95 protein-coding genes, 5 tRNA genes and 1 pseudogene are annotated in these 113,642 nt (G+C 71.3%); 69 read left to right on the top strand and 32 right to left on the bottom strand.

Going from position 1 to position 113,642, the window contains the following annotated elements; translation table 11 throughout:
- The first annotated feature begins 698 nt into the window (after positions 1 to 698).
- Complete coding sequence (locus ACFRU2_RS36305; RefSeq protein WP_250742470.1) at positions 699 to 1,127, top strand: hypothetical protein; 429 nt, start codon at positions 699 to 701, stop codon at positions 1,125 to 1,127.
- A 649-nt stretch (positions 1,128 to 1,776) separates the two neighbouring features.
- Here ACFRU2_RS36305 and ACFRU2_RS36310 read toward each other — a convergent pair.
- Positions 1,777 to 2,586 carry a GNAT family N-acetyltransferase gene (locus ACFRU2_RS36310; protein ID WP_382980527.1) on the bottom strand — a complete coding sequence of 270 codons (810 nt, stop codon included), beginning with the start codon at positions 2,584 to 2,586 and terminating at the stop codon, positions 1,777 to 1,779.
- Positions 2,587 to 2,645: 59 nt separating this feature from the next.
- Here ACFRU2_RS36310 and ACFRU2_RS36315 point away from each other — a divergent pair, with 59 nt between their 5' ends.
- The 6 genes from ACFRU2_RS36315 to ACFRU2_RS36340 all read left to right on the top strand — a co-directional run bounded on the left by ACFRU2_RS36315 (position 2,646) and on the right by ACFRU2_RS36340 (position 10,416).
- Entirely contained in the window at positions 2,646 to 3,116 is a 471-nt protein-coding gene (locus ACFRU2_RS36315; protein WP_382980368.1) for a signal peptidase I, read from the top strand.
- A gap of 233 nt (positions 3,117 to 3,349) precedes the next feature.
- Positions 3,350 to 5,599 (top strand): MMPL family transporter, encoded by a 2,250-nt coding sequence (locus tag ACFRU2_RS36320; RefSeq protein WP_382980370.1) that lies wholly within the window; start codon positions 3,350 to 3,352, stop codon positions 5,597 to 5,599.
- A 38-nt stretch (positions 5,600 to 5,637) separates the two neighbouring features.
- Positions 5,638 to 6,192, top strand: coding sequence for a GNAT family N-acetyltransferase (locus ACFRU2_RS36325; RefSeq protein WP_382980372.1), 555 nt, complete (start codon positions 5,638 to 5,640; stop codon positions 6,190 to 6,192).
- Between the two features lie 124 nt (positions 6,193 to 6,316).
- On the top strand, positions 6,317 to 6,913 hold the full coding sequence (locus ACFRU2_RS36330; protein ID WP_382980374.1) for a hypothetical protein: 597 nt from the start codon (positions 6,317 to 6,319) through the stop codon (positions 6,911 to 6,913).
- A 221-nt stretch (positions 6,914 to 7,134) separates the two neighbouring features.
- Complete coding sequence (locus ACFRU2_RS36335) at positions 7,135 to 7,302, top strand: hypothetical protein (RefSeq protein ID WP_382980376.1); 168 nt, start codon at positions 7,135 to 7,137, stop codon at positions 7,300 to 7,302.
- A gap of 81 nt (positions 7,303 to 7,383) precedes the next feature.
- On the top strand, positions 7,384 to 10,416 hold the full coding sequence (locus ACFRU2_RS36340; RefSeq protein ID WP_382980529.1) for an AAA family ATPase: 3,033 nt from the start codon (positions 7,384 to 7,386) through the stop codon (positions 10,414 to 10,416).
- Between the two features lie 20 nt (positions 10,417 to 10,436).
- Here ACFRU2_RS36340 and ACFRU2_RS36345 read toward each other — a convergent pair whose 3' ends face one another.
- The 3 genes from ACFRU2_RS36345 to ACFRU2_RS36355 form a co-directional block, all read right to left on the bottom strand.
- Positions 10,437 to 10,601 (bottom strand): DUF6191 domain-containing protein, encoded by a 165-nt coding sequence (locus tag ACFRU2_RS36345; RefSeq protein ID WP_302170538.1) that lies wholly within the window; start codon positions 10,599 to 10,601, stop codon positions 10,437 to 10,439.
- 51 nt (positions 10,602 to 10,652) lie between these two features.
- Positions 10,653 to 11,984, bottom strand: a complete 1,332-nt coding sequence (locus ACFRU2_RS36350) for a PQQ-dependent sugar dehydrogenase (RefSeq protein WP_382980377.1) — start codon at positions 11,982 to 11,984, stop codon at positions 10,653 to 10,655.
- Positions 11,985 to 12,082: 98 nt separating this feature from the next.
- Positions 12,083 to 13,084: an aldo/keto reductase gene (locus tag ACFRU2_RS36355; protein WP_250742462.1), complete on the bottom strand. Its 1,002-nt coding sequence runs from the start codon at positions 13,082 to 13,084 to the stop codon at positions 12,083 to 12,085.
- 100 nt (positions 13,085 to 13,184) lie between these two features.
- On the opposite strand from ACFRU2_RS36355, the gene ACFRU2_RS36360 reads away from it, so the two are divergent.
- The 6 genes from ACFRU2_RS36360 (at position 13,185) to serA (ending at position 23,049) form a co-directional block, all read left to right on the top strand.
- Positions 13,185 to 14,138 carry a 2-hydroxyacid dehydrogenase gene (locus ACFRU2_RS36360; protein ID WP_382980379.1) on the top strand — a complete coding sequence of 318 codons (954 nt, stop codon included), beginning with the start codon at positions 13,185 to 13,187 and terminating at the stop codon, positions 14,136 to 14,138.
- Positions 14,139 to 14,420: 282 nt separating this feature from the next.
- The gene (locus ACFRU2_RS36365) at positions 14,421 to 17,378 is read left to right on the top strand and encodes a putative bifunctional diguanylate cyclase/phosphodiesterase (RefSeq protein WP_382980381.1); all 2,958 of its coding nucleotides are present in this window, start codon (positions 14,421 to 14,423) and stop codon (positions 17,376 to 17,378) included.
- Between the two features lie 215 nt (positions 17,379 to 17,593).
- Positions 17,594 to 19,483 (top strand): acetolactate synthase large subunit, encoded by a 1,890-nt coding sequence (locus ACFRU2_RS36370; protein WP_382980383.1) that lies wholly within the window; start codon positions 17,594 to 17,596, stop codon positions 19,481 to 19,483.
- 32 nt (positions 19,484 to 19,515) lie between these two features.
- Positions 19,516 to 20,040 carry an acetolactate synthase small subunit gene (gene ilvN, locus ACFRU2_RS36375; protein ID WP_243337813.1) on the top strand — a complete coding sequence of 175 codons (525 nt, stop codon included), beginning with the start codon at positions 19,516 to 19,518 and terminating at the stop codon, positions 20,038 to 20,040.
- Positions 20,041 to 20,181: 141 nt separating this feature from the next.
- On the top strand, positions 20,182 to 21,183 hold the full coding sequence (gene ilvC, locus ACFRU2_RS36380; RefSeq protein ID WP_243337812.1) for a ketol-acid reductoisomerase: 1,002 nt from the start codon (positions 20,182 to 20,184) through the stop codon (positions 21,181 to 21,183).
- Between the two features lie 276 nt (positions 21,184 to 21,459).
- The gene (gene serA / locus ACFRU2_RS36385) at positions 21,460 to 23,049 is read left to right on the top strand and encodes a phosphoglycerate dehydrogenase (RefSeq protein ID WP_382980385.1); all 1,590 of its coding nucleotides are present in this window, start codon (positions 21,460 to 21,462) and stop codon (positions 23,047 to 23,049) included.
- Positions 23,050 to 23,135: 86 nt separating this feature from the next.
- Here serA and ACFRU2_RS36390 read toward each other — a convergent pair whose 3' ends face one another.
- Complete coding sequence (locus ACFRU2_RS36390; protein ID WP_382980387.1) at positions 23,136 to 24,683, bottom strand: MFS transporter; 1,548 nt, start codon at positions 24,681 to 24,683, stop codon at positions 23,136 to 23,138.
- 90 nt (positions 24,684 to 24,773) lie between these two features.
- Between ACFRU2_RS36390 and ACFRU2_RS36395 the strand changes: the two genes are divergently transcribed.
- The gene (locus ACFRU2_RS36395) at positions 24,774 to 25,364 is read left to right on the top strand and encodes a TetR/AcrR family transcriptional regulator (protein WP_382980389.1); all 591 of its coding nucleotides are present in this window, start codon (positions 24,774 to 24,776) and stop codon (positions 25,362 to 25,364) included.
- A 74-nt stretch (positions 25,365 to 25,438) separates the two neighbouring features.
- Here the strand turns inward: ACFRU2_RS36395 and ACFRU2_RS36400 are convergent, their stop codons facing one another.
- Complete coding sequence (locus ACFRU2_RS36400) at positions 25,439 to 26,683, bottom strand: PucR family transcriptional regulator (RefSeq protein ID WP_382980391.1); 1,245 nt, start codon at positions 26,681 to 26,683, stop codon at positions 25,439 to 25,441.
- Between the two features lie 201 nt (positions 26,684 to 26,884).
- On the opposite strand from ACFRU2_RS36400, the gene ACFRU2_RS36405 reads away from it, so the two are divergent.
- Entirely contained in the window at positions 26,885 to 27,811 is a 927-nt protein-coding gene (locus ACFRU2_RS36405) for a proline dehydrogenase family protein (RefSeq protein WP_382980393.1), read from the top strand.
- Between the two features lie 33 nt (positions 27,812 to 27,844).
- Positions 27,845 to 29,476 carry an L-glutamate gamma-semialdehyde dehydrogenase gene (pruA, locus tag ACFRU2_RS36410; protein WP_382980394.1) on the top strand — a complete coding sequence of 544 codons (1,632 nt, stop codon included), beginning with the start codon at positions 27,845 to 27,847 and terminating at the stop codon, positions 29,474 to 29,476.
- A 93-nt stretch (positions 29,477 to 29,569) separates the two neighbouring features.
- Here pruA and ACFRU2_RS36415 read toward each other — a convergent pair whose 3' ends face one another.
- Complete coding sequence (locus tag ACFRU2_RS36415; RefSeq protein WP_382980395.1) at positions 29,570 to 30,271, bottom strand: nitroreductase family protein; 702 nt, start codon at positions 30,269 to 30,271, stop codon at positions 29,570 to 29,572.
- A 144-nt stretch (positions 30,272 to 30,415) separates the two neighbouring features.
- Between ACFRU2_RS36415 and ACFRU2_RS36420 the strand changes: the two genes are divergently transcribed.
- Positions 30,416 to 30,979, top strand: a complete 564-nt coding sequence (locus ACFRU2_RS36420) for a GNAT family N-acetyltransferase (RefSeq protein ID WP_382980397.1) — start codon at positions 30,416 to 30,418, stop codon at positions 30,977 to 30,979.
- On the opposite strand, the gene ACFRU2_RS36425 is transcribed toward ACFRU2_RS36420, so the two are convergent.
- Complete coding sequence (locus tag ACFRU2_RS36425; RefSeq protein WP_382980399.1) at positions 30,976 to 33,006, bottom strand: phosphocholine-specific phospholipase C; 2,031 nt, start codon at positions 33,004 to 33,006, stop codon at positions 30,976 to 30,978. The two genes, ACFRU2_RS36420 and ACFRU2_RS36425, sit on opposite strands and share 4 nt — an antisense overlap.
- A 119-nt stretch (positions 33,007 to 33,125) precedes the next feature.
- On the bottom strand, positions 33,126 to 34,151 hold the full coding sequence (locus ACFRU2_RS36430) for an NADP-dependent oxidoreductase (protein WP_382980401.1): 1,026 nt from the start codon (positions 34,149 to 34,151) through the stop codon (positions 33,126 to 33,128).
- Between the two features lie 101 nt (positions 34,152 to 34,252).
- Here ACFRU2_RS36430 and ACFRU2_RS36435 point away from each other — a divergent pair, with 101 nt between their 5' ends.
- From ACFRU2_RS36435 to ACFRU2_RS36450, 4 genes are all read left to right on the top strand, one after another.
- Complete coding sequence (locus ACFRU2_RS36435) at positions 34,253 to 35,131, top strand: LysR family transcriptional regulator (protein ID WP_382980403.1); 879 nt, start codon at positions 34,253 to 34,255, stop codon at positions 35,129 to 35,131.
- A gap of 260 nt (positions 35,132 to 35,391) precedes the next feature.
- Positions 35,392 to 35,526, top strand: coding sequence for a hypothetical protein (locus tag ACFRU2_RS36440; protein ID WP_266881296.1), 135 nt, complete (start codon positions 35,392 to 35,394; stop codon positions 35,524 to 35,526).
- 137 nt (positions 35,527 to 35,663) lie between these two features.
- A complete protein-coding gene (locus ACFRU2_RS36445; RefSeq protein WP_250742445.1) occupies positions 35,664 to 36,704 on the top strand; it encodes a 3-isopropylmalate dehydrogenase in 1,041 nt (346 codons plus the stop codon).
- Positions 36,705 to 36,935: 231 nt separating this feature from the next.
- On the top strand, positions 36,936 to 38,021 hold the full coding sequence (locus ACFRU2_RS36450) for a branched-chain amino acid aminotransferase (protein ID WP_382980405.1): 1,086 nt from the start codon (positions 36,936 to 36,938) through the stop codon (positions 38,019 to 38,021).
- Between the two features lie 79 nt (positions 38,022 to 38,100).
- On the opposite strand, the gene ACFRU2_RS36455 is transcribed toward ACFRU2_RS36450, so the two are convergent.
- The gene (locus ACFRU2_RS36455; RefSeq protein ID WP_382980407.1) at positions 38,101 to 38,286 is read right to left on the bottom strand and encodes a hypothetical protein; all 186 of its coding nucleotides are present in this window, start codon (positions 38,284 to 38,286) and stop codon (positions 38,101 to 38,103) included.
- Between the two features lie 115 nt (positions 38,287 to 38,401).
- Complete coding sequence (locus ACFRU2_RS36460) at positions 38,402 to 39,829, bottom strand: cytosine permease (RefSeq protein ID WP_382980409.1); 1,428 nt, start codon at positions 39,827 to 39,829, stop codon at positions 38,402 to 38,404.
- Between the two features lie 156 nt (positions 39,830 to 39,985).
- Between ACFRU2_RS36460 and ureA the strand changes: the two genes are divergently transcribed.
- The 5 genes from ureA to cimA all read left to right on the top strand — a co-directional run bounded on the left by ureA (position 39,986) and on the right by cimA (position 46,153).
- Positions 39,986 to 40,669 carry an urease subunit gamma gene (gene ureA, locus ACFRU2_RS36465; RefSeq protein WP_382980411.1) on the top strand — a complete coding sequence of 228 codons (684 nt, stop codon included), beginning with the start codon at positions 39,986 to 39,988 and terminating at the stop codon, positions 40,667 to 40,669.
- A complete protein-coding gene (locus ACFRU2_RS36470; RefSeq protein WP_382980412.1) occupies positions 40,666 to 42,408 on the top strand; it encodes an urease subunit alpha in 1,743 nt (580 codons plus the stop codon). The genes ureA and ACFRU2_RS36470 overlap by 4 nt, the downstream gene beginning before the upstream one ends.
- 47 nt (positions 42,409 to 42,455) lie before the next feature.
- The gene (locus ACFRU2_RS36475) at positions 42,456 to 43,496 is read left to right on the top strand and encodes an agmatine/peptidylarginine deiminase (protein ID WP_382980414.1); all 1,041 of its coding nucleotides are present in this window, start codon (positions 42,456 to 42,458) and stop codon (positions 43,494 to 43,496) included.
- A gap of 33 nt (positions 43,497 to 43,529) precedes the next feature.
- The gene (locus ACFRU2_RS36480; RefSeq protein WP_250742438.1) at positions 43,530 to 44,150 is read left to right on the top strand and encodes a TetR/AcrR family transcriptional regulator; all 621 of its coding nucleotides are present in this window, start codon (positions 43,530 to 43,532) and stop codon (positions 44,148 to 44,150) included.
- A 365-nt stretch (positions 44,151 to 44,515) separates the two neighbouring features.
- Positions 44,516 to 46,153 carry a citramalate synthase gene (gene cimA, locus ACFRU2_RS36485; protein WP_382980416.1) on the top strand — a complete coding sequence of 546 codons (1,638 nt, stop codon included), beginning with the start codon at positions 44,516 to 44,518 and terminating at the stop codon, positions 46,151 to 46,153.
- 54 nt (positions 46,154 to 46,207) lie between these two features.
- Here cimA and ACFRU2_RS36490 read toward each other — a convergent pair whose 3' ends face one another.
- Complete coding sequence (locus ACFRU2_RS36490; protein ID WP_382980418.1) at positions 46,208 to 46,720, bottom strand: hypothetical protein; 513 nt, start codon at positions 46,718 to 46,720, stop codon at positions 46,208 to 46,210.
- A gap of 109 nt (positions 46,721 to 46,829) precedes the next feature.
- Between ACFRU2_RS36490 and ACFRU2_RS36495 the strand changes: the two genes are divergently transcribed.
- Positions 46,830 to 48,203 (top strand): hypothetical protein, encoded by a 1,374-nt coding sequence (locus tag ACFRU2_RS36495; RefSeq protein WP_382980420.1) that lies wholly within the window; start codon positions 46,830 to 46,832, stop codon positions 48,201 to 48,203.
- 31 nt (positions 48,204 to 48,234) lie between these two features.
- Here the strand turns inward: ACFRU2_RS36495 and ACFRU2_RS36500 are convergent, their stop codons facing one another.
- On the bottom strand, positions 48,235 to 48,843 hold the full coding sequence (locus tag ACFRU2_RS36500) for a YceI family protein (protein ID WP_382980421.1): 609 nt from the start codon (positions 48,841 to 48,843) through the stop codon (positions 48,235 to 48,237).
- A gap of 319 nt (positions 48,844 to 49,162) precedes the next feature.
- Here ACFRU2_RS36500 and ACFRU2_RS36505 point away from each other — a divergent pair, with 319 nt between their 5' ends.
- Both ACFRU2_RS36505 and ACFRU2_RS36510 read left to right on the top strand, forming a co-directional pair.
- A complete protein-coding gene (locus ACFRU2_RS36505; RefSeq protein ID WP_382980423.1) occupies positions 49,163 to 50,746 on the top strand; it encodes an acyl-CoA carboxylase subunit beta in 1,584 nt (527 codons plus the stop codon).
- A 22-nt stretch (positions 50,747 to 50,768) separates the two neighbouring features.
- Positions 50,769 to 50,972 (top strand): acyl-CoA carboxylase subunit epsilon, encoded by a 204-nt coding sequence (locus ACFRU2_RS36510; RefSeq protein WP_382980425.1) that lies wholly within the window; start codon positions 50,769 to 50,771, stop codon positions 50,970 to 50,972.
- An 81-nt stretch (positions 50,973 to 51,053) separates the two neighbouring features.
- On the opposite strand, the gene ACFRU2_RS36515 is transcribed toward ACFRU2_RS36510, so the two are convergent.
- From ACFRU2_RS36515 to ACFRU2_RS36550, 8 genes are all read right to left on the bottom strand, one after another.
- Positions 51,054 to 51,641: an ATP/GTP-binding protein gene (locus tag ACFRU2_RS36515; RefSeq protein WP_073911148.1), complete on the bottom strand. Its 588-nt coding sequence runs from the start codon at positions 51,639 to 51,641 to the stop codon at positions 51,054 to 51,056.
- Positions 51,622 to 52,209 (bottom strand): DUF742 domain-containing protein, encoded by a 588-nt coding sequence (locus tag ACFRU2_RS36520; protein ID WP_250742432.1) that lies wholly within the window; start codon positions 52,207 to 52,209, stop codon positions 51,622 to 51,624. Before ACFRU2_RS36520 ends, ACFRU2_RS36515 begins: the two co-directional genes overlap by 20 nt.
- A gap of 93 nt (positions 52,210 to 52,302) precedes the next feature.
- Entirely contained in the window at positions 52,303 to 52,716 is a 414-nt protein-coding gene (locus ACFRU2_RS36525) for a roadblock/LC7 domain-containing protein (protein ID WP_243337850.1), read from the bottom strand.
- 10 nt (positions 52,717 to 52,726) lie between these two features.
- On the bottom strand, positions 52,727 to 55,939 hold the full coding sequence (locus ACFRU2_RS36530) for a nitrate- and nitrite sensing domain-containing protein (protein WP_382980428.1): 3,213 nt from the start codon (positions 55,937 to 55,939) through the stop codon (positions 52,727 to 52,729).
- A gap of 319 nt (positions 55,940 to 56,258) precedes the next feature.
- Positions 56,259 to 56,846 (bottom strand): ATP/GTP-binding protein, encoded by a 588-nt coding sequence (locus ACFRU2_RS36535; RefSeq protein WP_254385735.1) that lies wholly within the window; start codon positions 56,844 to 56,846, stop codon positions 56,259 to 56,261.
- Positions 56,827 to 57,219, bottom strand: a complete 393-nt coding sequence (locus ACFRU2_RS36540) for a DUF742 domain-containing protein (RefSeq protein WP_243337752.1) — start codon at positions 57,217 to 57,219, stop codon at positions 56,827 to 56,829. The genes ACFRU2_RS36535 and ACFRU2_RS36540 overlap by 20 nt, the downstream gene beginning before the upstream one ends.
- Before the next feature lie 151 nt (positions 57,220 to 57,370).
- Positions 57,371 to 57,784, bottom strand: coding sequence for a roadblock/LC7 domain-containing protein (locus tag ACFRU2_RS36545; RefSeq protein ID WP_008739864.1), 414 nt, complete (start codon positions 57,782 to 57,784; stop codon positions 57,371 to 57,373).
- A 9-nt stretch (positions 57,785 to 57,793) separates the two neighbouring features.
- Positions 57,794 to 61,546 carry a nitrate- and nitrite sensing domain-containing protein gene (locus ACFRU2_RS36550; protein ID WP_382980430.1) on the bottom strand — a complete coding sequence of 1,251 codons (3,753 nt, stop codon included), beginning with the start codon at positions 61,544 to 61,546 and terminating at the stop codon, positions 57,794 to 57,796.
- A gap of 602 nt (positions 61,547 to 62,148) precedes the next feature.
- Between ACFRU2_RS36550 and ACFRU2_RS36555 the strand changes: the two genes are divergently transcribed.
- The 9 genes from ACFRU2_RS36555 to ACFRU2_RS36595 all read left to right on the top strand — a co-directional run bounded on the left by ACFRU2_RS36555 (position 62,149) and on the right by ACFRU2_RS36595 (position 66,208).
- A complete protein-coding gene (locus ACFRU2_RS36555; protein ID WP_382980432.1) occupies positions 62,149 to 62,331 on the top strand; it encodes a hypothetical protein in 183 nt (60 codons plus the stop codon).
- 117 nt (positions 62,332 to 62,448) lie between these two features.
- Positions 62,449 to 63,237 carry a fumarylacetoacetate hydrolase family protein gene (locus tag ACFRU2_RS36560; protein ID WP_382980434.1) on the top strand — a complete coding sequence of 263 codons (789 nt, stop codon included), beginning with the start codon at positions 62,449 to 62,451 and terminating at the stop codon, positions 63,235 to 63,237.
- Positions 63,230 to 64,705, top strand: coding sequence for a glutamate--tRNA ligase (gene gltX, locus ACFRU2_RS36565; RefSeq protein WP_382980436.1), 1,476 nt, complete (start codon positions 63,230 to 63,232; stop codon positions 64,703 to 64,705). Before ACFRU2_RS36560 ends, gltX begins: the two co-directional genes overlap by 8 nt.
- 192 nt (positions 64,706 to 64,897) lie before the next feature.
- Positions 64,898 to 65,626 carry an HAD family hydrolase gene (locus ACFRU2_RS36570; protein WP_382980438.1) on the top strand — a complete coding sequence of 243 codons (729 nt, stop codon included), beginning with the start codon at positions 64,898 to 64,900 and terminating at the stop codon, positions 65,624 to 65,626.
- An 86-nt stretch (positions 65,627 to 65,712) separates the two neighbouring features.
- Positions 65,713 to 65,784: transfer RNA gene (locus ACFRU2_RS36575), tRNA-Gln, on the top strand.
- 26 nt (positions 65,785 to 65,810) lie between these two features.
- Positions 65,811 to 65,883, top strand: a tRNA-Glu gene (locus tag ACFRU2_RS36580).
- Between the two features lie 61 nt (positions 65,884 to 65,944).
- A tRNA-Glu gene (locus ACFRU2_RS36585) sits at positions 65,945 to 66,017 on the top strand.
- A gap of 24 nt (positions 66,018 to 66,041) precedes the next feature.
- Positions 66,042 to 66,113, top strand: a tRNA-Gln gene (locus tag ACFRU2_RS36590).
- Between the two features lie 22 nt (positions 66,114 to 66,135).
- Positions 66,136 to 66,208 (top strand) — tRNA-Glu (locus ACFRU2_RS36595).
- Between the two features lie 165 nt (positions 66,209 to 66,373).
- Here ACFRU2_RS36595 and ndgR read toward each other — a convergent pair.
- Positions 66,374 to 67,090, bottom strand: coding sequence for an IclR family transcriptional regulator NdgR (ndgR, locus tag ACFRU2_RS36600; RefSeq protein ID WP_112450208.1), 717 nt, complete (start codon positions 67,088 to 67,090; stop codon positions 66,374 to 66,376).
- Between the two features lie 184 nt (positions 67,091 to 67,274).
- Here ndgR and leuC point away from each other — a divergent pair, with 184 nt between their 5' ends.
- The 4 genes from leuC (at position 67,275) to ACFRU2_RS36620 (ending at position 70,489) form a co-directional block, all read left to right on the top strand.
- Positions 67,275 to 68,699 (top strand): 3-isopropylmalate dehydratase large subunit, encoded by a 1,425-nt coding sequence (gene leuC, locus ACFRU2_RS36605; RefSeq protein ID WP_382980441.1) that lies wholly within the window; start codon positions 67,275 to 67,277, stop codon positions 68,697 to 68,699.
- Positions 68,700 to 68,704: 5 nt separating this feature from the next.
- Positions 68,705 to 69,298 carry a 3-isopropylmalate dehydratase small subunit gene (gene leuD, locus ACFRU2_RS36610; protein WP_243337738.1) on the top strand — a complete coding sequence of 198 codons (594 nt, stop codon included), beginning with the start codon at positions 68,705 to 68,707 and terminating at the stop codon, positions 69,296 to 69,298.
- A 137-nt stretch (positions 69,299 to 69,435) separates the two neighbouring features.
- Entirely contained in the window at positions 69,436 to 69,663 is a 228-nt protein-coding gene (locus ACFRU2_RS36615; protein WP_382980443.1) for a hypothetical protein, read from the top strand.
- A 145-nt stretch (positions 69,664 to 69,808) separates the two neighbouring features.
- Positions 69,809 to 70,489 (top strand): HU family DNA-binding protein, encoded by a 681-nt coding sequence (locus ACFRU2_RS36620; protein ID WP_266881319.1) that lies wholly within the window; start codon positions 69,809 to 69,811, stop codon positions 70,487 to 70,489.
- A gap of 299 nt (positions 70,490 to 70,788) precedes the next feature.
- Here the strand turns inward: ACFRU2_RS36620 and cofC are convergent.
- Positions 70,789 to 71,388 (bottom strand): annotated as a pseudogene (gene cofC / locus ACFRU2_RS36625) (2-phospho-L-lactate guanylyltransferase); the annotation flags it as partial.
- A 240-nt stretch (positions 71,389 to 71,628) separates the two neighbouring features.
- On the opposite strand from cofC, the gene ACFRU2_RS36630 reads away from it, so the two are divergent.
- Genes ACFRU2_RS36630 through ACFRU2_RS36640 form a run of 3 tightly spaced genes read left to right on the top strand, consistent with a single transcriptional unit; the run spans position 71,629 to position 74,585 of the window.
- Positions 71,629 to 72,381, top strand: a complete 753-nt coding sequence (locus tag ACFRU2_RS36630; protein WP_382980445.1) for a lysophospholipid acyltransferase family protein — start codon at positions 71,629 to 71,631, stop codon at positions 72,379 to 72,381.
- Positions 72,378 to 73,388, top strand: a complete 1,011-nt coding sequence (locus ACFRU2_RS36635; RefSeq protein WP_382980447.1) for an NAD(P)H-dependent glycerol-3-phosphate dehydrogenase — start codon at positions 72,378 to 72,380, stop codon at positions 73,386 to 73,388. Before ACFRU2_RS36630 ends, ACFRU2_RS36635 begins: the two co-directional genes overlap by 4 nt.
- A gap of 39 nt (positions 73,389 to 73,427) precedes the next feature.
- The gene (locus ACFRU2_RS36640) at positions 73,428 to 74,585 is read left to right on the top strand and encodes a D-alanine--D-alanine ligase family protein (RefSeq protein ID WP_382980449.1); all 1,158 of its coding nucleotides are present in this window, start codon (positions 73,428 to 73,430) and stop codon (positions 74,583 to 74,585) included.
- A gap of 135 nt (positions 74,586 to 74,720) precedes the next feature.
- Here ACFRU2_RS36640 and ACFRU2_RS36645 read toward each other — a convergent pair whose 3' ends face one another.
- Positions 74,721 to 75,215 carry a DUF3515 domain-containing protein gene (locus ACFRU2_RS36645; RefSeq protein WP_382980451.1) on the bottom strand — a complete coding sequence of 165 codons (495 nt, stop codon included), beginning with the start codon at positions 75,213 to 75,215 and terminating at the stop codon, positions 74,721 to 74,723.
- A gap of 23 nt (positions 75,216 to 75,238) precedes the next feature.
- Positions 75,239 to 75,472 (bottom strand): Lrp/AsnC ligand binding domain-containing protein, encoded by a 234-nt coding sequence (locus ACFRU2_RS36650; RefSeq protein WP_214947835.1) that lies wholly within the window; start codon positions 75,470 to 75,472, stop codon positions 75,239 to 75,241.
- Between the two features lie 245 nt (positions 75,473 to 75,717).
- Between ACFRU2_RS36650 and ACFRU2_RS36655 the strand changes: the two genes are divergently transcribed.
- Entirely contained in the window at positions 75,718 to 76,701 is a 984-nt protein-coding gene (locus tag ACFRU2_RS36655) for a thiamine-phosphate kinase (RefSeq protein WP_382980453.1), read from the top strand.
- Positions 76,698 to 77,534 carry a bifunctional hydroxymethylpyrimidine kinase/phosphomethylpyrimidine kinase gene (gene thiD, locus ACFRU2_RS36660; protein WP_382980455.1) on the top strand — a complete coding sequence of 279 codons (837 nt, stop codon included), beginning with the start codon at positions 76,698 to 76,700 and terminating at the stop codon, positions 77,532 to 77,534. The genes ACFRU2_RS36655 and thiD overlap by 4 nt, the downstream gene beginning before the upstream one ends.
- A gap of 131 nt (positions 77,535 to 77,665) precedes the next feature.
- Here thiD and rpmB read toward each other — a convergent pair whose 3' ends face one another.
- On the bottom strand, positions 77,666 to 77,851 hold the full coding sequence (gene rpmB / locus ACFRU2_RS36665) for a 50S ribosomal protein L28 (RefSeq protein WP_073911113.1): 186 nt from the start codon (positions 77,849 to 77,851) through the stop codon (positions 77,666 to 77,668).
- 243 nt (positions 77,852 to 78,094) lie between these two features.
- Here rpmB and ACFRU2_RS36670 point away from each other — a divergent pair, with 243 nt between their 5' ends.
- The 9 genes from ACFRU2_RS36670 to mutM all read left to right on the top strand — a co-directional run bounded on the left by ACFRU2_RS36670 (position 78,095) and on the right by mutM (position 87,161).
- Positions 78,095 to 79,762 carry a DAK2 domain-containing protein gene (locus tag ACFRU2_RS36670; protein ID WP_382980457.1) on the top strand — a complete coding sequence of 556 codons (1,668 nt, stop codon included), beginning with the start codon at positions 78,095 to 78,097 and terminating at the stop codon, positions 79,760 to 79,762.
- Positions 79,763 to 79,788: 26 nt separating this feature from the next.
- A complete protein-coding gene (gene recG / locus ACFRU2_RS36675; RefSeq protein ID WP_382980459.1) occupies positions 79,789 to 82,020 on the top strand; it encodes an ATP-dependent DNA helicase RecG in 2,232 nt (743 codons plus the stop codon).
- Between the two features lie 62 nt (positions 82,021 to 82,082).
- Positions 82,083 to 82,661: a 16S rRNA (guanine(966)-N(2))-methyltransferase RsmD gene (gene rsmD / locus ACFRU2_RS36680; protein WP_382980461.1), complete on the top strand. Its 579-nt coding sequence runs from the start codon at positions 82,083 to 82,085 to the stop codon at positions 82,659 to 82,661.
- Positions 82,662 to 82,690: 29 nt separating this feature from the next.
- A complete protein-coding gene (gene coaD / locus ACFRU2_RS36685) occupies positions 82,691 to 83,170 on the top strand; it encodes a pantetheine-phosphate adenylyltransferase (RefSeq protein WP_266960063.1) in 480 nt (159 codons plus the stop codon).
- Between the two features lie 118 nt (positions 83,171 to 83,288).
- Complete coding sequence (locus tag ACFRU2_RS36690) at positions 83,289 to 84,323, top strand: cell division initiation protein (RefSeq protein ID WP_382980463.1); 1,035 nt, start codon at positions 83,289 to 83,291, stop codon at positions 84,321 to 84,323.
- Positions 84,324 to 84,474: 151 nt separating this feature from the next.
- Positions 84,475 to 85,122 (top strand): YceD family protein, encoded by a 648-nt coding sequence (locus ACFRU2_RS36695; protein WP_382980532.1) that lies wholly within the window; start codon positions 84,475 to 84,477, stop codon positions 85,120 to 85,122.
- 2 nt (positions 85,123 to 85,124) lie between these two features.
- Entirely contained in the window at positions 85,125 to 85,298 is a 174-nt protein-coding gene (rpmF, locus tag ACFRU2_RS36700; RefSeq protein WP_003965982.1) for a 50S ribosomal protein L32, read from the top strand.
- Between the two features lie 19 nt (positions 85,299 to 85,317).
- A complete protein-coding gene (rnc, locus tag ACFRU2_RS36705) occupies positions 85,318 to 86,121 on the top strand; it encodes a ribonuclease III (RefSeq protein WP_382980465.1) in 804 nt (267 codons plus the stop codon).
- Between the two features lie 170 nt (positions 86,122 to 86,291).
- Positions 86,292 to 87,161 (top strand): bifunctional DNA-formamidopyrimidine glycosylase/DNA-(apurinic or apyrimidinic site) lyase, encoded by an 870-nt coding sequence (gene mutM / locus ACFRU2_RS36710; protein ID WP_382980467.1) that lies wholly within the window; start codon positions 86,292 to 86,294, stop codon positions 87,159 to 87,161.
- Here mutM and ACFRU2_RS36715 read toward each other — a convergent pair.
- A complete protein-coding gene (locus ACFRU2_RS36715; protein WP_382980469.1) occupies positions 87,116 to 87,565 on the bottom strand; it encodes a winged helix-turn-helix transcriptional regulator in 450 nt (149 codons plus the stop codon). The two genes, mutM and ACFRU2_RS36715, sit on opposite strands and share 46 nt — an antisense overlap.
- A 149-nt stretch (positions 87,566 to 87,714) precedes the next feature.
- Here ACFRU2_RS36715 and ACFRU2_RS36720 point away from each other — a divergent pair, with 149 nt between their 5' ends.
- On the top strand, positions 87,715 to 88,311 hold the full coding sequence (locus ACFRU2_RS36720) for a flavodoxin family protein (protein WP_382980534.1): 597 nt from the start codon (positions 87,715 to 87,717) through the stop codon (positions 88,309 to 88,311).
- A 69-nt stretch (positions 88,312 to 88,380) separates the two neighbouring features.
- Here the strand turns inward: ACFRU2_RS36720 and ACFRU2_RS36725 are convergent, their stop codons facing one another.
- Positions 88,381 to 89,235, bottom strand: a complete 855-nt coding sequence (locus ACFRU2_RS36725) for a CAP domain-containing protein (protein ID WP_382980471.1) — start codon at positions 89,233 to 89,235, stop codon at positions 88,381 to 88,383.
- Between the two features lie 177 nt (positions 89,236 to 89,412).
- Between ACFRU2_RS36725 and ACFRU2_RS36730 the strand changes: the two genes are divergently transcribed.
- The 4 genes from ACFRU2_RS36730 to ACFRU2_RS36745 all read left to right on the top strand — a co-directional run bounded on the left by ACFRU2_RS36730 (position 89,413) and on the right by ACFRU2_RS36745 (position 96,050).
- A complete protein-coding gene (locus ACFRU2_RS36730; protein WP_382980473.1) occupies positions 89,413 to 89,694 on the top strand; it encodes an acylphosphatase in 282 nt (93 codons plus the stop codon).
- A 366-nt stretch (positions 89,695 to 90,060) separates the two neighbouring features.
- Positions 90,061 to 90,276, top strand: a complete 216-nt coding sequence (locus ACFRU2_RS36735; protein ID WP_030227372.1) for a hypothetical protein — start codon at positions 90,061 to 90,063, stop codon at positions 90,274 to 90,276.
- A gap of 224 nt (positions 90,277 to 90,500) precedes the next feature.
- Positions 90,501 to 94,376 carry an AAA family ATPase gene (locus tag ACFRU2_RS36740; RefSeq protein WP_382980475.1) on the top strand — a complete coding sequence of 1,292 codons (3,876 nt, stop codon included), beginning with the start codon at positions 90,501 to 90,503 and terminating at the stop codon, positions 94,374 to 94,376.
- Between the two features lie 237 nt (positions 94,377 to 94,613).
- Positions 94,614 to 96,050 (top strand): sugar porter family MFS transporter, encoded by a 1,437-nt coding sequence (locus tag ACFRU2_RS36745; protein ID WP_382980477.1) that lies wholly within the window; start codon positions 94,614 to 94,616, stop codon positions 96,048 to 96,050.
- Between the two features lie 48 nt (positions 96,051 to 96,098).
- Here the strand turns inward: ACFRU2_RS36745 and ACFRU2_RS36750 are convergent, their stop codons facing one another.
- Together ACFRU2_RS36750 and ACFRU2_RS36755 are read right to left on the bottom strand one after the other, a co-directional pair.
- Positions 96,099 to 97,085 carry an LLM class flavin-dependent oxidoreductase gene (locus ACFRU2_RS36750; protein ID WP_382980479.1) on the bottom strand — a complete coding sequence of 329 codons (987 nt, stop codon included), beginning with the start codon at positions 97,083 to 97,085 and terminating at the stop codon, positions 96,099 to 96,101.
- 63 nt (positions 97,086 to 97,148) lie between these two features.
- Complete coding sequence (locus ACFRU2_RS36755) at positions 97,149 to 98,603, bottom strand: cytosine permease (RefSeq protein WP_382980481.1); 1,455 nt, start codon at positions 98,601 to 98,603, stop codon at positions 97,149 to 97,151.
- 147 nt (positions 98,604 to 98,750) lie between these two features.
- On the opposite strand from ACFRU2_RS36755, the gene ftsY reads away from it, so the two are divergent.
- Positions 98,751 to 99,974, top strand: coding sequence for a signal recognition particle-docking protein FtsY (gene ftsY, locus ACFRU2_RS36760; RefSeq protein ID WP_382980483.1), 1,224 nt, complete (start codon positions 98,751 to 98,753; stop codon positions 99,972 to 99,974).
- An 87-nt stretch (positions 99,975 to 100,061) separates the two neighbouring features.
- Here ftsY and ACFRU2_RS36765 read toward each other — a convergent pair whose 3' ends face one another.
- A complete protein-coding gene (locus ACFRU2_RS36765; RefSeq protein WP_382980485.1) occupies positions 100,062 to 100,733 on the bottom strand; it encodes a bifunctional DNA primase/polymerase in 672 nt (223 codons plus the stop codon).
- A 428-nt stretch (positions 100,734 to 101,161) separates the two neighbouring features.
- Between ACFRU2_RS36765 and ACFRU2_RS36770 the strand changes: the two genes are divergently transcribed.
- The 6 genes from ACFRU2_RS36770 (at position 101,162) to ftsH (ending at position 111,042) form a co-directional block, all read left to right on the top strand.
- The gene (locus ACFRU2_RS36770) at positions 101,162 to 102,655 is read left to right on the top strand and encodes a hypothetical protein (RefSeq protein ID WP_382980536.1); all 1,494 of its coding nucleotides are present in this window, start codon (positions 101,162 to 101,164) and stop codon (positions 102,653 to 102,655) included.
- A gap of 333 nt (positions 102,656 to 102,988) precedes the next feature.
- A complete protein-coding gene (locus ACFRU2_RS36775; protein WP_250743896.1) occupies positions 102,989 to 104,335 on the top strand; it encodes an ammonium transporter in 1,347 nt (448 codons plus the stop codon).
- Positions 104,332 to 104,670 carry a P-II family nitrogen regulator gene (locus ACFRU2_RS36780; RefSeq protein WP_112451060.1) on the top strand — a complete coding sequence of 113 codons (339 nt, stop codon included), beginning with the start codon at positions 104,332 to 104,334 and terminating at the stop codon, positions 104,668 to 104,670. The genes ACFRU2_RS36775 and ACFRU2_RS36780 overlap by 4 nt, the downstream gene beginning before the upstream one ends.
- 17 nt (positions 104,671 to 104,687) lie before the next feature.
- Positions 104,688 to 107,111 (top strand): [protein-PII] uridylyltransferase, encoded by a 2,424-nt coding sequence (locus tag ACFRU2_RS36785; RefSeq protein WP_382980487.1) that lies wholly within the window; start codon positions 104,688 to 104,690, stop codon positions 107,109 to 107,111.
- A gap of 276 nt (positions 107,112 to 107,387) precedes the next feature.
- Positions 107,388 to 108,962: a signal recognition particle protein gene (gene ffh / locus ACFRU2_RS36790; protein WP_382980489.1), complete on the top strand. Its 1,575-nt coding sequence runs from the start codon at positions 107,388 to 107,390 to the stop codon at positions 108,960 to 108,962.
- A gap of 142 nt (positions 108,963 to 109,104) precedes the next feature.
- Positions 109,105 to 111,042, top strand: a complete 1,938-nt coding sequence (gene ftsH / locus ACFRU2_RS36795) for an ATP-dependent zinc metalloprotease FtsH (RefSeq protein WP_382980491.1) — start codon at positions 109,105 to 109,107, stop codon at positions 111,040 to 111,042.
- A gap of 245 nt (positions 111,043 to 111,287) precedes the next feature.
- On the opposite strand, the gene ACFRU2_RS36800 is transcribed toward ftsH, so the two are convergent.
- Positions 111,288 to 111,965: a methyltransferase type 11 gene (locus tag ACFRU2_RS36800; protein WP_382980493.1), complete on the bottom strand. Its 678-nt coding sequence runs from the start codon at positions 111,963 to 111,965 to the stop codon at positions 111,288 to 111,290.
- Between the two features lie 142 nt (positions 111,966 to 112,107).
- On the opposite strand from ACFRU2_RS36800, the gene proS reads away from it, so the two are divergent.
- Positions 112,108 to 113,520 (top strand): proline--tRNA ligase, encoded by a 1,413-nt coding sequence (gene proS, locus ACFRU2_RS36805; protein WP_382980495.1) that lies wholly within the window; start codon positions 112,108 to 112,110, stop codon positions 113,518 to 113,520.
- Positions 113,521 to 113,642 lie beyond the last annotated feature (122 nt).

Raw genomic sequence — 113,642 nt, forward strand, 5'->3', positions numbered from 1 at the left:
CCAGTTTCTTTCCGGTGTGGGCAGGTCCCTCAAGGGCGCTCCCTGCGGTCGCGTCGCTTCGCGATGGCCTTCGGCCACCCTTGACCGACCGGCCCACACCGAAACGCCACAAGACTTCCGGGATCCCCCCGGGGAACGGCCGGGGGGAAGTGTGCGGAGGAGCGGCCTCGCCGGTTACTTGCGAGCGGCCTCCCGCCGGTGGACATCCATACACGGCCCCGGCAGGACCGTGACCTCAGCCAGAACAGACGCGCGGGGCGATCAGAGCATCCAGGGCCGGGCGTCTGAACACCCTTCCCGTGACCTTTGACCGCCACCACGAGCGAGAGGTCGACGGGGAAGGCCTCAGGGTCGGTGGGCGCGACAGATCGCTACACACTCCCACTCGGCTAAGCGACCGACCACCGTCCGTGGCTGGATACGTGTGGCCGAATATTTGCGGGCAAAGGGGTATGGAAGCCGCCGGTATCCGTCTTGGGCCGTGGACGGCCTTTGACCTTATTGAAGGTTTAGGTAAGCCTTACCTCGCCCACGTCGCACTCGCGGCTGTCCTGCCTTCGGAGCTCATCGTCATGTCGTCCCCTGCCGCTGATCTGTCTGCTCGTCCTGTCCGCCTGTACGACTCTTGGTGGACGGTCGTGGCCGCAGGGCTCGGGGCGATGATCGTTCTTCCTGTCGGGCTGTGGATCTCCGTTCACATGAAGACCGACCCGGCGCTGCACACGGCGGCGCTCTTCGCCCACCTCGCCTCGCTCGTCGTCGGCTTCGGCGCGGTTCTGTCCGCTGACTACTACGGTCTGCTGTGGGCCATGAGGCGCTGCACGCTCGCCGAGGTGGTCGGCGCGACGTCCCGGCTCCACATCCCCATCTGGGCCGGACTGGGTGGTCTCGTCGTCAGCGGGATGATGCTGGAACCCGATCTCAAGTCGCCGCTCACCCTCGCCAAGCTCGGGCTCGTCGCCCTCCTGACCCTCAACGGTCTCCAGGCCGGCCTCCTCGCCCGCCGCCTCGCCGCCGCACCCGCCGCCACTCCCCGCCTCCTGCTCTGGGGAGGCGTCACCGCCGTCATCTCCCAGCTCTGCTGGTGGGGCGCGGTAACCATCGGCTTCCTCAACACCAATTCCTGACCCACGCGCCCGGTCCGTCACCTCTCGGCACCATTCGCCCCTCCGCCCCTCCGCCCCTCGGCCCGTCCGCCCGTCTGCCCGTCCGCCCTTTCAGATCAGCCACGGACGGTGGTCGGTCGCTTAGCCGAGTGGGAGTGTGTAGCGATCTGTCGCGCCCCCCGACCCTGAGGGGCTGGTGGGCGTCCTTGCGCTCGTGGTGGCGGTCAAAGGTCACGGGAAGGGTGTCCAGACGCCCGGCCCTGGATGCTCTGATCGCCCCGCGCGTCTGTTCCGGCTGAGGTCACGGTCCTGCCGGATCCGTGTAGGGATGACCACCGGCCGGAGGATGCACAGGCATGCCAGACCAGGCCGCTCCTCCCCTCTCCTCCCCCCCCGGCCGTTCCCCGGGGGGATCCCGGAAGTCTTGTGGCGTTTCGGTGTGGGTCGGTCGGTCAAGGGTGGCCGAAGGCCATCGCGTAGCGACGCGACCGCAGGGAGCGCCCTTGAGGGACCGGCCCACACCGAAAGGACACTGGACTGCCGGGACGCCCCCCGGAACCCCACGAAGCCAAGGGCCAGCCCGCAGCCCAAGCCACCAACCCCCAGCCCCCAACCCCGGCCAACGCCCCCCAACTCCCCCCTACGCCCCCCAACTCCCCCCTACGCCGCCCTACCCCTCCCAAACCCAAGGCACCGTCACCCCCAGCACGTCGAAGCCCAGCCGTTCCAGGATCGGGCGGCTGTCCTCCGTGGCGTCGACCTGGAGGTAGCGGATGCCCCGGTCCGCCGCCACGCGGGCGCGGTGGGCCACCAGGAGGCGGTAGATGCCGTGGCCTCGCCATTCCGGGACCGTGCCGCCGCCCCACAGGCCCGCGAAGGGGCTCCCCGGGCGCATCTCCATCCGGGCCGCGCTCACCGGGGTGTCGCCCGCCATCGCGACGACGGCTTCGATGGTGTCCGGCTCGTCCCTCAGCAGGTTGAGCATCAGGTCCTTGATGCGGGGGCGGTCCGCGCCGAAGGCGTGGCGGTGGGCCTCCATCATCAGGTCCACGCCCTCCTCGTCGGTCACCACCCGCAGGGTGATGCCCTCCGGCGGCTCCACCGACAGGGTGGCGAGGTCCGTCACCCGCCCCACCAGGAGCGTTTCCGCGGGCTCCGCCACGAAGCCGGCCGCGCGCAGCCGGTCTCCGAGGTCGGCGGGGCGGTCGTGGCCGTACAGCTTCCACTCGAACTCCGCCGACGGGACCTCGCCCCGAGCGGCCAGCTCCGTGAAGTACGCCACCTGCTCCGCGATCACCGCATCCGCGGTGTGCTCGTCGAGGTCCGACCAGAGCACCATGTTCCCTCCGGATCCGGGCACGATCTGCCGTACGACCGCCCCCGCCCGTTCCACGCGCGCGTCACTGGTGTCGGGCAGGGCCTCCCGCCGCATCACGGAGTCGAACTCGGCGCGCACCTTCAGCAGGTCATTCGGATCCATAGTCATCCGGCCAGCTCACCAGCCGCCGACGGGTCCGACAACTGCATTAACCTCACCCCGTGAGCGACCCCACCCACCCCCTGCATCCAACGCACCCCACCACCCCCACCCACCCCTCCGTCTACACCGGCAAGGCCACCCCCGATGCCGCCGTCGACCGGGGCTGGCTGCTGGGGCACTTCAAGGAGCCCGGCGATCCCCGCCACAGCGAGGACGTGGAGATCAAGTGGGGCGTGCACCCCAAGGGTGAGGAGCGGGCGAGCTGGGTCCGCGGGGAGTCCCGTACGGCGTTGCAGGTACTGATCAGCGGCCGGTTCCGGCTGGAGTTCCCCGGCCGGGACGTCGTACTGGCCGAACAGGGGGACTACGTCGTCTGGGGACGCGGAGTCGACCACTCCTGGTACGCGGAGGAGGACTCGGTGGTGCTCACCGTGCGCTGGCCCTCGCTGCCGGGCTACCGGGCCGACGAAGAGCCCACCGACCCACCCACCGACCCATCCCGCCGGACCTCCGCTCCGAAGCCGGTGTGACCATGGTCCCGCACCTGCCCGCACACCTGTGACGCTGCCCACGAAGGCCGCCAACGATCACGCGGCGCTGCGATCGTTGAGGTGGAGACCAACCACGCGACCACCACGCGACAACCCCGCGACCACCACGCGACCAAAATTCCAGACGCCCAGCGTTCAGTTTTCAGTGTTCACGCGTTCTTTCCGACGGGCCGTTCCCCGGTAAAGATCCGAGCCACCAGGGAGCCCGTCCGTTGTCAGCCCTCGCACGCTGGTGCATGCGGCACCGACTCGTTGCCGTTCTGATCTGGCTCCTCGCCTTCGGCGGGACCGCCGCTGCCGCGGTCGGGGCCGGGGCGGCGTTCTCCAACGACTACGAGGTCCCCGGCACCGAGTCCGCCAAGGCGCACGCCCTGCTGCGGGAGGGCTTCCACGGGCAGGGCGGCGATACCGACACCATCGTGTGGCGGGCTCCGGACGGGCAGAGCGTGCGGACGCCGGCCGTGCAGGAGCGGATGGCGCGGGCCCTCGACTCCATAGCCGGGCTGCCCGGTGTCGGATCGGTCGCCGGTCCCTACGGCCCCGGGCCCGACAGCGCGGCACGGATCAGCCCCGACAGCCGTACCGCCTACGCCGTGGTCACCTTCGACCGGCAGGCCGACGCGGTGCCCAAGGCCCAGGCCAAGGCCGTCGTCGACGCCGCGCGGAATCCGACGACCCAGGCCGACGGGCTCCAGGTCGAGCTCGGCGGGCGTGCCATAGGCCTCACCGAAGCCCCCTCCGCGCACCTCGCCGAGGTCATCGGTGTGGCCATCGCCGCGGTGGTGCTGTTCCTGGCCTTCGGGTCGCTGGCCGCGAGTCTGCTGCCCATCGCGACCGCCCTGGTCAGCGTGGGCACCGCCTACTTCGGCATCACCCTCCTCGGCCACGCGATGCCGGTCGCCGACTTCGCGCCGATGCTCGGCACCCTCGTGGGCCTCGGGGTGGGCATCGACTACGCGCTGTTCATCGTCACCCGCCACCGCAAGGGCCTCAAACGCGGTCTCCCGGTCGCGGAGGCCGCCGAGAGCGCCGTCGCCACCACCGGCCGGGCCGTGGTCTTCGCCGGGGCCACCGTCTGCATCGCGCTGCTCGGGATGCTGGTGCTCCGGCTCAACTTCCTCAACGGCGTCGCCATCGCCGCCTCCCTCACCGTGGTCCTGACCGTCGCGGCCTCGGTGACCCTGCTGCCCGCGCTCCTCTCGTACATCGGCATGCGCGCGCTGTCCCGCCGCGAGCGCCGCAAGCTGGCCGCGGAGGGGCCGCTGCCCGAGGCGGTGACCGGCTTCGCCGCCCGCTGGTCGGTCTTCGTCGAGCGCCACCCGAAGCTGCTCGGCCTGGTTGCCGCCGCGGTCATGGTGGTGCTGGCGCTGCCCACGCTCTCCCTCCACCTCGGCACCTCCGACCAGGGCAACAACCCGGCGACGTCCACCACCCGCAAGGCCTACGACCTGCTCGCGGAGGGCTTCGGCCCGGGCATGAACGGCCCGCTGACCGTGGTCGCCCGCCTCGGCGGTGCCGGCGACCGGGTCGCCGTGGACGCGCTGACCGAGTCGATCCGTACGGCCAAGGGCGTGGCCGCCGCCGGACCGGCGGTCTTCAACCGCAGCGGCGACACCGCCGTCGTCACGGTCGTACCGGACTCCTCCCCGCAGTCCCGGGCCACGAGCGAGCTGGTCGACAGGCTGCGCGAGGACGTCATCCCGCGCGTCGGCCACGACAGCTCCATGCAGGTCCACGTCGGCGGCGTGACGGCCGGGTACGACGACTTCGCCGAGGTCATCGTCGGCAAACTGCCGCTCTTCGTCGGCGTGGTCATCGCGCTCGGCTGCGTGCTCCTGCTGCTGGCCTTCCGCTCCATAGGCATCCCGGTCAAGGCGGCCGCCATGAACGTCGCCGCCGTGGCCTCCTCCTTCGGAGTCGTCGTCGCGATCTTCCAGTGGGGCTGGGGCAGCGAACCGCTCGGGCTGGGCAGCGCGGGGCCGATCGAGCCCTTCCTCCCCGTGATCATGGTCTCGGTGCTCTTCGGGCTGTCCATGGACTACCAGGTCTTCCTGGTCAGCCGGATGTACGAGGAGTGGCTGGAGACGGGGGACAACAAGCGGGCCGTGCGCGTCGGGCTCGCCGAGACCAGCCGGGTGATCAACTCGGCGGCGGTCATCATGATCTCCGTCTTCCTGGCCTTCGTGCTCAGCGGCGACCGGCTCATCGCGATGTTCGGCATCGCGCTCGCCGCGGCCGTCGCCCTCGACGCCTTCGTCCTGCGGACCCTCCTCGTCCCGGCCCTGATGCACCTGCTCGGCGGAGCCAACTGGTGGCTGCCGGCCTGGCTGGACCGCCGGCTCCCGAAGATCAGCATCGAGCCCCCGGAACGCCGTCCGCATGCGAAACTTCCCCTGCAGCGGACCGGCGCGGACCCCGTCACGAGCGAGGACGCAACGGAGCCCGCGACCAGCTCCCGGTGACCCGGCCACCCGCCGCCCCGACCCAAGGACGAACGCGCATGTTCTCGATAGACCTCGCCGACGACGCCCAGCTGTTCCCGCTGGAAGCCCGGCACGCGGAGGAGTTCTTCGCCCACATCGAACGCGGACGCGAGTTCATCGGCCAGTACGTCGGCTTCCCCGACCGGTCCACCGACCTGGAGTCCGCCCGCGCCCTGCTGGCCAAGTACGCCCTCACGGCGGGGGAGGACGGCGCGCGGTTCTTCGGGATCCGGCGGGGCGGCACCCTCGTGGGCGGAGTGCTCTTCCCGGCGTTCGACGCGGCGTCGGGCAACTGTGAGATCGGCTGCTGGCTGGAGCCCGCCGCGGCCGGCCGCGGCCTGGTCACCAAGGCCTGCCGGGTACTGATCGACTACGCCTTCGGCGAGCGTGGCATGCACCGCATCGAATGGCACGCCGCCTCCGGCAACAAGAAGAGCCTCGCCGTGGCCGAGCGTCTCGGCATGACCCGCGAAGGCGTCATGCGCCAGAACTACTCGCACCGGGGCGTCCGCCAGGACACCGAGGTCTGGGCGATCCTCGCCGACGAATGGTCCGCGGCCCGGCCCGCGTAACCACCCCCCGCACCCGCCCGCCATCGCCCCGCCCCGAGTCCTCCGGAGGGCCGGGGCGGTGCGCTGCGCGCTGCCCGGACGGATTCTCAGGAACCTCTCAGAAAAGCCGCCTACGGTGCCCCGCATGGACACCACCAAGACCCCCGCCCCGACCGCTCCCGAGGCGGACTCCCCGGCCGACCTGAAGAAGGCCGCCACCGACGAGACCACCGCCCCGGCCGCCGCGGACACCGCCGCCACCGAGGAGGTCCCGGGCGAGGAGCTCGCCGCCGACCTCGACGACCTCGACGCGCTCGACGAGTTCGAGGCCGCTGCCGACGAGGAGCAGAGCAGTGGTGTCGCCTCCGGAGCCTCCGCGATCGTCGCCGCCGGTCTCGGCCTGGTCGCCCTCAGCGGCAGCTGGACCTCCCGCGTCATAGGCGAGCGGGAGACCCTCAAGGGCCAGATCAGCTCGGCCAACGCCACCACCACCGCGGACAAGATCGAGGCGCTGTACGGCAACGCCTGGCACATGACCGCCCTGGTCAACGGCGTCCTGTCGACGATCGCGCTGCTCATCGCCGTGTTCGTGCTGGCCCGCCCGGCCTTCGGCGCCCCCGGCCGCACCCTGCCGGCATGGGTCCGCTCCGTGTCCTGGGCCGCCGTGGTCGTCGCCGCCATCGGCGTGCTCGCCTTCGCGTTCATGTACGTCCTCTCCCTGCCGGTGGCCCCCGGCGCCTAGTCCGTCCGCCGCCGCACGGCGGCCCGCCTAGGCCGTTCGCCGGCCCCCGGCGGGCTCGCCTAGGTACTGCCTTAGGCCGCCTCAGGGACCCCGGGTCCCGGCCTAAGGCCCCCCGGCCCGTGCAGATGCGGCATGCTCCCGATGTGCCGGGACCCCCTGGGGCGCGAATCTTGGATCACACCGAACGAGGTGTCGAAGAAACGCAAACCAGGGAGCACAAGATGTTCGAGTACGAAATCGCCACCGCCCGCCGCGAAGACCTCATCCGCGAGGCCGACGCCTACCGTCTGGTCCGGGAAGCGAAGAAGGCCCGCCGCCTCTTCTCCCGGAGCCAGGAACCGGAGGGGTCGGTGAGTGGACACCGCGGCCGGTTCACCCGCGCCGCGTAACCCGCGTCGCGACACCGTGCGAACCGGCACGTGATGAGAAGCGCATCGATATCCAGTGCCGACGAGCAGGGCCTCTGTGCGATGCTCGGCGGCGTGGAGACCAGATCTGTCAGCCCGGTGTTCGTCGGCCGCGCCGACGAACTGGCCGTACTCACCGACGCCCTGACGCGCGCCGCCGGCCAGGAGCCGCAGGCACTGCTCATAGGCGGCGAGGCCGGGGTCGGAAAGACCCGCCTCACCGAGGAGTTCCTCTGCGAGGCCGACCGCCGCGGCGCGGTCGTAGCCGTCGGAGGCTGTGTGGAGATCGGGGCGGAGGGGCTTCCCTTCGCCCCGTTTTCGACTGCCCTGCGCACTCTGCACCGCCTGCTCCCGGACGAACTGGCCGCGGCCGCCGTCGGCCAGGAGGACGAACTCGCGCGCATCCTCCCCGAACTCGGCGAGACCCCGCGCGGCCCCCACGACGAGGAGAGCACCGCCCGGCTCTTCGAACTGACGGCCCGGATGCTGGAACGCCTCGCCGCCGACCGCACCGTCGTCCTCGTCCTGGAAGACCTGCACTGGGCGGACACCTCCACCCGGCACCTGCTCTCCTACCTCTTCCGTGCGCTCGGCAGCGGCCGCCTCGTCGTCGTCGCCACCTACCGCGCCGACGACGTCCACCGCCGTCACCCGCTGCGCCCGCTCCTCGCCGAACTCGACCGGCTGCGCACCGTCCAGCGCATCGAACTGTCCCGCTTCAACCGGGCCGAAGTGCGCCGCCAGCTCGCCGGGATCCTGGCCTCGCAGCCCGAGGAGGACTTCGTCGAATCGGTCTTCGACCGCTCCGACGGCAATGCCTTCTTCGTCGAGGAACTCGTCGCCTCCCGCGCCAGCGGCTGTTCGACCGGCCTCACCGAATCCCTGCGGGACCTGCTCCTCGTCCGCGTCGAAGTCCTCCCGGACGCCGCGCAGCGCGTCGTGCGCATCGTCGCCGAGGGCGGTTCCACGGTGGAGTACGCCCTGCTGCGTGCCGTCACCCGGCTCACCGAGGACGAACTGATCGAGGCCCTGCGCTCGGCGGTCGGCGCCAACATCCTCCTGGCCACCTCCGACGGCGACGGCTACCGCTTCCGCCACTCCCTGGTCCGCGAGGCCGTCTCCGACGACCTGCTGCCCGGCGAGCGCGCCCGCGTCAACCGCCGCTACGCCGAGGAGCTCGAACAGGACGACACGCTCATCCGCGCGGAGGAGCGGGTCATCCGCCTCGCCACCTACTGGTACCACGCCAACGACGCGGTCAAGGCCCTGCCCGCCGTGCTCGCGGCCTCGGTGGCCGCCCGGCGCCGGCACGCCTACTCGGAGCAGCTGCGCCTGCTGGAGCGGGCCATGGACCTGTGGGAGGCCGTACCGGAGGACGTACGGTCCGAACTGCGCCCCGCGGACTACACCGAGGTCTACCCGCCGTGCGGCTGCGACCCGGCGACCACCCCGCTGCAACACCTCGACCTGCTGGCCGAAGCCACCGTCGCGGCCCGCTTCGGCGGCGAGCGCGAACGCGCGCTGAAGCTGACCAAGACGGCCCTGCGGCTGCTGGAGGACGGCCACGACCCGCTGCGGGCCGCCTGGTTCTGGACCGAACGCTCCCGGATGATCGCCGGCCTCGCCCGCGGCGACGGCTGGGCGGAGCTCGCCAAGGCACAGGAGCTCGTCCGCGGGCTGCCCCCGTCCCAGGTGCACGCCGACGTCCTGGTCCGGGCCGCGAGCTGGGGCATGCTCCACAAGCCGGGGCCCGACAACCTGGTCGCCGCCGAACGCGCCGTGGAGTACGCGCGGATGGTCGGCGCCGAGGACACCGAACTCAACGCCCGGATCACCGTCGGCAGCCTGCTCGTCGACTCGGGGGAACCCGAGCGCGGACTCGCCGAGATGTTCGCCGTCAAGGAGCGGGCCGCCGAACTCGGCCTCGGCATGCTGGTGGGACGCGCGCACGTGAACCTCACCTCCCATCTGGAATGCCTGGGCCGGTCCGGCGAAGCCGTGGAACTGGCCGAAGAAGGCGCCGAGCTGGTCAAGAACTCCCATCTGATGGACTCCGAGGCCTACATCCGGGGGAACCTGGCGGAGAGCCTGTACAGCCTCGGCCGGTGGGAGGAGGCCGGGGCGCAGGCCCGGCGCACCCTGACCCTCGTCAGCAGCGCCGCCCCGCGTGCCGCGGCCGTCGTACGGCTGGCCTACCTGGCCCTGGCCCGCGGCGAACTCGCCGAGGCCGCAGCCCAGCTCACCGCCGCCCGCACCCACTTCGGATCCCACGAGGGTCAGCCCCAGCACCGGATCCCGCTGTTCCGCCTCGCGATCGGGGTGGCCGCGGGGGAGGGCCGGATAGCCGACGTCCGCAGCGAAGTGGCCACGGCCGTCGAGCACGGCTTCCCGCTCGGCAACCACCGCTACGCCTGGCCGATGCTGCTCGCCGCCGCCTCGGCCGAAGCCGACGCCCGGGGGCTGCCCGCCGCCGAGGCCGGCCGCGAGGAGGCCCTGACGGCGCTGCGCGATGCCGCCCGGAAACTGGCCACACCGGTCGCGGTGTGGACCGCCCACTCCGAGTACCTCAGGGCCGAGCTGCTGCGTGCGGAGGGCCGGGACACCGTCGGGGACTGGACGGCCGTGGAAGCGGCCGTACGCCCCCTCGAGCGCCCGTACCTGCTCGCCAGGGCCCAGTACCGGCTCATGGAGGCCCTGCTGGCGGCCGGCGGGGACCGCGAGGCCGCCGCAGGGCTGCTCCACGCGTCCTACGCCACCGCCGAGCAGCTGGGCGCCCGCAGGCTCCGCGAGGACCTGGCCCTGCTCGCGCAGCGCGCCAGGCTCCCGCTCACGCCCGTGGACGTCCCCAAGGCCCTGCTCGGTCCGGGCGCCGACCCGGTCGAGGCGCTGGGCCTGACCAGCCGCGAACGGGACGTGCTGCGCCTGGTCGCGGTGGGGCACACCAACCGCCAGATCGCCGAGGAGCTCTTCATCTCCCCGAAGACGGCCAGCGTGCACGTCTCGAACATCCTGGCGAAGTTGGGGGTTGCGGGCCGCGGCGAGGCCGCCGCGCTGGCCCACCGGCTCCGGCTTTTCGGCCCGGTGGCCCAGGCGTAGGGCTACGCCCACGCCTGGGCCTACGCCGCCGGGTGCTCCTTGGGACGTATGAGCACCTTGCCGGAGTCCAGGTCTATCGGACCCTTTCCCGGGTCGCCGTCATTCACGTCGATCCGGGAAAGCTCCAGCCGCTTCTTCTCCTCGTCCGTGTGTTTGCGCCCCGGACTGAACAGCTCCTCGATCATGTTGAACACCGCGTCCACCGTGCCTTTCGTTCCCCCGCCGGGGCCCGCCGGTCATTCCACCGTCAGTGTCAGGATCCTGTCGTCGCCGGCTTCCGGCGACCCGCGGCCGTCCGTTTCGCTCGTGACCAGCAGCACTTTGTCCCCACCGAGGGCCACCACGGTGCGCAGCCGGCCGTACTCGCCCGACAGGAACGCCTCGGGCTCCGCCGCCGGGACCGTCCCGGCCAGCGGGATCCGCCACAGCCGCTGCCCCTTCAGCCCGGCCATCCAGAGGGAGCCCTGGGCCCAGGCGATCCCGCTCGGCGAGGCCTCGTCCGTCTTCCACACGGCCACCGGATCGCGCATCCCCGGCTTGCCCGCCTTGCCCTCGGCCTCGGGCCAGCCGTAGTTCGCGCCGGGCTCGATCAGATTCAGCTCGTCCCAGGTGTTCTGGCCGAACTCGGCCGCCCACAGCCGTTTGTCCTTGTCCCAGGCCAGTCCCTGCACATTGCGGTGCCCGTACGAGTAGACGACCGAGTCGGCCTCCGGATTGCCGTGCACCGGATCGCCGTCCGGGGTCATCCGCAGGATCTTCCCGCCCAGCGAGGTCTTGTCCTGGGCCAGCCCGGTCTGCCCGGTCTCGCCCGTCCCGGCGTAGAGCATCTTGTCCGGGCCGAAGGCGATGCGCCCGCCGTTGTGGATGAGTCCCTTGGGGATCCCCCTGAACACGGTGTCGGGCGCGCCCAGTTGATCGCCCGCCGGTCTCTTCTCGTCATAGCGCAGCCGGGCGATGCGGTTGTCGGACTCGGTGGTGAAGTAGGCGTACACCATGCGGTCCGAGGCGAAGGAAGGGGACAGGGCCAGGCCCAGCAGCCCGCCCTCGCCGCCCGGGGCCACCCCGGGCACCTTGCCGACCGGGGTCACCGCCCCCGTGCCCACGTCGACCCGGCTGATCGTGCCCTTGTCCCGGGAGGCGATCAGCAGGTTCCCGTCGGGCAGCGGAGCCACGCCCCACGGGGACTCCAGGCCCTGGGCGGCCACGCCGGTCACCGTCACCCGGCCCTTGGCGGGTGGCACAGCGGGCGGTGTGGAGGCCGCCGCGGAGGCGGAGGCGGACGGTGCGCCCGAGGCGCCCGGCGGCGAGGAGCCGGCCGCCGTGCCCGGTGGCGCATCGCTCGGCCGGGCTCCGGTGCCCGCCGGCGGCGAGCACCCCGCCGCCAGCAGCGCCCCGCATCCGGCCAGGGCGAAGGCCGCCAGCACCCCGCGGGCCCGGGCGCGCGGGCCGCCGTGGGAACGCACCGGCGCCCCCGCCCGGCTCCCCACCCGGTCCTGGTCGGGCCCCTGGGCCCGCCCCGGCCCCTGCTCGTGTCCCCGGCCGTGTTCCCGGTCGTGTCCGTATCGCATCGCCGTACTCCCCTCCGGTCCTCCGATCGTGCCCTCACACGACCCAACAGCGCAGACCATGCCCCAAGTTCCGCCACTCGTACACTCGATCGAGTGGTTCAGGCTCCCATCGGCACCGGCAGCTCCGACAGCTCCACCAGGTCCTCGGCGGTCAGCCGCACCTCCGCGGCCCGCGCGTTCTCCGCCGCCCGGTGCGCCTGCCCGGTTCCCGGCACCGGAACCACCTGCGGACCCTGCGCCAGCACCCACGCCAGCGCCACCTGCGCCGCCGTGACCTCCGCCCCGTGCCGCCGGGCGACCCGGCGCAGCCCCGCTACGAGCACCTGGTTCGCCGCCATCGCGTACGCCGTGAACCGCGGATGCCTGGCCCGTACGTCCTCGGGCTCGAACCCCTCGCCCGGGACCAGCGTCCCGGTCAGGAACCCGCTCCCCAGCGGCATCGCCGCCAGGAACCCCACCCCCCGCGCCGCGCACCACGGCAGCAGCCGCCACGCCGCCTGCGGCGACCACACCGACAGCTCCGCCTGCACCGCGCTCACCGGGAACACCTGCTGCGCCCGCTCCAGGTGCCGTACGGTCGCCTCGTAGGCCCGGTCCCCGCGCGGCCCCGCACCCGGTCCGGCGCCTGCCCCCAGCGCGCAGAAGCCCAGCGCCCGCACCTTCCCCGCGCCCACCAGCTCCGCCATCGCGCCCCAGGACTCCTCGACCGGCACGTCCGGGTCCACCCGGTGCAGCTGATAGAGGTCTATGACGTCGGTGCGCAGCCGCCGCAGCGAGGCGTCGCAGGCCCGTCGCAGGTACCCCGGGCGCCCGTCGGCCACCACGTGCACCCCGTCGGCCCGCAACCCCGCCTTCGCCGACACGAAGGCGTCGGAGCGGCGCTCGCGCAGCACCCGGCCCAGCAGCAGCTCGTTGGTGTAGGGGCCGTACAGGTCGGCGGTGTCGAGCAGGTTCGCCCCCAGGTCGAGGGCCGTGTGCAGGGTGTCCAGCGAGTCCTCGCGCCGCCTGCGCGAAGGCGCGTACGCCCCGCTCATCGGCATGCAGCCGAGGCCGATGGCCCCCACCGTCAGGGCCCCCGCCCCGATCGACCTGCGCTCCACCCGGTATCCCCCCTGGTCCTCCCCAGGCCTCGGTGGGCCTCCCGTTTCCGGCACACAAACTAACGGCTCGATCCGGATCCCCTGGCATAGCCTCCTGATCATGACTGAGACGCCCGAGACCCTCGACGTATGGCTCCCCTTCCCCGCCGAGGAGATCGAGGGGCTGCCCGATTCCTTCCGCTACCGCCACTGGGACGGAGAGGAGGCCTTCCCCGCCGATCCGGCGGCCTGCGTCTTCTACGTCACCCCGTACATGAAGTCCCCGGCCGTCACCCTGCGCCCGCTGCCGGAGATGCCGCGCCTGCGGGTCGTCCAGACCCTGACCGCCGGGGTCGATCACGTCCTGGGCGGCCTCGGCGACCTGGCCCCCGGCGTCCGGCTGTGCAACGCCAAGGGGGTCCACGACGCGAGCACCGCCGAGCTCGCCCTCACCCTGGTCCTGGCCTCCCTGCGCGGGATCCCCGGCATGGTGCGCGGCCAGGACCGCGAGGAGTGGCGCTTCGGGTTCTACGAGGCCCTCGCGGACAAGTCCGTACTGATCATCGGCTACGGAGCGGTCGGCGCGGCCATCGAGGACCGGCTCGCGCCCTTCGAGTGCGAGCGGATCGTCCGGGTCGCGCGGACGGCGCGCACCACGGAGCGCGGGCCGGTGCACGCCCTCGCCGATCTGCCCCAACTCCTGCCCGCGGCCGACGTGGTGATCCTTTCCACACCGCTCACCGAGGAGACGAAGGGGCTCGCGGGCGCCGCGTTCCTCGGCCGGATGAAGGACGGCGCGCTGCTCGTGAACGTGGCCCGCGGACCCGTCGTCGACACCAAGTCCCTTCTGGTGGAGGTGGAGTCGGGCCGGCTGCGCGCCGCGCTGGACGTCACCGATCCGGAACCACTGCCTTCAGGCCATCCGCTCTGGCATGCTCCGGGTGTCCTGATCACGCCCCATGTGGGCGGCAGCAGCTCCGCGTTCGAGCCGCGGGCCAAGCGTCTGGTGGCCCGTCAGCTCCGCCGGTTCGCCGCCGGAGAGCCCGTGGAGAACACGGTGTTGATCACGGAATGACGCGCGGTGCGCACGCTCCGCGTTCGTCCGGATGCGTTCGGTGGACACAACTCCCCTGTTGGTGACGGAGCGTAGAGAAACTATGTCCCTGAGTGACGAAAGTGGTGTATCGTCCGGAACAAGGGGCTGCGCCACGAACGTCTGGCGCTGGGGAGTGATCGGACACTTTGGGGGGCGACGGGCGATGCACGGCCAATGGACGAAGGATCCGATGCGGCGAAGCCGCCGGAGGCGACGGTGCCGGGACTGGACTGCGCCGGAACCAGCCAGCGAGGGGGACCGGTGAGCACCCCGGGGGCGGCGCTGCTGACCCGCCGGCCCCTCGCCGGCAGCGGCGGCGGTGGCGGCGCCTCGAAGGGGCTGGCGATGCAGCTCCTCCTCGCGGTGGTCAGCAGCGGGTACGCCGTGGGCGCCGCGCTCGGCTGGGGCTCCGAGGAACTCGCCGAGATCATGGGCGACTTCGGGCTCAGTGCCGCCGGCCTGCTGGCCGCCGTCTCCTGCTTCACGTACGCCCGGGCCATCGACAGCCGGGAGCGCCCGGCCTGGCTGCTGTTCGCGTTCTCCTCGCTCATGGGCTGCTGCGGCAACGCCGTCTGGGGCTGGTACGAGGTGGTCCTCGGCGAGGCCGTGCCGAAGCCCTCCCTCGCCGACTTCGCCTTCCTCTGCTTCGCGCCGCCCGCCATCGTGGGCCTGCTCGTCCTCGCGAAGCGCCCGGTCACCAGGGCCGGCTGGGTCTGCCTCGGCCTCGACTCCTGGCTCATCGGCGGCTCCCTGCTCACCCTCTCCTGGAGCCTGGCCCTCGCGCACGCCGCGCGCACCGCCCAGTCCGGAGCCCCCGGCAGCGTCCCGCGCGCCGCCCTCTCGCTGGCCTACCCGCTCCTGGACATCGCGCTCGTCTCGATGGTGCTGGTGCTGCACTTCCGCCGCTCCGAGACCAACCGCTCCGCCGTGAACACCGCCATCGCGGCCCTCGCCCTGACCGTGCTGAGCGACGCACTGTTCACCTCGCCGCTGCTGAGCGCCGAGTACCAGTCGGGCCAGCTCCTCGACGCCGGCTGGTTCGCCGGCTCGCTCCTCCTCGCGTACGCCCCCTGGGGCGCCCGCCGCCTGCACCCCGGCCCCGGGCCCGAGCACGGAGCGGCCCACGCACGCGCCGAGCGGCCGCACAGCCGCCCGATCACGGGCTCCCTGCCCGCCCTCACCCCGTACCTCGCGGCGGCCGTCTGCACCCTCGGCATCCTGTACAACGTGGTGGACGGCCGGAAGGTCGACCGGGTCGTCGTCTTCACCGGCTGCACGGTCGTGCTCGCCCTGGTGATCCGCCAGGGCATCATGCTGCTCGACAACATCGCCCTGACCCAGGAACTGGCCCAGAAGGAGAACCACTTCCGCTCCCTGGTCCAGGGCTCCAGCGACGTCATCATGATCGCCGCCCCCACCGGGACCCTGCGCTACGTCAGCCCCGCCGCAGCCGGGGTCTACGGCCGCGAGGCGGAAGAGCTGGTCGGCACCGAGCTGGCCACCCTGATCCATCCCGAGGACCTGGGCCGCGTCGTCCACGAGGTGCGCCGCTTCCTGGCCGCACCGCCCGCCGAGGAGCCGACCACCCGCATCGAGTGCCGGTTCAGATCGGGCGGCGGCGAGTGGCTCAATGTGGAGTCCACCGTCAACCGCCACCAGGGCGGCCTGATCCTGAACAGCCGCGACGTCACCGAGCGGGTCCGGCTCCAGGCGCAGCTCCAGCACAGCGCCGAGCACGACCCGCTCACCGACCTCCCCAACCGGGCCCTGTTCACCCGCCGGGTCCGCCAGGCGCTCACCGGCCGGCGGGCCGGGGACCACAGCACCGCCGTGCTCTTCATCGACCTCGACGGCTTCAAAGCGGTCAACGACACCATCGGCCACCAGGCCGGCGACGAACTGCTCATCGAGGCCGCCCGCAGGCTCCAGGACTCGGTCCGGGCCGGGGACACCGCGGCCCGCCTCGGCGGCGACGAGTTCGCCGCCCTGATCCTGGGCGACGGCAGCCGCGACCGCAGCGCCCGCGAGTACCAGGTCCACGAGATCGCCGACCGGCTGCGCACCACCCTCTCGCAGCCCTACCGGATCGCCGGGAGCGAGGTCCGGGTCGCCGCCAGCATCGGCGTGGCCTTCGCGGATCCCGGCATCACCCCTTCGGACCTGATGCGCAACGCGGATCTCGCGATGTACCGGGCCAAGGCGGGCGGCAAGGACCGGGTCGAGATGTACGCGCCCCAGATGCAGGCCGAAGTCGTCCGCAAGGCGGAGCTGGCGGGCCGCCTGCGCACCGCGCTGCACGAGGGGGAGTTCGCCCTGCTGCACCAGCCCGTGGTCTCCCTGGCCTCGGGGGAGATCTCGGCCGTGGTGGCGCAGGCCCGGTGGCGTTCCGCCCAGGGGATCCTGTTCACCCCCGCCGAGTTCCTGCGGGTCGCCATGTACAGCGAGGGAGGGGTCGGCGAGGCAGGGGCCGGCGAAGGAAGGGCCGGCGAGGGCGGGTCCACCCCCCGGACGGCCGTACCGGACGCCTCGCGCACCGCCGAGCTGGGGCGCTGGCTGCTGGAGGAGGCCGTCGGGCAGGCCGCCGAGCGCCACCGGGCCGGGCACGACGTCCCCGTGGCCGTACGGATGACCGCGCAGCGGCTGCTGGACCGGTCGATGCCGCTGGGCTCCGTGGAGGCCCTGCTGACCCGCAACGGGCTGCCGTCGGGCGCGCTCGTCCTGGAGCTCGCCGTCTCCGACCCCAGGGTGCCCTTCGACGACCTGGAGCGCCGTCTGGCGGCGCTGCGCCGGCTCGGGGTCCTGATCGCCCTGGACGGCTTCGGCAGCGGTTACGCGGCCATCAGCGCGCTGCGCAGGCTCCCCGTGGACATGCTCAAGCTCGACCGGGGCCTGGTCGAGGGGGTCGTCGAATCCCCCCGGCTCCACAAGATCACCGCAGGTCTGTTGCGGATCGCAAACGACCTCGGCATGCAGTCGGTGGCGGAGGGGGTGGACCTCCCCGAGCAGGTCATGGCACTGCGCGCGATGGGCTGTACCCACGGGCAGGGAATGGCCTTCTCCGGACCTCTGGATGAGTACAGGCTGCGGCGAGCGCTCGTGCGCGGTACGTTCCCAGTACCGGGCGGCGCGGCCCAACCCGCGTTGGCCGGTGGTTCCCCAGGGGGCTCGATGGTTATCCACAGAGGCTCACATAATGAGACGCCCGTCCCACCCGCTTGACATCACCCTCCCGCCGGAGGGAGGGTCAATGCCATGCGCACCCGAATTCTCGTACTTGGAAAGCGCGTCGGCTGAAGCAGGGACCAGCATGTCCCCGCTCAACGCACCCGACGCGCTCCCCTCGCTTGCCTCCCGGCACGAGGGGTTTTTTGTTGCACTGGCAACGTCGCATCTCGTAAAACCCTCCTCGTAAAACCCTCAGCTTCGAGAAGAGAATGCCGATGACCGAGCAGGCCACCGGGGCCCACCATCCGCAGCCGCGGGCCCGTACCGGCGGACACCAGACCGCCGCAGTTGAGCACGTCACGGGTGCGCAGTCCCTCATCCGCTCTCTCGAAGAGGTGGGGTGCGACACCGTCTTCGGGATTCCGGGAGGCTGCATCCTCCCCGCGTACGACCCGCTGATGGACTCCAAGAAGGTCCACCACATCCTGGTCCGCCACGAGCAGGGCGCCGGCCACGCCGCGACCGGCTACGCGCAGGCCACCGGAAAGGTCGGCGTCTGTATGGCCACCTCCGGACCGGGGGCCACGAACCTGGTGACGCCGATCGCCGACGCGCACATGGACTCCGTGCCGCTCGTCGCGATCACCGGCCAGGTCTCCTCGAAGGCGATCGGCACCGACGCCTTCCAGGAAGCGGACATCGTCGGCATCACGATGCCGATCACCAAGCACAACTTCCTGGTCACCAAGGCCGAGGACATCGCCCGGACCATCGCCGAGGCCTTCCACATCGCCTCCACCGGCCGCCCCGGCCCGGTCCTGGTCGACATCGCCAAGGACGCCCTGCAGGCGAAGACCACGTTCTCGTGGCCGCCCACCCAGGACCTCCCCGGCTACCGGCCGGTGACCAAGCCGCACGCCAAGCAGATCCGCGAGGCCGCCAAGATGATCGCCGCCGCCAAGCGGCCGGTCCTCTACGTCGGCGGCGGCGTCATGAAGGCCGGCGCGACCGCCGAGCTGAAGGTCCTCGCCGAGCTCACCGGCGTCCCGGTCGTCACCACCCTGATGGCCCTGGGCTCCATCCCGGACAGCCACCCGCAGAACGTCGGCATGCCCGGCATGCACGGTGCCGTCACCGCCGTGACCGCGCTCCAGAAGTCGGACCTGCTGATCGCCCTCGGCACCCGCTTCGACGACCGCGTCACCGGCAAGCTGGACAGCTTCGCCCCCTTCGCCAAGGTCATCCACGCGGACATCGACCCGGCCGAGATCGGCAAGAACCGCGCCGTGGACGTCCCGATCGTCGGTGACGCCCGCGAGGTCATCGCCGACCTGATCCAGGCCGTCCAGGCCGAGGTCAACGAGGGCAACGCCGGCGACTACACCGCCTGGTGGACGGACCTCAACCGCTGGCGCGACACGTACCCACTGGGCTACGACCTGCCCGAGGACGGCACGCTCTCCCCCCAGCAGGTCATCGAGCGCATCGGCCAGCTGGCACCGAAGGGCACCATCTACGCGGCCGGCGTCGGCCAGCACCAGATGTGGGCCTCGCACTTCGTGAACTACGAGGAGCCCCGCACCTGGCTGAACTCCGGCGGCGCCGGAACCATGGGCTACGCGGTCCCCGCCGCGATGGGCGCCAAGGTCGGCATGCCGGACCGCACCGTCTGGGCGATCGACGGCGACGGCTGCTTCCAGATGACCAATCAGGAACTGGCCACCTGCGCCCTGAACAACATCCCGATCAAGGTCGCGATCATCAACAACGGTGCGCTGGGCATGGTCCGCCAGTGGCAGACCCTGTTCTACAACCAGCGGTACTCCAACACCGTCCTGCACGCGGGCGAGACGGGCACCGACACGGCCGTCGGCTCCCAGCTCGGCGAGTCGGCCGCCCCCCGCATGGGCACCCGCGTCCCGGACTTCGTCAAGCTGTCCGAGGCCATGGGCTGCGTGGCGCTGCGCTGCGAGGACCCGGCCGACCTGGACAAGGTCATCGCCGAGGCCAACGCGATCAACGACCGCCCGGTCGTCGTCGACTTCATCGTCCACGAGGACGCCATGGTGTGGCCGATGGTCGCCGCCGGCACCTCGAACGACGAGGTCATGGCCGCCCGGGGCGTCCGCCCCGACTTCGGCGACAACGAAGACGACTGAGCCGAGAGAGCCTGAGAGAGAGAACGACTCACATGTCCAAGCACACGCTCTCCGTCCTGGTCGAGAACACGCCCGGCATCCTCGCCCGGATCGCCGCGCTGTTCTCCCGACGCGGGTTCAACATCGACTCCCTCGCGGTCGGTGTCACCGAGCACCCCGACATCTCGCGCATCACCATCGTCGTGAACGTCGAGGACCTCCCGCTCGAGCAGGTGACCAAGCAGCTCAACAAGCTGGTCAACGTGCTCAAGATCGTCGAGCTGGAGCACACCAACGCCATCGAGCGCGAACTCGTTCTGGTGAAGGTCCGCGCCGACAACGAAACGCGCTCGCAGATCGTCGAGATCGTCCAGCTGTTCCGCGCCAAGACCGTCGACGTCTCTCCGGAGGCCGTCACCATCGAGGCCACCGGCGGCACCGACAAGCTGGGCGCGATGCTCAAGATGCTGGAGCCCTTCGGCATCAAGGAGCTCGTCCAGTCCGGCACGATCGCCATAGGGCGCGGCGGCCGGTCCATCACGGACCGCAGCCTGCGCGCGCTCGACCGCAGCGCCTGAGCCCGTCCGGGCCGGTGACACCGGCCCGGTCGTGGCCCGCCCGTCCGTTTCTCGCTCGCTCGTATGGCGAGACCGAGAACCACGTATTCCGTTCCCCGCCGTACGGTGGGAGCAACACCAGCGCACCAAGGAGATATCCCAGTGGCCGAGCTGTTCTACGAGAACGACGCCGACCTGTCCATCATCCAGGGCCGCAAGGTCGCGGTCATCGGTTACGGCAGCCAGGGCCACGCCCACGCGCTGTCGCTCCGTGACTCCGGCGTCGACGTCGTCGTCGGCCTGCACGAGGGCTCGAAGTCCAAGGCCAAGGCCGAGGAGCAGGGCCTGAAGGTCCTGCCCGTCGCCGAGGCCGCGGCCTGGGCGAACGTCATCATGATCCTGACCCCGGACCCGCTCCAGGCCGAGATCTACGCCGCGTCCATCGAGTCCCACCTGGAAGAGGGCGACGCGCTCTTCTTCGGCCACGGCTTCAACGTCCGGTACGGCTTCATCAAGCCCCCCACCAACGTGGACGTCGCCCTGGTCGCCCCGAAGGGCCCGGGTCACCTGGTTCGCCGTCAGTACGAGGAAGGCCGCGGCGTGCCCTGCATCGCCGCCGTGGAGCAGGACTTCACCGGTTCCGCCTTCCAGCTCGCGCTGTCGTACGCGGCCGGCATCGGCGGCACGCGCGCCGGCGTCATCAAGACCACGTTCACCGAGGAGACCGAGACCGACCTGTTCGGTGAGCAGGCCGTTCTCTGCGGTGGCGCCTCCGCGCTGGTGAAGGCCGGTTTCGAGACGCTGACCGAGGCCGGTTACCAGCCCGAGATCGCGTACTTCGAGTGCCTGCACGAGCTGAAGCTCATCGTGGACCTCATGTACGAGGGCGGCCTGGAGAAGATGCGCTGGTCGGTCTCCGAGACCGCCGAGTGGGGCGACTACATCACCGGTCCCCGCATCATCACCGACGCCACCAAGGCCGAGATGAAGAAGGTCCTCGCGGAGATCCAGAGCGGCGAGTTCGCCAACACCTGGATGGCCGAGTACAAGGCCGGTCTGCCGAAGTACAACGAGTACAAGAGCGCCGACGAGGCGCACCTGCTCGAGACCACCGGCAAGAAGCTCCGCAAGCTGATGAGCTGGGTCGACAACGACGAGAGCTGATCCGCTGCGTCGCGGGGCCGGGACGGTGCGTCCCGGCCCTGCGGCACACCGGCGGGACACCCGTGCGAGGGGCCTCCTGGAGGACCGCTTGTCCACCCTGGCCAATCTCGTGCGGGTGATCCTTCCGTACAGGCGGAATTACCTTCCGGATCCGCCACTACACTGCTCAACACAACGCGTCAGGCCCACAGTGTCGTGCGTCTTCCACGCGGCTACCCCCCTCCACCGCCTGCGGCCGTCGGGACGGCCGTCCGCACTGGACTTGTGAGGACCCACGTGAGCTCGAAACCTGTCGTACTCATTGCCGAAGAGCTGTCGCCCGCCACCGTCGAGGCGCTCGGCCCGGACTTCGAGATCCGGCACTGCAACGGTGCCGACCGCGCGGAGCTGCTCCCCGCGATCGTGGACGTCGACGCGATCCTGGTCCGCTCCGCGACCAAGGTCGACGCCGAGGCCATCGCCGCGGCCAAGAAGCTGAAGGTCGTCGCCCGTGCGGGCGTCGGTCTGGACAACGTCGACGTCTCGTCCGCCACCAAGGCCGGCGTGATGGTCGTGAACGCTCCGACCTCCAACATCGTCACCGCCGCCGAGCTGGCCTGTGGCCTGCTCGTCGCGACGGCCCGCAACATCCCGCAGGCCAACACCGCCCTGAAGAACGGCGAGTGGAAGCGGAACAAGTACACGGGTGTCGAGCTCAGCGAGAAGACCCTCGGTGTCGTCGGCCTCGGCCGCATCGGCGTCCTGGTCGCGCAGCGCATGTCGGCCTTCGGCATGAAGATCGTCGCGTACGACCCCTACGTGCAGCCCGCGCGCGCCGCCCAGATGGGCGTCAAGATGCTGACGCTGGACGAGCTCCTCGAGGTCGCCGACTTCATCACCGTGCACCTGCCCAAGACCCCCGAGACCCTCGGTCTCATCGGGGACGAGGCGCTGCACAAGGTGAAGCCGTCCGTCCGCATCGTCAACGCCGCCCGCGGCGGGATCGTGGACGAGGCCGCGCTGTACTCGGCCATCAAGGAGGGCCGCGTCGCCGGCGCCGGCCTCGACGTGTACGCGAAGGAGCCCTGCACGGACTCCCCGCTGTTCGAGCTCGACCAGGTCGTCTGCACCCCGCACCTCGGCGCGTCCACGGACGAGGCCCAGGAGAAGGCCGGTGTCTCGGTCGCCAAGTCGGTGCGCCTCGCGCTCGCCGGCGAGCTCGTGCCCGACGCGGTCAACGTCCAGGGCGGCGTCATCGCCGAGGACGTCCGTCCCGGCCTGCCGCTCGCCGAGAAGCTCGGCCGCATCTTCACCGCCCTGGCGGGCGAGGTCGCGGTCCGCCTCGACGTCGAGGTCTGCGGCGAGATCACCCAGCACGACGTGAAGGTGCTCGAACTCTCCGCGCTCAAGGGTGTCTTCGAGGACGTCGTCGACGAGACGGTCTCCTACGTCAACGCCCCGCTCTTCGCGCAGGAGCGCGGGGTCGAGGTCCGCCTGACCACCTCCTCGGAGTCCCCGGACCACCGCAACGTGGTGACCGTCCGCGGCACCCTGTCGGACGGCCAGGAGGTCTCGGTCTCCGGCACGCTCGTGGGCCCGAAGCACCTGCAGAAGATCGTCGGCATCGGCGCGTACGACGTGGACCTGGCGCTCGCCGATCACATGGTCGTCCTGCGCTACGCCGACCGCCCGGGCGTGGTCGGCGCCGTCGGCCGCATCCTGGGTGAGGCCGGCCTCAACATCGCGGGCATGCAGGTCGCCCGCGCCGAAGAGGGCGGCGAGGCCCTCGCGGTCCTCACGGTCGACGCCGAGGCCCCGGTGAACGTCCTCGCGGACATCGCCACCGAGATCGGCGCCGTCTCGGCCCGTACGGTCAGCCTCGGCTGACGCTGCGGCAGCAGAGCGACACGAAGGGCCCGGGGGAGACCCCGGGCCCTTTCGCGTGTCCTGCCCCTCGGGCGTTCCTACGCCGCTCAGTGCGCGAGGGCTTCGCCGGCCGCCGCCCGCTCCGCCGGAGCCGGGGCCGGAGCCGGGGCCTGGGCTCCGCGACCCCGGAGCAGGGCCGCGGCGAGCACCGCCGCCGCGAGCAGCAGGACCGTACCGCCCCAGGCCGCGTACTGCATCCCGTGCACGAAGGCCTCCCGGGCCGCCGTCAGGACCTGCCCGCCGGCCGCGCCGCCGAGCTCCTGGGCGCCGGCCACGGCCCCGCCGAGGGTCTCCCGCACGGCGGGCTCGGAGCCGGCCAGGTCGGAGCGGTAGACGGCCGTGCCCAGGCTGCCCAGGAGGGCCATCCCGAGGGCGCCGCCGAACTCCTGGCCGGTCTCCAGCAGGGAGGCGGCCGAGCCGGCCTTCTCGGCGGGGGCGGAGCCGAGGGCCATGTCGGAGACCAGGGACATCACGGTGACGATGCCGCAGGCGAGGACCCCGGCTCCGGTCAGCAGCAGCCACAGCGCGTCGGTGTCCACCAGGCTGATCAGGGCGAACCCGGCGGCGGCGAGGACGAAGCCGCCCGAGATGACGTAGGCCCGGTCGGTCTTCCGGGCCAGGGCCGCGCTTGCGGGGGCGGCGGCGCCGATGAAGACCGAGGGGGCGAGGCTCCAGAGGGCGGCTTCCAGGGTGCCCATGCCCAGCACCGACTGGAGGTACTGGGTGGTGAAGTAGGCCGAGCCCATCATGGCGAAGGCGGCGATGGTGTTCAGGCCGATGCCGGCGCCGAAGCCGCGCTCCCGGAAGAGGGCCCGGGAGACCATGGCGTCGTCACGGGTGCGCTGGCGGCGCACGAAGAGCCACCCGAAGGCCAGGCCGGCGGCGAGGCAGCCGGCGTACGGCGGGGTGAAGCCCTCGGCGGCGATCTCCTTGAGCCCGTAGACCACCGGCAGCACGGCGGCCATCGACAGCGGCACGCTCAGCAGGTCGAAGCGGCCGGGGGCCGGGTCCTTGAACTCGGGGACCAGCACGGGGACCAGGACCAGCAGGAGCAGCATCGCGGGCACGTTGATCAGGAAGACGGAGCCCCACCAGAAGTGGTTCAGCATCACCCCGCTCATGACCGAGCCGAGGGCGATGCCGCCGGTCATGGCACCGGACCAGATCGCGATGGCCTTGCCGCGCTGCCCGTCGTCCTGGAAGAGGTTGCGCACGAGGGCCAGCGTGGACGGCATCAGGGTCGCGCCGCCGATGCCGAGGAGCACCCGGGCCGCGATGAGCATCTCGGGGCTGGCGGCGTAGGCGGCGGCGACGGAGGCGAGCCCGAAGGCGGCCGCGCCGGCCAGCAGCAGCTTGCGGCGGCCGATCCGGTCGCCGAGCGAGCCCATCGTGATGAGCAGGCCCGAGAGGGCGAAGGCGTAGCTGTCGAAGATCCAGAGCTGCTGGGTGGCGCTGGGGTCCAGCTCCCGGGTGATGGCCGGGATGGCGAAGTAGAGGACGGAGACGTCCATCGAGACGAGGAGCAGGGGGAGCAGGAGAACGGCGAGTGCGGTCCATTCCCGGCGACCGGCGAGAGGTGCTGCGGGGTTCGTCATGAGCAGGAATGTACAAGCGTCATAAACGCTTGTCTAGTACGGCTGTATGAAACGTTTGTCTTGGACGGGTGTCTTGGCTACCGTGGGTGCATGGGACATCGCGAAGACTTGCTGGAAGGCGCCAAGAAGTGCCTGGTCGAGAAGGGTTTCGTGGGCACGACCGCCCGCGACATCGTCAAGGCCTCGGGTGCGAACCTGGCCTCGATCGGCTACCACTACGGCTCCAAGGACGCCCTCATGACGGAGGCGTTCATCGCCGTCATCCAGGAGTGGGGTGACCAGTTCACCTCCGGGGTGGAGGGCGAGGGCGGCTCCCTGGAGCGCTTCCGCTCGGTATGGGACGGGGTGCACGCCGGGCGCGAGGAGTCCGGCCCGATCTGGGCGGCCAGCATGGAGATCGCGCTGACGCCCGGCCGGCTGCCGGAGCTGCGCACGATGCTCGCCGCCTCGCAGGGGGAGGGGCGCAAGGGGCTGGTCTCGATGTTCACCGGCGTGCCCGAGGAGGACCTGACGGAGGACGACCTGCGGACCGCCGGCGCCTTCTACCAGGCCCTGCTGAACGGGTTCATGCTCCAGTGGCTCTTCGACCCCGCGTCGGCCGCGACCCCGGCGGAACTGACGGAGGGAATGCGGCGGGCGGTGGCGGCGATGACGGCGGCGAAGGCCGGCCGGGACGGCTGAGTCCGCGTCAGCGGCGGTCGGTGGACCGGTCGGTGGACCGGCCGGTGGCGAGACGCGGTCGGTGGCGCGGGCCGTCAGACGTGCAGGCGGGCGGCCTTGAGGGCCATGTGGAGGAGCAGGCGGTCCTCGCCCTCGTCCAGGTCGAGGCCGGTCAGCTGCTCCACCCGGGACAGCCGGTAGTACAGGGTCTGGCGGTGGATGCCCAGGGCCGCCGCCGCGCGGCCCGCCTGGCCGGCGCAGTCCAGGAACACCTCGGCCGTACGGGCCAGTTCGGGATTGGCCGGGCCGCGCAGGGCGCGGGTCACCGGGTCGTCGAGGGCCTCCTCGGCGACGGAGGCCAGCATGCGGTAGGGCCCGATCGCGGACCACTGCGCGACCGGGCCGAGCCGCGGCCCGGCGGCTGCGGCCCGGGCGGCGGCGGTGGCCTGCTGCCAGGCGGCGGGCAGTGCGGTGAGCGCCCGCACGGGGTCGGACACCCCGGCGGTCACTCCGGCGGGGTGTCCGACCCCGGCGGTCACTCCGGCGGCCGCCGCCGGTGCGGTGGTCTTGCCGCCCGCCGCGCCGGCCGCGCCGGGCATCAGGCGGGAGATCGCGGTGAGCGCCGGAGCCAGCGGGTCGGCGCCGCGCAGGCGGATCAGGACCGCGAGGCACTGCCCCGCCGGGCCGCCGCCGCCCGGGTGGGGTTCCTGCTCGCCGGCCCCCCGCCAGGGGACCACGCACACGGCCGCCGCTCCCGGGACCGAAGCCGGGGCCTCGCCGGACCACGGGCTCACGCAGACCGCGGCGTGCGCTCCCTCGCCGCTCGGACCGAGTGCCACCCGTAGCGCGGCCACCGCCATGTCCTGCTGCCAGCCGCGCCCGGCGGTGAGCACCGCGAGGAACTCCCGGGACAGGTCGGCCCCGGCCCGGGCCTCCTCCGCGAGCAGCAGCCCGATCCGCTGGGCCACCTCCATGGCGGCGTCCAGCGCCTCCGCGTCGGGGCCGGGCTCCTGATCGAGGAGCCATACGTAGCCCTGGACGATCCCGCGGTAGCGCACCGGCAGGCAGATCCGGCCCCGGAAGACGCCGGCGTCGGGGGTGGCCGGGATCCTGACCGGTCCGGTGGCGCGGGCGATGCCGAAGCCCTCGAACCAGGACCGGACGGCCGCCGTCGACTGGCGGGTCAGGATCGAGCGGGTCCGTACGGGGTCCATGGCCAGATCGTCATCGCTGTCGTGCGCGCCGAAGGCGATGAGGCGGAAGTCCCGGTTCTCCAGCGTCGCCGGAGCGCCGAGCAGCGCCGAAATCTCGTCCACCAGGTCCTGGTAATCGCCCTTCACCCGCACATTCTCCCACCCCCGGACCGGCTCTTCAGACAGATGTATGAGATCCGGGCCACGGATGCGTGACAGCTGTCGATGGCAGAGGATCGGGGAGATCCCTAGGTTTCACGGTGGTTTTACTTGCGTTTTCCTTATGGCCTCCGTCGTCCCGACGCGGGCTGAATGTCTCCTTCTGTCCGCCCCCGTTGGAGGTACCCCGTGCTGGGTCCCGCGATCCTCGCCGCCTCGCGCAGCGACAAGATGCGCCGAATCGTCTCTGCCGCCCCGGTGACCAAGCCCGTGGTGAACCGGTTCATCCCCGGTGAGACGGTCGACCAGGTCATCCCGATCGTCGAGGACCTCACGGCCAAGGGCCTGGAGGTGACCCTCGACGTCGTCGGCGAGGACATCACCACCGTGGAGCAGTCCCACGCCGCGCGCGACGCGTACCTGGAGCTCATCGAGCAGCTCGCGCACCTGGGCCTCGGCGAGACCGCCGAGATGTCCGTGAAGCTGTCCATGTTCGGCCAGGCGCTGGAGGGCGGCCACGAGCTCGCCCTCGCCAACGTCCGCCCGGTCGTCGAGGCCGCCGCCGCCATCGGCACCACCGTGACCCTGGACGCCGAGGACCACACCACCCTCGACTCGATGTTCGCCATCCACGAGGAGCTGCGCCGGGACTTCCCGCAGACCGGCTGCGTGATCCAGGCGTACCTGTTCCGCACCGAGGCCGACGCCCGCCGCCTGGCCGCGGCCGGCAGCCGCGTGCGCATCGTGAAGGGCGCCTACAAGGAGCCCGCCGAGGTCGCGTACCAGGACAAGGCCGAGATCGACAAGGCGTACGTCCGCATCCTGAAGATCCTGATGGAGGGCGAGGGCTACCCGATGATCGGGTCCCACGACCCGCGCCTGATCGCCATCGGCCAGGAGCTCGCCCGCCAGGCGGGCCGCAAGCTGGACGAGTACGAGTTCCAGATGCTGTACGGCATCCGCAGCGAGGAGCACCTGCGCCTGGCCGCCGAGGGCCACCGCATGCGCGTCTACACGGCGTACGGGACCGACTGGTACGGCTACTTCATGCGGCGCCTCGCGGAGAAGCCGGCCAACCTGCTCTTCTTCCTCCGCTCGATGATCACCAAGAACTAGGCCCTCCCACTAGCTCAAGGAGCACCCCGCATCATGGACGCTGTAACCCGGGTCCCCGTGCCGGTCAACGAGCCGGTCCACTCGTACGCCCCCGGCACCCCGGAGCGCGCGCGCCTCGAAACGCAGCTGAAGCAGCTGTCCGAGAACCCGATCGACCTCCCGATGACGATCAACGGCGTCAAGCGGATGGGCGGCGGCGAGCGCTTCGACGTCGTGCAGCCGCACGACCACAAGTCGGTCATCGGCACCTACGCGAACGCCACGCAGGCCGACGCCCAGGAGGCCGTCGACGCCGCCCTGGCCGCCGCCCCGGCCTGGCGCGCGATGTCCTTCGACGACCGCGCCGCGATCATCCTGCGCGCCGCCGAGCTGCTGTCCGGCCCGTGGCGCGAGAAGCTGGCCGCGTCCACCATGCTGGGCCAGTCGAAGACCGCGCAGCAGGCCGAGATCGACACCCCGTGCGAGCTCGTCGACTTCTGGCGCTTCAACGTCCACTTCGCCCGCCAGATCCTGGCCGAGCAGCCGGTCGCGAACTCCGCCGGCGTGTGGAACCGCAGCGACCACCGCCCGCTCGAGGGCTTCGTCTACGCGATCACCCCGTTCAACTTCACGGCCATCGCGGGCAACCTGCCGACCGCCCCGGCCCTGATGGGCAACGTGGTCGTGTGGAAGCCGTCCCCGACGCAGACCCACTCCGCGGTCCTCCTCATGGAGCTGCTGGAGGAGGCCGGCCTGCCGAAGGGCGTCATCAACCTCGTGACGGGCGACGGCATCGCCGTCTCCGACGTGGCGCTGACCCACCCGGAGCTCGCGGGCATCCACTTCACCGGTTCCACCAAGACCTTCCAGTACCTGTGGAAGACGGTCGGCACCAACATTGAGAACTACAAGTCCTACCCGCGCCTGGTCGGCGAGACCGGCGGCAAGGACTTCGTCGTCGCGCACCCGTCCGCGGACCGCGCGATCCTGAAGACGGCCCTGACCCGCGGCTCCTTCGAGTACCAGGGCCAGAAGTGCTCGGCGTCCTCGCGCGCCTACGTCCCGGCCTCGATCTGGAACGACGGCTTCAAGGAGGCCTTCGCGGCCGAGGTCGACGGCATCACCATGGGCGACGTCCGCGACCTGACGAACTTCATCGGTGCCGTCATCGACGAGCGCTCCTTCGCGAAGAACAAGGCCGCGATCGACCGCGCCATCGCGGACCCGACCTGCGAGATCGTCGCCGGCGGCACGTACGACGACTCGGAGGGCTACTTCGTCCGCCCGACCGTCATCGCGTGCACCGACCCGGAGAACGAGGTCTTCACGACCGAGTACTTCGGCCCGATCCTGGCGATCCACGTCTACGAGGACGCCGAGTTCGACGCGATGCTCGCGCAGATGGAGTCCGTCTCGGCGTACGCCCTGACCGGCGCCGTCATCGCCCAGGACCGCTACGCGGCGGCCGACGCGATGGAGAAGCTCCGCTTCGCCGCGGGCAACTTCTACATCAACGACAAGTCGACCGGCGCCGTCGTCGGCCAGCAGCCCTTCGGCGGCGGCCGTGCCTCGGGCACGAACGACAAGGCCGGCGCGGCATCGAACCTGATGCGCTGGACCTCGACCCGCTCCATCAAGGAGACCCTGGTGGCCCCGACCGAGTACGGCTACCCCCACATGGGCTGACCGTCCCGGCCCCTCCGAACCCCGCCCCCGTTCCGGTACCCCCAAGTCCGGAGCGGGGGCGGTTTCATGTCCGGTTGACGTCCGGCGGTCCGCCTAGACCTCCACGATGACCTGGTCCAGGGACTTGCGGGTCAGGTCCGGGACTTCGCAGTCGTCCGACGGGTAGCCGACCGGGATGACCGCGAAGGCCTTCTCGTTCTCCGGGCGGTTCAGGACGTGGGAGAGGAAGCGCATCGGGCTCGGCGTGTGGATCAGGGCGGCCAGGCCGGAGAGGTGGAGGGCCGACAGGAGCATGCCGACCGCGATGCCGACCGACTCGTCGACGTAGTAGTGCTTGTGCTTCGTGCCGTCCTCGCCGAGCCAGTAGCGCTGCTGGAAGACCACGATCAGGGCCGGGGCGTCGGTGAGGTGGGTCTTCACGGCGTCCGTGCCGATGGGGCGCAGGGCCGCGAGCCATTCGTCGCCGAGGCGGCCGTCGTAGGACAGCTGCTCCTCCTGCTCGGCGGCCGCGCGGATCTGCTCCCGTACGGCCGGGTCCTTGACCAGGACGAAGGTCCACGGCTGCTGGTGCGCACCGGAGGGCGCGGTCGCGGCGCACGCGATGGCGTCCCGGACCACCTGCTCGGGCACCGGGTCGGCGGAGAAGTGGCGTACGGTCCTGCGCTCGTCCATCCGCGCGCGCAACTCGGCGGCGCGCGCCAGGGATTCGCCGGTCGGCATCCGCTCGGGGCGGTAGGGGGCGGGGCGGTACGGCTGGCCGTGGATCGGGGTCCACTGCTGGGTATCGGGCGACATGGGGCGAGTCTGCCGAGCCAATGGTCCAGACCGCCAGAGCCGCGGCGGCCCAATCTGGCCGGTGGGCGATATTTCATGTCCGCATAGCGGATACGCGTGGTAGTGGAGCCCGCTGGTGGGGGGCCCGCTTGGTACGGTCCCGGGATGGGTGAGGAAGAGATGGGGGCCGGTCGCGCGGTCTCGCTGCGGCACACCGCGCAGCTGGCCGCGGGGGAGCTGCGGCAGGTGCGGGAGCTGCTCGACGGAGCCTTCGAAGGGGACTTCGGGGACGAGGACTTCGAGCACGCGCTGGGCGGGATGCACGTGCTGGTGCACGAGGGCGGCGAGCTCGTCGCGCACGGGAGCGTCGTACAGCGGCGGGTGCTCCATCAGGGGCGGGCGCTGCGCACCGGGTACGTCGAGGCCGTGGCGGTGCGCGCCGACCGGCGCCGGTGCGGACTCGGCGGCACGGTGATGGGGGCGCTCGAGGGGGTCGTCGAACGGGCCTACGTGCTCGGGGCGCTCAGCGCCTCCGCCGCCGGGGCCCGGCTGTACGCGGGCCGCGGCTGGCGGGTGTGGGGCGGGGAGATCGGCGTGCTCGGGCCCGGCGGGCCCGAGCGGCTGCCCGAGGAGGAGGGGTCGACGTACGTGTGGGAGCCGCCCGGCGGGATCCGGCTGGACCCCGCCGGGCGGCTCGACTTCGACTGGCGGAACGGCGACGTGCTCTAGCTGCCGCTGATGCTCGCCACGCCCGTCTCGATGTGGCCCGTGTAGCGGCGCGACCAGGTGCCGTCGGAGTCGGCGAGGACCGTGAAGTCGTACCAGCCGTTGTTGTAGGCGACGGCGTTGAAGTAGTCCTCGCGCGAGGAGTTCGCCGGCACGGTGTAGGTCCACGGGCCGTCCGTGCGGTAGGCGTTCGCGCGGATCGTGAAGGTGACCGGCGAGGCCGAGGCGTTGGTCATCTTGAGGTAGAGCGCGGCCTTGCCGGTGCCCGGCTCCACCGCGAAGCGGGAAGCGACCTCGATCGACTTCCCCGCCTTCGACGCATCGCCGATGAAGCGCCGCAGGAAGCGGTTCGGCCCGTACATCGAGATGTCGTACTTGCCGGAGCCGCTGCCCGTGCCGATGTTGAAGTAGTCCGTCGACGTGGCGCCGGCGTCCACCGTGTACTGCCAGGCGGCCGTGTCCCGGTACTGGTGCGGGTGGATCGAGAAGTGCGCCGCCTGCTTCGCCTCGGTGCCCGCGTTCGTCATCGAGAACCAGGCCAGGATCTTGCCGCCCGACCCGAACTCGAAGCGGTCCAGGTTCCCGTTGACCTGGTACGGAAGGGCGCGCGCGGGCCGGGTCCCGGCCTCCTGCACCGGCTGCGCGTTGTCCTGGGGCACCGGGTTGGAGAGCGGGCCGCAGGTCGCCTGGCCGATGACCTTGGCCGTGGAGGGCAGGCCCGCGGGAACCCCGTAGACCGGGTGCGCGAAGTCGAAGACGCCCGTCAGGTCGCCGGTGACCTTGCGGCGCCAGGCGCTGATGTTCGGACAGGTCGCGGGAGTGCCGAGGGCGGCCGTCCACTTCTCCATGAAGCGCAGGACCGAGGTGTGGTCGAAGACCTCGGAGCTCACCCAGCCGCCGCGGGTCCACGGGGACATCACGATCATCGGGACGCGGAAGCCGAGCCCGATCGGGACGCCGTCGATGTACTCGCCGGCGGTGCCGGGCGGGGCGACCGGGGGCGGGACGTGGTCGAAGAAGCCGTCGTTCTCGTCGTAGTTGAGGAAGAGGACGGTCGAGTCGAAGACCTCGGGGTTCGCGGAGAGCGCGCGGTAGACGAGGTCGACGAAGTGCGCGCCGTCGCCGGGCGGGGCGTACGGGTGTTCGGAGAAGGCCTCGTTCGCCACGACCCAGGAGACCTGCGGGAGGGTGCCGGCGACGACGTCCGCGCGGATGGCGGCGGCGATGTCGTCCGGGGTGGAGCCGGTGACCTTGGGGACGGAGCCCATGCCGCGGTCCCACAGCGGGTTGCCGGGGGCGGCGTCGGTGAACTTCTTGAAGTAGGCCAGCCCGTTGTCCCCGTAGTTGTCCTGGGCGTTCTGGTAGACCTTCCAGCTCATCCCGGCGCGCTGGAGGGCCTCCGCGTACGTCTCCCAGGTCAGCCCGGACTCGTCGCCGCCGTCCTTGCTGCCCGCGTCGACCTTGCCGCTCCACAGGAAGGTGCGGTTGGGGCCGGTCGCGCTCAGGGTGGAGCAGAAGTAGGCGTCGCAGATCGTGTAGTTGTCGGCGAGGCCGTAGTGGAACGGTATGTCGCCGCGGTCGAGGTACCCGAGGGTGCGGGTGTTGCCGACGCCGGTGACGAAGTTGTCCATGCGGCCCTTGTTCCAGGCCGCGTGCTGCGAGGTCCAGCTGTGCGGGAGGTCGCCGTTGCACTGGGCGAGGGTCTCGCCGTCGACCCCGCCCACCGGCGGGGTGGAGCTGAGCTTCCACGGGTACTGGCGGCCGCCCCAGTTGGGCTGGTTGAACATGCCCCAGCCGCCCGGGATGTTTCCGGCGGCGCGGTCACCGAAGCCGCGGACACCCTTCAGCTTGCCGAAGTAGTGGTCGAAGCTGCGGTTCTCCTGCATCAGGATCACCACGTGCTTCACGTCGGTGATCGTGCCGGACGCGGCGGCCGCGGCCGCCGAGGTCGGCGCGATCGCGGGCAGGGCCGCCCCTGCCATCAGCCCGGCGCCGATCCCCACGAAACCTCTGCGGCTGATTGGTGTCACTGGCTGCTCGCCTCCAACTCAAGTGCCCCGCTGGCACATTGACGGCAAGAGTGGCGGTAGCCGCGCCAAAGGTCTACATCCGTGCGGTAAGAAGTCGGTGAACATCCGGGTGGCCTGATTCAGCCGTCGACCCGTACGAGCATCTTGCCCAGATTGTCCCCTCGGAGCATGCCCAGGAAGGCATCCACCGTGTGATCAAACCCCTGGACAACGGTGGTGTCGGTGCCGACCCGGCCGCTGCGCAGATGGGGGACCAGGAACTCCTCCAGCTCGTCCTGCAGATTGGTGTGATTGCGAACCAATACCCCTTCCAGGCGCAGCGACTTGTGTACGACCTCGAAGAGGTTGCGGGGCGCGGCGGGGGAGCGGTCGCCGTTGTACATCGAGATCCCGCCGACCCAGGCGATCCGTCCGTACTCGCGCAGCACGTCGATCGCCCCCTCCAGGTGGTCACCGCCGACGTTGTCCACGTAGACGTCGATGCCGTCCGCCCCCGTGGCGGCCGCGGCCCGTGCGAGCTGCTCGCCGACCGGCCCGTCGTGGTAGTCGAAGGCCGCGTCGAAGCCGAGGACCCCGGTGAGGTGGCGGACCTTCGCCGCCGAACCCGCGCTGCCGATGATCCGGCGGGCGCCGAGGAGCCGGGCGATGTGGCCGGTGGCCGTTCCGACTCCGCCCGCCGCGGCCGAGACGAAGAGGTCCTCGCCCTCGCGCAGGCCCGCGGTGCGGGTCAGGGCGGCGTACGCGGTCAGGCCGGTGCCGCCGAGGATGGACAGGTAGGCCTCCAGCGGAACGCCCTCGTGGCCGCGCAGCGTGCGGGTACCGCCCGCGCCCAGGGTGACGAGGGCGTGGGTGCGCCAGCCCTCGCGGTGGAAGACCAGGTCGCCCTCCGCGAGGCCGGGGTCGCGGGAGGCGATGACCCGGCCCACCGAGCGGCCCTCCAGCGGGGTGCCGAGCTCGAAGCCGCCCTCGCCGCCGTCCATCAGTCCGCGGTGGTACGGATCCACCGAGAGCAGCAGGTTCTCCACCAGGGCGGTTCCGGGCCGCGGCTCGGGGACGGGGGTGCGGACGTAGGCGAAGTCCGAGGCGGCGGGGAAGCCGGCCGGGCGGGCGATCTGGTGGACGGCGTATGCGGTGTTCGTGGTCATGGCGCCGACGCTAGGAGGGAATCGCCGGGCCGGGCAGAGGGTTCGGTTCATGGAAGCCGCACATCCATGAACGACGCTCATAGAACGAGGTGAGGGCCCCCGTGGCCGAGCTGCTCCCCCAGGAACTCAGGGTGCTGGTGGCCGTCGCCGAGCGCGGCGGCTTCTCCGCCGCCGCCGCCTCGCTCGGCCTCACCCAGTCGGCCGTCTCGCACTCGGTGCGCGGCAGCGAGGCCAAGCTCGGCGTGGTGCTCTTCGAGCGCGGCCGCACCGGCGCCTCGCCCACCCCGGCGGGGGAGCGGGCCGTCGGGCACGCCCGCCGGATCCTGCGGCTCTACGAGGTCATGGGCGCGGAGGCGCGCGGCGCGGGCGGGGCCGCCCCGGCGGCGCCGGCCGGCGTGCTGCGCATCGCCGCCTTCCGCAGCGCGGCCCTGCACCTGCTGCCCCCGGCGCTGGAGCGGCTCACCGCCCGTCACCCCGGAATCCGCCCCGAGGTCCGGGTGGTGCGCGAGCTCGGCGCCGGCGCGGCCGGGGAGGTGGCCGCGGGCCGCGCGGACCTCGGCATCGCGACGCTGGGCGTGGAGCAGGGCCTGGCGCCCGGCCTGCTGAGCGGGGTGCTCGTGGAGGAGGCGTACGCCCTGGTGCATCCGGCCGGACACCCCGACCCGAAGGCGCTGCCGCTGATGGACTGGGACGAGAACTGCGGCTCCTACACCCGCACCTGGTGGCTGGCGCAGGACTGGATCCCGCGGGCGACGGTCAAGGCGGAGGACGACGCGATGGTGCTGACCATGGTCGGGCGGGGGCTCGGCATGGCGATCATGCCCGAGCTGTCCCTCCGGGAGGCGACCGGAGCCGTCGACGTCACCGGTTTGGGTCCGGAGGGGCCGGTGAGACGCGTGGGGTACGTCACCACACCGGAATCTGCTGCGACCCTCGCCGTACGGGCTCTGATCAGGGAACTTCGTGCCGTGAGCGGTTGAAATCGGAGCCCTGGGGAGGGGCTTCCGGGTGGTTCGGCGTCTCAGATAGTAGGAAGTCCGAGTAATTGCGGAGACATACAGCGGGAGCTGGCCTACGTTGTAGAAGCCGAACGTCTCGCCGATCCGGCGAATGGCGGTCGAGAGCGCGCGCCCCATGGCAGGCAACCCCTGCCGCGCACCGCTCCCCGCCTCTTCCGGCGCCTTGAAGGAACCCCTCATCCGCGGCCCCGCCGCGCCGTGATCTCAAGGAGTCGATCACCATGACGCACACCCCCTCCACCACCGCCCGCCGCGTCCGCCGCTCCGCTTCCGCCGATGCTGACCGCAAGAACGCCGCCGCCGCCCTCCAGCGCGCGCTGGACCGCCGCGACAACGGCGGCTCGACCGGCCACTGACCGGCCACTGGCCGGCTGTCGACCTGCCGCCGGCCAGCCACTGACCTGCCGCTGAGCGCTGCCCGCCCCGAGACATATTGCGTCCACATGATGGACGCAATATGTCTGAGGGATGGGACAAGGAGTACGGTTCCACCATGTCGACCAGCATCAATCTCGCAGTGATCCCCGGTGATGGCATCGGCCAGGAAGTCGTGGCTCAGGGCCTCAAGGTCCTTACCGCGGTCCTGCCCCAGGATGTGAAGCTGGAGACCAAGGAATACGACCTCGGCGCCCAGCGCTGGCACCGCACCGGTGAAACCCTCCCGGACGCGGAGCTCGAAGCCCTCAAGCACCACGACGCGATCCTCCTGGGCGCCATCGGCGACCCCTCGGTCCCGTCGGGCGTCCTGGAGCGCGGTCTGCTGCTGAAGCTCCGCTTCGCCTTCGACCACTTCATCAACCTGCGCCCGTCGAAGCTCTTCCCCAACACGGCCACCCCGCTCGCCGGCCGTCCGGAGATCGACTTCGTCGTGGTCCGCGAGGGCACCGAAGGCCCGTACACCGGCAACGGCGGCAGCCTGCGCACCGGCACCCCGGCCGAGGTGGCCACCGAGGTCAGCCTCAACACGGCCTACGGCGTCGAGCGCGTGGTCCGTGACGCCTACGAGCGTGCCAACGGCCGCCCGCGCAAGAAGCTGACGCTGGTCCACAAGAACAACGTGCTCGTGTACGCCGGTCACCTGTGGAAGAACATCTTCGACAAGGTCGGCCAGGAGTACCCCGAGGTCACCACCGACTACCTGCACGTCGACGCCGCGACGATCTTCTTCGTCACCCAGCCGGAGCGCTTCGACGTCATCGTCACGGACAACCTCTTCGGTGACATCCTCACCGACCTCGCCGCCGCCGTGACCGGCGGAATCGGCCTGGCCGCCTCGGGCAACATCAACCCGACCGGCGCCTTCCCGTCCATGTTCGAGCCCGTCCACGGCTCGGCCCCGGACATCGCCGGCACCGGCAAGGCCGACCCGACCGCGACGATCCTCTCGGTCGCCCTCCTGCTGCGCCACCTCGGCTACGAGGCCCAGGCCGCCCGCATCGAGGACGCGGTCTCCGCCGACCTGGCCGAGCGCGACGGCACCTTCCGCTCCACCGACGCCATCGGCGACGCCCTCGCCGCGCGAGTAGCCGGCTGACCCGGTAGCCCCACCTCCAGGAAGCCGCCGGGCCGCGACCACCGCACCCGGCGGCTTTTCCTGTGCGGCCCCGGGTGTCACCATCTCTCCTGGGCCGCATTCACCCCGTTTCACCGAAGCGTCCTCCCGCGCGATAATCGAACGCGAGGCCGCGGAATACGGGGAAGCTCGGACGTCCTAGTACGCCGTGAGCGCGGTCCGCCCTACAAAACCGGTGAAGGACAAGCACTCATGACGACGCCCACGATCGAGCTGAAGCCCTCCTCGACCCCCCTGTCCGCCGCGGAGCGCGACGCGATCCTGGTCAGCCCCGGCTTCGGCCGCCACTTCACCGACCACATGGTCACGATCAAGTGGACCGAGGGCCGCGGCTGGCACGACGCCGAGCTGGTCCCGTACGCGCCGCTGTCGATGGACCCGGCGAACATGACCCTGCACTACGCGCAGACGATCTTCGAGGGGCTCAAGGCCTACAAGCAGCCCGACGGCACCGTCGCCACCTTCCGTCCGCAGGCCAACGCCGAGCGCTTCCAGGCCTCCGCCCGCCGGATGGCGATGCCGGAGCTGCCGACCGAGCTGTTCATCGCCGCCTGTGACGCGCTGATCAAGCAGGACCGCGCCTGGGTGCCGGACTCCGGCGAGGCCTCGCTCTACCTGCGGCCCTTCATGTTCGCCACGGAGGTCGGCCTCGGCGTCCGCCCGGCGAACGAGTTCCTCTTCATCGTGATCGCCTCGCCTGCCGGCGCCTACTTCCCCGGGGGCGTCAAGCCCGTCTCCGTCTGGCTCTCCGAGGAGTACGTCCGCGCCGCCAAGGGCGGCACCGGCGCCGCCAAGACCGGCGGCAACTACGCGGCGTCGCTCGTCGCGCAGGCCCAGGCCGCCGAGCACGGCTGCGACCAGGTGGTCTGGCTCGACGCCGTCGAGCACCGCTGGATCGAGGAGATGGGCGGGATGAACCTGTACTTCGTGTACGGCGACCGCATCGTCACTCCCGAGCTCACCGGCTCGCTCCTCCCCGGCATCACCCGCGACTCCCTCCTCACCATCGCCCGCGACCTCGGCTACACCGCCGAGGAGGGCCGCATCACCACCGAGGACTGGAAGCGCGACAACGAGAACGGCACCCTGACCGAGGTCTTCGCCTGCGGTACGGCCGCCGTGATCACCCCGGTCGGCTCCGTCAAGTCGGAGCGCGCGAACTGGACCCAGGGCAACGGTGAGCCCGGCGAGGTCACCATGAAGCTCCGCAAGGCCCTCCTGGACCTCCAGACCGGCCACAACGCCGACACCCACGGCTGGATGCACCAGCTGGGCTAGGGCTCGCAGCCCGTACGCACGAAGGCCCCCCGCGCATCGCGCGGGGGGCCTTCGTGCGTATGAGGGGGAGGGGGCGTGGTCAGTGCTGCCCGTCCGCCTCGCCCTCGCCCTTGCCCTTGCCCTCGTGCTTCTCGTCTTCGCGCTTCTTGCCGCGCTCCTGGCCCGTCCCGTCCGGGCCGAGGCCCACCAGGGTGTCACCGAAGGCGTAGGCCAGGCCCGCGACTCCCTTGACGATCTTTCCCGCCACGTATGCGAGTTCTTCCACGACGCCTCCCCGTGCCGTTCGCGGCGGCCCTTTCCCGTTCGGCCACCGCTGTACGGGTAGACGCCGCCGCAGGCCGGATGGTTGACCGCCGGAGCCGAACCGGAGTACGGGTGGCTCAGGCGGCCACCGGTTCCTCGGCGGCCTGCTCGGCCGGCACCGGGGCGGGGGCCGTGCGGGCGGTCAGGGCCGTGTAGACCAGGCCGCCGGTCAGGCCGGAGAGGACGAAGGAGCAGTCCACGCCGCCGGTCAGGGCCAGCAGCGGCCCCTCGTAGAACGGGGTGGTCACGGCGAGCAGGCCGACGCCCGCGCCGACGGCCCAGGAGAGGGTGGCCGGGACGTTCCAGCCGCCGCGGAACCAGTAGACCCCGCCCTTGGCGCGGCGGTTGAACACCTGCAGGGCCTCGGCGTCGTAGCGGCCCCGGCAGCGGACGTAGCCGATGAGGGTGATCACGGCCCACGGGGTGCCGATCGCGGTGAGTACCAGCACGAACGAGGTCATCGCGGCCTGTACGTCCCACTCGAAGGAGCCGACGAACACGAACGCGGTGGCCACGGCCGCGGCGATCACGGTGGACGTGGTGCGGGTGGCCTTGGGGACGATGGCGTCGAGGTCGAGGCCCATGGAGTAGAGCATCAGCCCGGCGTTGCCCACCGACCCGGCGGCCGCGGCGACCAGCAGCGGAACCAGGTACCAGAACGGCGCGGCGTCGACCAGCGGACCGGCGTACTCGGCTCCGGCCCGGGCGGCGAGCGCGGTGTAGGTGCCGAAGAGCTGCGGGATCAGCAGCCCGACGAGCAGACCGAGCCCGGTGGACCAGAGCACCTTGCGGGAGCTGTGCCTGCGCGGGGAGATGTAGCGGGTGTAGTCGCCGAGCAGGGTGATGAAGGCGACGGGCCCGCTGAGCCCGGCGGCGACGGCGGCGAGCAGCCAGGTCGGCCAGAAGGAGCCGAGCAGGTACGCGGTGTCCGGCGGAGCGGCGGCGGTGAAGTCGGGGGCGTAGGCGAACACGCCGACGGCCAGCAGCACCACCATGCCGATGGAGAGCACCTTGCTCATGCGCAGCAGCAGCCGGTAGCCGAAGACGGCTCCGACGACGGTGCACGCGGCGAGCACGCCGTACATCACGGCCCGGGAGACGCCGGTGTCCGGCAGCCCGGTGAGCCGGGACAGGGCGCCGACCATCACGTCGCCGCCTATCCACAGGGTCAGCGCGGTGTAGCCGAGGGAGAGCAGCAGGCCGACCACCGAGCCGACGAGCCGGCCGCGGACGCCGAACTGGGCGCCGCTGGAGGTGGAGAGGTTGGTCCCCGTGCGCAGGGATACGAGCGCCAGCGGCGCGGTGAAGGCGATGCCGACGAGCGTGCCGGTCACGATGGCGGTGACCGAGGGCCACAGACCCAGTCCGAAGGACGGGGGAAGCCAGCCGAAGACGATCACGCCGAGGCAGAGATTGGAGCCGAGGAGGATCGAGATCAGGTCACGGGGACCGCTGGTCCGTTCCTCCTCCGGGATGGTGTCGACTCCGCGCTGTTCGATGGGCATGGGGGGACTCCCTTGGCAGGGCGGGGGGTGGCAATGCACTGTTTGAGCGACACTCAATGTGACCTAAGCCTTGGTCTCAGGTCAATGCTTCATTGCAAGGAAATGAAGAGTTAGAGTGATGCTCTAACCCATCGACTCGAAGGGTGGTGGATCGGCGTGCGGCTGACCCCTACGGAGCGCGACCGACTGCTGCTCCGCAGTGCTGCGGAACTGGCCAGGGCCCGACGCGCCCGCGGGCTGAAGCTCAACGTCCCGGAGGCCACCGCGCTCGTCGCGGACGCGGTCTGCGAGGCCGCGCGCGACGGCAAGCGGCTGGCGGAGGCCATCGAGGAGGCCCGCTCGGTGCTGGGCCCGGACGACGTCCTGCCCGGTGTCAGTGATGTGGTCACCGAGGTGCACGTGGAGGCCGTCTTCGACGACGGATCCCGCCTCGCGGTGGTCTCGTCCCCGATCCGGGGCGCCGTCGGCCTGGGCGAGAACGCCCCGGGCGCGGTCGTACCCGGCCCCGGAGCCCCCCAGCCGGAGCCCGCGGTCCACCTGCACGTGCGCAACACCGCCCCGGTGCCGGTGAGCGTCACCTCCCACTTCCACTTCTTCGAGGCCAACCCGCGCCTCGACTTCGACCGCGCGGCGGCGTACGGCATGCGCCTGTGCGTCCCCGCGGGCTCCTCGGTCCGCTTCGACCCCGGCGGAGAGGCCGAGGTCGCCCTGGTCCCGATCGGCGGCGCACGCATCGCCATCGGCTTCGCCGGACTGGTGGACGGCCCCCTGGACGCTCCGGGCGCCAAGGAGCTCGCCCTGTCGAGGGCGGCGGCCTGCGGCTACCTGGGCGCGTCATGAGCCGGCAGACACCCCACACGGACCACAGCGCGCACTGCGCGCCGGGCAGCCGGCACATCGACCCGCACGAGTACGCCTCCGTCTTCGGCCCCCGCGCCGGCGACCGGGTGCGGCTCGGCGACTCCGGGCTGACCGTCCGGGTGGAGTCCGACTCCCAGAAGCCCGGGGACGAGTTCCTCGCCGGTTTCGGCAAGACGGCCCGCGACGGGCTGCACCTGAAGGCCGCCGCCGTCCGCGACACCTGCGACGTGGTGATCAGCAACGTGCTGGTCATCGACGCCGTCCTCGGCATCCGCAAGGTCTCCATCGGCATCCGCGAAGGCCGCATCCACGCGATCGGCCGGGCCGGCAACCCCGACACCCTCGACGGGGTGGACGTGGTCGTCGGCACGGGGACGAGCATCGTCTCCGGCGAGGGCATGATCGCCACCGCAGGCGCCGTCGACACCCACGTGCACCTGCTCTCCCCGCGCATCATGGAGGCCTCGCTCGCCGCGGGCGTCACCACGATCATCGGCCAGGAGTTCGGCCCGGTCTGGGGCGTCGGGGTCAACTCCCCGTGGGCGCTGAAGCACGCCTTCGACGCCTTCGACGCCTGGCCCGTCAACATCGGCTTCCTGGCCCGCGGTTCCTCCTCGGACCCGGCGCCGCTGATCGAGGCCCTCGCCGAGGGTGGGGCGAGCGGCTTCAAGGTCCACGAGGACATGGGCGCGCACACCCGCGCCCTGGACACCGCTCTGCGCGTGGCCGAGGAGTACGACGTCCAGGTCGCCCTGCACAGCGACGGGCTGAACGAGTGCCTGTCCGTCGAGGACACCCTGCGCGTCCTGGACGGCCGGACCATCCACGCCTTCCACATCGAGGGCTGTGGCGGCGGCCACGTCCCCAACGTCCTCAAGATGGCGGGCGTGCCGAACGTCATCGGCTCCTCCACCAACCCCACCCTGCCCTTCGGCCGGGACGCGGTCGCCGAGCACTACGGCATGATCGTCTCCGTCCACGACCTCAAGCCGGACCTCCCCGGCGACGCCGCCATGGCCCGCGACCGGATCCGCGCGGGCACGATGGGGGCCGAGGACGTCCTGCACGACCTCGGCGCGATCGGCATCACCTCCTCCGACGCCCAGGGCATGGGCCGCGCGGGCGAGACCATCCGCCGCACCTTCGCCATGGCCGCCAAGATGAAGGGCGAGCTCGGCCCGCTCGAAGGCGACGGCGAGGGCGACGACAACGCCCGCGTCCTGCGCTACATGGCCAAGCTGACCATCAACCCGGCCATCGCCCACGGCCTGGCCCACGAGATCGGCTCCATCGAGGTCGGCAAGCTCGCCGACATCGTGCTGTGGCGCCCCCAGTTCTTCGGCGCCAAGCCGCAGCTGGTCCTCAAGTCCGGCTTCCCGGCCTACGGGGTCACCGGTGACCCCAACGCCGCCACCGACACGTGCGAACCGCTGGTCCTGGGGCCGCAGTTCGGCTCGTACGGGGCCACCGCGGCCGATATCTCCGTGGCCTTCGTCTCGGCCGCCGCGGCGGCCCTGGGCAGCGACGAGATGCCCACCCGCAGGCGCAGGGTCGCCGTCCGCGGCACCCGGGGCATCGGCCCCGGGAACCTGCTCCTCAACTCCCGGGTGGGCGCGGTCGATGTGGACGCGCGCAGCGGACTCGTCTCCCTCGACGGGGAACCGCTGCGCGCCGAAGCCGCCGAATCGGTCTCCCTCAACCGCCTGTACTTCTTGTGAACCAGCACCGTTTGTAAGTCAGCACAGCTTCTAAGGAACTTCCTGCCATGACCGACACCACGCCCGTGAACGCCGGATTCCGGATGCCCGCCGAGTGGACGCCCCACGAGCGCACCTGGATGGCCTGGCCCGGCCCCAACCCCACCTTCACCAACGAGCAGGAGCTCGCCGAGGCCCGCGAGGCCTGGGGCGCCGTCGCCCGCGCGGTGCGCACGTACGAGCCGGTGACCCTGGTGGTCGCGCCCGGGGACGCGGAGAACGCCCGCGCCATCGTCGGCGACGACATCGAGCTGGTCGAGCGCGAGCTCGACGACGCCTGGATGCGCGACATCGGCCCGACCTTCGTCACCAACGACGCGGGCGAGCTGGCCGCCGTCGACTGGACCTTCAACGGCTGGGGCGCCCAGGACTGGGCCCGCTGGGGCCACGACTCGAAGATCGCCCGGGAGATCTCCGGCATCGTCGGGACCCGCACCTTCAGCACCGCGCTGGTCAACGAGGGCGGCGCCATCCACGTGGACGGCGAGGGCACCGTGCTCCTCACCGACACCGTGCAGCTCGGCAAGGGCCGCAACCCGGACTGGACCCGCGAGCAGGTCGAGGCCGAGATCCACGCCCACCTCGGTACCACCAAGGCGATCTGGCTCCCGTACGGCCTGGCCGGCGACTACGGCACCTACGGCACCCAGGGCCACGTGGACATCGTCGCCGCCTTCGCCCGCCCCGGCGTGGTCATGGTCCACAGCCAGCCCGACCCGGCCCACCCGGACCACGAGCGCGGCAAGACCATCGCCGCCCTCCTGCGCGCGGCCACCGACGCCCGGGGGCGTCAGCTCGAGGTCGTGGAGATCCCGGCGCCGACCGTGCTGGAAGAGGACGGGGAATGGGTCGATTACTCCTACATCAACCACTACCTGTGCAACGGCGGCGTGGTCCTGTGCGCCTTCGACGACCCGCGCGACGAGGAGGCGGCGGAGATCTTCCGAGGTCTCTTCCCCGAGCGGACCGTGACGCTCGTCGACGCACGTACGATTTTCGCCGGGGGTGGCGGTATCCACTGCATCACCCAGCAGCAGCCGAAGGTCTGACCCCGAGAGGGCGGCCGGGACGAGGAGTGGGCCATGGTGGCGGGTGAGGTACGTGCCGCGCGCAAGAACGCGCCGCCGCGCGAGGACGTACTGGTCGCCGCCATGGCCACCATCGCCGAACGCGGCCTGGACGGTCTGACCATGGCCGGCCTGGGCCGCCAGGTCGGCATGAGCAGCGGCCACCTCCTCTATTACTTCCGCACCAAGGACGAGCTCCTGCTGCAGACCCTGGAGTGGAGCGAGGCGGCGCTCGGCACCCGCCGCCGCGCCCTGCTGTCCCGCCGCGGCCCGGCGCGCGAGCGCCTGCAGGCGTACGTGGACCTGTACGTGCCCGAGGGCGCCCGGGATCCGCACTGGACGCTGTGGCTGGAGGTCTGGAACCGCTCGCAGAACGCGGGACCGGGGGAGCGGGACCGCCAGGGGGCCATCGAGGGCGCCTGGCACCGCGACCTGGTGGCCCTGCTCGCCGAGGGCATCTCGCGCGGAGAGTTCCGCCCGGTCGACCCGGACCGCTTCGCGGCCCGGCTGCGGGCCCTGCTCGACGGGTTCAGCATCCAGGTCGCGGTCGGCCTGCCCGGGATAGGGCGGGGCGACATCCTGGAGCACGTCGGCGAGTTCCTCAGCGAGGCGCTGACCCCGGGGGCCGGAGCCTGAGCCGGTGCCCCGCCCGGCCCGCGGTGCCGCCCCGGCCCTCCAGCCATCGGACGGGGCTGCCCGCATGCTGAGATTCCCGTCCATGCGCGGCATGCGGTATGGCAGACTGCCGACGTGCCTGCTCAGCTCATGATTATGGACAGCAGCGCGCCGGTCCCCAGTGGCCGCTGAGCCGCGAAAGAACTTCGCGGAGGCGGCCACCGTGCCCCAGACCCGCGCGCAGACCTCTCGCACCCGCGAGAGGTTTTTTCGTTTTCCGGCCCGAACGTGCCGGAAACGGGCAGCGCGCGATGATGGGGGCAGTGGCGTCGGCCTGCCCCGCGGGCGGCATCCGGAACCACCCATCCGACAGGAGTCAGATCAGCATGACGACGACAGAGGCGACCGAGCCGACTGCGCCGGCTTCGGGCCCCGGCACCGATGACGGGTTCCACGTCTTCGACACGACCCTGCGCGACGGTGCCCAGCGTGAGGGCATCAACCTCACGGTCGCGGACAAGCTGACGATCGCCCGGCACCTGGACGACTTCGGGGTGGGGTTCATCGAGGGCGGCTGGCCCGGCGCCAACCCGCGCGACACGGAGTTCTTCTCGCGCGCCCGCGCGGAGATCGACTTCAAGCACGCCCAGCTCGTCGCCTTCGGCGCGACCCGCCGGGCGGGCGGCTCGGCCGCCACCGACCCGCAGGTCCGCGCCCTGCTGGAGTCCGGCGCCCCGGTGATCACCCTGGTCGCCAAGTCCCACGACCGGCACGTCGAGCTCGCCCTGCGCACCACCCTCGAAGAAAACCTGGAGATGGTCCGCGACACCGTCGCCCACCTGGTCTCCCAGGGCCGCCGGGTCTTCGTCGACTGCGAGCACTTCTTCGACGGCTACCGGGCCAACGCCGAGTACGCGAAGTCCGTCGTGCGCGCCGCCCACGAGGCCGGCGCCGACGTCGTGGTCCTCTGCGACACCAACGGCGGCATGCTGCCCGCGCAGATCGCCGCCACCGTCGCGACCGTGCTGGCCGACACCGGCGCCCGCCTGGGCATCCACGCCCAGGACGACACCGGCTGCGCCGTCGCCAACACCCTGGCCGCCGTGGACGCCGGCGCCACCCACGTGCAGTGCACCGCGAACGGCTACGGCGAGCGGGTCGGCAACGCCAACCTCTTCCCGGTCGTCGGCGCGCTGGAGATCAAGTACGGCCGTACGGTCCTGCCCGCGGGCGCGCTGGCCGAGATGACCCGGATCTCGCACGCCATCGCCGAGGTCGTCAACCTCACCCCCTCCACGCACCAGCCCTACGTCGGCGTCTCCGCCTTCGCGCACAAGGCGGGCCTGCACGCCTCGGCCATCAAGGTCGACCCGGACCTGTACCAGCACATCGACCCCGCGCGGGTCGGCAACACCATGCGGATGCTCGTCTCCGACATGGCCGGCCGGGCCTCCATCGAGCTCAAGGGCAAGGAGCTCGGCGTCGACCTCGGCGGGGACCGCGCACTGGTCTCCCGGGTGGTGGAGCGGGTCAAGGAGCGTGAGCTCCAGGGCTACACGTACGAGGCCGCCGACGCCTCCTTCGAGCTGCTGCTGCGCGCCGAGGCCGAGGGCCGGGCGCGCAAGTACTTCCGCATCGAGTCCTGGCGGGCCATCGTCGAGGACCGCCCCGACGGCACGCACGCCAACGAGGCCACCGTGAAGCTGTGGGCCAAGGGCGAGCGGATCGTCGCGACGGCGGAGGGCAACGGCCCGGTCAACGCGCTGGACCGCGCGCTGCGGGGCGCCCTCGAACGCTTCTACCCCCAGCTCGCGAAGTTCGAGCTGATCGACTACAAGGTCCGCATCCTGGAGGGCGCACACGGCACGTCCTCCACGACCCGGGTCCTGGTCACCACGACGGACGGCACCCGCGAGTGGAACACGGTCGGCGTCGCCCCGAACGTCATCGCGGCCTCCTGGCAGGCCCTGGAAGACGCCTTCACCTACGGCCTCCTGCACGCGGGCGTGGAGCCGGCGGAGTAGTCCCGGACCGTGGTCGCGGCCGCGGCAGTGGCCGTGGCCGCGGGTGCTTCCGCGTCAGCACTCCGATGTCACGTGCGCGCGGAAGCGCTCGCGGCTCATGGCCTCGCCGTTCGCCCAGAGCTGCCCCGGGCGGAGGGACTCGATGTCCGCGAGGCTGAAGTCGCTGGCCGAGGTGTAGAGGACCCGGTGTCCGTCCTCCAGGACCGTGAAGTGGAGGACATAGCCGTGGCGCGGCTCCAGGGCCCGGGGTCCGCCCGGCTTCCCGTCCACGGCCCATGCCCCGGGCGGGGCGAAGAGGGGGAAGGGGCCGGTGCGGCCGGGTTCGCGACCGGTGGGCCAGTAGGTGGGGTCACCCCCGTCCGGGGTGACGATGAGGGTCGGTCCCCGGGCGTCGACCTTGCTGCCGCACTGTCCGAGCTCCACCATGATCCGGCCGGAGCCGTCCCGGTAGACGGCGGCCAGGTCGTGCACGGGAAACCCGTCGCACGAGTTCAGCAGCGCGAGCCCGATCCCCGTCCCGATCACGATCCCGAGCGCCGGCCGCCAGGCCGTCCGTATCCCGCGCATGACCCCACCCCCGGTCGGGGAGTGTAGGTCGAACGGGTGGCCGGTGAGGGGTGGTAGCCCTTATGTCCTGCTCACACAGGATTACACCCATTCCGGTAGCGTCATGGGTATGAGGACCAGGCTTATATCCGCACCTTTTGGATCGCTGCTGGCCGCTCTGCTGCTGGCGCTGTCCGCGACCGCGCTGCTGGTCGCCCCGCAGGCGTCGGCGGCCGACGGGACCACCACCGTGGCGGAGGCCCTCAAGAAGGGCCCGGTCTACGTGGACCCCCGCGCCGAGGCGCAGCTGTCGCCCGCGCAGGCCCAGGCGCTCGCGCAGAAGATCAAGGACGCCGGGAAGCCGGTGTTCGTGGCCGTGCTGCCGGCCGCCGCCGAGTTCCCCGCCGCCAGCGTGCTCAAGACGGTCCGTACCGAGACCGGCATCACCGGGCTCTACGCGATCCGGCTCGGGGAGGGCTTCAACGCCGGTGCCGACCGGGCCGTCATGCCGAACAACGCCGTCCGCAACCTGGTCGACGCCGTCAAGGCGGGCGGCCCGACGGACGCGAACACCGAACTCAACACCTTCGTGGACCAGGCCCTCGCCCAGGCCAAGGGCAAGGCCCCCGCCTCCTGGGGCACCGCGAGCACCGACGACGGCGGCGCCCCGGTGGGCGCCCTGATCGGACTCGGCGTGGTGGCCGCCGTCGGCGGTGGCGGGGCGTACGCGCTGGTCAAGCGCAACCGCAAGAAGAAGGAAGAGCTCCGCCGCGAGTCCATCGCCCGGCTGAGCGTGGTCGTCGACGAGGACATCACGGCCTTCGGCGAGGAGCTGGAGCGCCTCGACTTCCACCCCGGTGAGCCCGGCGCCGACGATGCCATGCGCGCGGACTACGAGCAGGGCCTCGACTCGTACGAGAAGGCCAAGCAGATCATGGCCTCCGTGCAGCACCCGGAGGAGGTCAAGGGAGTCACGCAGGCCCTCGAGGACGGCCGGTACGCCCTGGCCCGCCTCGACGCGCGCCGGCAGGGCCGCCCGCTGCCCGAGCGCCGCGCTCCCTGTTTCTTCGACCCGCGCCACGGGCCGAGCACCGAGGACGCGGCCTGGGCCCCGGCGGGCGGGGCCGCCCGTACGGTCCCGGTCTGCGCGGCGGACGCCGTCCGGCTGCGCGACGGCCAGGACCCGGCGGTCCGCACCGTCGACACCGAGCACGGCCGACGCCCCTACTACGACGCCGGCCCGGCGTACGGTCCCTGGGCCGGCGGATACTTCGGCGGCGGCATCCTGCCCGGCCTGCTCATGGGCACGATGCTCGGTTCGATGATGTCCAGTCCGGCCTACGCCTCCGACTTCGGAGGCGGCAACGGATTCGACGGAGGGGGCGGAGGCTTCGACGGCGGCGACGTCTCCGGGGCCGACTTCAACCCGTCCGACTTCGGCGGCGGGGACTTCGGCGGCGGAGGCGGCTTCGACGGCGGCGGGTTCGGAGGGGGCGACTTCTAGCCGCCCCCGTCCCCGCAGGGTGGAACCGGGCTCACGCCTGCTTGATCGCCGAGATGTCGAAGGTCAGCTTCACCTTGTCGCTGACCATCACGCCGCCGGTCTCCAGCGCCGCGTTCCAGGTCAGGCCCCAGTCGGAGCGCAGGATCTCGGCCGAGCCCTCGAACCCGACGCGCTCGTTGCCGTAGACGTCGGTGGCCGAGCCGCCGAACTCCAGGTCGATGGAGAGCGGGCGCGTGACGTCCTTGATGGTCAGCTCGCCGGTGATGCGGTACTTGTCGCCGCCGAGCTGCTGCGCCTCGGTGGAGCGGAAGGCCATCAGCGGGAAGGTCTCGGCGTCGAAGAAGTCCCCGGAGCGCAGGTGTCCGTCCCGGTCGGCGATGCCGGTGTCGACGGAGGCGATCTTCACGTCGATGGAGGCGGTGGAGCGGGACGGGTCGGTGCCGTCCAGGTGCAGGGAGCCCTCATGGTCGGCGAAGGTGCCGCGCACGTTGGTGACCATGGCGTGGCGGACGGTGAACCCGATGCTGCTGTGGGAGGCGTCGATGACGTAGTCGCCGGTGAGCGCGGCGAGGGCCGGGTCCACGTCGAGGGTGGCGACGGCGGTGGTGGTGTCCTGGGCGCGGCGGGTGAAGAGACCCATGGCTGCTTCTCCTAAGTAGGGGTGCCGCTCGATGTCCGGCACTCGTTGAACTTTCAACAACAACGACGCTAGACCCATTCCGTTCAAATTTCAACCTCTGAGGTTCCTGCGCGTGGCTTGGATGTCTTGATGGCGCCTTGGCGGCACCCCGGCGTCCGCTTGGCCGGAGTTTTGTGCGGTCCCCACAAAGGACCAACGTCCTGCCTGGTGGGACGGGCTGCTCCCTCAGCGGTTCTGTCCGGGCCGGACAGCGGAAGACACCCGACACTGTGTGGATTCGACGGAGGGTTTTTCCGGTCCGGCTTCGTAAGGTCATTACATGACCGTTGTGGACCAGATTCCGAGCGAGCCGACGGACGCCCGCGGGCGCGTGGCCGAGCTGCACGACCTGCGCGAGCAGGCGCGGCGCGGCCCGAGCGACCGGGCGACCGAAGCGCAGCACGCCAAGGGCAAGCTCACCGCCCGCGAGCGGATCGCGTTGCTGCTCGACCCGGGTTCCTTCAAGGAGGTCGAGCAGCTGCGTCGCCACCGCGCGACGGGGTTCGGCCTGGAGGCCAAGAAGCCCTACACCGACGGTGTCATCACCGGCTGGGGCACGGTCGAGGGCCGCACGGTCTTCGTCTACGCGCACGACTTCCGCATCTTCGGCGGCGCCCTGGGCGAGGCCCACGCCACGAAGATCCACAAGATCATGGACATGGCCATCGCGGCCGGTGCCCCCCTGGTCTCCCTCAACGACGGCGCCGGCGCCCGCATCCAGGAGGGCGTCTCGGCGCTCGCCGGATACGGCGGCATCTTCCAGCGCAACACCAAGGCCTCGGGCGTCATCCCGCAGATCTCGGTGATGCTGGGCCCCTGCGCCGGCGGCGCGGCCTACTCCCCGGCGCTCACGGACTTCGTGTTCATGGTCCGGGAGACCTCGCAGATGTTCATCACCGGCCCGGACGTGGTCCGCGCGGTGACCGGCGAGGAGATCACCCAGAACGGCCTCGGCGGCGCGGACGTGCACGCCGAGACCTCGGGCGTCGCGCACTTCGCGTACGACGACGAGGAGACCTGCATCTCCGAGGTCCGCTACCTCATCACGATGCTGCCCTCGAACAACCGCGAGAACCCCCCGGTCCACGAGACCAGCGACCCGGCCGACCGCCGGTCCGACGTCCTGCTGGACCTCGTGCCCGCCGACGGCAACCGCCCGTACGACATGCTCAAGGTCATCGAGGAGCTCGTCGACGAGGGCGACGTCCTGGAGATCCACGAGCGCTGGGCCCGGAACATCATCTGCGCCCTGGCGCGGATGGACGGCCAGGTCGTCGGCATCGTCGCCAACCAGCCCGGCCACCTCGCCGGCGTCCTGGACATCCACGCCTCCGAGAAGGCGGCGCGCTTCGTCCAGCTCTGCGACGCCTTCAACATCCCGATCATCACCCTCCTGGACGTCCCCGGCTTCCTGCCGGGCGTCGACCAGGAGCACGGCGGCATCATCCGCCACGGCGCCAAGCTGCTGTACGCGTACTGCAACGCGACCGTGCCGCGGATCTCGCTGATCCTGCGCAAGGCCTACGGCGGTGCGTACATCGTCATGGACTCCCAGTCCATCGGCGCCGACCTCACCTACGCCTGGCCGACCAACGAGATCGCCGTCATGGGCGCCGAAGGCGCCGCCAACGTCATCTTCCGCAAGCAGATCGCGGACGCCGAAGACCCCGAGGCAATGCGTGCGCGCATGGTCAAGGAGTACAAGGCCGAGCTGATGCACCCTTACTACGCGGCCGAGCGAGGCCTCGTGGACGACGTGATCGACCCCGCGGAAACCCGCGAAGTCCTCGTCGCCGCCCTCGCGATGCTCCGCAACAAGCACGCGGACCTGCCGTCGCGCAAGCACGGCAACCCGCCCCAGTAGACGTCGAAGGAGAACGCCACCGATGAGCAACGCCACCGGCACCCTGCTGAAGGTCGAGAAGGGCAACGCCGAGCCCGAGGAGCTGGCCGCGATCACCGCGATCCTGCTCGCCCGCGCCGCCGCCGCCCCCGAGGACACCGCCACCGCCGCCGCCAGCTCCCAGGCCGGCTGGCGCCGCCTGGAGCGCACCCCCGGCTTCCGCGGCCCGCGCAGCTGGCAGGGCTAGTACGCGAAGCCCCGCAGGCACCACGTGAAAAGCCCCCCGCACTCCTCGGAGTGCGGGGGGCTTTCGCGTACGACCGGACGGCTACCGCAGGCGGGCCATGAGGGCGTGCTCGACCAGGGTGATGAGCGCGCTCTTGGCGTCCGCGCGGTGGCGGGCGTCGGTGGTGATGATGGGGGCGTCCGGGCCGATCTGCAGGGCCTCGCGGACTTCCTCCGGGGTGTACGGCTGGTGCCCGTCGAAGCCGTTGAGGGCGATGACGAAGGGGAGGCCGCTGTTCTCGAAGTAGTCGACGGCGGGGAAGCAGTCGGCGAGACGGCGGGTGTCGACCAGGACGACGGCGCCGATGGCGCCGCGGACCAGGTCGTCCCACATGAACCAGAAGCGGTCCTGGCCCGGGGTACCGAAGAGGTACAGGATCAGGTCCTGGTCCAGGGTGATGCGGCCGAAGTCCATGGCGACCGTGGTGGTCGTCTTGTCCCCGGTGTGGGTCAGGTCGTCGATGCCGGCGGAGGCGCTCGTCATGACGGCCTCGGTGCGCAGGGGGTTGATCTCGGAGACGGCGCCCACGAACGTGGTCTTGCCCACGCCGAAGCCACCCGCCACCACGATCTTCGCGGAGGTGGTGGAGCGAGCAGGAGCCGCTCCGCCGTTAGAGCTTGCGAAGTCCACTGAGCACCCTTTCGAGCAGTGTCACGTCTGGCTGGCCGCCGGCGGACTCGTCGCCGCCGGGCTGGTGGATGGCCACGAGGCCGGCCTCGGCCAGGTCGGCGACGAGGATCCGGGCCACGCCAAGAGGAATGGAGAGGAGTGCCGAGATCTCCGCGACGGATTTGATCTCCTGGCACAGGAGGCAGATGCGCTGGTGCTCGGGCAACTGCCCTTGCAGACGCGCGGGATCGGCCGTGGTGCTGACCAGCGCCTCGATGGCGAGCTGGTAGCGCGGCCGGGTCCGGCCGCCGGTCATCGCGTACGGACGCACCAGCGGGTTGTGCGCCTGCGGAGCCTGCGGGCGCCCGCCGCGCGGAGGCTGCTGCGGGGGCCGGTAGGACTGCCCGGGCTGCTGCGGCCGGCTGTACGGCTGCTGGTAGGGCTGCCGCTGGTACGGCTGCCCGGAAGCGGGGTCGTGCTCCGGCGCGGGCCGGTTGCTGGGAGCGGAAGGGAAGTTGAAGCGGTTCTGGTCGTGCCCACCCTGCGGCTGCTGCGCGCCGCCATAAGGATGTCCTCCGGGTGTTGTCACGTCTCCTCCTCCGACTCCAAGTACGCAGTACTCCCTGTGGAACCGCGCCACCGCACCCTATGGTGCAGTGACGCGAAACGCACTGCCTGTCTGCTAGTTGAGAAGTCCGCCCTGCAGTTCCGCGCGCAGGTCCGGGGTGAGGACACTGCCGGCGCGGTCCACGAGGAGGGCCATCTCGTAACCCACCAGGCCGATGTCGCACTCGGGGTGCGCGAGCACCGCGAGCGAGGATCCGTCGGAGACGGACATCAGGAAGAGGAACCCGCGGTCCATCTCCACCACCGTCTGGTTGACGGCGCCGCCCTCGAAGATGCGGGACGCACCCGCGGTGAGGGAGGTAAGCCCTGAGGCCACCGCGGCGAGCTGGTCGGCCCGGTCGCGGGGGAACCCCTCGGACATGGCCAGAAGGAGGCCGTCGGCGGAGACCACAACCGTGTGGGACACCCCTGGGGTGTTGTCCACGAAGTTGGTGATCAACCAGTTCAGGTTCTGCGCCGCCTGGCTCATCGCGCTCACACTAACGCTCCTGGTCATAGCTGTTACTTGACTGCTCGGATCCCGCGTTGCGGCCCTGCTGGACACCGCGTCGCAGGTTGCTCAACCTGCCACGGATGTCCTCCGGGGCTCGGGAGACCTCGGGGCCTCCCTGCGGCGTCGTCTCCGCAGCACCCTCGACCAGGTTGGCCTTGGGCACCCGCCGGGGGAGACCGGAGGGGGTGACCCCGCCGGCCTTCGGCTCGCGGAGCTTGGCGGCCTGCTGCCAGCGCTCGTCGTTGTTCGAGCGCCAGTCGGCAGTGCCGTCCGTTTCCCCGGTGGCCTTCTCCGGCGCCGCGGGCTGCTGCTGACGCTGCGGCCGCTGCTCGAAGAGGGATCCGGAGGACTCCGTTTCCTGCTGACCCGGCCGCTGCTGCGGCTGGCTGCCGCGTCGCGGCAGGCCCGCCCCGGTCACCTGGTGGCCGGCGTCCGCAGTGGCGCCCGGACGGTCGAAGCCTACGCGCTCCGGGGCCGGTTCGGGAGCGGCCGGTGATTCCGATTCGGTCCCGTAATCCTGCTGGTAGGAGCCCGAGTAGGTGTTCTGCTGGGGCCACTCCGCAGCGGTGGAACGGGAATCGTACCCGCCGTCGTAGGCCGGGAGTTCCTGTCGCTGATCCGTGTACTCGGGTTCCGGATAGGCGTAATCCTGCTGGGTGTACGCGTCGTATCCCTGCCCGGCCTGAGCGGATTCGTAACCGGTGTCGTAGCCCTGCGCGGGCTGCTGATCGTAGCCCTGGTACGGCTGGTACGCGTGCTCCGGCTGCGGTTCCGGATACTCCGCCGCGGGCTCGTCGTACTGCGACTGCACCTGCGGGTAGCCGACCTGGGCCTCCAGCGCGGCCCGGCGCTCCTCGCGGCCCAGGGACCGGCCGACCGGGTCGGCGGTGAGCTCGGCAGGCTGGTCGTAGCCCGGCTGGTCGGCCCGGTGGACCTCGTAGCGGGAGTCGTCGAAGCCGAGCTCGGCGGCCGTGCGCAGCGCGGCCGGCTGCTGGGCCTGCTGGCGCGGGATCATCTGGGAGACCGTGAAGTCGTCCGCCGGGATCTCCTCGCCACCGCCACCGTGGGTGATGGCGTCGGGGAGCATGACCAGCGAGGTGGTGCCGGCCGCTTCGCCCGAGGGGCGCAGCTGGACGCGGATGCCGTGCCGGTCGGCCAGCCGGCCGACCACGAACAGACCCATGCGCTGCGAGATCGCGGCGTCCACGGTCGGCGGGTTGGCCAGCTTGTGGTTGATGTCCGCGAAGTCCTCGGCGGTCAGGCCGATTCCCTTGTCGTGGATCTCGACCATCACGCGGCCGTCGGGCAGACGCGTCGCGTTGACCCGGACCTTGGTCTGCGGGGAGGAGAAGGTGGTGGCGTTCTCCAGCAGCTCGGCGAGCAGGTGCACGAGGTCGGTCACGGCCTGGCCGTGGATCTCGGCCTCGGAGACGCCCGACAGCTCGACGCGCTCGTACTGCTCCACCTCGGAGGAGGCGGCGCGCAGGACGTCGACGAGGGGGACCGGCTGGTCCCAGCGGCGGCCCGGCTCCTCGCCCGCGAGGATGAGGAGGTTCTCGCCGTTGCGGCGCATGCGGGTGGCCAGGTGGTCCAGGCGGAAGAGGTTCTCCAGCTGGTCCGGGTCCGCCTCGTTGTTCTCCAGCTCGGTGATCAGGGTCAGCTGGCCCTCGATCAGCGACTGGTTGCGCATGGAGAGGTTCGTGAAGATCGCGTTGACGTTGCCCCGGAGGAGGGCCTGCTCGGCGGCGAGCCGGACGGCCTCGCGGTGGACCTGGTCGAAGGCGCGGGCGACCTCGCCGATCTCGTCCTGGGAGTCGATCGGGATCGGCACCACGCGGGTGTCGACCTTGCCCGGGTCGGTGCGCGAGAGCTGGTCGACGAGCATCGGCAGGCGCTGCTCGGCGATGTCGAAGGCGGCGCCGCGCAGACGGCGCATCGCCTTGCCCATCTGGCGGGCCATCATGCCGGCCAGGATGAAGGCGGCGAGCAGGGCCACGACCACGATGGCGCCGGTCAGGATGGCGTCGTTGCGGGCCTCGTCGGAGACGGCGCCGGAGTCCTTGAGGGCCTTGCCGAGCAGTTCCTTCTCGAGCTCGGCGTAGCCGTCGAACTTGGCGGTGGCCGCGGCCTGCCAGGCCTGCGGGGTGGTGCCGTCCACGGCGAGCTTGGCGGGCTTCTCGCCGCTGGCTATCGCCTCGGTCATACCGGTGAGCGCGGAGTCGTTGACCACGGGCGGGGCGTGGAAGACGGTGCCGGCCTGCTCGGCCGCCTGCTTGGCGGCGGCGAGCTTCTGGGCGCCTTCCTCGGACTTCTTGCCCATGATCTCGCGCAGGCGGGCGACGTCCTCGTCGGTGCCCGCGGCGACGTACTCGCCGATCGCGATCTCTTCGAGGTACGCGTACGAGGAGAAGGCGACGAGCTGGGCCTTGCGGATGTCCTCGTTGGTGCTCGGCCGGACCAGCAGGTGCGTGCCCACCGAGCGCTGCAGCGAGTTCGCGGCCTTGGACAGTTCGAGCGCGTAGACCATGCGGCCGTACGAGGTCACGTTGCCGGTGCCGAGGCCCAGCTCGTTGGAGAACTGCATGAGGTAGTGCTGGACCAGCACGTACCCCTCTTCGGTCGGGATCGGGCCCAGTGCCTTGGGGAGGGCCTTCTTCGGCGTCTCCAGCTGCGGCAGGTAGGCCGTCTTGCGGACCTGCTCCAGCTTCGGCTCCTCCTGGCGGAAGAGCTCCAGGCGGCGTTCCAGGCCCTGGCCCGCGGGCAGGTCCTTCGCGGCCTCGGCGAACTTCGCCTTGGCGGCGTCGGTGGCGGAGTAGGCCTTCAGGACGGGCTCGGACTCGCGCTGGCCCCTGAGCAGGGCATCGGCCGTCAGGTCGCGCTCGTTCAGGAGCGCCTGGCCGTACTCGGCGGCGGCCTGGACGATGCCGGCGGTCTTCTCGGCGTCCTTGGCCTCGTTCCAGGTGTCGATGGAGCCCTTCACCTGGAAGCCGCCCATCACCAGTCCGACGAGGACCGGGACGAGCAGGATGGCGTTCAGACGGGTCGGCACGCGCCAGTTGCGGGGCGAGAACCTGCTGGTGCTTCCACCGCTCACGGATGGTTCCACGGGTACGTCAAGGGAAGACGTGGCCGCGCGCGGCGGCGGGGTGAAGTTGCCGCGCGCGGGTTCATCCGCGGGGCTCGAGTTGCTTCGCCTCACTCGACCAACAACCTCTCGGCGGTGCTACTAGCTAGTTCGTTGAATTCCAGCACGGTTAACGGCCGTGTTCCAAACAGTTGAAATCGGCCATTCCTAGAGCCTTATGCCCCACATAAATCGGACATAAAGAGCGTCCTGCGGCAAAAACGGGGCCAGTTGTGAGCGCAGTGACACCGGGCGAACGCACCGTGTCGCCAACTACCCGCAATTCTCTGTCGAAACGTTATGAACGAAGGGGGCGGGCCGTGTCGCATGACACAGCCCGCCCCCCAAAACCAGCCGGTGAAGCCCTCGTTATGCGGCGACCCTGCGTGAGCCGCTACTTGAGACGCGCCATCAGGGCGTGCTCGACGAGCGTGATGAGCGCGCTCTTGGCGTCCGCGCGGTGGCGGGCGTCGGTGGTGATGATGGGGGCGTCCGGGCCGATCTGCAGGGCCTCGCGGACTTCCTCCGGGGTGTACGGCTGGTGCCCCTCGAAGCCGTTGAGGGCCACGACGAACGGCAGGCCGCTGTTCTCGAAGTAGTCCACGGCGGGGAAGCAGTCGGCCAGGCGACGCGTGTCGACCAGGACGATCGCCCCGATGGCGCCGCGCACGAGGTCGTCCCACATGAACCAGAAGCGGTCCTGACCGGGGGTACCGAAGAGGTACAGGATCAGGTCCTGGTCCAGGGTGATGCGGCCGAAGTCCATGGCGACCGTGGTGGTCGTCTTGTCCCCGGTGTGGGTCAGGTCGTCGATGCCCGCGCTCGCGGACGTCATCACGGCCTCGGTGCGCAGCGGGTTGATCTCGGAGACGGCGCCCACGAACGTGGTCTTGCCCACGCCGAAGCCACCCGCCACCACGATCTTCGCGGAGGTGGTGGAGCGAGCAGGAGCCGCTCCGCCGTTAGAGCTTGCGAAGTCCACTGAGAACCCTCTCGAGCAGCGTTACATCCGGCGTTCCGCCGGCCTCTCCATTGCCCGGCTGGTGGATGGCCACCATGCCGGCCTCCGCCAGGTCGGCGACGAGGATTCGTGCGACGCCGAGCGGCATGTTCAGCAGCGCGGAGACCTCCGCGACCGACTTGACCTCACGGCAGAGGGTGCAGATGCGCTGGTGCTCCGGGAGCAGCCCGGACAGGTGCATCGGATCGGCCGTGGTGCTGACCAGGGCCTCGATGGCGAGCTGGTAGCGCGGTCGGGTCCGGCCACCGGTCATCGCGTACGGACGAACCAGCGGCTGGTCGCCTTCCGAGTACGAGTCTCCGTACTGATCGGAATAGGCGGGGGGCGGGGTCATTGATCCTCCGGGCTGGACAGCAATGGTCAGCGTGCCGTCTGACGGGGCGGCCGGTGGGGGGACGGTATGACGGCCTGGCGGTGGTACTGGGTTCCGGGGCGGTGGCCCCGGTCCCCCGGCCGGCAGTACCGTCCGGCCGGGAGAGCGGCAGTCAGATGAGCAGGCTTCCCTGCAGTTCCGCGCGCAGGTCCGGGGTGAGGACGCTGCCGGCGCGGTCCACGAGGAGGGCCATCTCGTAACCCACCAGGCCGATGTCGCACTCGGGGTGCGCCAGTACGGCCAGCGAGGATCCGTCGGAGACGGACATCAGGAAGAGGAACCCGCGGTCCATCTCCACCACCGTCTGGTTGACGGCGCCGCCCTCGAAGATGCGGGACGCGCCCGCGGTGAGGGAGGTGAGCCCTGAGGCCACCGCGGCGAGCTGGTCGGCCCGGTCGCGGGGGAAACCTTCGGACATGGCCAGAAGGAGGCCGTCGGCGGAGACCACCACGGTGTGGGACACCCCGGGGGTGTTGTCCACGAAGTTGGTGATCAACCAGTTCAGGTTTTGTGCCGCCTGGCTCATCGAACTCAACTATCGCTCCTGCTGGTAAGTGGGGTCGACGTGGTAACTGCCGGTGGCCGGGCCGGTGGTGCCGGCCTGCCGACCCTGCTGGATACCGCGTCGGAGGTTGGTGAGACGGCCGCGGACGTCGTCCGGGGACCGCGAAACCTGGGGGCCGGCCTGTGCTTCGGCCTGCTGCTGCGCGGTGCCGGCCACGAGGTTCGCCCGCGGGACCCGGCGGGGCAGACCCGACGTGGTGATACCGCCGGCGGCGGGCTGGCGCACGCGCTCGGCCTGCCGCATCAGCTCGTCGTTCGGCGAGGAGCGCCAGCTCACGGTCGGCACGGCGCCGGTGGCCGTCTGCGCGGACTCGGCCGGAGCCTGCTCCTGGCCGCGCTGCGGCAGCTGGTGCTGCTGCGGGCGCTGAGGGGCGACCGGAGCCGGAGCCGCCGGGGCGGACTGCTGCGCCTGCTGGGGCACCGCCGGTGCCTGCGCCGGGGGCTGGCCCGCCTCCTGGCGGAACCAGTTCGACTCCAGCGTGTCGAAGATCGGGCTGCGGGCCTCGCCGGTGCCCGGACCGGCCGGGGGCAGCGCCTCCGGACGGGACGCCTGCGGCAGCCGCGGAGCCTCCGCACGCGGAGTCGGTACGGGGGAGTAGTTGCCCTGGGGCTGCGGGGCCTGGCCGGGCTGGACGTAGCCGCCGACACCGGGGCCGCCGGGCCGCTGGGCCTGGAAGTCCTGGCGGGCGAACTGCCCCGTGGAGGCCGGGTCGGCGAAGTCCTGGCGGGCGAACTGGCCGGTGGAGGCCGGGTCACCGAACTCGGGGCGGGCGAACTGGCCCGTGGTGCCGTTGTCGCGGCCGCCGGCCTGCGGGGCCGGGGCGTTGAAGTCGGGGCGGGGGAACTCGGACGTGGAACCGGGGCCCGACAGCTCGTCGTGGCCGCGCGGTACGTCGTGCCCGCGCTGGTCCGCGCCCCACGTGGTGGTCTGCGGTATCGCGGCGGGTCCGCCGGCCGTGCCCGGGAGCTCCGGACGGGGCGCGCCACCGCGCGGCGGAAGCTGCGGCCGGGGACCGCGCGCGGCCGGGCCGCCGGCCTGCGGCTGACCCTGCTGCTGCGGGGCCGGCTGCTGGGGCTGCGCCTGCTGGGGCTGCTGCGGGCGCTCGAAGCCGTTGCCCTGCGGGAAGCCGCCGGGACCGGACGCCGAGGGGGCGCCGACCGGACGGGCCTGCGGACCGCCGAAGCCGCCCGGGCCGCCGGGACCCGAGACCGGGGCGCGGCCCGGCAGCGGAGCACCCGAACCGAAGGCGCTCTGCGTCTGGCCGCCGGGACCCTGCTGCTGCGGCCGTCCGCCCTGCGGGCCGGGGCCCTGGGGCTGGCCGCCGGGGCCGCCGTCACGGCCCGGCAGGGCCGCGCGCTGGTTGCCGGCGGAAACCTGGCCGCGCTGCGGGGCGGCGCCCACGGGGGGACGCGCGCCGGGAGCGGGGATCGAGCCCTGCGCCTGCGCGCCGGGACCGCCCTGACCGGGGCCGCCGGGAGCACCCGGACCGCCCTGGCCGGGCATCGGAGCCGGCTTCTTGCCGCCCTGGGCGACGTCCACCGGGAGCATGACGAGGGCCGTCGTACCGCCCGAGTCGGAAGGGCGGAGCTGGATGCGGATGCCGTGTCGCAGGGACAGGCGGCCGACCACGAACAGACCCATGCGGCGGGAGACGGAGACGTCCACGGTGGGCGGCGAAGCGAGCCGCTCGTTGATCGCGGCGAGGTCCTCGGGGGAGAGGCCGATACCGGTGTCGTGGATCTCGACGAGCACGCGGCCGTCGGGCAGCGCGTGACCGGTGACCTTGACCTTGGTCTGCGGGGAGGAGAACGAGGTGGCGTTCTCCAGCAGCTCGGCGAGCAGGTGCACGAGGTCGTTGACGACGCGGCCGGCCACGTCGGTGCCGGGCACCGACGAGAGTTCGATGCGCTCGTACTGCTCCACCTCGGACGCGGCGGCGCGGAGCACGTCGACGAGCGGGACGGGGCGGGTCCACCGGCGGCCCGGCTCCTCGCCCGCGAGGACGAGGAGGTTTTCGCCGTTACGGCGCATGCGGGTCGCGAGGTGGTCGAGCTTGAAGAGCGAGGACAGCTGGTCCGGGTCGGCCTCGCGCGACTCCAGCTCGGAGATGAGCGAGAGCTGGCGCTGGATGAGGCCCTGCGAACGGCGCGAGAGGTTGGTGAACATCGCGTTGACGTTGCCTCGCAGGAGGGCCTGCTCGGCGGCGAGGCGGACGGCCTCGCGGTGCACGTCGTCGAAGGCCGCGGCCACCTGGCCGATCTCGTCGCGGGTGTGCAGACCGACGGACTCCACCGTCGTGTCCACGTCCTGCGGGTCGGACTCCGACAGCTGCTTGACGAGCTCGGGCAGCCGGTCCTGGGCGACGCGGGTCGCGGTGTCCTGGAGGCGGCGCAGGGAGCGGATCATCGAGCGGGCCATGACGAAGGCGCCGACGAGGGAGACACCGAGGACGAGGAGGATCAGCGCACCGTTGATGAGGGCGTCGCGCTGCGACTCGTTCTTGAGCTCGCGGGCCTTCTGCTCCATGTCCTCGAGCAGGGTGAGCTCGATGACCTTCATGGCCTGGAGCTTGGTGTCGTCCGCGTCGTACCAGTCCATCCAGGACCGGTTCTTCTCCTTGGCGAACTGGTCCTTGTTGCCCAGGACGCGGCGGGCGTAGTGGTCCGCGGTGGCGATTTCCTGGTTGCCGTCGCCGAGCGCCGCGAGGAGCTCCTCGGGCTTGCCCTGGTAGACGAGCTCGAAGGTCTTGCGCGCCTGCTCTTCGCTGCTCTGGGCCGAGCGGGCGTAGAGACGGTCGTTCTCGGTGAGGGTGCCGGCCAGCGCGGGGTCCGCGGGGAGCGCGGCCGCGATGATCGCGCGCTGGATCGAGGCGTACTCCTTGGCGGAGGAGAACGCGGCCAGCGCGCGGGTGCGCTTGATCATCTCGGGGTTCGAGGTGGCCTGGGCCATGTCCTGCGAGAGCGAGAGCAGCGAGACGACCAGCGCGTTGTACTCGGTGACGGTCTGCTGGGCACCGTTCTGGTACGCGTTCTTGCGGATCTCTTCGAGGTTGTTGAGCCCGTGTGCGATCTGCAGGATGTTGTTGCGGATCGACCGGAGCGTCTCGTCGTTGCCCTCCGCGACGTCGACCTTGTCGGTCGCGGCGGCGAAGGCGCGGACGGCGGAGTCGGTCGAGTCGCGGACGCCCTGGACGAGGGTGCTCGGCTTGCCCGACTTGTCGACGGACAGCGGACCGGCGGAGTTGTCGCGCTCGGCCTGGAGCATGGCGGCCAGGTTGGTGGCCTGACGCGTCATCGTCGTCAGCAGCTGCATGTGCTCCAGCTGCGCGATGTCGTTGAGCGAGTCGTTGATGCGGAAGCCACCGAGGGTGGTGGCGGCGACGACCGGCAGGGTCAGCAGGGACACCAGTCGCGTGCTGATGCGCCAGTTCTGCATGGCCAGACGGGAACCGGACCCACGGGGGGTCTGGGGTATCGCGACGTCACGGCTGCCCGACTCGTCGTCGGCCTTGGAGCCGCCCTTGGGCTTGGCGCGGCCCTTCGGCTTCACCGCGGCGGAGCCGTCGGGGCCCCCGCTCTCGACAGCCGGCCCGCGGTTCTGGGCGTGCTGGGGCGAGGAGCCACGGTCGGTCCCGCCGCGCGGGTCCTGCTCCGGCGCGGCGTCCCCACGGCCCTGACGGGCCTGGGGAGACCCCTTGTCATCCCTCTTGAATCGTCCCTGCACTAGCGTCGCAACCTCTGGACCAGGCGTCCCGCCGGGCGACCGGTGGGACGGTGTCGAGTCGTGGGGCAATGCGCCCCATGGTGGTCGTCGGTGACCGGCGCGTCTCCCTCTCCGTTGCCGCCGCGCTCGGCGCTGTGTCGCGCCACCTGCGCGCCGGCTGATTCCCGCGGCGGTCCCGCGAATTCCAGCACAGAGGCGGATCTCCAACAAGGTGCGAGTCCCCGCCTGGACAGTCGGTCACGTCTGGTGACGCAAGCGCTACCCGACGTGCGGGCCAATTCATATGGAATCGGACTTACGCCGCCCAAACCCCGCGCCTGGCAAGCTGTCCCAGTCGCGATGATCGGGAGCGGAATGGCGCATTCAGTGGCGCAATGTCCGCTTTGTGGGGTGGAATTGACTGCCCGTTATGCCCGTAATGCCTGGTCACTGGTGAGCAAACTCACATAGCCGTGGCCATTACTTCCCGGTTCGGCTGGGGATTTCGATGTTTAGCCTTGAGCTTTACAGGCATGCCGCGAGCGACAAGCGGTACTCCGAAGGCATCCCGGCGGCACCCGCCGCCACCATCCGACCTAGTGAGCCGAGGGCTTCGCACTCCGATGAAGACGACGATGATGTTCCGCAACATAGCCAACCCGCGCCGCACCACCCTCGCGCACCTCAAGGACGCCGAGGAGCTGCAGGGCGTGCCGGTCCAGGAGCACACCGTCGACCTGCCGGGCCAGACCGCGAACCCGCGCCGCACCATCCTCATGGACGCACCGGTCGCCGCCGCCCAGTAAGAGGGGCCCGGCAACGGGAGTGTCCGGCGAAAGCCGCGCGAGGCGTCGGCCCCCACCGCGTTAGCCTGGAGTCCGCAGACTCCAGCCAGCGGAAATACAGAGGGGCAGACGCAACACGTGCGCATCGCCAGGTTCTCCATCGACGGCAATGTCGCGTTCGGCGCGGTCGAGGGCAGCACTGCCCCCGGCGCCGAAGGTGAGCTCGTCCTCGACATCATCAAGGGCATCCCGTTCGCGGACTTCGAGCTCTCGGGCACGAAGGTCCCGCTGAACAAGGTGCGGCTGCTGCCGCCCGTGCTCCCGAACAAGGTCGTGGCCATCGGCCGCAACTACGCGGAGCACGCGGCGGAGCTCGGCAACGAGGTCCCGGACGCGCCGATCACCTTCTTCAAGCCCTCCACCTCGGTGGTCGGCCCCGGCGACCCGATCGCGTACCCCTCCTTCTCCCAGGACCTCCACCACGAGGCGGAGCTCGCCGTGGTCATCGGCCGCATGTGCCGCGAGGTCCCGCGCGAGCGCGTCAAGGACGTCATCCTCGGCTACACCTGCGCCAACGACGTCACCGCGCGCGACGTCCAGCAGCGCGAGAAGCAGTGGGCCCGCGCCAAGGGCTTCGACAGCTCCTGCCCCCTCGGCCCGTGGATCGAGACCGATCTGGACCCGAGCGACCTGACCATCCAGTGCACCGTCAACGGCGAACAGCGCCAGCTCGGCCGCACCAGCGACATGGTCCGCTCCATCGAGGACCTCATCGTGCACATCACCGAGGCCATGACGCTGCTCCCGGGCGACGTCATCCTCACGGGGACCCCGGCCGGAGTCGGCCCCCTGAACGTCGGCGACGAGGTCGCCGTCACCATCGAAGGCATCGGCACTCTCACCAACAAGGTGATCAAGCGTGGCTAACGCGACCCCCCGCGTACGTTTCTGTCCGTCCCCGACCGGCAACCCCCACGTGGGTCTGGTCCGCACGGCCCTCTTCAACTGGGCGTTCGCCCGCCACCACGGCGGTACGTTCGTCTTCCGCATCGAGGACACCGACGCGGCCCGCGACTCCGAGGAGTCCTACGGCCAGCTGCTCGACTCGCTGCGCTGGCTCGGCTTCACCTGGGACGAGGGTCCCGAGGTCGGCGGCCCGCACGCCCCGTACCGCCAGTCCGAGCGCATGGACATCTACAAGGACGTCGCGCAGAAGCTCCAGGACGGCGGCTACGCCTACCACTGCTACTGCACCACCGAGGAGCTGGACGCCCGCCGCGACGCGGCCCGCGCCGCCGGCAAGCCCTCCGGCTACGACGGCACCTGCCGCGAGCTCTCGGACGAGCAGAAGGCCGCGTACGAGGCCGAGGGCCGCACCTCGATCGTCCGCTTCCGGATGCCCGACGAGCCGATCACCTTCACGGACCTGGTCCGCGGCGAGCTGACCTTCACCCCGGACAACGTGCCGGACTTCGGCATCGTCCGGGCCAACGGCGCCCCGCTCTACACGCTCGTCAACCCGGTCGACGACGCGCTGATGGAGATCACCCACGTCCTGCGCGGCGAGGACCTGCTGTCCTCCACCCCGCGCCAGATCGCGCTCTACGGGGCCCTGATCGAGCTCGGCATCGCCAAGGCGGTGCCGGCCTTCGGCCACCTGCCGTACGTGATGGGCGAGGGCAACAAGAAGCTCTCCAAGCGCGACCCCGAGGCCTCGCTCAACCTGTACCGCGAGCGCGGCTTCCTCCCCGAGGGCCTGCTGAACTACCTCTCGCTCCTCGGCTGGTCCTTCTCCAAGGACCAGGACATCTTCTCGATCGAGGAGATGGTGGAGAAGTTCGACATCCCGGACGTCAACGCCAACCCGGCGCGCTTCGACCTCAAGAAGGCCGAGTCGATCAACGCCGACCACATCCGGCTGCTCGACCCGAAGGTCTTCGCGGACCGCTGCGCCCCGTGGCTCCAGGCCCCGCACGCCAACTGGGCGCCCGAGGACTTCGACACCGCCGCCTGGGAGCGCATCGCGCCGTACGCCCAGACCCGCCTGACGGTCCTCTCGGACATCACGGCCAACGTCGACTTCCTGTTCCTGAAGGAGCCGGTCGAGGACCAGGCCTCGTGGGACAAGGCGATGAAGGGCGAGCCCGCGGCCCTGCTCACCACGGCCCGCGAGAACCTGGCCGCCGCCGACTGGTCGGACCCCGAGTCCCTCAAGCAGGCCGTCCTCACCGCCGGCGAGGCCCACGGCCTCAAGCTCGGCAAGGCCCAGGCCCCGGTCCGCGTCGCCGTCACCGGCCGCACGATCGGCCTGCCGCTCTTCGAGTCCCTCGAAATCCTGGGCAAGGACCGCTCCCTGTCCCGCATCGACGCCACCCTGGCGAAGCTCAACGCCTGACCCGCACTCCCCCGCAGGGGCGGCAGCCGACCCGGCTGCCGCCCCTGCGGCGTTGTAGGTGCCCACGGGCCGGGTGGTCGCCTGCGACCCGTTCGCGCACCTGGGCTCGGGTGACGCCGGCGCCTTCACCCTTCCTCACGGACTTCTTCGTCGTGCCCACGGGCGACGAGGCCTCGGCGTAGGGTCGGCCGTATGGCGATCCGTGCGGTGCTCTGGGACATCGACGACACCCTTTTCGACTACACCGGGGCCGACCGGGCCGGGCTCGCGGCGCACCTGGTCGCCGAGGGGCTCGCGGAGCGGTACGGGGCTCCGGCCGAGGCGCTCGCGCTGTGGCGGCGGATCACCGACCGGCACTGGGAGCGGTTCGCGGCCGGGGAGGGCACCTTCCAGGGGCAGCGCCGGGACCGGGTGCGGGAGTTCCTCGGGCAGCCCGCCCTGACCGACGCACAGGCCGACGACTGGTTCGAGCGGTACGTGGAGCACTACAAGGCCGCCTGGGAGCTGTTCCCCGACGTGGTGCCCGTCCTGGACGCCCTGGCCGGCGGCTACCGCCACGGGGTGCTCTCCAACTCCTCCGTGGCCAACCAGGACCCCAAGCTGCGCCACCTCGGCCTGCGCGACCGCTTCGAGGTCCTGGTGTGCGCCGTGGAGCTGGGCGTCAGCAAGCCCGAGGCCGGCGCCTTCCTCGCCGCGTGCGCCGAGATGGGGCTGGAGCCGGGGGAGGTGGTCTACGTCGGAGACCAGCCCGAGATCGACGCGCGAGGCGCCCGTGACGCCGGTCTGACGGCCGTGTGGCTCGACCGCGACGGATCGCGCGGCCCCGGACCGGAGGGCGTGCACCGGATCGCCGGACTCGACACGCTCCCGCAGGTGCTGGCCGGGGATACCCGTTTTGGAGCACGGTCAGGCATCCGGTAATGTTCTTTCTGCGCCGCCCGAGCGGGCCGAAAGGCCGGGCCGGAGGCGCTAACCGAACGAAAGTCCCTCAGGGTCTTGAGTTTTGGTGGGCTATAGTGTAATTGGCAACACGAGGGTTTCTGGTTCCCTTATTCTAGGTTCGAGTCCTGGTAGCCCAGCGCAGTGCAGTAGTAACGCAGTGCTTGCCCCCGTTGTGTAGCGGCCTAGCACGCCGCCCTCTCAAGGCGGTAGCGCCGGTTCGAATCCGGTCGGGGGTACAGATCCTTCCCGCGAGATCTCCAGGGTCGCACCCGGATGTTTTGATGCAGGATCGCTAGGGCCCCCGTTGTGTAGCGGCCTAGCACGCCGCCCTCTCAAGGCGGTAGCGCCGGTTCGAATCCGGTCGGGGGTACGGTGTCTAGCTGGTCTAGACCTTTGGGCTATAGTGTAATTGGCAACACGAGAGTTTCTGGTTCTCTTATTCTAGGTTCGAGTCCTGGTAGCCCAGCGCAGTACCGCAGTAACAGCTAGCCCCCGTTGTGTAGCGGCCTAGCACGCCGCCCTCTCAAGGCGGTAGCGCCGGTTCGAATCCGGTCGGGGGTACGCACAGAAGAGGCCCTCCGCGTTCATCGCGGAGGGCCTCTTCGCTGTTTCCGGACAGGCGGACGCATGAGAACGGGCCCGGTGGCGCGTGTGCGGACGTGTGCGGCGTCTCACGCGCCTCCGGGCCCGGAGGGAAGGGTGGGAGGGTCTGCGACGGGGAGGTGCTCAGCTGGAGCGGCGCAGGGCCTCGGTCAGTCGGGCGGCCGCGTCGATGACGGCCTGGGCGTGCATGCGCCCCGGGTGACGGGTCAGGCGCTCGATCGGCCCGGAGACCGATACGGAGGCCACCACGCGGTTCGAAGGGCCGCGCACCGGCGCCGAGACGGAGGCCACGCCGGGCTCCCGCTCGCCGATCGACTGCGCCCAGCCGCGACGCCGTACGCCCGAGAGCGCCGTCGCCGTGAAGCGCGCACCCTGCAGGCCGCGGTGGAGCCGCTCGGGCTCCTCCCAGGCCATCAGGATCTGCGCGGCCGAGCCGGCCTTCATCGGGAGCGTGGAGCCCACCGGGACGGTGTCCCGCAGGCCCGACAGCCGCTCGGCGGCTGCCACGCAGATGCGCATGTCGCCCTGACGCCGGTAGAGCTGCGCGCTCTCTCCCGTCACGTCCCGGAGGTGGGTGAGCACCGGTCCGGCCGTGGCCAGCAGGCGGTCCTCGCCGGCCGCGGCGGCGAGCTCCGCCAGCCGCGGTCCGAGGATGAACCGGCCCTGCATGTCCCTCGCCACCATCCGGTGGTGTTCCAGTGCCACGGCAAGGCGATGTGCCGTGGGTCGTGCGAGCCCTGTCGCCGCGACCAGCCCGGCGAGGGTGGCCGGACCGGACTCCAGTGCGCTCAATACCAGAGCTGCCTTGTCGAGAACGCCGACGCCGCTAGAGTTGTCCATGAAACGATATTCGCGTCTCACACTGTGAAACGCAAGTTCAATTTTTCCAAGAACCAGCGAGTCTGTATGTGCGGGTCCACGAACCACTGGGTCCGAGCCGTCGTCCGGGACGTGGGGTACGGACGATCAGGCGCACAAGATCTCTATCAAGCGCCGGCACAACCGGCCGGCCGGAGGGAAAGCGATGGGTAGGACACTCGCGGAGAAGGTCTGGGACGACCATGTCGTCCGGCGCGCCGAAGGCGAGCCCGACCTCCTCTTCATTGATCTGCACCTGCTGCACGAGGTGACCAGCCCGCAGGCCTTCGAAGGGCTGCGCCAGGCCGGCCGCAAGGTCCGACGCCTCGACCTCACCATCGCGACCGAGGACCACAACACCCCCACCATCGACATCGACAAGCCGATCGCGGACCCGGTCTCCCGGGCCCAGCTGGAGACGCTGCGGTCGAACTGCGCCGAGTTCGGTGTGCGCCTGCACTCGCTGGGCGACGTCGAGCAGGGTGTCGTCCACGTCGTGGGACCGCAGCTGGGTCTGACCCAGCCGGGCACCACGGTGGTCTGTGGTGACTCGCACACCTCCACGCACGGCGCCTTCGGCGCGCTGGCGTTCGGCATCGGCACCAGCCAGGTCGAGCACGTGCTGGCGACCCAGACGCTGCCGCTGGCCCGCCCCAAGACGATGGCGATCACCGTCACCGGCGCGCTGGCCGAGGGCGTCACCGCCAAGGACCTGATCCTGGCGATCATCGCCAAGATCGGCACCGGCGGCGGCCAGGGCTACATCCTGGAGTACCGCGGCGAGGCCGTCGAGAACCTGTCGATGGAAGCCCGCATGACCATCTGCAACATGTCGATCGAGGCCGGCGCCCGCGCGGGCATGATCGCCCCCGACCAGACCACCTTCGACTACCTCGAGGGCCGCGACCACGCCCCCACGGGCGAGGACTGGGACGCGGCGGTCGCGTACTGGAAGACCCTGCGCACCGACGACGACGCCGTCTTCGACGCCGAGGTCGTCATCGACGGCGCCACGCTGTCGCCGTTCGTCACCTGGGGCACCAACCCCGGCCAGGGCGCGCCCCTGTCGGCGAACGTCCCCGACCCGGCTTCGTACGAGGACGCTTCGGAGCGCAACGCCGCCGAAAAGGCCCTGGAGTACATGGGGTTGACCGCCGGGCAGCCGCTGCGCGACATCAAGGTCGACACCGTCTTCGTAGGTTCCTGCACCAACGGCCGCATCGAGGACCTGCGCGCCGTCGCAGGGATCATCGAGGGCCGCAAAGTCGCCGAAGGCGTACGGATGCTGGTCGTCCCGGGCTCGGTCCGCGTCGCCCTGCAGGCCGTGTCGGAGGGCCTGGACAAGGTCTTCAAGGAGGCCGGCGCCGAATGGCGGCACGCGGGCTGCTCGATGTGTCTGGGCATGAACCCCGACCAACTGGCGCCCGGTGAGCGCTCCGCGTCCACCTCCAACCGCAACTTCGAGGGCCGGCAGGGCAAGGGCGGGCGTACCCACCTGGTCTCCCCGCAGGTGGCTGCCGCCACCGCCGTGCTGGGCCACCTGGCCTCGCCCGCCGACCTGTCCGACGCCAACGCGACCGCCGGAGTCTGAGAACGATGGAAGCCTTCACCACCCACACCGGCCGGGCCGTCCCGCTGCGCCGCAGCAACGTCGACACCGACCAGATCATCCCGGCCCACTGGCTGAAGAAGATCACGCGCGACGGTTTCGAGGACGGGCTCTTCGAGGCCTGGCGCAAGGACCCGGAGTTCATCACCAACCGCCCCGAGCGCGCCGGTGCGACCGTCCTGGTCGCCGGTCCCGACTTCGGCACCGGTTCCTCGCGCGAGCACGCCGTCTGGGCCCTGCAGAACTTCGGCTTCAAGACGGTCATCTCCTCCCGCTTCGCCGACATCTTCCGCGGCAACTCGCTGAAGAACGGTCTGCTGACCGTGGTCCTGCCGCAGGAGACCGTCGAGCAGCTGTGGAAGCTGACCGAGGCCGACCCCACCGCCGAGATCACGGTCGACCTGGTCGACCGCCAGGTCCGAGCCGAAGGCGTCGTCGCGGAGTTCGAACTCGATGACAACGCCCGCTGGCGGCTGCTGGAGGGGCTGGACGACATCTCGCTCACCCTTCAGAACGAAGCGGACATCGCCACGTACGAAAGCGTCCGACCGGCCTTCAAGCCGCGCACGATTCAGGCGTGATTCCGGCCTGAGCAGCGCTTATTCGCCTTAGGGTGATCACATAGGCAACACTGTGCCCCCTGCCATCCGGCAGGGGGCACAGTCGTGTGTTGAGGCCCCGTGAGGCGACAACTCGCCCCAGATGGCACAATCTGTGCATGGAACGCGACAGTCAACTTGAGCTCTACGGACTTGTCGCCGACCGATTGAAAGAAGCACACACAAGGGTGCGCACACTGCAAGTCCCGGAGGGCGTAAGGATGGCGCTGACCCGGAAGCTGTTGGTCGTCACGGCCGCGGCGAAGCACGATCTCGCCGATGCGGCAGTGCGCCTGGACAGGTTGATGAAGGACCTCGACGAGGGTCGATTCCCTGAAGGCGACTGATGCGAAGGAACTCCGTAACGGCCTACAACGTTGCGGCACTAGGGTGATAAGCCCGTTTCGTGTTTGATTTGCGGTATATATCCGCCTAACGTGCGAAATAAGCTTGAACACATTCGTTCTGGCGAAGTCTCCGAAGGGGAAGACGTTGAACAAGGCGCAGCTCGTAGAAGCGATTGCCGACAAGCTGGGCGGCCGTCAGCAGGCCGCGGACGCCGTCGACGCGGTACTGGACGCCATCGTCCGCGCGACCGTCGGGGGCGACCGGGTCTCGGTCACGGGCTTCGGCTCGTTCGAGAAGGTCGACCGCCCGGCCCGCTACGCCCGTAACCCCCAGACGGGTGAGCGCGTCCGGGTCAAGAAGACCTCCGTTCCCCGCTTCCGTGCGGGTCAGGGCTTCAAGGACCTGGTCAGCGGCACCAAGAAGCTCCCCAAGGGCGGCGAGGTATCGGTGAAGAAGGCGCCCAAGGGCAGCCTCACCGGTGGCGCTTCGGCGACGGTCAAGAAGGCCGCCGCGAAGAAGGCCGCACCCGCCAAGAAGGCCGCTGCCGCCGCCAAGACCACGGTCGCGAAGAAGACCACGGCCAAGAAGGTCACCGCCACCGCCAAGAAGACGGTCGCCAAGACCGCCGTGGCGAAGAAGGCGGCACCCGCGGCGAAGAAGGCCACGGTCAAGAAGGCTGCGGCGACGGCGAAGAAGACCACCGCCACCGCGAAGAAGACCGCCCCGGCGGCCAAGAAGGCCACCGCGGCGACGAAGGCGCCCGCCAAGAAGACGGCGACGCGCAAGGCCACCGCGAAGAAGACCACCGCCCGCAAGACCAAGTAGGGCAACGAGTCACACACGCCGGGCCGGTTTCCCCACGGTGGGGAAACCGGCCCGCGGTGCGTGGAGGCTCCCTGGTGGTGGGAGGTCCGGGGTCAGAAGGTCTGCAGCGTGACCAGGGTGATCCGCAGGCCCGCGCCCTCGCCGTCCGTCTCGATCCGGACCCGCTGCCCGGGACGCAGCAGCCGCAGGCCGCCGGCGTCGAACGCCGGGGCCTCGAAGGGCACCGGGGTGCCGTCGTCCAGCAGCACACTGCCGCTGCGGGTCTGGGTGTCGTACGTGTACGCGGTCGCCTGCATACGGGCACTGTATCGGGCCGTATGGCGCCCCACACCAAGGGCCAGGACCGTGCGCAGATCCGCCCCCGTGTCCACGTCCCGGCGGATGCTCTCGACGCCTGCGAGAGCCATTTCCACCGCCCCCGAGGCCGAATGCCGGGCCCGTGAGGGGCCACCGAACGAGGGCGCCAATTCCACGTCCGGAGCAGCGGAAAGCAGGGTCGTCCCGATTCCCGCCGCATCCGCCAGAAATGCCCGGGGAAATGCCGAAGCGGTATCGAGCACGCGTAGCAATTCGGGTGGCCGCAGCGCCGGCAGATCCGCGTTCATCGCGGCCACCGCCGCCCCGGGCCTGCCCGCCCGTATCTGCCGCGCCCCGTGGGCCAGCGCGGCGTTGAGCCCGGCCGCCGGGGAGTCCGGCACGATCCGGGCCCCCAGTCGCGCCAGTTCCGCACCGGCCGCCGGATCGTCCGTGACGACCACCACATCCGCGACCGCCGTGCAGGCCAGCGCCCCTGCGACGGTGTCCAGCGCGAACGCCAGGGCGAGCCCCGGCCGGGACGCTCCGACGGCCGGCGCGAGGCGGCTCTTGGCCACCGCGAGCGGCTTCAGCGGGACGACCAGACTCCAGACGGCGTTCGTGGCGGACCCCTTCCCTCCGGCACGCTCGCGCGCCGCTCAGACCATGTACGGGTCATGACCAGGTCATGCGGAGCCCCATTGTCACCTCATGCCGGGCCACCCGGGGCCGGGTCCGGGTGTCCGGGGCGTACGGTGTTCTCGACAGAGACCGGACCCGGGGCCCACACTTGTCCGGCCCCGAGGTGCCCAAGCCGCGCACCGGTCCTAGAGGAAGGTGTCCGAGTGTCCCGCCGCAGAATCGGCTTCTGGTACCGCCTTGCGGCGGCCATCGCGAAACCGCCGCTGGTAGTGCTCTTCAGGCGGGACTGGCGGGGAATGGAACACATTCCGTCCGAGGGCGGATTTATCACCGCCGTCAATCACAACTCGTATCTGGACCCGCTGTCCTACGCGCACTTCCAGTACAACACCGGCAGGGTGCCCCGATTGCTCGGCAAGGCGGCCCTCTTCGAGGTCCCCATTGTCGGAGCGATCCTGCGCGGCTCCGGCCAGATCCCCGTCTACCGGGAGTCCACCAACGCCCTGGACGCATTCCGGGCCGCCGTGGACGCGATCGAGCGCGGCGAATGCGTGGCCTTTTACCCGGAAGGCACCCTCACCCGGGACCCCGACATGTGGCCGATGGCCGGCAAGACCGGCGCCGCCCGCGTGGCGCTGATGACCAGGGCCCCGGTCATTCCGGTGGCCCAGTGGGGCGCGAATCTCGCGATGCCGCCCTACGCCAAGGAGAACAAGGTCAACCTGTTCCCGCGCAAAACCCTCCAGGTCCTCGCCGGGCCGCCCGTGGACCTCTCCGCGTACTACGACCGGGAACCCACCCCGGACGTGCTCAGGGAGGTCACCGAGGTCATCATGGCGGCCATCACCAAGCTGCTGGAGGAACTGCGGGGCGAGAGCGCGCCCCCGCAGCCGTACGACCATCGCAACGCCAGGGCTCAGCAGCGGCGCAGGGCCGCAGGGGAGGGCAACAAGTGACACGTCCCGTGAAGGCAGCCGTATTCGGAACCGGCTCCTGGGGCACGGCCTTCGCCATGGTCCTCGCCGACGCCGGCTGCGAGGTGGTCCTGTGGGGCCGCCGCCAGGAGCTCGTCGACGCCATCAACAGCGGCCGGACCAACCCGGACTACTTCCCCGACGTCGAACTCCCCGCGAACATCCGCGCCACCAACGACCCGGCCGAGGCCGCGGCCGGCGCCGACTTCACGGTCCTCGCCGTCCCCTCGCAGACCCTGCGCGGCAACCTCGCCGCCTGGGTGCCGCTGCTGGCCCCCGAGACCGTGCTCGTCTCCCTGATGAAGGGCGTCGAACTCGGCACCGCCAAGCGGATGAGCGAGGTCATCGAAGAGGTGGCCAAGGTCCCCGCCGAGCGCATCGCGGTCGTCACCGGACCCAACCTGGCCCCCGAGATCGCCGCCCGCCAGCCCGCCGCCTCCGTGGTCGCCTGCGTGGACGAGGCCGTCGCCCAGCGCCTCCAGGCCGCCTGCCACACCCCGTACTTCCGCCCGTACACGAGCACCGACGTCATCGGCTGCGAGCTCGGCGGCGCCGTCAAGAACGTCATCGGCCTCGCCGTCGGCATCGCGGACGGCATGGGCCTCGGCGACAACACCAAGGGCTCGCTCATCACCCGCGGCCTCGCCGAAGCCACCCGCCTGGGCCTGGCGATGGGCGCCGATCCGCTCACCTTCTCCGGACTCGCGGGCCTCGGCGACCTCGTCGCCACCTGCTCCTCGCCGCTCTCCAGGAACCACACCTTCGGCACCAACCTGGGCCGCGGGATGACCCTGGAGGAGACCATCGCGGTCACCAAGCAGACCGCCGAAGGCGTCAAGTCCTGCCAGTCCGTGGCCGATCTGGCCCGCCGCCACGGAGTGGACATGCCGATCACCGACACGGTCGTCGACATCGTCCACCACGGCAAGCCCACCCTGGTCGCGCTCAAGGAACTCATGGGACGCAGCGCCAAACCGGAACGGCGCTGACTGCTTTCCGGACGCTTGAGCGGGTACCCTCGTGGCGATATGAGCAGCGAGAACCTCCCCCAGACCCCTGAGCAGCAGGGCCGCAAGCCCCGCGTGGCCGTCGTGTTCGGCGGCCGCAGCTCGGAACACGCCATCTCGGTCGTCACCGCGGGCGCCGTCCTGCGGTCCATCGACCGCTCCAAGTACGAGGTGCTGCCCATCGGCATCACCACGGACGGCCGGTGGGCGCTGACCGCCGACGAGCCCGCCCGGATGGCCATCTCCGGCGGCGAGCTCCCCAACGTGGGGCAGCTCGCCGAATCCGAGGACGGCGCCGTCGTGCTCTCCGTCGACCCGGCCAGCCGCGAGGTCGTCTACACCGAGCCGGGCGCCGTCCCCAAGGCGCTGGGCGAGGTCGACGTGGTCTTCCCCGTCCTGCACGGCCCGTACGGCGAGGACGGCACCCTCCAGGGCCTCCTGGAGCTCTCCGGCATCCCGTACGTCGGCTCGGGCGTCCTCGCCTCGGCCGTCGGCCAGGACAAGGACTACATGAAGCGGGTCTTCACGTCCTTCGGGCTGCGCGTCGGCCCGTACGTGACCATCCGCCCCCGCGAGTGGGAGAACGACCGCGAGGGCGCCCTCGCCCGCATCGCGGACTTCGCCGGCGAGCACGGCTGGCCGCTGTTCATCAAGCCCGCCCGCGCCGGCTCCTCGATCGGCATCACCAAGGTCGACGACCCCTCCGGGCTCGACGGCGCGATCCGCGAGGCCCGCCGCCACGACCCGAAGATCATCGTGGAGGCGCTGCTGCGCGGCCGCGAGATCGAGGTCGGGGTCCTGGAGTTCGAGGACGGTCCGCGCGCGAGCGTGCCCGCCGAGATCCCGCCGGTCTCCAGCCACGACTTCTACGACTTCGAGGCCAAGTACATCGACTCCGCCTCCGGACTCGTGCCCGCCCCGCTCACCCCGGAGCAGACCGCCGAAGTGCAGAAGCTCGCGATCGAGGCCTTCGACGCCGCGTCCTGCGAGGGCCTGGTGCGCGCCGACTTCTTCCTCACCGAGGACGGCGAGTTCGTCATCAACGAGATCAACACGATGCCGGGCTTCACCCCGATCTCCATGTACCCGCGCATGTGGCAGGAGTCGGGCATCGAGTACCCGGAGCTGGTGGACCGCCTGATCCAGGCCGCCCTGCGCCGCTCCACCGGACTGCGCTGACCCCGTAGCGAACCCCGCCACGAAGCTCCGTACGCGAAAGAGGACCGCCTGCCGCCCCTCGTAAGAGGAGGGCGGCGGGCGGTCCTCTTCCGCGCGGGCGGGCCGGGGAGGCCGACGAGAAGGCCGGTACGGGGGTCAGTACGAGGCGACGCCCACCGGAACGGTCTTGGCGATCGAGGCGGACAGGCCCACCAGCATCCCCGCATCCGTGGCATGCTCCTTGTCGACCCGGACCTCCGTGTACGCCAGCCGACTCCCGGTGGTGAACCGGAAGCCGCCGTCGTCCAGCTTTTCCAGGAGCCAGCCGACACCGTTCACGTCGACGCCCTCCGCCTTGTCGTCCAGCATCTTGGCGGGCCGGGGGATACCGCACCGCAGTACGATCGCCGAGCCACCCCACGCGGCGGTCAGGTCCGACTCCGGCAGCGCCGGGGTCCGGGCCAGCGAGGCCACCGTTTCCGGGAGCTCTTTGTGCAGCGCCGCACAGAGACCCGCGACATCGGCGGGCGGAGCGGACGGCGGATCCACCCGTGCCTCGGAATCACCCGGGGAACAGCCCGCGAGGGCCGCCGAGGCGGCCAGCGCGGTCAGTGCGGCGAGCAGAGAGAAGGGCCGGCGGTGTCGTGACATCACCGGCCAAGAGTAGACGGGGGCTACAGATGGACGACCGGGCAGGTCAAGGTGCGGGTGATCCCCTCCACCTGCTGGACCTTGGCCACGACCATGCGGCCGAGCTCGTCCACGGTGTCGGCCTGGGCGCGCACGATCACGTCGTACGGGCCGGTCACGTCCTCGGCCTGGATCACCCCCGCGATCTGCGCGATGGACTCGGCGACGAACGACGCCTTGCCCACCTCGGTCTGGATGAGGATGTACGCCTGTACCACGGAACCTCCAGGGCGGCCACGAGGATCATTTCCCCTACCCTTCGGGTGGGCCCGGGGATGACGGGTGGGCCCGGGGAAGAAGGGACGCCACGGTACCGCGTTGCCGAGCGCCGCGGGGAGACCCGCGGGTCCGGCTCCACGCACAGCGGGGCGTACGGAGAGCAGAAGTTGACGTATCTGTTGACGGTACCCAGAGCTGTGACGGCTCGCGACCGCAAGCGGACTGGGCAAGAAGGGGCACAGCGATGAAGGGCACTGTGGGCGAGCTGGGGGAGTTCGGGCTCATTCGGGAGCTCACCTCACGGCTCACCACCACCCCGGCGGTCCGGGTCGGCCCGGGCGACGACGCCGCGGTGGTGTCGGCCCCCGACCGGCGGGTCGTGGCGAGCACGGACATCCTGCTGGAGGGCAGGCACTTCCGGCGCGACTGGTCCACGGCCTACGACGTCGGCCGCAAGGCCGCCGCGCAGAACCTCGCGGACATCGCCGCCATGGGCGCGGTGCCGACGGCGCTGCTGCTCGGCCTCGTCGTCCCGGCGGAGCTGCCGGCCACCTGGCCCACCGAGCTGATGGACGGCATCCGCGACGAATGCCAGGTCGCCGGCGCGGCCGTGGTCGGCGGCGACGTGGTCCGCGGCGACGTCATCACCGTGGCCATCACGGCCCTCGGCGACCTGCGCAACCACGAACCCGTGCTGCGCTCCGGCGCCCAGCCCGGCGACGTCGTGGCCGTGACCGGCTGGCTCGGCTGGTCCGCGGCGGGCTTCGCCGTGCTCTCGCGCGGCTTCCGCTCGCCGCGGGCCTTCGTCGAGGCCCACCGGCGCCCCGAGCCGCCGTACCACGCGGGCCCCGCGGCCGCCGGACTCGGCGCCACCGCCATGACCGACGTCAGCGACGGCCTGATCGCCGACCTCGGGCACATCGCCGAGGCCAGCAAGGTACGGATCGACCTGCGCTCGGCGGCCGTCGACATCCCGACGCAGATGCACGACATCGGCCAGGCCGTCGGCGTGGACCCGCTCCAGTGGGTCCTCACCGGGGGAGAGGACCACGCGATCGTGGCCACCTTCCCGCCGGACGTGAAGCTCCCGGCCCGCTGGAAGGTCATCGGCGAGGTCCAGAACCGCTCCGCGCTGCCCCAGGTGACCGTCGACGGCGTCCCCTGGGCCTCCACCGGCGGATGGGACCACTTCGGCGGCGACGCGGCTGCCGAGGACACCCCGCGATGAGCGGTCCGCTCGGCGCGACGGGCCCCTCCCGGGGCCGGCCGCACCCGCCGCTGTGCCTGACCGTCGCCGGATCCGACTCCGGCGGCGGCGCCGGCATCCAGGCCGACCTCAAGACCATGCTGGCGCTCGGGGTCCACGGGATGAGCGTGGTGACCGCCGTGACCGCGCAGAACTCGCTGGGCGTCAAAGGCGTCTGGGAACTGCCCGCGGAGGCCGTGAAGGGCCAGTACAGGGCCGTGGTGGACGATATCGGCGTCCAGGCCGTGAAAACGGGAATGCTGTCCTCCGCCGCCCTCGTGGAGACGGTGGCCGAGCTGCTCGCCGCAACAGCCGCCCCGGCCGTCGTGGACCCGGTCGGCGTCTCCAAGCACGGGGACGCGCTCCTCGCCGCCAGCGCACTGGACGCCGTACGGGGAGAACTGCTGCCCCGGGCCACGGTCGCCACGCCGAACCTGGACGAGGTGACCCAGCTCACCGGAGTCGTCGTGGAGACCGAGGACGACATGCGCCGGGCCGCCGACGCGGTCCTCGCGTACGGGCCCGCCTGGGCGCTGATCAAGGGCGGCCACCTCGCCGCCCACGGGGACGAGGCCGTGGACCTCCTCACGGACGGCACCGACGAACGCTGGCTGCGCGCCCCGCGCCACGACAACCGGCACACCCACGGCACCGGCTGCACGCTCGCCAGCGCGATCGCGGCGGGCCTGGCCAAGGGCCGGACCGTCCCGGAGGCCGTCACCGAGGCCAAGGAGTACGTCACCGGAGCCATCGCCGCCGGGTTCGCCCTGGGCGCGGGCATCGGACCGGTGGACCACGCGTGGCGGTGGCGCTGACACACGACGGAGCCCCCGGGAACGGATTCCCGGGGGCTCTGTCGTTTACAGGATGCAGAATGCAAGAGGCCGGTCCACAGGTGGACCGGCCTCTTTGGCAACCAGAAAGGGCTGCGCTACGACGGAAGGCGTCAGCGCGAGACCTTGCCGGCCTTGATGCACGAGGTGCAGGCGTTGAGGCGCTTCGGCGTCCCATTGACCACGGCACGGACACGCTGGATGTTCGGGTTCCAGCGACGCGAGGTGCGGCGGTGCGAGTGGGAAATGCTGTTGCCGAAGCTCGGCCCCTTGGCGCAAACGTCGCAGTTGGCAGCCACAGGTCACTCCAAAGACTTCAGATGCACTTACAGTGAATCCCGGCGCACCGGTATCAGGGATCTGAAGTGGTTTGCCGGGGGGAATGGCCCGACTCTCATCGGGCAACCGGAGCAGCATACAACGCCTGCCTCGGTCCAAGAAAACTACCATGTCCACGGCCACCCCCGCCCCGGGGTCCCGCCCGCCCGGCAGTCCTTCGTTACCCTGCGGTGAACCCTGGCCCGCACAAGGAGGAACGCCCGGTGGCGCACCAGCCTCAGCCGTACCCCCTGAACGCCGAAGCGGTACGCACCTGGAGCTCGCTGGCCCTGGCCGCACTGGGTCGGGCCCGCGAGGACATCGACGCGATCAACGTCTATCCCGTCGCCGACGCGGACACCGGCACCAACCTCTACCTGACCGCCGAATCGGCCGACCGCGAGCTCGCGGACCTCCTCGCCGGAGTGACGGACGGCACAGCCGCACCCTCCCTCCCCGAGGCCGTACGGGCCTTCGCGCACGGCGCCCTGATAGGCGCCCGGGGCAACTCCGGGACGATCCTCGCGCAGCTGCTGCGCGGAGTGGCCGACGTACTCGGCGAGGAGCCCGACGGACCCGCCGGGCCCGAGGGGCGCGACCCCGCGCGGCTGCTCGCGCAGGCGCTGACCCGGGCCGCCGAGGAGGCCTACCGGGCCGTCGCGCACCCGGTGGAGGGCACCATGCTCACCGTCGCCACCGCCGCCGCCAAGGCCGCCGAGACCGCCGCCCGGGCCGCCGAGACCGCCGCCGACGTGGCCGGGGCCGCCTACGACGGAGCCCGCGCGGCCCTCGCGGAGACCCCGGGGCAGCTGGCCGCGCTCGGGCGGGCCGGAGTGGTCGACGCCGGGGGCTGCGGACTGGTCGCCGTACTCGGGGCCCTGTGGCAGGCGCTGTCCGGGCGGGAGCCCGCGCCCGAACCGGTACGCGGCCGGGCCGTGCCCGTCCCGAGGCCGCCGGAGCCCTGCGCCGAGGAGGAGCAGCACGGCGGACCCGCCTACGAGGTGATCTACCTGCTGGAGGCCGCCGAGACGGAGGTCGACCGGCTGCGCACCCGGCTCGACGCCCTCGGGGACTCCCTCGTGGTGGTCGGCGGCGACGGCCTGTGGAACGTCCACGTCCACGTCGACGACCCCGGCGCGGCCGTGGAAGCCGCCGTGGTCGCCGGGCGGCCGTACCGGATCCGCATCACCCACTTCGGCGACGAACGCCGCCGGGCCCGCGGCGAGCGCTCCCAGCGCGCGGTCGTCGCCGTGGTCCAGGGCGAGGGGCTGGCCGGGCTCTGCGGAGAGGCGGGCGCCACCACCCTCCTCGCCCGGCCCGGGGAACCGCCGGCCGTCGCCGAACTGGCCGACGCCATCCGCGAGGCGCACGCCCGCGAGGTCGTCCTGCTCCCGAACGGCGCCGAACTGCGCGCCGTCGCGGCAGCCGCCGCCCGGCAGGCGCGCGCCGAAGGCGTACGGGTCGCCGTGATCCCCACCCGCTCCGAGGTCCAGGGCCTGGCCGCGCTCGCCGTGCACGACCCGGACGGCACCTTCGACGAGGACGTGGTCGCCATGACGGCGGCCGCCGGAGCCACCCGCTACGGCGAACTCGCCGTCGCCGAACGGCAGTCCTTCACCTCGGCCGGCATCTGCCAGGCCGGCGACGTGCTCGGCCTCATCGACGGCGACGTGGCCGTCATCGGCACGGGCCTGGCCGAGACCGCCGAGGCCGTCCTGGCCCGCATGCTCGGATCGGGCGGCGAACTGGTCACCCTCGTCCTGGGCCCCGAGGCGCCGGACGCGCTGGCCGAGCGCCTGGAGGCGTACGTCCAGCACGGCCACCTCGCCGTGGACACCGTCACCTACCAGGGCGGCCGCTGGTCCGCCCCGCTGCTCATCGGGGTGGAATAGCCGGGTTGTCGGCGCCATGGTGTGCAATGGAACACGTGCCCGCGCTCGACGAAGACCTCAAGAAGACCCTCGGCCCCGCCACCGCGAAGGTGCTGGCCGAGCAGCTCGGCCTGCACACGGCCCTGGACCTGCTCCACCACTACCCCCGGCGGTACGCGGAGCGGGGCGAGCTGACCTCGCTGGCCGAACTCGCCGACCAGGTCGACGAACACGTCACCGTGGTCGCACAGGTCGCCGACGCGCGGCTGCTGACGTACCAGGGCAGCCGGGGCGGCGGAAAGCGCCTCGAAGTCACCATCACCGACGGCAGCGGACGGCTCCAGCTCGTCTTCTTCGGCTCCGGCGTCCACAAACCGCACAAGGAACTGCTGCCCGGCAGCCGCGCGATGTTCGCGGGCAAGGTCGGGATGTTCAACCACAAGCTCCAGCTCGCCCACCCCGCCTACGAGCCCCTCGGCGCGGACGCCTCCGACCGGGACGCGGCCGCCGCCTTCGCGAGCCAGCTCATCCCGATCTACCCGGCCTGCGCGAAGCTGGAGTCCTGGAAGATCGCCAAGTGCGTGGACGCGGTGCTCCCCACGGCCCAGGAGGTCGTCGACCCGCTGCCGCCGGCCCTCCGGGAGGACCGCGGACTGGTCCCGCTCACCGAGGCCCTGCTGAAGATCCACCGCCCGGTCACCAAGGCCGACATCGAGGACGCCCGCGGCCGCCTCAAATGGGACGAGGCCTTCGTCCTCCAGGTCGCCCTGGCCCGCCGCCGGCACGCCGACTCCCAGCTCCCGGCCGTACCCCGCCGCCCCACGCCCGGCGGCCTCCTCGAATCCTTCGACGCCAAGCTCCCCTTCACCCTCACCGAAGGCCAGCGGACCGTCTCCAAGGAGATCTTCGACGACCTCGCCACCGACCACCCCATGCACCGCCTCCTCCAGGGCGAGGTCGGCAGCGGAAAGACCATGGTCGCCCTGCGGGCCATGCTCGCCGTCGTCGACTCCGGCGGGCAGGCCGCCATGCTCGCCCCCACCGAGGTGCTCGCGCAGCAGCACCACCGGTCCATCACCGAGATGATGGGAGAGCTCGCCGAGGGCGGCATGCTCGGCGGCTCCGACCGGGGCACCAAAGTGGTCCTGCTCACCGGCTCGATGGGGGTGCCCGCCCGCCGTCAGGCGCTGCTCGACCTGATCACCGGCGAGGCCGGCCTCGTGATCGGCACGCACGCGCTGATCGAGGACAAGGTGCAGTTCCACGACCTCGGCCTGGTCGTCGTCGACGAGCAGCACCGCTTCGGCGTGGAACAGCGCGACGCGCTGCGCTCGAAGGGCAAGCAGCCCCCGCACCTGCTCGTCATGACCGCCACCCCGATCCCGCGGACGGTCGCCATGACCGTCTTCGGCGATCTGGAGACCTCCGTACTGGACCAGCTCCCCGCCGGCCGCTCCCCGATCGCCACCCACGTGGTGCCGGCCAAGGACAAGCCCCACTTCCTGGCCCGGACCTGGGAGCGGGTCCGCGAGGAAGTGGAGAACGGACACCAGGCGTACGTGGTCTGCTCGCGCATCGGCGACGGGGAGGACGAGAACGGCAAGGGAGCCAAGGGAGCCAAGGGCGCCAAGAAGAAGGCGGCGGCCGAGGACGACGGTGACAGGCGGCCCCCGCTCGCGGTGCTGGAGATCGCCGAGCAGCTCACCCGGGGCCCCCTCGCCGGACTGTCCGTCGAGGTGCTGCACGGGCGGATGGACCCCGCCGACAAGGACGACGTGATGCGCCGCTTCACCGCGGGCGAGGTCAAGGTGCTGGTCGCCACCACCGTCATCGAGGTCGGCGTGAACGTCCCCAACTCCACCGTCATGGTCATCATGGACGCGGACCGCTTCGGCGTCTCCCAGCTCCACCAGCTCCGCGGCCGCGTCGGCCGCGGCTCCGCCCCCGGGCTGTGCCTGCTGGTCAGCGAGATGCACGAAGCCAGCCCCGCCCGCGCCCGGCTCGCCGCCGTCGCCGCCACCCTGGACGGCTTCGAGCTCTCCCGCATCGACCTGGAGCAGCGCCGCGAGGGCGACGTGCTCGGCCAGGCCCAGTCCGGTGTCCGCTCCAGCCTGCGGATGCTCGCGGTGATCGAGGACGAGGAGGTCATCACCCAGGCCCGGGAGGAGGCCACCCGCGTGGTCGCCGCCGATCCCGAGCTCGCGGAGCTGCCGGGCCTGCGGACCGCCCTGGACGCCCTGCTGGACACCGAGCGGGAGCAGTACCTGGAGAAGGGGTGACGGGCACGACCTATCGTTGGAGGCCTGCACCATCCTCCGCCCCGCTCACCGAAGGACCCCAGATGACCCGCGTGATCGCCGGAAGCGCAGGCGGGCGACGCCTCGTCGTACCGCCCGGCACCGGCACCCGCCCGACCTCGGACCGGATGCGCGAAGGCCTCTTCTCCACCTGGGAGTCGCTGCACGGAGTCGAGGGAGCCCGCGTCCTCGACCTCTACGCCGGTTCCGGCGCCGTCGGCCTGGAGGCGCTCTCCCGCGGCGCGGCCCACGCGCTGCTGGTCGAGCCCGACGCCAAGGCCGCCAAGGCGATCAAGGAAAACATCGCGTCGGTCGGCCTGACCGGCGCCGAATTCCGGTCCGGCAAGGCCGAGCAGATCGCGGCCGGCGCCGCGCACGGGGACCCGTACGACGTGGTCTTCCTGGACCCGCCGTACGAGGTGGAGCACGCCCACCTGTGCGAGATCCTCCTCACACTCCGGTCCAATGGCTGGCTCACGGACGACGCGCTCGTCACCGTGGAGCGCAGGACCCGCAGCGGGGCCTTCCCGTGGCCGGACGGCTTCGAGCCGCTGCGCTCCAGGAAGTACGGCGAGGGCACCCTTTGGTACGGTCGCGCCGCTTCCATCAGCGAAGAGTCATGAAGCCCGCACCCGGGAACGAGGGAATGCAGTTGCGCCGCGCCGTCTGTCCGGGGTCGTTCGACCCCATCACCAACGGACACCTCGACATCATCGGCAGGGCCTCCCGGCTCTACGACGTGGTCCACGTCGCCGTGATGATCAACCAGTCCAAGCAGGGACTCTTCACCGTCGAAGAGCGGATCGAGCTGATCCGCGAGGCGACCGCCGGCTACGGCAACATCGTCGTCGAGTCCTTCCACGGGCTCCTCGTGGACTTCTGCAAGCAGCGGGAGATCCCGGCCATCGTCAAGGGTCTGCGCGCCGTCAGCGACTTCGACTACGAGTTGCAGATGGCCCAGATGAACATGGGCCTGTCGGGCGTCGAGACGCTCTTCGTCCCGACCAACCCCACCTACAGCTTCCTGTCCTCCTCCCTGGTCAAGGAAGTGGCGGCCTGGGGCGGAGACGTCGCCCACCTGCTGCCCGCGCACGTGCACGCCGCGCTGCTGGAGCGGCTGGCCGAGCGCTGACCCCGCCCGCCGGCGCCCGCTGACCGGGTGTCGGCCGGTGTCGGCTCCGGGGCCGGTGGCCTTACAGTCGTCCCGTCCGTCTCGGGAACCGCCCGGGGCCGAGAGAGTGCGAGCACCCATGGACGTGCAGAAGAAGCTCGACGAGATCGTCGCGGCCGTCGGCAGCGCCCGGTCCATGCCCATGTCGGCCTCGTGCGTGATCAACCGCGCCGAGCTGCTCGCCCAGCTCGAAGAGGTCCGCAAGGCGCTGCCGGGCTCGCTCGCACAGGCCCAGGAGCTCATCGGCGGCCGGGAGCAGATGGTCGAGGAGGCCCGCCGCGAGGCCGACCGGATCATCGAGTCGGCGCACGCCCAGCGCGGTTCGCTGATCTCCGACACCGAGGTCGCGCGGCGCTCCCAGGACGAGGCGGACCGGATCCTGGCGGAGGCCCGCCGCGAGGCGGACGAGGTCAAGGCCGAGGCCGACGACTACGTCGACAGCAAGCTCGCGAACTTCGAGGTCGTGCTCACCAAGACCATCGGCTCGGTGGACCGCGGCCGCGAGAAGCTGCTCGGCCGCGGGCCCGGACTGGACGACCAGGGCTACCCGGACGCCGAGGCCCCCGAGCGCAGCCACGACCCGGAGACGCAGCGCCGGCAGGCGGACGACTACGTGGACACCAAGCTGGCGACCTTCGAAGCAGTGCTCTCCAAGACCCTGGAGGCCGTCGGCCGGGGCCGCCAGAAGCTCCTCGGCCGCGTGGCCACCGACGATCTCGGCGCGCACATGGCCGCCCAGGACGCGGCGGGCCACCAGCAGTCGCGCTCCTCGAGCGACGCGGACTTCCTCGCGGGGCTGGCCGAGCCGCAGGCGCCGCTGATCCCCGCACAGACGCAGGCCCAGCCGGAGCCGCAGCCCTCGTACGACGCCTATGCCTACCAGCAGCCCGTCCAGCAGGACGCGTATGCCTACCAGGACCCGTACTCCGGCTACCAGCAGGTCCAGCAGCAGCCCGACCCCTACGCGGTCTCGTACGAGCAGCAGCAGCCCGACCCCTACGGCGGCTACCAGCAGCCCGTGCAGGACCAGCAGGCGGCGCTCGACGAGACCAGCTTCTTCGACACGGGCATGATCAATCTGGACCAGCTGCGCCAGTACGAGCAGGGTCGCTGAGCTCGCCGCGGACCTGGATTGGGCTCAGAGCGAAGCGGCGGGTATCCTGGCTCTTCGGTCGCGCGTATGCACCGCGATCCATGCTGCCCCTAAGTGGCGGACAGCTTGATTTTCAGCAGTCTCCAGTGATTTTGTGAAAGCGGGAACAGCCCTGAACACCCACCTCGACCACCGCAACCCCCTCGTGTTCGACACGCACGAGCTGGGTCGGCGTCCTGGTGCCATGCTGCGGCTGTCCCGTGAGATCCCGGCTCCGGCCGACATCGGCCTCGCCGGTGTCATCGGAGTGCCCCAGGGCGACCCGCTGAACCTCAAGCTCCGCCTGGAGTCCGTCATGGAAGGGGTGCTTGTCACAGGCACCGTCCGTGGCCGGGCGACCGGGGAATGCGTAAGGTGTCTGGAGGCCGTCGAGCGCGAGCTCAAGGCGGAGTTCCAGGAGATGTTCTCGTACCCTGACGCCGACGACCGGATCCGCTCCAAGGCGGAGCCGGCCGACGACGCCGAGGACGACGAGGACACGCTCTTTCTCGAGGACGGTTTGTTCGACCTCGAATCCGTGCTGCGCGACGTGGTGGTGCTCGCACTGCCGCTGCAGCCGGTGTGCCGGGAGGACTGTCTCGGACTGTGCCCCGATTGCGGGCTCAGCCTGAACGAAGACCCGGACCACCACCATGACGCCGTCGACATCCGTTGGGCGGCATTGCAGGGACTCGTCACCGATCAGGGCGTCGAGAAGGACAATATGAGCGGCACTGCCTCCGACGGAGTTCAGAGCGCCGCCGAGAAGCAGGAGAAGTAGCCGTGGCTGTTCCGAAGCGGAAGATGTCGCGCAGCAACACGCGCCACCGCCGGTCGCAGTGGAAGGCTGCGGTCCCCACCCTGGTTTCGTGTGAGCGTTGCCAGGAGCCGAAGCTCCAGCACATTGCGTGCCCGAGCTGCGGCACCTACAACAAGCGCCAGGTCCTCGAGGTCTGAGCGGCTGGTGAGAGGCGCAATGTCTGAGCTGTCCAACGCTGAGAAGCAGGCAGACAGTAAGAACGCGGCCTCGTCCCACGTGCTTCTGGAAGGGCGGCTCGGGTATCGACTCGAGTCCGCCCTTCTGGTGCGTGCGCTGACCCACCGCTCGTACGCGTACGAGAACGGCGGTCTGCCCACCAACGAACGCCTGGAGTTCCTCGGGGACTCCGTGCTGGGCCTGGTGGTCACGGACACGCTGTACACGACCCACCCCGACCTGCCTGAAGGCCAACTGGCCAAACTGCGGGCCGCGGTAGTCAACTCGCGTGCACTGGCGGAGGTCAGCCGCGGCCTCGAACTCGGCTCCTTCATCCGGCTCGGCCGGGGCGAAGAGGGCACGGGTGGCCGGGACAAGGCCTCCATCCTCGCCGACACCCTTGAAGCGGTGATCGGCGCGGTCTACCTCGACCAGGGTCTCGACGCGGCCTCGGAGCTGGTTCACCGGCTCTTCGACCCGCTCATCGACAGGTCCTCGAACCTCGGCGCCGGCCTGGACTGGAAGACCAGTCTCCAGGAGCTCACGGCCGCCGAAGGTCTCGGGGTGCCCGAATACCTGGTCACCGAGACCGGCCCGGACCACGAGAAGACCTTCACCGCCGCCGCGCGCGTCGGTGGGACCTCTTACGGCACCGGCGTCGGGCGCAGCAAGAAGGAAGCGGAACAGCAGGCGGCCGAGTCCGCGTGGCGCGGTATCAGTACCGCGGCGGACAAGCGGACCGCGGCCACTCCGGCCGAGGGCGACGGGGCGACGACCCCCGCCGACCCGGCTCCGGACGCCTGACCCGTTCTTCCGGGAACTCCCCGCCCCGTCATCTGCTCCGGCAGGTGGCGGGGCGGACCCGTTTCCGGGTGCCGGCCCGCCCCGGGACGTTCGGGTGGGGGACGAGCCCCGCAGGGCGAGTCGGTACGCTCGCGGGAGAGAGCCCGATCCGAACCCTCCGGAGGAACACCGTGCCCGAGCTGCCCGAGGTCGAAGTGGTGCGGCGCGGGCTGGAGCGCTGGGTGGCCGGGCGGACCGTGGCGGCCGTCGAGGTCCTGCATCCGCGCGCCGTACGCCGGCACGAGGGCGGCGGCGCCGATTTCGCGGCGCGGCTCACGGGGGAGACCTTCGGGGTGCCGAGGCGGCGCGGCAAGTACCTGTGGCTGCCGCTGGAGGACCGGGAGCACTCCGTGCTCGGGCACCTCGGAATGAGCGGGCAGCTCCTCGTGCAGCCCGAGGGGGCGCCCGACGAGAAGCACCTGCGCATCCGGGTGCGGTTCGGGGACGGGGCCGGGACGGAGCTGCGCTTCGTCGACCAGCGGACCTTCGGCGGGCTGTCACTGCACCCCTGCGTCCCCGACAGCGCGGACGGGCTGCCCGACGTCATCGCGCACATCGCGCGTGACCCCCTGGACCCGCTGTTCGACGAGACGGCCTACCACCTGGCGCTGCGCGCCAAGCGCACCACCGTGAAGCGGGCGCTGCTCGACCAGTCGCTGATCAGCGGGGTCGGAAACATCTACGCGGACGAATCGCTCTGGCGCGCCAAGCTGCACTACGAGCGCCCCACGGCCACCCTCACGCGCCCCCGGAGCACGGAACTCCTCGGCCACGTCCGTGACGTCATGAACGAGGCCCTCGCCGTCGGCGGCACCAGCTTCGACAGCCTCTACGTCAACGTGAACGGGGAGTCCGGCTACTTCGACCGCTCGCTCGACGCCTACGGGCGGGAGGACGAGCCCTGCCGGCGCTGCGGCACTCCGATGCGCCGCCGCCCCTGGATGAACCGGTCGAGCTACTTCTGCCCGCGCTGCCAGCGGCCTTCGCGCGTGGCGTCGTAGGCGGACCTGGAAGAGAGCACCGAGGGCATGCTGCCCTCCAGCAGCCCTATGAGCGCGTCCACGCGCTCCGCGACCGCCACGCCGAACGGGGTCAGCTCGTAGTCGACGCGCGGCGGGTTCGTCGGCTGGGCCTCCCGGTTGACGATGCCGTCGCGCTCCAGCGCGTGCAGGGTCTGGGAGAGCATCTTCTCGCTGATGCCGTCCACACGGCGGCGCAGCTCGTTGAACCGGCACGGCCCCTTGGACAGGGCACCGACCGTGAGGCTGCCCCAGCGACCCGTGACGTGTTCCAGCGTCTCGCGGGAAGGGCACGTGCGTGCGAACACGTCGAAAGCGTCGACCGCTTCGGAGGCCTGTTCGGGCACGGCGTCGCCCTCGGTCTCGCCACACCCTGGAGTCTGCATGGTTTCAGCCTACTACTGCACAGCGCCAGCCATCCAGGTTGCGCTTTCGAAAAGTTAGTGGTTACCTCGGTGTCGTTGCTTCACGCCGCACAGCCGCACAACGCCGTGTACCCCCACGGTGTTTTCCGAGGGAGACCGTCTTGTCCGGAATCACGTACACCCCCGTCGTTTCGATCGCCTACCACTCCGGCTACGGCCACACCGCAGTGATCGCCGAGGCCGTCAAGGTCGGCGCCATCGAGGCCGGTGCGACCGTGCACATGATCAAGGTCGACGAGATCGACGAAGCGAAGTGGGAGCTCCTGACCGCGTCCGACGCGATCATCTTCGGCTCGCCGACCTACATGGGCACCGCCTCCGGTGCCTTCCACGTCTTCGCCGAGGCCTCCTCGAAGATCTGGTTCGTCGCCGGCTGGCAGGACAAGGTCGCCGCGGGCTTCACCAACTCCGGGTCGAAGTCCGGCGACAAGGGCAACACCCTCGACTACTTCCAGACGCTGGCCTCGCAGCACGGCATGAGCTGGGTCAACCTGGGCCTGAAGCCGGGCTGGAACTCCAGCACCGGTTCCGAGAACGACCTCAACCGCCTCGGCTTCTTCGACGGCGCCACCGCCCAGTCCAACGGTGACCAGGGTCCCGAGTTCGTCCACAAGGCCGACATCGCCACCGCCGAGCACCTCGGCAGCCGCGTCACCGAGCAGACCCGTGTCCTGCTCGCGGGCCGCGCCGCCCTGGCGTCCGTCTGACCGGCTGACGTACGGCCCGGGTGCCGGGCGCTGCCCGCCCGGCACGGGTGAGGTACGAGAAACGGGCTGTCAGAAGCCGAAGTCCTGGGTCCACCAGGGGCCGCCGGCGGCGTTGTACACGCCGACGCCCAGGGTGCGGAACTCGCAGTTGAGGATGTTGGCCTTGTGGCCCGGGCTGTTCATCCAGGCCTTCATCACGGCCGCCGCGTCGCCCTGGCCGCGGGCGATGTTCTCGCCGCCCATCCCCGATATGCCGGCCTTGGTGGCCCGGTCCCACGGGGTGTTGCCGTCGGGGTCCGTGTGGTCGAAGAAGCCCCGGACGGCCATGTCCTTGCTGAAGGCTCCGGCCAGTGCCGCCAGCGGCGGGTTCGCCCGGACCGGACCGCAGCCCGCCTGCGCGCGCTCCTGGTTCACCAGGGTCAGTACGGCAGCCTCCTCGGCGGAGTGGCCTGCCGACGTGGGCGGGGTGGCCGGGGTCGCGGGGGCGGAGGGCTTCGGCGCGGAAGGCTTCGGCTTCACCGGGGTCGGGGTCGGGCTCGCCACCGGGGTCTTCGCCGGCTCCGTGGAGGGAGAGGGGGAAGGGGAAGGGCTGGCCGACGGGGAGGGGGAAGCGGAGGGGGCCGGGGAGGACGGGGTGCTCGCGCCCGAGGGAGCCCGGCCGGACAGGTTGGCGAGGCCGCCCTGCTGCTCCAGCGCGCTCCCGGGGCTCGGCGAGGCCTTGGCCCCGGCCTGCGAGGTCTTCGCGTCGGAGTCCGCGGTCTTGACCCCCACGTAGGGGAAGGAGGAGCCGACCGGGACGAAGCCCGTGGTGACGGCCGCCGTGCCGAGGACCACGGCCACGGATGCGCCGAGCAGACCCCCTCGCAGGGCGGCGCGGCGCTTGCCGCCGGGGCGCGGCGCGGCGTGGAGGCGGTGGCGTCCCATCGCGGCTCACCTTCCTGGGGTTCGGGATCAGCACTTCACGGCACTTCGCAGCACGTCAAAGCACTTCAAGATCAACCTTTACTCACCCAAATGGGTGAGCTCATTGCTGCGCGACTGTACGCCATGGCGAGAGGGGGCGAGGTGACCCGGATTTGTTTGCCCGGTTAGCGTTCAGGCATGAACGAAGATGTGCGGATGACCGCCTGGGTGCGCGGCCGTGTACAGGGAGTGGGCTTCCGCTGGTTCACCAGGGCGAACGCCATGGAGATCGGCGGACTGATCGGCTTCGCGCTCAACTTGGACGACGGTCGAGTACAGGTGGTGGCCGAAGGTCAACGTGAGAATTGCCACCGGCTCCTGGAATGGCTGCACGGCGCCGACACGCCCGGGAACGTGGACGGTGTGACGGAGATCTGGGGCACACCGCGCGGCGGCTACGACGGGTTCGCGATCCGGTGAGCGATCGACTGATCATGCACTGAACACATCGCCGGATGGTCCGCATGCGGTCGGAACTGCGCATTCGTCGTCGACGCGTTGCCGAAGCGGTGGATCCGTGGAAGGCTCGGAGTCGAGGATGATCTCCACGCCCCTTGAGGGGGCCGGGATGCCCGCCGATACGGGGCGTGATCGTGTTGACCGTCAAACTTTTTGGTGAGACGCTGGAAGCCCCGCGCACCTGAGCTGTTTGGCAGTGCTGGCAGTACACAGTGTCAGCCAAAGATCGATGCAGTGACTGACAGTCGCTGCCGGACATCCGCGGGTGCGATTCCCTCACGACCCACACCGCTTCGGTCGGTCACTCAGTGTGGAGGACCATCCATCATGGCAAAGGCGCTTCTCGGTTACGTCGGCGGTTCCGACCCGCGACTCCTCGCCGAGATGCGACGGCTTCAGCAGCGCGTCCAGGACCTCGAGTCCGAGCTCGGACGAATCCAGTCCGAAAACGACGCTCTGAACGCGGCCGCCGCACAGCACGGAGACTCGTTGCTCGACAGCATCGACCTCGACGTACCCCAGGCGGAGCCTGCGCTCACCTGATCCGCGCTCCCTCGTCGCTCGATCAACGGAACTGCATGATCTGCAAGGGACGCTTCGGCGTCCCTTCTTTCTTTCCGCGCCGTTCCGTCCTACCTTCCGCCTTTCCCACCTCGGACAAGGCCGCCGGGCGGCGTTGCGCCAGGTGGGGGGCCCATTCCTTTAACGTCTGATGTGCCCTGCACCTTCATGGGCGAAACCGAACGTGAAAGGTAGAGTCCGGCGGCGTGCACCTCAAGTCCCTGACCCTGCGCGGCTTCAAATCCTTTGCCTCCGCGACCACCCTGCGCTTCGAGCCGGGCATCACCTGTGTCGTGGGCCCCAACGGCTCCGGCAAATCCAATGTGGTGGACGCGCTCTCCTGGGTCATGGGAGAACAAGGGGCCAAGTCGCTGCGCGGCGGGAAGATGGAAGACGTCATCTTCGCCGGCACGACCGGCCGCCCTCCGCTCGGCCGCGCCGAGGTCTCGCTCACCATCGACAACTCCGACGGCGCGCTGCCCATCGAGTACGCCGAGGTCACCATCACGCGGATCATGTTCCGCGGCGGCAGCAGCGAGTACCAGATCAACGGCGACACCTGCCGCCTCCTCGACATCCAGGAACTGCTCTCCGACTCCGGCATCGGCCGCGAGATGCACGTCATCGTCGGACAGGGCCAGCTGGACTCCGTACTGCACGCCGATCCCATGGGCCGCCGCGCCTTCATCGAGGAGGCGGCCGGGGTGCTCAAGCACCGCAAGCGCAAGGAGAAGGCGCTGCGGAAACTGGACGCGATGCAGGCCAATCTCGCGCGCGTACAGGACCTGGGCAACGAGCTGCAGCGGCAGCTGAAACCCCTGGGGCGGCAGGCGGCGGTGGCCCGGCGGGCGGCCGTGATCCAGGCCGACCTGCGGGACGCACGGCTGCGGCTGCTCGCCGACGACCTCGTCACGCTGAAGGGCGCGCTCGACGCGGAGATCGCGGACGAGGCGGCCCTGAAGGAACGCAAGGAGGCCGCCGAGGCGCAGCTCGCGGCGGCGGTGCGGCGGGAATCCGAACTGGAGGAGGCCGTACGGGAACTCGCGCCACGGCTCCAGCGGGCACAGCAGACCTGGTACGAGCTGTCGCAGCTCGCCGAACGGGTGCGCGGGACGGTGTCGCTGGCGGACGCCCGGGTCACCTCGGCCTCGGCGCCGGCCGGGGAGGAGCGGACGGGCCGGGACCCGGACGAGATGGAGAGGGAGGCCGCGCGGATCCGCGAGCAGGAGGCGGAGCTGACGGCCTCGATGGAGGCGGCCGCGCGGGCACTGGAGGACACCGTCGCCCACCGGGCCGAGCTGGAGCGTGCGCTGGCCGACGAGGAACGACGGCTACGGGACGTGGCGCGGGCCATCGCCGACCGGCGCGAGGCGCTGGCGCGGCTGACCGGCCGGCTCGGCGCGGCCCGTTCCCGCGCGGGCGCGGCCCAGGCGGAGATCGACCGGCTGGTGCTGGCGAGCGACGGGGCGCGGGCGCGGGCGGAGGCGGCGCGCGAGGAGTACGAGGCGCTGGCGGAGGAGGTCGGGGAGGAGTCCCCGGAGGCCGCTGCCGGTTCGGGGTCGGGGTCGGGGTCGGGGGAGTACGAAGCGGCTCGGGCCGAGCTGGCGGCGGCGGAGGCCGGACTCGGGGAGACCCGGGACGCGTTGGCGGCGGCGGAGCGGTCGCGGGCGGCGGTGTCGGCGCGACGCGACGCCCTCGCGATGGGGCTGCGCCGCAAGGACGGCACGGCGGAGCTGCTCGCGGCGCGGCTGGAGGGGCTGGTGGGGCCGGCGGCGCAGCGGTTGTCCGTGACCCCGGGGCACGAGGTCGCGGTGGCGGCGGCGCTGGGTGCGGCGGCGGACGCGGTGGCCGTCACGTCGACGGCGGCGGCGGCCGGGGCGATCCGGTACCTGCGGGAGGGGGACGCGGGGAGGGCGGCGTTCCTGATCACCCCGGGTGCGGTGGCCTCCGGCGGTCCGGCGGTGGGGGTCCCCGGCCAGGCGCAGGGCCCGGCCCCGGACCCGGCCCTGGGTTCGGCTTCGGCTCAGGGCCCGGGAGTTCGGGTCGGCTTCGAGAGCCTCGGTCAGGTGGCAGGGGCCGGGTCGGCCGGTGGGGTCGGGCCGGGGGCGGTTGTCCCCCACCCCACCCCTTCCCGAAACCGGGGCTCCGCCCCGGACCCCGCGCCTCAAACGCCGGCGGGGCTGGGTGTGGGAATGCAGGGCTCCGCCCCGGACCCCGTGCCTCAAACGCCGGCGGGGCTGGAATCGCCCCGCACGCTCGTGGGGCTCGACGCGGCCCTGGTGGTGGAGGGTGTCGCGGGTGCGGTGGCTGCTGCCGGGCTCGTCCACGGGGATGCCGACGTGGTGCGGGCCGTGGCGTGGGTGTTGCGGGACTTCGTGGTGGTCGGGGGGCTCGGTGAGGCCGAGGCGCTCGTCGCCGCGCGGCCCGAGCTGGTGGCCGTGACCGCCGAGGGGGACGTGCTCGGTGCGCACCTCGCGCACGGCGGGTCCGCCGGAGTGCCCAGCCTGATCGAGGTGCAGGCAGCCGTCGACGAGGCCGCGGCGGAGCTGGCCCGGCTGGACGGCCGGTGTCTGGTGCTGGCGGAGGAGAAGGCGGCCGCGGATGGCCGCAGGGTGGCGGCCGGGGCCCGGGTCGAGGAGCTCGGGGAGCTCCGGCGGGCCGCCGAGCGGGCCCGGGCCGGGGTCGCGCAGCAGCTCGGGCGGCTCGCCGGGCAGGCGAAGGGGGCGCTGGGCGAAGCCGAGCGCGCCGCCGCGGCCGCAGCCAGGGCGCAGGATGCGCTGGAGCAGGCGCTGGCCGACGTAGAGGAGTGTGCGGAACGGCTCGCCGTTGCCGAGGAGATGCCGGCGGAAGAGGAGCCGGACACCTCCCGCAGGGACCGGCTCGCGGCCGACGGGGCGAACGCCCGGCAGACCGAGATGGAGGCCCGGCTGCAGCTCAGGACCCATGAGGAACGGGTGAAGGGGCTGGCCGGCCGGGCCGATTCCCTCGACCGCGGGGCCAGGGCCGAGCGGGAGGCCCGTGCCCGGGCGGAGCGCCGCCGGGAACGGCTGCGCTACGAGGCGCGGGTGGCCGCGGCCGTCGCCGACGGAGCCCGCCAGCTGCTGGCGCACATCGAGGTGTCGCTGACCCGCGCGGTGGGGGAGCGGACGTCCGCCGAGTACGCGAAGGGCGTGCGGGAGCGGGAGCTCGACGAGGCCCGGGGTCTGGGCCGCGGTCTGAAGGGCGAGCTCGACAAGCTCACGGACTCCGTGCACCGCGGCGAGGTGCTCGGCGCCGAGAAGCGCCTGCGGATCGAGCAGGTGGAGGGCCGTGCGCTGGAGGAGTTCGGCATGGCGGCGCAGGGGCTCGTCGCGGAGTACGGGCCCGACCAGCCGGTGCCGCCGAGCCCTTCCGCCGACGGGGAGGAGCCGGATCCGGACGCCGGGCCGGAGCCCGTGCGCGCCCGGCAGGAGAAGCGGCTGAAGGCGGCCGAGCGGGCCTACCAGCAGCTCGGCAAGGTCAATCCGCTGGCGCTGGAGGAGTTCGCGGCGCTGGAGGAGCGGCACAAGTTCCTCAGCGAGCAACTGGAGGACCTGCGAAAGACCAGAGCCGACCTCCTTCAGGTCGTGAAGGAGGTCGACGAGCGGGTCGAGCAGGTTTTCACGGAGGCCTACCGGGATACGGCCCGTCAGTTCGAAGGGGTGTTCTCGCGGCTGTTCCCCGGCGGCGAAGGCCGGCTGATCTTGACGGATCCGGACAACATGCTCACCACGGGCATCGACGTCGAGGCCCGGCCGCCGGGCAAGAAGGTCAAGCGGCTGTCGCTGCTCTCGGGCGGCGAGCGCTCGCTGACCGCCGTGGCCCTGCTGGTCTCCATCTTCAAGGCGCGGCCCAGCCCGTTCTACGTGATGGACGAGGTCGAGGCCGCGCTCGACGACACCAACCTGCAGCGGCTGATCCGGATCATGGAGGAGCTGCAGGAGAGCTCCCAGCTGATCGTGATCACGCATCAGAAGCGGACCATGGAGGTCGCCGACGCGCTCTACGGGGTCTCGATGCAGGGCGACGGGGTGTCGAAGGTCATCAGCCAGCGGCTCCGGTGACGCCTCCCGCTGACACGCGTCAGTCGCAGTCTCTTCAAGAAGTGAAGCTCAAATCCTGCTCAGTTCCCACCAATGGCGGCAAGAAGTAGACCCACTCCTCCTCTTGACTTCAAGAAATGAACACATAGGCTCGCTCCCGCTGTACTCCTCCGGGTGGTGCCCGATCTTGACCTGTGCGCCACTGGAAGGAATTACCCCCACCCGCCCGTCCCGCAGCCGGGCACGCAGGAGCAGACCTTGACCAGCAGCAGCACCACGCGGGGCTCGGCCTCAGGCGGTGGCCCGGCATCGCAGCCCGACCACCTCGGGCACGTCATCTTCATCACCGCGGCAGCCGCCATGGGCGGGTTCCTCTTCGGCTACGACAGCTCCGTCATCAACGGCGCGGTCGTCGCGATCCGGGACCGCTTCGACGTCGGGCCCGCCACCCTTGCCCAGGTGATCGCCGCCGCACTGATCGGCTGCGCCCTCGGCGCCGCCACGGCCGGCCGCATCGCCGACCGGATCGGCCGCATCCGCTGCATGCAGATCGCGGCGGTCCTCTTCACGGCCAGCGCCATCGGCTCGGCCCTGCCCTTCGCGCTCTGGGACCTGGCGGTGTGGCGGGTCATCGGCGGCTTCGGCATCGGCATGGCCTCGGTCATCGGCCCGGCCTACATCGCCGAGGTCTCCCCGCCCGCGTACCGCGGCCGGCTCGCCTCCTTCCAACAGGCGGCGATCGTCATCGGCATCGCCATTTCCCAGCTCGTCAACTGGGGGATCCTCAACCTCGCCGACGGCGACCAGCGCGGCGAGATCGGCGGCCTGGAAGCCTGGCAGTGGATGCTCGGCGTCATGGTGGTCCCGGCCGTGCTCTACGGGCTGATGTCCTTCGTGATCCCGGAATCCCCGCGCTTCCTGATCTCCGTGGGCCGCAACGCCGAGGCCCGCAAGGTGCTCTCCGAGGTCGAGGGCGAGCACATCGACCTCGACGGACGCGTCGCCGACATCGAGCACGCCATGCGCTCCGAGCACAAGTCCACCTTCAAGGACCTGCTCGGCGGGCGGGCCGGCTTCCTGCCCATCGTCTGGATCGGCATCGGCCTGTCCGTCTTCCAGCAGCTCGTCGGCATCAACGTGATCTTCTACTACAGCTCCTCGCTGTGGCAGTCGGTCGGCATCGACCCCAGCGCCTCGTTCCTGTACTCCTTCGAGACCTCGGTCGTGAACATCATCGGCACGGTGATCGCGATGATCTTCGTGGACCGGATCGGCCGCAAGCCGCTCGCCCTCATCGGCTCCGTCGGCATGGCGATCTCGCTGGGCCTGGCGGCCTGGGCCTTCTCGTACAAGTCCGGGGCCGGCGACGACATCGCACTGCCGCACGCCCAGGGCATCGTGGCCCTGGTCGCGGCCAACTGCTTCGTCCTCTTCTTCGCGCTCTCCTGGGGCGTGGTCGTCTGGGTGCTGCTCGGGGAGATGTTCCCCGGCCGGATCCGCGCGGCGGCGCTCGGCGTGGCCGCCGCCGCCCAGTGGATCGCCAACTGGGTCATCACGGTGTCGTTCCCGACCCTGTCGGACTGGAACCTGTCCGGCGCCTACGTCATCTACACGGTCTTCGCCGTGCTCTCGATCCCGTTCATCCTCAAGTGGGTGCCGGAGACCAAGGGCAAGGCGTTGGAGGAGATGGGCTGACCACCCCGCCAACAGCCCCTCTCCTCCCAGAGCAGGTACTGCCCCGTCTCAGTCCTTGAGGCGGGGCAGTACCTGTTCGCACAGGAGCTGCAGGCTCCGCCAGCCCTCGTCCACGGGCATCCCGCCGCACAGCGGGTGCAGCACCAGGTTCCCCGCCTCGCCGGCGCCGCGGGCGTACGCGACCGCCTCGTCCGGGGTGAGGATGCGGTACACGCCCTCGGCGCGCAGCTCCGCCACCGTGTGCGCGCCCGACCGTACGGCGCTGCGGATGTCCTTGGACTGCCAGGAGGCGTACATCCCGGCCTCGTGCAGGAACCGCTCGCCGTACTGGTCCCACGCCCGGTCCGGGTCCTCGGCGATGTGCAGCAGCGGGGTCTCGGCCGCCGGCATCATGCAGAAGCCCTCCGTGCCGTACTCCGCGAGCTTCGCGTTGTAGTACGCCTCCAGCTCGGGCAGGTGCGCGCTCGGGAAGAACGGCAGCCCCAGGCGGGCCGCCCGGCGGGCCGCCGCCTCCGAGCTGCCGCCGACCAGGAGCAGCGGGTGCGGCTGGGTGAAGGGCCGCGGGGTGACCCGTACGGTACGGCCGCGGAACTCGAACGGCTCGCCGGTCCACGCCTTCAGCAAGGTCTCCAGCAGCTCGTCCTGGAGCTTGCCGCGCCGGCCCCACTCCACGCCGTGCTGCTCGTACTCCTCGGGCCGGTAGCCGATGCCGGCCACCGTGACGAGACGGCCGCCGCTGAGCAGGTCCAGTACCGCGATGTCCTCGGCGACCTTCAGCGGGTCGTACAGCGGGCCGATGATCGCCGAAACGGTGACGGCGATCCGGCGGGTGGCGCCGAAGACCGCGCCCGCGAAGGCGAAGGGGGAGGGCAGCCAGTTGTTCTCGGTGCCGTGGTGCTCCTCGGTCTGGATGGTGTCGATCCCGCGGTCGTCCGCGTACTTCGCCATCTCCAGCGCGGCCTTGTAGCGGGCGGAGAGGGTTTCCGGGGTGCCGTTCGGGTCGATGAGGTTGAACCGGGCCACGGTGATGGGCATGGAGAAGTCCCCCTTCGCCGGAGGTGGGTGGGCGGGCGAAGGGGGACGTTAGCTGACGTGGCGTCAGTTGGACAGGGATCCGGCGGGGGCCCGCTCGTCGGCCGGGGCCGCCGCGACGGCGTCCGGCGCCTCCGGGGCCGCCGGCGTGCGCGGCAGGACCGCGTACAGGACGGCCGAGGTGACGATGCCCGCCGCCCAGCCCAGGCCGTTCTGCCCGATCCAGGTCGTGGCCAGCGGCCCGCTGAACCAGTCGACCTTCGTGAACAGCAGGCCCACCACCAGGGCCAGGCCCCAGGCGGTCATGGCCTGCCAGGCGAATCCGCCCCGGTACCAGTAGGCGCTGCTCCGCGTGGTGTCCAGCAGCGCGGCCCCGTCGTAGGAGGTGCGGCGCAGCATGTCCACGCCGAAGACGCCGATCCAGGCGGAGAAGGCCACGGCCAGCAGGGTCAGGAAGGAGATGAACGAACCGAAGAAGCTGGTCGCGACCACCATCAGCAGGAAGCCGAAGACCAGGCTGATGACGGCGTTGACGCTGACCGCCGCCGCGCGCGGGACCTTGATGCCAAGGGTCTGGGCGGTGAAGCCCGCCGAGTACATGGACATCGAGTTGATGAGCAGCATGCCGACGAGCGCGATCAGCAGGTACGGGACCGCGATCCAGGTCGGCAGCAGTTCGCCGATGAAGGACACCGGGTCCTGCGCGGTGGCCAGGTCGGGTGTGGCGACCGCCATCACCGCACCCATGAGCACCATCGGGATCACCACGACGGCCGCGCCGCCGATGGTCGCGCCGACCATGCCCCGGGCGGAGGCGGTACGGGGCAGGTAGCGGGTGAAGTCCGGGCCGGACGGGACCCAGCTGATGCCGCCGGCGGCGATGGTGCCGATGCCCGCGATCATCATCGCGGTGGAGCCGGCGGGCTTGGCGAAGACGGCGGACCAGTCGGTCTCGGCGATCAGGTAGCCGAGCACGAGCACGCTGAAGGCGCCGAAGAGGTACGTGGACCACTTGGAGCAGACGCGCAGCGCGTTGATGCCCAGACCGGAGACGAGGAAGGTGCAGCCGACGAAGAAGAGCAGGGTGACGACGATCAGCGCGGTGTTCTTCTTGATGCCGAAGACCAGGTCGAGGACGGTCAGGACGGCGTAGGCGCCGCTGACCGCGTTGATGGTCTCCCAGCCCCAGCGGGCGACCCAGATCAGGGCGCCGGGGAACAGGTTGCCGCGCTGGCCGAAGACGGCCCGCGAGAGCGCCATGCCGGGGGCGCCGCCGCGCTTGCCCGCGATGGATATGAGTCCGACGATGCCGTAGGAGACGACGGGGGCGGCGATCGCGACGACGAGCACCTGCCAGATGTTCAGCTTGTTGAAGATGACGAGACCGGCGCCCATGGTGAGCAGCAGCACGCTGATGTTGGCGGCCACCCAGGTCGGGACGAGCTCGCGGACCCGGCCGCGGCGCTCGGCGTCGGGGACGGGCTCCAGGCCGCGCGACTCGACGGCGGTCTCGGCAGGCATAGGTGTACTCCGTGGGGGGAGGCGGGGCGTGGGGGATTGCTCATCATCGTAGATTCGCCGCAAAAAGTACAAACAGAGGCTTACGTCCTGGTATGAACCTCCAGGGTCCCCGGCTCGGGGCGTGCGTGGCCGATACTGGGGAGCGTTATGGAAATCCTGATCCTTGCCGTAGTCATCGCCCTGGTCGCGGTCGGTGCGATCAGCGGGCTCGTGGTCAGCAGCCGCAAGAAGAAGCAGCTGCCCCCCACGGCCCCGCCCAGCACGCCGACCATCACTGCCCCGCCCGCCGAACCGCAGGTGGGGGAGGACGCCGCACCGACGGCGGAAGAACCGCGCCGCACGATCGAGGAGGTCGCCCTCCCCGACGCGGAGGCCGCCCTCGAATCGCCGGTCGCGGTCGAGGACCCGGTCGTCGAGGCTCCGCCCGCCCCCGAGATCGAGGTGCCCGAGCCCACCGCCGGCCGCCTGGTCCGGCTGCGCGCCCGCCTCGCCCGGTCGCAGAACACGCTCGGCAAGGGGCTGCTCACGCTGCTCTCCCGCGAGCACCTCGACGAGGACACCTGGGAGGAGATCGAGGAGACCCTCCTCATCGCCGACGTCGGTGTCGCGCCGACCCAGGAGCTGGTGGACCGGCTCCGCGAGCGGGTCAAGGTGCTCGGCACCCGCACCCCCGCCGATCTGCGCGCGCTGCTGAAGGAGGAGCTGGTCACGCTCCTCGGCACCGACTTCGACCGCGCGGTGAAGACCGAGAGCGGCGTGGACACCCCCGCCGTGGTCATGGTCGTCGGCGTGAACGGCACCGGCAAGACCACCACCACCGGCAAGCTCGCCCGCGTGCTCGTCGCCGACGGCCGCAGCGTCGTGCTCGGCGCCGCGGACACCTTCCGCGCCGCCGCCGCCGACCAGCTCCAGACCTGGGGCGAGCGGGTCGGGGCGCGCACCGTGCGCGGACCCGAGGGCGGCGACCCGGCCTCGATCGCCTACGACGCGGTCAAGGAGGGCATCGCCGAGGGCGCCGACGTGGTGCTCATCGACACGGCGGGCCGGCTGCACACCAAGACCGGCCTGATGGACGAGCTCGGCAAGGTCAAGCGCGTCGTGGAGAAGCACGGCCCGCTCGACGAGATCCTGCTGGTCCTGGACGCGACCACCGGGCAGAACGGCCTGACCCAGGCCCGCGTCTTCGCCGAGGTCGTGGACATCACCGGCATCGTGCTCACCAAGCTCGACGGCACCGCCAAGGGCGGCATCGTCATCGCCGTCCAGCGCGAGCTCGGCGTACCGGTCAAGCTCATCGGTCTCGGTGAGGGCGCGGACGACCTGGCGCCCTTCGAGCCGGAGGCCTTCGTCGACGCCCTGATCGGCGACTGACCGCACCCGACGCTCCTACGCCGGCCAGTGCCCCCGAGTCCCCTGGACTCGGGGGCACTGCCGTGCGTACGGTCCCGGGCGGCGCGGCTACGGCCGGCGCAGCCGGTGGCACAGGTAGGCGAGGGTGCCCAGCAGGAGGCGGGCCTGCGGGGGATCCCCGGCCGAGTCCAGTGCCGGCGGGCGCAGCCAGCTCACCGGGCCGAGGCCCGCGAAGTCCGAGGGCGGGGCCGTGACGTAGGAGCCCTGGCCCAGCGCGCGCAGATCGAGACCGGCGTCGTCCCAGCCCATCCGGTACAGCAGCTGCGGCAGCCCGGCCGCCGCCCCGGGGGCGACGAAGAACTGGGCCCGGCCGTCCGGGGTCGCGGTCACCGGGCCGAGCGGCAGGCCCATCCGCTCCAGCCGGACCAGCGCCCGCCGCCCGGCCTCCTCGGAGACCTCGATGACGTCGAAGGAGCGTCCGGCGGGGAGCAGCACCGCGGCTCCCGGGTACCCGCTCCAGGTCTCGGTGACCTCGTCGAGGGTGGCGCCGGCCGGGACCGTCGGAGCGAGGGCCAGCGGATGCGCCCCCGGCGCACCGCAATTCGTATGACCGCAGGAGCAGTCGCGGGCGGGCCCCGCGGCCCGGGCGCCGGGGACCACGTCCCAGCCCCACAGTCCGGTGTACTCCGCCACCGCCGTGCACTCCGACGTCCGGCCGCGGCGCCGAGCGCCGGAACGGAACTCCTTGGTGCCGCGGCTGCCGCCGATCGTGAAGCCCATGCCCATGCCCCCTCCAACGGGTCGGACGTGCCGGTGGTTACGACATCGGCTGGTTACGGCGTTCGCCGCCCCGGTACCCGGCGCGTTCCTCGCTGCGCACGCCCCGGCGCACTCCTGTCCAACCGATCGGTCTCGCCTTCGTGTCAAGTGAATCGCGCCTGGCGGGTGGCGAGTTCATTCGAAGGGGTGGCGAATGGTGGCGTTTCCGGGATCGACCTCGCCGAAGGGGTGATCGTAGGATTACTTTCGGTACATGAGGCGCGAAGAGGAGACGGGTTCGCGGGTATGCCGGAGGCATGCGTGAAGGACCTGTGAAGACCGTTTCCCGGCAGGGTCTCGAGTGGAAAAGACTGACGGATGGGGGCGTTCCAGTGAGCGGCAACGGCGCAAGCGGAACGAGTGCGGAGTCCGACGTGTCGTCCGCCGGGATGCCGGACCGGGACTCCGCAGAGGGCTCCGTGCAGGACGCCACCGTCCGCAACGAACAGCTGACCTCCTGGTTCGTCCGCAGCGGCTGGTCCAAGGGCGAGCTCGCCCGCCAGGTCAACCGCCGCGCCCGCCAGATGGGCGCCCACCACATCAGCACCGACACCTCGCGGGTCCGCCGCTGGCTCGACGGCGAACAGCCCCGCGAGCCCGTCCCGCGCATCCTGTCCGAGCTCTTCTCCGAACGCTTCGGCTCCGTCGTCGCCATCGAGCACCTCGGCCTGCGCACCGCCCACCAGACCCCCTCCGTCTCCGGCGTCGACCTGCCCTGGGCCGGCCCGCAGACCATCGAGCTGCTCGGCGAGTTCTCCCGCAGCGACCTGATGCTGGCCCGCCGCGGCTTCCTCGGGACCTCGCTCGCCCTGTCCGCCGGCCCCGCCCTCATCGAGCCCATGCAGCGCTGGCTCGTACCGGTCCCGGCCGCCGACCCGGGACCCCGTGAGGCGGGGTCGGCGGGCGCCCTGAGCGGCCACCGGCCGCCCCGGCTCTCCGAGCCCGAGGTGGACCTGCTCGAAGCCACCACCGTGATGTTCCGCCAGTGGGACGCCCAGTGCGGCGGCGGACTGCGCCGCAAGGCCGTCGTGGGCCAGCTCCACGAGGTCACCGACCTGCTCCAGGAGAACCACCCGGCGCCGGTCATGAAGCGGCTCTTCAAGGTAGCCGCCGAACTCGCCGAACTCGCCGGCTGGATGAGCTACGACATCGGCCTGCACCCCACCGCGCAGAAGTACTTCGTCCTCGCGCTGCACGCCGCCAAGGAGGGCGGGGACAAGCCCCTGGGCTCGTACATCCTCTCCAGCATGAGCCGCCAGATGATCCACCTGGGCCGCCCCGAGGACGCCCTGGAGCTCATCCACCTGGCCCAGTACGGCAGCCGCGACTGCGCAGGGCCCCGTACCCAGGCGATGCTGTATGCGATGGAGGCCCGCGCCTACGCCAACATGGGCCAGCCCAGCCGCTGCAAGCGGGCCGTGCGGATGGCCGAGGACACCTTCTCCGACGTCGGCTTCGACGCCGAGCCCGAGCCCGACTGGATCCGCTTCTTCTCCGAGGCCGAGCTCAACGGAGAGAACTCCCACTCCTACCGGGACCTGGCCTACGTGGCGGGCCGCAGCCCCATGTACGCCTCCCTCGCCGAACCGGTCATGCAGCGCGCCGTCACGCTCTTCGAGAAGGACGAGGAGCACCAGCGTTCCTACGCCCTCAACCTCATCGGCATGGCCACCGTGCACCTGCTCCAGCGCGAGCCCGAGCAGGCCACCGTCCTCGTCGGCCGCGCCCTCGACGTGGCGGGAAAGGTGCGGTCCGAACGGGTCAACACCCGGCTGCGCAAGACCGTCGACACCGCCGCGCGTGAGTACGGCGACGTCGCGGACGTGGTGCGGATGACCGACCACCTCGCCTCCCGCCTCCCCGAGGCCGCGGAGGCCGTCTGACGGCCACCCGGCCGCCCCAAGGCCCCCGGCCGCGGCAGTCACCCCGTGAAGCCCGATCAGGCTCCCCCAGCCAGGTTCCCCGGGTCATCGCCGCGGCCGGGTCCCCACCCGTCACCCCCATGAACCACTCGTTCATGGAGGCGTAACACGCGCGACCTCTTCGTCATCGACGCGAAACACCCAGCGGCGCCGCCGGAAACCGGCCTGCGCGAATCTCAGGGCCAATAACCGGCCAGCCCCCGGGCCGGAACACCCTCAGGCCTGATTCACGCAGTGCCGCTCAGGTTTTCACGATCGCCCGCACGCGAACGTACCGACGACGAGGAGACGCCGATGGCATCAGCCATCACGACCCTCGCGGCAGACGCCCCCACGCTGTCTTCCGCGAACACCGGGTTCATGCTCATCTGCTCCGCCCTGGTCATGCTGATGACCCCGGGACTCGCCTTCTTCTACGGAGGCATGGTCCGCGTCAAGAGCAGCCTCAACATGCTGATGATGAGCTTCATCAGCCTCGGGATCGTCACGATCCTCTGGGTCCTCTACGGATTCAGCCTCGCCTTCGGCGCCGACTCCGGCTCGCTGATCGGCTGGACCTCCGACTACGTCGGACTCAGCGGCATCGGCATCACCGAGCTGTGGGACGGCTACACCATCCCCGTCTACGTCTTCGCCGTCTTCCAGCTGATGTTCGCGATCATCACCCCGGCGCTGATAAGCGGCGCCCTGGCCGACCGCGTCAAGTTCAGCGCGTGGGCGCTCTTCATCACCCTCTGGGTCACGATCGTCTACTTCCCCGTCGCCCACTGGGTGTGGGGCGCCGGCGGCTGGCTCTTCGAGCTCGGGGTCATCGACTTCGCCGGCGGCACCGCCGTCCACATCAACGCGGGCGCCGCGGCCCTCGGCGTGATCCTGGTCATCGGCAAGCGCGTGGGCTTCAAGAAGGACCCGATGCGCCCGCACAGCCTCCCGCTCGTGATGCTCGGCGCGGGCCTGCTGTGGTTCGGCTGGTTCGGCTTCAACGCGGGCTCCTGGCTCGGCAACGACGACGGCGTCGGCGCGGTCATGTTCGTCAACACGCAGGTCGCCACCGCCGCCGCCATGCTCGCCTGGCTCGGCTACGAGAAGCTGCGCCACGGCTCCTTCACCACCCTCGGCGCCGCCTCCGGCGCGGTCGCGGGCCTCGTCGCCATCACCCCCTCCGGCGGCGCCGTCTCCCCGCTCGGCGCGATCGCCATCGGCGTCATCGCCGGTGTCGTGTGCGCCATGGCCGTCGGCCTGAAGTACAAGTTCGGCTACGACGACTCCCTCGACGTCATCGGCGTCCACCTCGTCGGCGGTGTCCTCGGCTCCCTCCTCGTCGGCCTCTTCGCCACCGGAGGCGTCCAGTCCGACGTGGCCGGCCTCTTCTACGGCGGCGGCCTGGAGCAGCTCGGCAAGCAGGCGGTCGGAGTCTTCGCCGTCCTCGCCTACTCTCTCGTGGCATCCGCGGTACTCGCCTTCCTCCTCGACAAGACGATGGGGATGCGGGTCACCGAGGACGACGAGGTCTCCGGCATCGACCAGGTCGAACACGCCGAGACCGCCTACGACTTCAGCGGAGCCGGCGGCGGCTCCTCCTCCCGGAGCACCGCCGTCCCCGCCCCCGTTGCCGCCGCGAGCAAGAAGGTTGACGCATGAAGCTCATCACCGCGATCGTGAAGCCGCACCGGCTTGACGAGATCAAGGAAGCCCTGCACCGCTTCGGAGTCCAGGGACTCACCGTCTCCGAGGCCAGCGGCTACGGCCGCCAGCGCGGACACACCGAGGTCTACCGGGGCGCCGAGTACACCGTGGACCTCGTACCGAAGATCCGCATAGAGGTGCTCGTCGAGGACGGCGACGCGGAAGACGTGATGCGGATCGTCGTCGACGCCGCCCAGACCGGCAAGATCGGCGACGGCAAGGTGTGGAGCATCCCCGTGGACTCGGTCATCCGGGTCCGCACCGGCGAACGTGGCGCGGACGCGCTCTAGGTGATGGGAACCCCTGGGTGACGAGTGTCGAAGAGACCACGGACAGCACGCCCGACTCGGGACCCAGCGGGTACGCCGCGGCCCGGCTGCGACTCCTCCAGGAGGAGTCGCGGTCCGGGCCTTCCCGGCGTTCCGCCCTGGCGGCCCTGACCGACGACTGGCTGAAGGCGCTGTTCGCCACCGCCGTGAAGGAGACGGGCGTGCGGGGCGCCGCCCTCGTCGCCGTCGGCGGCTACGGCCGCGCCGAACTCTCCCCCCGCAGCGACCTCGACCTGGTCCTGCTCCACGACGGAAAGGCCGAAGCGCGCGCCCTGGCCGCCCTGGCCGACCGGCTCTGGTACCCCGTCTGGGACCTCGGCCTCGCCCTCGACCACTCGGTGCGCACCCCCGGCGAAGCCCGCAAGACCGCCGCCGAAGACCTCAAGGTGCACCTCGGACTGCTCGACGCCCGGCCCGTCGCGGGCGACGCCGGGCTCCTCGCGGGACTGCGCACCTCCGTCCTGGCGGACTGGCGGAACCAAGCGGCCAAGCGGCTGCCCCAGCTGCACTCCCTGTGCCGCGAGCGGGCCGAGCGTGCCGGGGAGCTCCGCTTCCTGCTGGAACCCGACCTCAAGGAGGCCCGCGGGGGGCTGCGCGACGTCACCGCGCTGCGGGCCGTCGCCGCGTCCTGGCTGGCCGACGCCCCGCGCGAGGGCCTCGCCGAAGCCCGGCGCCGGCTGCTCGACGCCCGGGACGCGCTGCACCTGGTGACCGGCCGGGCCACCGACCGGCTCTCCCTCCAGGAACAGACGCCGGTCGCGGCGCAGCTCGGTCTGCTCGACGCCGACGCCCTGCTCCGGGAGGTGTACGAGGCCGCGCGGGTGGTCTCGTACGCCGGTGACGTGACCTGGCGCGAGGTCGGGCGCGTGCTCCGGGCGCGGTCCGCCCGCCCCCGGCTCCGCGGGCTGCTCGGCACCCGCGGCTCGGTACCCGAGCGGGCTCCGCTCGCCGAAGGCGTCGTCGAGTCCGACGGCGAGGCCGTACTGGCCCTGGCCGCGCGGCCCGACCGGGACCCGGTGCTGCCCCTGCGCTTCGGCGCGGCCGCAGCCCAGGCGGGACTGCCCGTCTCGCTGCACGCCGTACGCCGGCTCGCGGCGCAGGCGAAGCCGCTGCCGGTGCCGTGGCCGGCCGAGGCCCGGGAGCAGCTGCTGACCCTGCTGGGCGCGGGGGAGCCGACGGTGGCCGTGTGGGAGGCGCTGGAGGCCGAGGGGATCATCACGAAGCTGCTGCCCGACTGGGAGCGGGTGCGGTGCCGGCCGCAGCGCAACCCGGTGCACACCTGGACCGTGGACCGGCACCTCGTCGAGACGGCGGTCCGGGCCTCGGAGCTGACCCGCCGGGTGGGCCGCCCCGACCTCCTCCTGATGGCGGCGCTGCTGCACGACATCGGCAAGGGCTGGCCCGGCGACCACTCGGTGGCCGGCGAGACGATCGCCCGCGACATGGCGCTGCGGGTGGGCTTCGACGCCGAAGACGTCGCCGTGCTGGGCGTGCTCGTCCGCCACCACCTGCTGCTGATCGACACGGCCACGCGGCGGGACCTGGACGACCCGGCGACCGTCAAGGCCGTCGCGGAGGCGGTCGGGTCGTCCGGCACGCTGGAGATCCTGCACGCGCTGACCGAGGCCGACGCGCTGGCCACCGGCCCCGCGGCGTGGAGCGCGTGGCGCGGCTCGCTCGTGGCCGACCTGGTCGCACGCGTCGCCGCCGTGCTGAGCGGGGCGGCCCCGGAGGTGACGGAGCTGGAGATCCCGACCACGGAGCAGGAGCGGCTGGCGGTGGAGGCGCTGCGCACGGGGGAGCCGGTCCTGGCCCTGCACGCCCGCCAGGAGGAGGACGCGGTCGGCGTGGAACTGGTGGTGGCCGTCCCCGACCAGCCGGGGGTACTGCCCGCGGCGGCCGGCGTACTGGCCCTGCACCGGCTCACCGTGCGGGCGGCCGACCTGCGCTCGATGGAGCTTCCCGACCAGCTGGGCGAGGTACTGGTCCTGCGCTGGCGGGTGGCCGCGGAGTACGGCTCCCTGCCGCAGGCTGCGCGGCTGCGCACCGACCTGGTGCGGGCCCTGGACGGCTCGCTGGACGTCCCGGCGAAGCTGGCGGACCGCGAGGCGGCGTACCCGCGCCGGCGCGGGGTGGTCCCGCCGCCGCCCCGGGTCACGGTGGTGCCCGAGGTCTCTTCCCTGGCCACGGTCCTGGAGGTCCGAGCCCCTGACGCGGTCGGGCTGCTGCACCGGATCGGGCGCGCGCTGGAGTCCTCCGGGGTCCGGGTCCGCAGCGCGCACGTCTCGACGCTGGGCGCCAACGCGGTGGACACGGTGTACGTGGTCGACGCGGACGGCAAACCCCTCGGGGCAGGAGCGGCCGCAGCACTGGCCGCGGCCGTCCAGACGGCCTTGGCGTAGCGGGCGGCCGCTGCGCGCCCGTGCCCTCAAACGCCGGGCGGGCTGGTTTTGCCGCTGCGCGGCACAATCCAGCCCCGCCGGCGTTTGAGGCGCGGGGTCCGGGGCGGAGCCCCAGGGAACGGGCGAAGGGCGGGTAGGGGACTCCGCCCCGCGCAGCGGCTCCCGCACCGACCGGGCTCCCGGAGGGGGAAAGCCGCCCGCAGGGCCGGAGGGGTGGCGCGGCCCGATACCCTGGGGACGACCACACGCCCCCTGACCCGAGGAATCGCGACCATCGTGTTCGATACGCTTTCCGACCGCCTCAGCGCGACCTTCAAGTCCCTCCGGGGCAAAGGCCGCCTCTCCGAGCAGGACATCGACGCTGCGGCGCGGGAAATCCGTATCGCCCTCCTCGAGGCCGACGTCGCCCTCCCGGTCGTCCGCTCCTTCATCGCGAACGTCAAGGAGCGCGCCCGCGGCGAAGAGGTCTCCAAGGCCCTGAACCCGGGCCAGCAGGTCCTCAAGATCGTCAACGACGAGCTGGTCTCCATCCTCGGTGGCGAGACCCGGCGGCTGCGCTTCGCCAAGACCGCTCCCACCGTGATCATGCTCGCGGGCCTCCAGGGTGCCGGTAAGACCACCCTCGCCGGAAAGCTCGGCCTGTGGCTGAAGGGGCAGGGCCACGCCCCGCTCCTCGTCGCCTGTGACCTCCAGCGCCCCAACGCCGTCAACCAGCTCTCGGTCGTGGCCGAGCGGGCCGGCGTGGCCGTGTACGCCCCCGCGCCGGGCAACGGCGTCGGCGACCCGGTCCAGGTCGCCAAGGACTCGATCGAGTACGCGCGCACCAAGCAGTACGACGTCGTCGTCGTCGACACCGCCGGCCGCCTCGGCATCGACCAGGAGCTGATGCAGCAGGCCGCGGACATCCGCGACGCCGTCAGCCCGGACGAGATCCTCTTCGTCGTCGACGCCATGATCGGCCAGGACGCGGTCAACACCGCCGAGGCCTTCCGCGACGGCGTCGGCTTCGACGGCGTCGTGCTGTCGAAGCTCGACGGCGACGCCCGCGGTGGTGCCGCGCTCTCCATCGCGCACGTCACCGGCAAGCAGATCATGTTCGCCTCGAACGGCGAGAAGCTCGACGAGTTCGACGCGTTCCACCCGGACCGCATGGCGGGCCGGATCCTCGACATGGGTGACATGCTCACCCTGATCGAGCAGGCCGAGAAGACCTTCTCGCAGGCCGAGGCCGAGAAGATGGCGGCCAAGCTGCAGAAGGGCCCGAAGGAGTTCACGCTCGACGACTTCCTGTCCCAGATGGAGCAGGTCCGCAAGATGGGCTCCATCTCCAAGCTGCTCGGCATGCTCCCGGGCATGGGGCAGATCAAGGACCAGATCAACAACATCGACGAGCGCGACGTGGACCGCACCGCCGCGATCATCAAGTCGATGACCCCGGCCGAGCGCCAGGACCCGCACCTCATCAACGGCTCGCGCCGCGCCCGTATCGCCAAGGGCTCCGGCACCGAGGTCAGCGCCGTCAAGTCGCTCGTCGAGCGGTTCTTCGAGGCCCGCAAGATGATGTCCCGCATGGCCCAGGGCGGCGGCATGCCGGGCATGCCCGGCATGCCCGGGATGGGCGGCGGCCCCGGCCGGCAGAAGAAGCAGATCAAGCAGGCCAAGGGCAAGCGCAAGAGCGGCAACCCGATGAAGCGCAAGGAAGAAGAGGCCGCGGCCGCCGCGCGCCGCGAGGCGGGGCCGCAGGCGATCGAGCCCGCCGCCGGCGGCAACCCGTTCGGCCTTCCGGCCGGGGGTGCTCAGCCCGGTCAGGACTTCGACCTGCCGGACGAGTTCAAGAAGTTCATGAAGTAGCAGCTCACACAGCAGCAGTACGGAGCCGCACGAGCCCCGGCCGGATCACTCCGGCCGGGGCTTCGCCGTGTGGCCTCCCGCCAGGGGCGACGGTCCGGTTTGTCGCTTATGGTCGGCCGGGAGGACGGCAGAAGGAGGCCACGTGCCCAGCCCCACCCCCGTACCGCCCCGCGACCGGGCCGATACGCCCTGGCGCTCCGAAGGCGCACCCCCCGCCCCGCCGCCGAAGAAGCGGATGCCCGGCGGCTGGCGCGGCCTGATCCTCACCGCCCTGATCGTCTACCTGATCACCAACCTGGTGCTGTCCTTCTTCAACGAGGGCGACGAGCCGACCATCTCGTACACCGAGTTCAGCAAGCAGGTCGCGAACGGCAACGTCTCGAAGATCTACGCCAAGGGCGACGCCATCCAGGGCGAGCTGAAGACCGGGCAGCCCAAGCCGGACGGGGACAAGGGCGACTACAAGAAGTTCGTCTCCCAGCGCCCCGCCTTCGCCGACGACGACCTGTGGGCCAACCTCACCAAGCAGAACGTCGTCGTCACCGCCTCCCCGGTCGTCGTGCAGCGCAGCTTCCTGGCCAACCTGCTGATCTCCCTGGCCCCGATGCTGCTGCTGGTCCTCCTGTGGGTGGTCATCGCCCGCCGGATGGGATCGGCCATGGGCGGCGGCATGGGCGGGATCGGGCGCAAGACGCCGCCCAAGCCGGTCGAGCTGGAGGGCGCCAAGCGCACGACCTTCGAGGACGTGGCCGGCATCGACGAGGTCGAGGGCGAGCTCAACGACGTCGTGGACTTCCTCAAGAACCCCGACGCGTACCGCAAGATGGGCGCCCGCATGCCCGGCGGAGTCCTGCTCGCCGGCCCGCCCGGCACCGGCAAGACCCTGCTCGCCCGCGCGGTGGCCGGCGAGGCCGGGGTGCCCTTCTTCTCCGCCTCCGCCTCCGAGTTCATCGAGATGATCGTCGGCGTCGGCGCCTCCCGGGTGCGCGAGCTCTTCTCCGAGGCCCGCAAGGTGGCACCCGCCATCATCTTCATCGACGAGATCGACACCATCGGGCGGGCCCGCGGCGGCGGCGCGGCCATGGGCGGCCACGACGAGCGCGAGCAGACCCTGAACCAGATCCTCACCGAGATGGACGGCTTCTCCGGCTCCGAAGGCGTGGTCGTCCTCGCCGCGACCAACCGGGCCGACGTCCTGGACCCGGCGCTGACCCGGCCCGGCCGCTTCGACCGCACCGTCATGGTCTCCCCGCCCGACAAGGCCGGCCGGGAGGCCATCCTGCGCATCCACACCCGGGACATCCCGCTGGCCGCCGGAGTCGACCTCGCGCAAATGGCCCGTACGACCCCGGGCATGACCGGAGCCGAACTGGCCAACCTCGCCAACGAGGCCGCCCTGCTCGCCGTGAAGCGCCAGCAGAAGGAGGTCACCCAGGCGGACCTCTCCGACGCGCTGGAGAAGGTCCAGCTCGGCGCGGAACGCCCGCTGGTCATGCCGGACGAGGAGCGCCGCCGTACCGCGTACCACGAGAGCGGACACGCCCTGCTGGGCATGCTCCAGCCCGGCGCCGACCCCGTCCGCAAGATCACCATCGTCCCGCGCGGGCGGGCGCTCGGCGTCACCCTCTCCACGCCGGAGGCGGACCGGTACGCCTACACGGAGGAGTACCTGCGCGGCCGCATCATCGGGGCGCTGGGTGGCATGGCCGCCGAGCAGGTGGTCTACGAGGTCATCACCACCGGCGCCGAGAACGACCTCGAACAGGTCACCAACATCGCCCGCGGCATGGTCGGCCGCTGGGGCATGAGCGAACGCATCGGCCGCCTCACCGCCATCCCTTCGGACGGACAGAGCCCCTACGGCCTCTCCGCGGCCCCCGCCACCCTCGACGCGGTGGACCACGAGATGCGCCGGATCGTCGACGAGTGCTACGAGAAGGCCTGCGTCCTGCTGCGCGAGAACCGCGACAAGCTGGACGCCCTCGCGGAAGCCCTGATGGCCAACGAGACCCTGGACGAACCGGCGGCCTACGCGGCCGCGGGCATCCCCCGCCTCCACAAGGGAGCGCCGCACGAGTGAGTGCCGTGCGGGTGAGTGCCGTGGGGGGGCGTCACCCCGCCCCCCCCCAAGACAATTCCACCCCCCCGGCGACGACGCCGCGGAAAACGTTCTTCCACCCAACAACCCCCCCCCCCCCTTTCTCCCGGTGAAACGCCCCCCCCCACTCCCCCTCCCCCCCCCCCCCCCAACATCACCCCCCACATCTTGTATCTCTTATGTGTAGCCCCCGTCCCGTTCCCGACCCCCCCCCCCCACGGAGCCGGTTACGCCGTACGGGCGATGACGTAGCGGAAGATGTTCGGCAGCCAGACGGCCCCGTCACCCCGTTCGTACGGGTGAAGCGCCTCCGCCAGTTCCTTCTCCACCTGCCCCGGGTCGGAGCAGTCGTACAGCCCGGTCGACAGCAGCCCGCGCACCGCGCTGTCCACGTCGGCATACCCGAACGGGCAGAACACCCGCCCCGACCCGTCCGGCACCAGCCCGGCCGCGGCCGCCATCGCGTCCAGGTCCCGCGCGGCCGGCCCGCCGCCCAGGACGGAGGGCACCGTGCACCGCTCCGCCGGACCCCAGTCGGCCAGCACCACCGCGGCGCCGGGCCGGCGCAGCGCCGGCAGGGCCGCGGCCAGGGCGCCCGGGGAGGGCGAGAAGGCCAGCAGGACGTCGTAGGGCACCGCGGGCACCGGAGGGGCCGCGAGGACCTCCAGGAGGCGCTCCCGGGCCAGCGTGCGGCGTGCCGGATCCGTCTCCACACCCGTGGCCAGGGCTCCCCGGCCCGAGGCCAGCAGAAGGGCCAGCCCGGCCCCGCAGTCGAGGCCCAGCAGCCGGTCTCCCGGCCCGACCTCCAGCCGGTCGTAGACCGCCTCGTACAGCGGTACCAGCATCCGTTCCTGGATCTCCGCCCAGTCCCGCGCGACAAGCGTCGCCGTCGGCGTCGGTGTCATCGAAAGAGCGCTCCTGATTCCGTGTCGCCCCCTTGCCCCCGTTGCCAGAGAACTCCCGATTCGCCCCCGCGTCCAGAGGAGCGCGCCACCCGATTCGCACCCGATTCACGTTCGGCACTCCGGGCGCCGTACCATTCGCGCCATGGCAAAGGCACCCGTTCTCACCCCCCAGGCGGAGGATTTTCCCCGCTGGTACCAGGATCTGATCAACAAGGCCGAGCTGGCCGACAACGGTCCGGTCCGCGGCACGATGGTCATCCGGCCGTACGGCTACGGCCTGTGGGAGCGGATGCAGCAGGAGATGGACGCGCGCATCAAGGACGCGGGCGCCCAGAACGCGTACTTCCCGCTGTTCATCCCGCAGTCGTACCTGACGAAGGAAGCGGAGCACGTCGAGGGCTTCGCCCCCGAGCTCGCGGTCGTCACGCACGGCGGCGGCAAGGAGCTGGACGAGCCCATCGTGGTCCGCCCCACCTCCGAGACGATCATCAACGACTACTTCTCCAAGTGGGTCCAGAGCTACCGCGACCTGCCCCTGCTGATCAACCAGTGGGCGAACGTGGTCCGCTGGGAGATGCGCCCGCGCGTGTTCCTCCGTACGAGCGAGTTCCTCTGGCAGGAGGGCCACACCGCCCACGTCTCGTACGAGGACGCCCGCGACTACGCCGCCCGCATCCACACGGACGTGTACGGCGACTTCATGACCAACGTGCTCGGCATCGACGTCGTGCTCGGCCGCAAGACCGCCAAGGAGCGCTTCGCCGGCGCCATCAACACCCTCACCCTCGAGGGCATGATGGGCGACGGCAAGGCCCTGCAGCTCGGCACCAGCCACGAGCTCGGCACCAACTTCGCCAAGGCCTTCAACACGCAGTACCTGTCGAAGGAAGGCAAGCAGGAGCTCGTCTGGCAGACCTCGTGGGGCGTTTCGACCCGCATGGTCGGTGGCCTGATCATGTCGCACGGCGACGACAACGGCCTGCGGGTCCCGCCGCGCCTCGCGCACGTCCAGGTCGTCGTCATGGCGATCAAGGGCGACGAGGCCGTGACGAAGGTCCGCGAGCTGGGCGCCCAGCTCAAGGCCGCGGGCCTGCGGGTGTTCGTCGACGACCGCGTCGACACCCCCTTCGGCCGCCGCGCCGTGGACTGGGAGCTCAAGGGCGTACCGGTCCGCGTCGAGATCGGCCCCCGCGACCTGGAGGCCGGCACCGCGATGCTGGCCCGCCGGATCCCGGGCGGCAAGGAGTCGGTGCAGATCTCCGACCTCGCCGCGCTGCTGCCCAAGGTGCTCGAGGAGGACCAGGCGCAGCTGCTGCGCGAGTCCCGCGACCGCCGCATCGCCCGTACGTCCGACGTCTCGACCATCGAGGAGGCCGCCGAGGCCGCCATCGCCGGCGGCTGGGCGCGGATCCCGTGGGCCGACCTCGGACCCGAGGGCGAAGCGAAGCTCGCCGAGCAGGCCGTGTCCGTACGCTGCCTGATCGCCGAGGACGGGTCGGTGCCGCAGGCGGACGACGCCCCCGGTAACCTCGCGATCGTCGCGCGCTCGTACTAGGCGGTCCGCCTGACGGCTCTCACGCCCCGGGGTGCGGGACCCCCCCCCCCCCCGGGGTTTTTTTTTCTCCCTCCCTCTCCAGAGAACCCATGGGCACCCTTTCCTACCCACCCCTCCCCAGA

The sequence above is a fragment of the Streptomyces sp. NPDC056883 genome (assembly GCF_042788835.1).
Taxonomy (GTDB): domain Bacteria; phylum Actinomycetota; class Actinomycetes; order Streptomycetales; family Streptomycetaceae; genus Streptomyces; species Streptomyces stoeckheimensis.

Bases quoted from the DNA above. Each gene is read 5' to 3' on its own strand.
- ACFRU2_RS36305 (WP_250742470.1), top strand. From the start codon at position 699: ATGAAGACCGACCCGGCGCTGCACACGGCGGCGCTCTTCGCCCACCTC.
- ACFRU2_RS36310 (WP_382980527.1), bottom strand. From the start codon at position 2,586: ATGGATCCGAATGACCTGCTGAAGGTGCGCGCCGAGTTCGACTCCGTG.
- ACFRU2_RS36325 (WP_382980372.1), top strand. From the start codon at position 5,638: ATGTTCTCGATAGACCTCGCCGACGACGCCCAGCTGTTCCCGCTGGAA.
- ACFRU2_RS36330 (WP_382980374.1), top strand. From the start codon at position 6,317: ATGGACACCACCAAGACCCCCGCCCCGACCGCTCCCGAGGCGGACTCC.
- ACFRU2_RS36335 (WP_382980376.1), top strand. From the start codon at position 7,135: ATGTTCGAGTACGAAATCGCCACCGCCCGCCGCGAAGACCTCATCCGC.
- ACFRU2_RS36340 (WP_382980529.1), top strand. From the start codon at position 7,384: ATGCTCGGCGGCGTGGAGACCAGATCTGTCAGCCCGGTGTTCGTCGGC.
- ACFRU2_RS36345 (WP_302170538.1), bottom strand. From the start codon at position 10,601: ATGATCGAGGAGCTGTTCAGTCCGGGGCGCAAACACACGGACGAGGAG.
- ACFRU2_RS36350 (WP_382980377.1), bottom strand. From the start codon at position 11,984: ATGCGATACGGACACGACCGGGAACACGGCCGGGGACACGAGCAGGGG.
- ACFRU2_RS36360 (WP_382980379.1), top strand. From the start codon at position 13,185: ATGACTGAGACGCCCGAGACCCTCGACGTATGGCTCCCCTTCCCCGCC.
- ACFRU2_RS36370 (WP_382980383.1), top strand. From the start codon at position 17,594: ATGCCGATGACCGAGCAGGCCACCGGGGCCCACCATCCGCAGCCGCGG.
- ilvN (WP_243337813.1), top strand. From the start codon at position 19,516: ATGTCCAAGCACACGCTCTCCGTCCTGGTCGAGAACACGCCCGGCATC.
- ACFRU2_RS36390 (WP_382980387.1), bottom strand. From the start codon at position 24,683: ATGACGAACCCCGCAGCACCTCTCGCCGGTCGCCGGGAATGGACCGCA.
- ACFRU2_RS36395 (WP_382980389.1), top strand. From the start codon at position 24,774: ATGGGACATCGCGAAGACTTGCTGGAAGGCGCCAAGAAGTGCCTGGTC.
- pruA (WP_382980394.1), top strand. From the start codon at position 27,845: ATGGACGCTGTAACCCGGGTCCCCGTGCCGGTCAACGAGCCGGTCCAC.
- ACFRU2_RS36415 (WP_382980395.1), bottom strand. From the start codon at position 30,271: ATGTCGCCCGATACCCAGCAGTGGACCCCGATCCACGGCCAGCCGTAC.
- ACFRU2_RS36420 (WP_382980397.1), top strand. From the start codon at position 30,416: ATGGGTGAGGAAGAGATGGGGGCCGGTCGCGCGGTCTCGCTGCGGCAC.
- ACFRU2_RS36430 (WP_382980401.1), bottom strand. From the start codon at position 34,151: ATGACCACGAACACCGCATACGCCGTCCACCAGATCGCCCGCCCGGCC.
- ACFRU2_RS36440 (WP_266881296.1), top strand. From the start codon at position 35,392: ATGACGCACACCCCCTCCACCACCGCCCGCCGCGTCCGCCGCTCCGCT.
- ACFRU2_RS36445 (WP_250742445.1), top strand. From the start codon at position 35,664: ATGTCGACCAGCATCAATCTCGCAGTGATCCCCGGTGATGGCATCGGC.
- ACFRU2_RS36450 (WP_382980405.1), top strand. From the start codon at position 36,936: ATGACGACGCCCACGATCGAGCTGAAGCCCTCCTCGACCCCCCTGTCC.
- ACFRU2_RS36460 (WP_382980409.1), bottom strand. From the start codon at position 39,829: ATGCCCATCGAACAGCGCGGAGTCGACACCATCCCGGAGGAGGAACGG.
- ACFRU2_RS36470 (WP_382980412.1), top strand. From the start codon at position 40,666: ATGAGCCGGCAGACACCCCACACGGACCACAGCGCGCACTGCGCGCCG.
- ACFRU2_RS36475 (WP_382980414.1), top strand. From the start codon at position 42,456: ATGACCGACACCACGCCCGTGAACGCCGGATTCCGGATGCCCGCCGAG.
- ACFRU2_RS36480 (WP_250742438.1), top strand. From the start codon at position 43,530: ATGGTGGCGGGTGAGGTACGTGCCGCGCGCAAGAACGCGCCGCCGCGC.
- cimA (WP_382980416.1), top strand. From the start codon at position 44,516: ATGACGACGACAGAGGCGACCGAGCCGACTGCGCCGGCTTCGGGCCCC.
- ACFRU2_RS36490 (WP_382980418.1), bottom strand. From the start codon at position 46,720: ATGCGCGGGATACGGACGGCCTGGCGGCCGGCGCTCGGGATCGTGATC.
- ACFRU2_RS36495 (WP_382980420.1), top strand. From the start codon at position 46,830: ATGAGGACCAGGCTTATATCCGCACCTTTTGGATCGCTGCTGGCCGCT.
- ACFRU2_RS36500 (WP_382980421.1), bottom strand. From the start codon at position 48,843: ATGGGTCTCTTCACCCGCCGCGCCCAGGACACCACCACCGCCGTCGCC.
- ACFRU2_RS36505 (WP_382980423.1), top strand. From the start codon at position 49,163: ATGACCGTTGTGGACCAGATTCCGAGCGAGCCGACGGACGCCCGCGGG.
- ACFRU2_RS36510 (WP_382980425.1), top strand. From the start codon at position 50,769: ATGAGCAACGCCACCGGCACCCTGCTGAAGGTCGAGAAGGGCAACGCC.
- ACFRU2_RS36525 (WP_243337850.1), bottom strand. From the start codon at position 52,716: ATGAGCCAGGCGGCGCAGAACCTGAACTGGTTGATCACCAACTTCGTG.
- ACFRU2_RS36540 (WP_243337752.1), bottom strand. From the start codon at position 57,219: ATGACCCCGCCCCCCGCCTATTCCGATCAGTACGGAGACTCGTACTCG.
- ACFRU2_RS36545 (WP_008739864.1), bottom strand. From the start codon at position 57,784: ATGAGCCAGGCGGCACAAAACCTGAACTGGTTGATCACCAACTTCGTG.
- ACFRU2_RS36555 (WP_382980432.1), top strand. From the start codon at position 62,149: ATGAAGACGACGATGATGTTCCGCAACATAGCCAACCCGCGCCGCACC.
- ACFRU2_RS36570 (WP_382980438.1), top strand. From the start codon at position 64,898: ATGGCGATCCGTGCGGTGCTCTGGGACATCGACGACACCCTTTTCGAC.
- ndgR (WP_112450208.1), bottom strand. From the start codon at position 67,090: ATGGACAACTCTAGCGGCGTCGGCGTTCTCGACAAGGCAGCTCTGGTA.
- leuC (WP_382980441.1), top strand. From the start codon at position 67,275: ATGGGTAGGACACTCGCGGAGAAGGTCTGGGACGACCATGTCGTCCGG.
- leuD (WP_243337738.1), top strand. From the start codon at position 68,705: ATGGAAGCCTTCACCACCCACACCGGCCGGGCCGTCCCGCTGCGCCGC.
- ACFRU2_RS36615 (WP_382980443.1), top strand. From the start codon at position 69,436: ATGGAACGCGACAGTCAACTTGAGCTCTACGGACTTGTCGCCGACCGA.
- ACFRU2_RS36640 (WP_382980449.1), top strand. From the start codon at position 73,428: ATGAGCAGCGAGAACCTCCCCCAGACCCCTGAGCAGCAGGGCCGCAAG.
- ACFRU2_RS36645 (WP_382980451.1), bottom strand. From the start codon at position 75,215: ATGTCACGACACCGCCGGCCCTTCTCTCTGCTCGCCGCACTGACCGCG.
- ACFRU2_RS36655 (WP_382980453.1), top strand. From the start codon at position 75,718: ATGAAGGGCACTGTGGGCGAGCTGGGGGAGTTCGGGCTCATTCGGGAG.
- thiD (WP_382980455.1), top strand. From the start codon at position 76,698: ATGAGCGGTCCGCTCGGCGCGACGGGCCCCTCCCGGGGCCGGCCGCAC.
- recG (WP_382980459.1), top strand. From the start codon at position 79,789: ATGGAACACGTGCCCGCGCTCGACGAAGACCTCAAGAAGACCCTCGGC.
- rsmD (WP_382980461.1), top strand. From the start codon at position 82,083: ATGACCCGCGTGATCGCCGGAAGCGCAGGCGGGCGACGCCTCGTCGTA.
- ACFRU2_RS36690 (WP_382980463.1), top strand. From the start codon at position 83,289: ATGGACGTGCAGAAGAAGCTCGACGAGATCGTCGCGGCCGTCGGCAGC.
- rnc (WP_382980465.1), top strand. From the start codon at position 85,318: ATGTCTGAGCTGTCCAACGCTGAGAAGCAGGCAGACAGTAAGAACGCG.
- ACFRU2_RS36715 (WP_382980469.1), bottom strand. From the start codon at position 87,565: ATGCAGACTCCAGGGTGTGGCGAGACCGAGGGCGACGCCGTGCCCGAA.
- ACFRU2_RS36725 (WP_382980471.1), bottom strand. From the start codon at position 89,235: ATGGGACGCCACCGCCTCCACGCCGCGCCGCGCCCCGGCGGCAAGCGC.
- ACFRU2_RS36730 (WP_382980473.1), top strand. From the start codon at position 89,413: ATGAACGAAGATGTGCGGATGACCGCCTGGGTGCGCGGCCGTGTACAG.
- ACFRU2_RS36735 (WP_030227372.1), top strand. From the start codon at position 90,061: ATGGCAAAGGCGCTTCTCGGTTACGTCGGCGGTTCCGACCCGCGACTC.
- ACFRU2_RS36750 (WP_382980479.1), bottom strand. From the start codon at position 97,085: ATGCCCATCACCGTGGCCCGGTTCAACCTCATCGACCCGAACGGCACC.
- ACFRU2_RS36755 (WP_382980481.1), bottom strand. From the start codon at position 98,603: ATGCCTGCCGAGACCGCCGTCGAGTCGCGCGGCCTGGAGCCCGTCCCC.
- ftsY (WP_382980483.1), top strand. From the start codon at position 98,751: ATGGAAATCCTGATCCTTGCCGTAGTCATCGCCCTGGTCGCGGTCGGT.
- ACFRU2_RS36765 (WP_382980485.1), bottom strand. From the start codon at position 100,733: ATGGGCTTCACGATCGGCGGCAGCCGCGGCACCAAGGAGTTCCGTTCC.
- ACFRU2_RS36770 (WP_382980536.1), top strand. From the start codon at position 101,162: ATGCCGGACCGGGACTCCGCAGAGGGCTCCGTGCAGGACGCCACCGTC.
- ACFRU2_RS36775 (WP_250743896.1), top strand. From the start codon at position 102,989: ATGGCATCAGCCATCACGACCCTCGCGGCAGACGCCCCCACGCTGTCT.
- ACFRU2_RS36780 (WP_112451060.1), top strand. From the start codon at position 104,332: ATGAAGCTCATCACCGCGATCGTGAAGCCGCACCGGCTTGACGAGATC.
- ACFRU2_RS36800 (WP_382980493.1), bottom strand. From the start codon at position 111,965: ATGACACCGACGCCGACGGCGACGCTTGTCGCGCGGGACTGGGCGGAG.
- proS (WP_382980495.1), top strand. From the start codon at position 112,108: ATGGCAAAGGCACCCGTTCTCACCCCCCAGGCGGAGGATTTTCCCCGC.